Source organism: Streptomyces sp. WMMB303 (genome assembly GCF_029351045.1).
Classification (GTDB): Bacteria; Actinomycetota; Actinomycetes; order Streptomycetales; family Streptomycetaceae; genus Streptomyces.
Map to the genome: position 1 here is coordinate 5,518,700 of NZ_JARKIN010000001.1, position 114,322 is coordinate 5,633,021.

The 114,322-nt window shown below is 71.5% G+C and carries 102 protein-coding genes, 1 tRNA gene and 1 pseudogene (1 of these 104 only partly in view); 36 read left to right on the forward strand and 68 right to left on the reverse strand.

The features are described 5' to 3' along the window. The first annotated feature begins 189 nt into the window (after positions 1-189). Together P2424_RS23905 and P2424_RS23910 are read left to right on the forward strand one after the other, a co-directional pair. Entirely contained in the window at positions 190-1,500 is a 1,311-nt protein-coding gene (locus tag P2424_RS23905; RefSeq protein WP_276477781.1) for an ABC transporter ATP-binding protein, read from the forward strand. Then, entirely contained in the window at positions 1,500-2,432 is a 933-nt protein-coding gene (locus tag P2424_RS23910) for an ABC transporter permease subunit (protein ID WP_276477782.1), read from the forward strand. Before P2424_RS23905 ends, P2424_RS23910 begins: the two co-directional genes overlap by 1 nt. 52 nt (positions 2,433-2,484) lie before the next feature. On the opposite strand, the gene P2424_RS23915 is transcribed toward P2424_RS23910, so the two are convergent. Then, entirely contained in the window at positions 2,485-2,844 is a 360-nt protein-coding gene (locus P2424_RS23915) for an ATP/GTP-binding protein (RefSeq protein WP_276477783.1), read from the reverse strand. Between the two features lie 302 nt (positions 2,845-3,146). Between P2424_RS23915 and P2424_RS23920 the strand changes: the two genes are divergently transcribed. Beyond that, positions 3,147-4,193, forward strand: a complete 1,047-nt coding sequence (locus tag P2424_RS23920; protein ID WP_276477784.1) for an LLM class flavin-dependent oxidoreductase — start codon at positions 3,147-3,149, stop codon at positions 4,191-4,193. Between the two features lie 170 nt (positions 4,194-4,363). Here the strand turns inward: P2424_RS23920 and P2424_RS23925 are convergent, their stop codons facing one another. Continuing rightward, on the reverse strand, positions 4,364-4,756 hold the full coding sequence (locus P2424_RS23925; RefSeq protein ID WP_019354640.1) for an SCO5389 family protein: 393 nt from the start codon (positions 4,754-4,756) through the stop codon (positions 4,364-4,366). Positions 4,757-4,975: 219 nt separating this feature from the next. Here P2424_RS23925 and nucS point away from each other — a divergent pair, with 219 nt between their 5' ends. Continuing rightward, the gene (nucS, locus tag P2424_RS23930; protein ID WP_019354639.1) at positions 4,976-5,638 is read left to right on the forward strand and encodes an endonuclease NucS; all 663 of its coding nucleotides are present in this window, start codon (positions 4,976-4,978) and stop codon (positions 5,636-5,638) included. A gap of 139 nt (positions 5,639-5,777) precedes the next feature. Here the strand turns inward: nucS and P2424_RS23935 are convergent, their stop codons facing one another. The 4 genes from P2424_RS23935 to P2424_RS23950 form a co-directional block, all read right to left on the reverse strand. Further along, positions 5,778-8,144, reverse strand: a complete 2,367-nt coding sequence (locus P2424_RS23935) for an ATP-binding protein (protein ID WP_276477785.1) — start codon at positions 8,142-8,144, stop codon at positions 5,778-5,780. A gap of 109 nt (positions 8,145-8,253) precedes the next feature. After that, a complete protein-coding gene (locus tag P2424_RS23940) occupies positions 8,254-8,613 on the reverse strand; it encodes an STAS domain-containing protein (RefSeq protein WP_276479102.1) in 360 nt (119 codons plus the stop codon). A 280-nt stretch (positions 8,614-8,893) separates the two neighbouring features. Beyond that, on the reverse strand, positions 8,894-9,742 hold the full coding sequence (locus tag P2424_RS23945) for a 3-hydroxyacyl-CoA dehydrogenase family protein (protein ID WP_276479103.1): 849 nt from the start codon (positions 9,740-9,742) through the stop codon (positions 8,894-8,896). A 189-nt stretch (positions 9,743-9,931) separates the two neighbouring features. Beyond that, a complete protein-coding gene (locus tag P2424_RS23950) occupies positions 9,932-10,585 on the reverse strand; it encodes a TetR family transcriptional regulator (protein ID WP_276477786.1) in 654 nt (217 codons plus the stop codon). Between the two features lie 82 nt (positions 10,586-10,667). Here P2424_RS23950 and P2424_RS23955 point away from each other — a divergent pair, with 82 nt between their 5' ends. From P2424_RS23955 to P2424_RS23975, 5 genes are read left to right on the forward strand one after another with little or no spacing between them, the layout of a single operon-like run. Further along, on the forward strand, positions 10,668-11,489 hold the full coding sequence (locus P2424_RS23955) for an ABC transporter ATP-binding protein (protein WP_276477787.1): 822 nt from the start codon (positions 10,668-10,670) through the stop codon (positions 11,487-11,489). A gap of 47 nt (positions 11,490-11,536) precedes the next feature. Then, positions 11,537-12,292 carry an ABC transporter permease gene (locus P2424_RS23960; RefSeq protein ID WP_276477788.1) on the forward strand — a complete coding sequence of 252 codons (756 nt, stop codon included), beginning with the start codon at positions 11,537-11,539 and terminating at the stop codon, positions 12,290-12,292. A gap of 51 nt (positions 12,293-12,343) precedes the next feature. Then, the gene (locus tag P2424_RS23965) at positions 12,344-12,916 is read left to right on the forward strand and encodes a cob(I)yrinic acid a,c-diamide adenosyltransferase (protein ID WP_276477789.1); all 573 of its coding nucleotides are present in this window, start codon (positions 12,344-12,346) and stop codon (positions 12,914-12,916) included. Then, positions 12,913-13,554, forward strand: a complete 642-nt coding sequence (locus tag P2424_RS23970) for an HAD family phosphatase (protein WP_276477790.1) — start codon at positions 12,913-12,915, stop codon at positions 13,552-13,554. The genes P2424_RS23965 and P2424_RS23970 overlap by 4 nt, the downstream gene beginning before the upstream one ends. A 41-nt stretch (positions 13,555-13,595) precedes the next feature. Then, the gene (locus P2424_RS23975; protein WP_276477791.1) at positions 13,596-14,423 is read left to right on the forward strand and encodes a hypothetical protein; all 828 of its coding nucleotides are present in this window, start codon (positions 13,596-13,598) and stop codon (positions 14,421-14,423) included. A gap of 331 nt (positions 14,424-14,754) precedes the next feature. On the opposite strand, the pseudogene P2424_RS23980 reads toward P2424_RS23975, so the two are convergent. Then, positions 14,755-15,285: pseudogene (locus P2424_RS23980) on the reverse strand (hypothetical protein); the annotation flags it as partial. Between the two features lie 428 nt (positions 15,286-15,713). On the opposite strand from P2424_RS23980, the gene P2424_RS23985 reads away from it, so the two are divergent. Beyond that, complete coding sequence (locus P2424_RS23985; RefSeq protein ID WP_276477792.1) at positions 15,714-17,096, forward strand: histidine kinase; 1,383 nt, start codon at positions 15,714-15,716, stop codon at positions 17,094-17,096. Continuing rightward, the gene (locus P2424_RS23990) at positions 17,086-17,772 is read left to right on the forward strand and encodes a response regulator transcription factor (RefSeq protein WP_276477793.1); all 687 of its coding nucleotides are present in this window, start codon (positions 17,086-17,088) and stop codon (positions 17,770-17,772) included. The genes P2424_RS23985 and P2424_RS23990 overlap by 11 nt, the downstream gene beginning before the upstream one ends. Positions 17,773-17,838: 66 nt before the next feature. Here P2424_RS23990 and P2424_RS23995 read toward each other — a convergent pair whose 3' ends face one another. The 24 genes from P2424_RS23995 to P2424_RS24110 all read right to left on the reverse strand — a co-directional run bounded on the left by P2424_RS23995 (position 17,839) and on the right by P2424_RS24110 (position 43,230). After that, entirely contained in the window at positions 17,839-18,297 is a 459-nt protein-coding gene (locus P2424_RS23995) for a DUF2550 domain-containing protein (RefSeq protein WP_276477794.1), read from the reverse strand. 149 nt (positions 18,298-18,446) lie between these two features. Continuing rightward, positions 18,447-18,830, reverse strand: a complete 384-nt coding sequence (locus P2424_RS24000; RefSeq protein ID WP_276477795.1) for a F0F1 ATP synthase subunit epsilon — start codon at positions 18,828-18,830, stop codon at positions 18,447-18,449. A gap of 162 nt (positions 18,831-18,992) precedes the next feature. Then, entirely contained in the window at positions 18,993-20,435 is a 1,443-nt protein-coding gene (gene atpD, locus P2424_RS24005; protein ID WP_069992806.1) for a F0F1 ATP synthase subunit beta, read from the reverse strand. Between the two features lie 2 nt (positions 20,436-20,437). Next, entirely contained in the window at positions 20,438-21,376 is a 939-nt protein-coding gene (locus P2424_RS24010) for a F0F1 ATP synthase subunit gamma (protein ID WP_276477796.1), read from the reverse strand. A 2-nt stretch (positions 21,377-21,378) separates the two neighbouring features. Then, on the reverse strand, positions 21,379-22,950 hold the full coding sequence (atpA, locus tag P2424_RS24015; RefSeq protein WP_276477797.1) for a F0F1 ATP synthase subunit alpha: 1,572 nt from the start codon (positions 22,948-22,950) through the stop codon (positions 21,379-21,381). A gap of 142 nt (positions 22,951-23,092) precedes the next feature. Continuing rightward, positions 23,093-23,908, reverse strand: a complete 816-nt coding sequence (locus tag P2424_RS24020) for a F0F1 ATP synthase subunit delta (RefSeq protein ID WP_276477798.1) — start codon at positions 23,906-23,908, stop codon at positions 23,093-23,095. Next, complete coding sequence (locus tag P2424_RS24025) at positions 23,905-24,462, reverse strand: F0F1 ATP synthase subunit B (protein ID WP_276477799.1); 558 nt, start codon at positions 24,460-24,462, stop codon at positions 23,905-23,907. The genes P2424_RS24020 and P2424_RS24025 overlap by 4 nt, the downstream gene beginning before the upstream one ends. A 37-nt stretch (positions 24,463-24,499) precedes the next feature. Next, on the reverse strand, positions 24,500-24,742 hold the full coding sequence (atpE, locus tag P2424_RS24030) for an ATP synthase F0 subunit C (RefSeq protein WP_276477800.1): 243 nt from the start codon (positions 24,740-24,742) through the stop codon (positions 24,500-24,502). A 78-nt stretch (positions 24,743-24,820) separates the two neighbouring features. Further along, positions 24,821-25,648: a F0F1 ATP synthase subunit A gene (gene atpB / locus P2424_RS24035; protein ID WP_276477801.1), complete on the reverse strand. Its 828-nt coding sequence runs from the start codon at positions 25,646-25,648 to the stop codon at positions 24,821-24,823. Between the two features lie 212 nt (positions 25,649-25,860). After that, complete coding sequence (locus P2424_RS24040) at positions 25,861-26,286, reverse strand: hypothetical protein (protein WP_276477802.1); 426 nt, start codon at positions 26,284-26,286, stop codon at positions 25,861-25,863. Positions 26,287-26,554: 268 nt separating this feature from the next. Beyond that, a complete protein-coding gene (locus tag P2424_RS24045; RefSeq protein WP_276477803.1) occupies positions 26,555-27,895 on the reverse strand; it encodes an MraY family glycosyltransferase in 1,341 nt (446 codons plus the stop codon). A 142-nt stretch (positions 27,896-28,037) separates the two neighbouring features. Next, entirely contained in the window at positions 28,038-28,658 is a 621-nt protein-coding gene (locus P2424_RS24050; RefSeq protein WP_086022626.1) for a protein-tyrosine-phosphatase, read from the reverse strand. A gap of 41 nt (positions 28,659-28,699) precedes the next feature. Next, positions 28,700-29,347 (reverse strand): L-threonylcarbamoyladenylate synthase, encoded by a 648-nt coding sequence (locus tag P2424_RS24055; RefSeq protein WP_019354614.1) that lies wholly within the window; start codon positions 29,345-29,347, stop codon positions 28,700-28,702. After that, positions 29,347-30,192: a peptide chain release factor N(5)-glutamine methyltransferase gene (prmC, locus tag P2424_RS24060; protein WP_075001956.1), complete on the reverse strand. Its 846-nt coding sequence runs from the start codon at positions 30,190-30,192 to the stop codon at positions 29,347-29,349. Before prmC ends, P2424_RS24055 begins: the two co-directional genes overlap by 1 nt. Before the next feature lie 19 nt (positions 30,193-30,211). Further along, complete coding sequence (prfA, locus tag P2424_RS24065; protein WP_276479104.1) at positions 30,212-31,282, reverse strand: peptide chain release factor 1; 1,071 nt, start codon at positions 31,280-31,282, stop codon at positions 30,212-30,214. 139 nt (positions 31,283-31,421) lie between these two features. Beyond that, entirely contained in the window at positions 31,422-31,646 is a 225-nt protein-coding gene (rpmE, locus tag P2424_RS24070; RefSeq protein ID WP_276477804.1) for a 50S ribosomal protein L31, read from the reverse strand. Between the two features lie 246 nt (positions 31,647-31,892). After that, the gene (locus P2424_RS24075) at positions 31,893-33,083 is read right to left on the reverse strand and encodes an LCP family protein (RefSeq protein WP_276477805.1); all 1,191 of its coding nucleotides are present in this window, start codon (positions 33,081-33,083) and stop codon (positions 31,893-31,895) included. A 408-nt stretch (positions 33,084-33,491) separates the two neighbouring features. Further along, positions 33,492-35,531 carry a transcription termination factor Rho gene (gene rho, locus P2424_RS24080; RefSeq protein WP_276477806.1) on the reverse strand — a complete coding sequence of 680 codons (2,040 nt, stop codon included), beginning with the start codon at positions 35,529-35,531 and terminating at the stop codon, positions 33,492-33,494. A 403-nt stretch (positions 35,532-35,934) separates the two neighbouring features. Further along, positions 35,935-36,918 (reverse strand): homoserine kinase, encoded by a 984-nt coding sequence (gene thrB / locus P2424_RS24085; protein ID WP_276477807.1) that lies wholly within the window; start codon positions 36,916-36,918, stop codon positions 35,935-35,937. Positions 36,919-37,330: 412 nt separating this feature from the next. Continuing rightward, positions 37,331-38,446: a threonine synthase gene (gene thrC / locus P2424_RS24090; RefSeq protein ID WP_276479105.1), complete on the reverse strand. Its 1,116-nt coding sequence runs from the start codon at positions 38,444-38,446 to the stop codon at positions 37,331-37,333. 175 nt (positions 38,447-38,621) lie between these two features. Beyond that, positions 38,622-39,920, reverse strand: coding sequence for a homoserine dehydrogenase (locus P2424_RS24095; RefSeq protein WP_276479106.1), 1,299 nt, complete (start codon positions 39,918-39,920; stop codon positions 38,622-38,624). Between the two features lie 148 nt (positions 39,921-40,068). Beyond that, on the reverse strand, positions 40,069-41,484 hold the full coding sequence (lysA, locus tag P2424_RS24100; protein WP_276477808.1) for a diaminopimelate decarboxylase: 1,416 nt from the start codon (positions 41,482-41,484) through the stop codon (positions 40,069-40,071). A 34-nt stretch (positions 41,485-41,518) separates the two neighbouring features. After that, positions 41,519-42,490, reverse strand: a complete 972-nt coding sequence (locus P2424_RS24105) for a DALR anticodon-binding domain-containing protein (protein ID WP_276477809.1) — start codon at positions 42,488-42,490, stop codon at positions 41,519-41,521. 242 nt (positions 42,491-42,732) lie between these two features. Beyond that, positions 42,733-43,230 (reverse strand): response regulator, encoded by a 498-nt coding sequence (locus P2424_RS24110; protein ID WP_276479107.1) that lies wholly within the window; start codon positions 43,228-43,230, stop codon positions 42,733-42,735. A gap of 150 nt (positions 43,231-43,380) precedes the next feature. Between P2424_RS24110 and P2424_RS24115 the strand changes: the two genes are divergently transcribed. After that, positions 43,381-43,452, forward strand: a tRNA-Arg gene (locus P2424_RS24115). 228 nt (positions 43,453-43,680) lie between these two features. Here P2424_RS24115 and P2424_RS24120 read toward each other — a convergent pair. From P2424_RS24120 to P2424_RS24150, 7 genes are all read right to left on the reverse strand, one after another. Continuing rightward, complete coding sequence (locus P2424_RS24120; RefSeq protein WP_276477810.1) at positions 43,681-45,087, reverse strand: tyrosine-type recombinase/integrase; 1,407 nt, start codon at positions 45,085-45,087, stop codon at positions 43,681-43,683. Beyond that, positions 45,084-45,275 (reverse strand): helix-turn-helix domain-containing protein, encoded by a 192-nt coding sequence (locus tag P2424_RS24125; protein WP_276477811.1) that lies wholly within the window; start codon positions 45,273-45,275, stop codon positions 45,084-45,086. The genes P2424_RS24120 and P2424_RS24125 overlap by 4 nt, the downstream gene beginning before the upstream one ends. After that, a complete protein-coding gene (locus P2424_RS24130) occupies positions 45,265-46,623 on the reverse strand; it encodes a replication initiator (RefSeq protein WP_276477812.1) in 1,359 nt (452 codons plus the stop codon). Before P2424_RS24130 ends, P2424_RS24125 begins: the two co-directional genes overlap by 11 nt. Positions 46,624-46,993: 370 nt before the next feature. Then, the gene (locus P2424_RS24135; protein ID WP_276477813.1) at positions 46,994-47,185 is read right to left on the reverse strand and encodes a hypothetical protein; all 192 of its coding nucleotides are present in this window, start codon (positions 47,183-47,185) and stop codon (positions 46,994-46,996) included. 18 nt (positions 47,186-47,203) lie between these two features. Further along, on the reverse strand, positions 47,204-48,199 hold the full coding sequence (locus tag P2424_RS24140) for an FtsK/SpoIIIE domain-containing protein (protein ID WP_276477814.1): 996 nt from the start codon (positions 48,197-48,199) through the stop codon (positions 47,204-47,206). A gap of 33 nt (positions 48,200-48,232) precedes the next feature. Next, the gene (locus P2424_RS24145; RefSeq protein WP_276477815.1) at positions 48,233-48,589 is read right to left on the reverse strand and encodes a hypothetical protein; all 357 of its coding nucleotides are present in this window, start codon (positions 48,587-48,589) and stop codon (positions 48,233-48,235) included. Beyond that, on the reverse strand, positions 48,586-48,963 hold the full coding sequence (locus P2424_RS24150; protein WP_276477816.1) for a hypothetical protein: 378 nt from the start codon (positions 48,961-48,963) through the stop codon (positions 48,586-48,588). Before P2424_RS24150 ends, P2424_RS24145 begins: the two co-directional genes overlap by 4 nt. 171 nt (positions 48,964-49,134) lie before the next feature. On the opposite strand from P2424_RS24150, the gene P2424_RS24155 reads away from it, so the two are divergent. Then, complete coding sequence (locus tag P2424_RS24155; protein WP_276477817.1) at positions 49,135-49,890, forward strand: GntR family transcriptional regulator; 756 nt, start codon at positions 49,135-49,137, stop codon at positions 49,888-49,890. Positions 49,891-50,219: 329 nt separating this feature from the next. Here P2424_RS24155 and P2424_RS24160 read toward each other — a convergent pair whose 3' ends face one another. From P2424_RS24160 to P2424_RS24180, 5 genes are all read right to left on the reverse strand, one after another. Then, positions 50,220-52,013 carry a DUF262 domain-containing protein gene (locus P2424_RS24160; RefSeq protein WP_276477818.1) on the reverse strand — a complete coding sequence of 598 codons (1,794 nt, stop codon included), beginning with the start codon at positions 52,011-52,013 and terminating at the stop codon, positions 50,220-50,222. A 480-nt stretch (positions 52,014-52,493) separates the two neighbouring features. Further along, entirely contained in the window at positions 52,494-53,264 is a 771-nt protein-coding gene (locus P2424_RS24165; protein WP_069990551.1) for an IS5/IS1182 family transposase, read from the reverse strand. A gap of 517 nt (positions 53,265-53,781) precedes the next feature. Then, complete coding sequence (locus P2424_RS24170) at positions 53,782-54,105, reverse strand: hypothetical protein (RefSeq protein ID WP_276477819.1); 324 nt, start codon at positions 54,103-54,105, stop codon at positions 53,782-53,784. A 23-nt stretch (positions 54,106-54,128) separates the two neighbouring features. Next, positions 54,129-54,431 carry a hypothetical protein gene (locus P2424_RS24175; RefSeq protein WP_276477820.1) on the reverse strand — a complete coding sequence of 101 codons (303 nt, stop codon included), beginning with the start codon at positions 54,429-54,431 and terminating at the stop codon, positions 54,129-54,131. Further along, positions 54,421-54,960, reverse strand: a complete 540-nt coding sequence (locus P2424_RS24180; RefSeq protein ID WP_229377217.1) for a bifunctional DNA primase/polymerase — start codon at positions 54,958-54,960, stop codon at positions 54,421-54,423. Before P2424_RS24180 ends, P2424_RS24175 begins: the two co-directional genes overlap by 11 nt. A gap of 397 nt (positions 54,961-55,357) precedes the next feature. On the opposite strand from P2424_RS24180, the gene P2424_RS24185 reads away from it, so the two are divergent. Then, positions 55,358-56,614 carry a hypothetical protein gene (locus P2424_RS24185; protein WP_276477821.1) on the forward strand — a complete coding sequence of 419 codons (1,257 nt, stop codon included), beginning with the start codon at positions 55,358-55,360 and terminating at the stop codon, positions 56,612-56,614. On the opposite strand, the gene P2424_RS24190 is transcribed toward P2424_RS24185, so the two are convergent. The 3 genes from P2424_RS24190 to P2424_RS24200 all read right to left on the reverse strand — a co-directional run bounded on the left by P2424_RS24190 (position 56,615) and on the right by P2424_RS24200 (position 60,345). Next, complete coding sequence (locus tag P2424_RS24190; RefSeq protein WP_276477822.1) at positions 56,615-57,514, reverse strand: aminoglycoside phosphotransferase family protein; 900 nt, start codon at positions 57,512-57,514, stop codon at positions 56,615-56,617. 1,242 nt (positions 57,515-58,756) lie between these two features. Further along, positions 58,757-59,929: a DUF6596 domain-containing protein gene (locus P2424_RS24195; RefSeq protein WP_276477823.1), complete on the reverse strand. Its 1,173-nt coding sequence runs from the start codon at positions 59,927-59,929 to the stop codon at positions 58,757-58,759. 8 nt (positions 59,930-59,937) lie between these two features. Beyond that, entirely contained in the window at positions 59,938-60,345 is a 408-nt protein-coding gene (locus P2424_RS24200; protein ID WP_276477825.1) for a YciI family protein, read from the reverse strand. A 435-nt stretch (positions 60,346-60,780) separates the two neighbouring features. On the opposite strand from P2424_RS24200, the gene P2424_RS24205 reads away from it, so the two are divergent. Next, positions 60,781-61,881, forward strand: a complete 1,101-nt coding sequence (locus tag P2424_RS24205; protein ID WP_276477826.1) for a branched-chain amino acid aminotransferase — start codon at positions 60,781-60,783, stop codon at positions 61,879-61,881. Positions 61,882-62,096: 215 nt separating this feature from the next. On the opposite strand, the gene P2424_RS24210 is transcribed toward P2424_RS24205, so the two are convergent. From P2424_RS24210 to P2424_RS24220, 3 genes are all read right to left on the reverse strand, one after another. Further along, positions 62,097-63,191: a hypothetical protein gene (locus tag P2424_RS24210; protein WP_276477827.1), complete on the reverse strand. Its 1,095-nt coding sequence runs from the start codon at positions 63,189-63,191 to the stop codon at positions 62,097-62,099. 410 nt (positions 63,192-63,601) lie between these two features. After that, on the reverse strand, positions 63,602-64,537 hold the full coding sequence (locus tag P2424_RS24215) for a universal stress protein (protein WP_276477828.1): 936 nt from the start codon (positions 64,535-64,537) through the stop codon (positions 63,602-63,604). Positions 64,538-64,906: 369 nt separating this feature from the next. Beyond that, complete coding sequence (locus tag P2424_RS24220; RefSeq protein WP_276477829.1) at positions 64,907-65,146, reverse strand: chaplin; 240 nt, start codon at positions 65,144-65,146, stop codon at positions 64,907-64,909. A gap of 367 nt (positions 65,147-65,513) precedes the next feature. Here P2424_RS24220 and P2424_RS24225 point away from each other — a divergent pair, with 367 nt between their 5' ends. From P2424_RS24225 to P2424_RS24245, 5 genes are all read left to right on the forward strand, one after another. After that, the gene (locus tag P2424_RS24225) at positions 65,514-65,915 is read left to right on the forward strand and encodes a rodlin (protein WP_019354584.1); all 402 of its coding nucleotides are present in this window, start codon (positions 65,514-65,516) and stop codon (positions 65,913-65,915) included. A gap of 460 nt (positions 65,916-66,375) precedes the next feature. After that, entirely contained in the window at positions 66,376-66,612 is a 237-nt protein-coding gene (locus tag P2424_RS24230; RefSeq protein WP_019354583.1) for a chaplin, read from the forward strand. A 162-nt stretch (positions 66,613-66,774) separates the two neighbouring features. Continuing rightward, positions 66,775-67,365 carry a chaplin gene (locus P2424_RS24235; protein WP_276477830.1) on the forward strand — a complete coding sequence of 197 codons (591 nt, stop codon included), beginning with the start codon at positions 66,775-66,777 and terminating at the stop codon, positions 67,363-67,365. 215 nt (positions 67,366-67,580) lie between these two features. Continuing rightward, positions 67,581-67,859 carry a hypothetical protein gene (locus tag P2424_RS24240; protein WP_276477831.1) on the forward strand — a complete coding sequence of 93 codons (279 nt, stop codon included), beginning with the start codon at positions 67,581-67,583 and terminating at the stop codon, positions 67,857-67,859. Positions 67,860-68,009: 150 nt separating this feature from the next. Continuing rightward, on the forward strand, positions 68,010-68,417 hold the full coding sequence (locus P2424_RS24245; RefSeq protein WP_276479108.1) for a rodlin: 408 nt from the start codon (positions 68,010-68,012) through the stop codon (positions 68,415-68,417). Positions 68,418-68,557: 140 nt separating this feature from the next. Here the strand turns inward: P2424_RS24245 and P2424_RS24250 are convergent, their stop codons facing one another. Next, the gene (locus P2424_RS24250) at positions 68,558-69,043 is read right to left on the reverse strand and encodes a hypothetical protein (protein WP_276477832.1); all 486 of its coding nucleotides are present in this window, start codon (positions 69,041-69,043) and stop codon (positions 68,558-68,560) included. 251 nt (positions 69,044-69,294) lie between these two features. Here P2424_RS24250 and P2424_RS24255 point away from each other — a divergent pair, with 251 nt between their 5' ends. Continuing rightward, on the forward strand, positions 69,295-69,789 hold the full coding sequence (locus P2424_RS24255) for a DUF5949 family protein (protein ID WP_276477833.1): 495 nt from the start codon (positions 69,295-69,297) through the stop codon (positions 69,787-69,789). 76 nt (positions 69,790-69,865) lie between these two features. On the opposite strand, the gene P2424_RS24260 is transcribed toward P2424_RS24255, so the two are convergent. Further along, positions 69,866-70,411, reverse strand: coding sequence for a carboxymuconolactone decarboxylase family protein (locus tag P2424_RS24260; RefSeq protein WP_276477834.1), 546 nt, complete (start codon positions 70,409-70,411; stop codon positions 69,866-69,868). A gap of 86 nt (positions 70,412-70,497) precedes the next feature. Between P2424_RS24260 and P2424_RS24265 the strand changes: the two genes are divergently transcribed. Further along, positions 70,498-70,968, forward strand: coding sequence for a MarR family winged helix-turn-helix transcriptional regulator (locus P2424_RS24265; RefSeq protein ID WP_346660115.1), 471 nt, complete (start codon positions 70,498-70,500; stop codon positions 70,966-70,968). A 134-nt stretch (positions 70,969-71,102) separates the two neighbouring features. On the opposite strand, the gene dnaK is transcribed toward P2424_RS24265, so the two are convergent. Together dnaK and P2424_RS24275 are read right to left on the reverse strand one after the other, a co-directional pair. Then, a complete protein-coding gene (gene dnaK / locus P2424_RS24270; protein WP_276477835.1) occupies positions 71,103-73,064 on the reverse strand; it encodes a molecular chaperone DnaK in 1,962 nt (653 codons plus the stop codon). A gap of 62 nt (positions 73,065-73,126) precedes the next feature. Then, positions 73,127-74,242, reverse strand: coding sequence for a ferritin-like domain-containing protein (locus P2424_RS24275; RefSeq protein ID WP_276477836.1), 1,116 nt, complete (start codon positions 74,240-74,242; stop codon positions 73,127-73,129). 194 nt (positions 74,243-74,436) lie between these two features. Between P2424_RS24275 and P2424_RS24280 the strand changes: the two genes are divergently transcribed. The 6 genes from P2424_RS24280 to P2424_RS24305 all read left to right on the forward strand — a co-directional run bounded on the left by P2424_RS24280 (position 74,437) and on the right by P2424_RS24305 (position 79,813). Next, a complete protein-coding gene (locus P2424_RS24280; RefSeq protein WP_276477837.1) occupies positions 74,437-75,384 on the forward strand; it encodes a diiron oxygenase in 948 nt (315 codons plus the stop codon). A 117-nt stretch (positions 75,385-75,501) separates the two neighbouring features. After that, positions 75,502-76,269, forward strand: a complete 768-nt coding sequence (locus P2424_RS24285) for a TetR/AcrR family transcriptional regulator (RefSeq protein WP_276477838.1) — start codon at positions 75,502-75,504, stop codon at positions 76,267-76,269. Positions 76,270-76,301: 32 nt separating this feature from the next. Further along, the gene (gene soxR / locus P2424_RS24290) at positions 76,302-76,838 is read left to right on the forward strand and encodes a redox-sensitive transcriptional activator SoxR (protein ID WP_276477839.1); all 537 of its coding nucleotides are present in this window, start codon (positions 76,302-76,304) and stop codon (positions 76,836-76,838) included. 4 nt (positions 76,839-76,842) lie between these two features. Next, positions 76,843-77,118, forward strand: a complete 276-nt coding sequence (locus P2424_RS24295; RefSeq protein ID WP_276477840.1) for a hypothetical protein — start codon at positions 76,843-76,845, stop codon at positions 77,116-77,118. 208 nt (positions 77,119-77,326) lie between these two features. Continuing rightward, the gene (locus P2424_RS24300) at positions 77,327-78,190 is read left to right on the forward strand and encodes a hypothetical protein (RefSeq protein WP_276477841.1); all 864 of its coding nucleotides are present in this window, start codon (positions 77,327-77,329) and stop codon (positions 78,188-78,190) included. Between the two features lie 525 nt (positions 78,191-78,715). Beyond that, positions 78,716-79,813 (forward strand): C40 family peptidase, encoded by a 1,098-nt coding sequence (locus P2424_RS24305; protein WP_276477842.1) that lies wholly within the window; start codon positions 78,716-78,718, stop codon positions 79,811-79,813. A gap of 83 nt (positions 79,814-79,896) precedes the next feature. Here the strand turns inward: P2424_RS24305 and P2424_RS24310 are convergent, their stop codons facing one another. Then, entirely contained in the window at positions 79,897-80,718 is an 822-nt protein-coding gene (locus P2424_RS24310) for a protein phosphatase 2C domain-containing protein (RefSeq protein WP_276477843.1), read from the reverse strand. Between the two features lie 531 nt (positions 80,719-81,249). Here P2424_RS24310 and P2424_RS24315 point away from each other — a divergent pair. Both P2424_RS24315 and P2424_RS31045 read left to right on the forward strand, forming a co-directional pair. Next, positions 81,250-84,372, forward strand: coding sequence for a nitrate- and nitrite sensing domain-containing protein (locus P2424_RS24315; protein ID WP_276477844.1), 3,123 nt, complete (start codon positions 81,250-81,252; stop codon positions 84,370-84,372). Between the two features lie 332 nt (positions 84,373-84,704). After that, positions 84,705-85,049, forward strand: a complete 345-nt coding sequence (locus tag P2424_RS31045) for a roadblock/LC7 domain-containing protein (RefSeq protein WP_346660131.1) — start codon at positions 84,705-84,707, stop codon at positions 85,047-85,049. A gap of 28 nt (positions 85,050-85,077) precedes the next feature. Here P2424_RS31045 and P2424_RS24325 read toward each other — a convergent pair whose 3' ends face one another. Beyond that, the gene (locus tag P2424_RS24325) at positions 85,078-85,593 is read right to left on the reverse strand and encodes a MarR family transcriptional regulator (RefSeq protein WP_276477846.1); all 516 of its coding nucleotides are present in this window, start codon (positions 85,591-85,593) and stop codon (positions 85,078-85,080) included. A 237-nt stretch (positions 85,594-85,830) separates the two neighbouring features. Between P2424_RS24325 and P2424_RS24330 the strand changes: the two genes are divergently transcribed. Beyond that, a complete protein-coding gene (locus P2424_RS24330) occupies positions 85,831-86,784 on the forward strand; it encodes a lysozyme (RefSeq protein WP_276477847.1) in 954 nt (317 codons plus the stop codon). Positions 86,785-86,858: 74 nt separating this feature from the next. Here the strand turns inward: P2424_RS24330 and lon are convergent, their stop codons facing one another. After that, positions 86,859-89,315 (reverse strand): endopeptidase La, encoded by a 2,457-nt coding sequence (lon, locus tag P2424_RS24335; protein WP_276477848.1) that lies wholly within the window; start codon positions 89,313-89,315, stop codon positions 86,859-86,861. Positions 89,316-89,582: 267 nt separating this feature from the next. Here lon and P2424_RS24340 point away from each other — a divergent pair, with 267 nt between their 5' ends. From P2424_RS24340 to P2424_RS24355, 4 genes are all read left to right on the forward strand, one after another. Next, positions 89,583-90,359, forward strand: coding sequence for a spermidine synthase (locus P2424_RS24340; RefSeq protein WP_276477849.1), 777 nt, complete (start codon positions 89,583-89,585; stop codon positions 90,357-90,359). Between the two features lie 69 nt (positions 90,360-90,428). Then, positions 90,429-91,220 carry a response regulator transcription factor gene (locus P2424_RS24345; protein ID WP_276477850.1) on the forward strand — a complete coding sequence of 264 codons (792 nt, stop codon included), beginning with the start codon at positions 90,429-90,431 and terminating at the stop codon, positions 91,218-91,220. A gap of 101 nt (positions 91,221-91,321) precedes the next feature. Further along, positions 91,322-92,455 (forward strand): HAMP domain-containing sensor histidine kinase, encoded by a 1,134-nt coding sequence (locus tag P2424_RS24350; protein ID WP_276479109.1) that lies wholly within the window; start codon positions 91,322-91,324, stop codon positions 92,453-92,455. Between the two features lie 224 nt (positions 92,456-92,679). Beyond that, positions 92,680-96,522, forward strand: a complete 3,843-nt coding sequence (locus tag P2424_RS24355) for a multifunctional oxoglutarate decarboxylase/oxoglutarate dehydrogenase thiamine pyrophosphate-binding subunit/dihydrolipoyllysine-residue succinyltransferase subunit (RefSeq protein WP_276477851.1) — start codon at positions 92,680-92,682, stop codon at positions 96,520-96,522. 113 nt (positions 96,523-96,635) lie between these two features. Here the strand turns inward: P2424_RS24355 and fxsT are convergent, their stop codons facing one another. The 8 genes from fxsT to P2424_RS24395 all read right to left on the reverse strand — a co-directional run bounded on the left by fxsT (position 96,636) and on the right by P2424_RS24395 (position 110,652). Beyond that, a complete protein-coding gene (gene fxsT, locus P2424_RS24360) occupies positions 96,636-99,656 on the reverse strand; it encodes an FxSxx-COOH system tetratricopeptide repeat protein (RefSeq protein WP_276477852.1) in 3,021 nt (1,006 codons plus the stop codon). 60 nt (positions 99,657-99,716) lie between these two features. Continuing rightward, positions 99,717-101,066: an HEXXH motif-containing putative peptide modification protein gene (locus P2424_RS24365; protein ID WP_276477853.1), complete on the reverse strand. Its 1,350-nt coding sequence runs from the start codon at positions 101,064-101,066 to the stop codon at positions 99,717-99,719. After that, positions 101,053-101,415 carry a hypothetical protein gene (locus tag P2424_RS24370; RefSeq protein WP_276477854.1) on the reverse strand — a complete coding sequence of 121 codons (363 nt, stop codon included), beginning with the start codon at positions 101,413-101,415 and terminating at the stop codon, positions 101,053-101,055. The genes P2424_RS24365 and P2424_RS24370 overlap by 14 nt, the downstream gene beginning before the upstream one ends. Positions 101,416-101,667: 252 nt before the next feature. Further along, positions 101,668-104,877, reverse strand: a complete 3,210-nt coding sequence (locus tag P2424_RS24375; protein WP_276477855.1) for an SAV_2336 N-terminal domain-related protein — start codon at positions 104,875-104,877, stop codon at positions 101,668-101,670. A gap of 7 nt (positions 104,878-104,884) precedes the next feature. Continuing rightward, positions 104,885-105,940: a MoxR family ATPase gene (locus tag P2424_RS24380; RefSeq protein WP_276477856.1), complete on the reverse strand. Its 1,056-nt coding sequence runs from the start codon at positions 105,938-105,940 to the stop codon at positions 104,885-104,887. Further along, a complete protein-coding gene (locus P2424_RS24385) occupies positions 105,937-108,243 on the reverse strand; it encodes a trypsin-like peptidase domain-containing protein (RefSeq protein ID WP_276477857.1) in 2,307 nt (768 codons plus the stop codon). Before P2424_RS24385 ends, P2424_RS24380 begins: the two co-directional genes overlap by 4 nt. Positions 108,244-108,612: 369 nt before the next feature. Next, a complete protein-coding gene (locus P2424_RS24390) occupies positions 108,613-109,014 on the reverse strand; it encodes a CU044_2847 family protein (RefSeq protein ID WP_276477858.1) in 402 nt (133 codons plus the stop codon). Between the two features lie 195 nt (positions 109,015-109,209). Continuing rightward, positions 109,210-110,652, reverse strand: coding sequence for an amidase (locus P2424_RS24395; RefSeq protein WP_276479110.1), 1,443 nt, complete (start codon positions 110,650-110,652; stop codon positions 109,210-109,212). A gap of 102 nt (positions 110,653-110,754) precedes the next feature. Between P2424_RS24395 and P2424_RS24400 the strand changes: the two genes are divergently transcribed. Continuing rightward, positions 110,755-111,426: a TetR/AcrR family transcriptional regulator gene (locus P2424_RS24400; RefSeq protein WP_276477859.1), complete on the forward strand. Its 672-nt coding sequence runs from the start codon at positions 110,755-110,757 to the stop codon at positions 111,424-111,426. Positions 111,427-111,554: 128 nt separating this feature from the next. Here P2424_RS24400 and P2424_RS24405 read toward each other — a convergent pair whose 3' ends face one another. The 4 genes from P2424_RS24405 to P2424_RS24420 form a co-directional block, all read right to left on the reverse strand. Next, positions 111,555-112,640 (reverse strand): PadR family transcriptional regulator, encoded by a 1,086-nt coding sequence (locus P2424_RS24405; protein ID WP_276477860.1) that lies wholly within the window; start codon positions 112,638-112,640, stop codon positions 111,555-111,557. A 1-nt stretch (position 112,641) separates the two neighbouring features. Further along, positions 112,642-113,661: a DUF4097 family beta strand repeat-containing protein gene (locus P2424_RS24410; RefSeq protein WP_276477861.1), complete on the reverse strand. Its 1,020-nt coding sequence runs from the start codon at positions 113,659-113,661 to the stop codon at positions 112,642-112,644. A gap of 308 nt (positions 113,662-113,969) precedes the next feature. After that, positions 113,970-114,149 (reverse strand): DUF6104 family protein, encoded by a 180-nt coding sequence (locus P2424_RS24415; RefSeq protein WP_276477862.1) that lies wholly within the window; start codon positions 114,147-114,149, stop codon positions 113,970-113,972. A gap of 160 nt (positions 114,150-114,309) precedes the next feature. After that, a protein-coding gene (locus P2424_RS24420) for a hypothetical protein (RefSeq protein WP_276477863.1) crosses the window boundary here: on the reverse strand, positions 114,310-114,322 show its end. It continues 200 nt past the right edge of the window; 13 of the gene's 213 nt are visible here — the last part of the coding sequence; the start codon falls outside the window, past its right edge; its stop codon occupies positions 114,310-114,312.

Genomic DNA, 114,322 nt, shown 5'->3' on the forward strand with positions numbered 1-114,322 from the left:
GCGTGCGCGGCTTCGGCATACGCCGTCCCCCCGCGTGCACTGCCCCTCGGCGCGCGCTGCGGGCTGGGCGTGCGCTGCCCGGGGCGTGCGCATTGCCGGGGGCGCCGTAGGGAACCGATTGCCCGCCCCGTAGCCTCCTAGCCCATGTCCGGGGGCGAACGAGCCCCGAACTGCGTCCAGGGGCAAAGGATGATCGAGGCGTACGGCCTGACGAAGCGCTACGGCGCCAAGACGGCCGTCTACAACCTGTCCTTCCAGGTGCGGCCGGGGGCCGTGACCGGGTTCCTGGGGCCCAACGGCTCCGGGAAATCGACCACGATGCGCATGATCCTGGGGTTGGACACACCGACGTCCGGCCGGGTCACCGTGGGCGGCCACACCTTCCGCGGCCTGCCCAACGCCCCCCGCCAGGTCGGTGCGCTCCTCGACGCGAAGGCGGTGCACGGCGGGCGCAGCGCCCGCAACCATCTGCTCTCCCTCGCCCAGCTCTCCGGCATCCCGGCCCGCCGGGTGGACGAGGTGCTGGGCGTGGTGGGACTGCAGGACGTCGGCCGGAAGCGCTCCAAGGGCTTCTCGCTGGGCATGGGCCAGCGGCTGGGCATCGCCGCCGCGCTGCTCGGCGACCCGCAGGTGCTGCTCTTCGACGAGCCGGTCAACGGCCTGGACCCGGAGGGCATCCTGTGGGTCCGCAACCTGATGCGGCAGCTCGCCGCCGAGGGCCGGACGGTGTTCGTCTCCAGTCATCTGATGAGCGAGATGGCCCAGACCGCCGACCACCTCGTCGTCATCGGCCGCGGCCAGTTGATGGCCGACATGTCGGTGCGGGAGTTCATCGAGCACAACTCCATCGGTTTCGCGCGGGTGCGCACCCCCGACGGTGAGCCGGAAGCGCGGGAGAAGCTGCTGACGGCGCTGCAGGAGGCGGGCGGCCAGGCGCAGCCCGAGGAGGACGGGGCGCTGCGCGTCACCGGACTTCCGCTGCCCCGCATCAGCGATCTGGCGCACGGCGCCGACGTGCGGCTGTGGGAGCTGTCGCCGCACCAGGCGTCGCTGGAAGAGGCGTACATGCGCCTCACGCAGGGCTCGGTGGACTACCGCTCGACGGCCGACATGCGCTCCGGCCTGCAGCAGCCGATGGGCGCGCCGGGAGCGGCCGGCCCCGGCGCGGTGCCGCCGCAAGCGGCCGCGGTACCGGGAATGGCGGCGGCGCCGCAGATGCCGCCGGCGCCGCAGGGTGCCCCGCACCCCGCTCCGTACGGTCCCCCGCAGCAGGGCGCTCCGATGCAACCGGGCGCCCCCGCGCCGCAGGGCCCGCCGCCCGCGGTCCCGCCACAGCCGCGCGCCCCCGAGGGCGGCACGCTCCAGATGCGGGCGCCGCAGGCCCCGGCGGGCGGTCCGGGCACCCCGAATCCGTACGCGACCGACAGCCCCGCGCCCCCGGTCGGTGACCCGCCCGGCACCGCCCCCGGCAGCGCGAAGAACGAAGGCGAGGACGCCTGATGAGCATCCAGCAGCACGACGGCCAGGCGGCTCCGGGCGCGCCGCAGCAGCAGGCGGCGCAGGGGAACTGGCCGAACGGGATCGCCCCCTACAGCTCGCCCATCCCGATGGCGCGCACCCACCTCGGCCACGCGCTGGTCTCGGAGTGGACGAAGATCCGCACCGTCCGCTCCACCGTGTGGACCCTCAGTGTGATGTTCGCACTCGTCGTCGGGATCGGTTTCCTGACGGCGCTGGCGCTGAGCGGTGACGACTACACCGGCCAGCCGCTGCTGGCCGGCGGCCTGTTCGGGCTGATGCTCGGGCAGATCTGCGTCATCACGCTCGGCGTGCTGGTGGTCACCTCGGAGTACGGCACCGGCATGATCCGTACCACCCTCACCGCCTGCCCGCAGCGCGGCAGGGTGCTGCTGGCCAAGGCGGCGGTCTTCTTCGGGCTGGCCTTCGTGACCACGACGCTGGCCTGTGCGCTCACCGCGCTGATCAACTCCGCGCTGCTGGGCGACCAGACCCGTCCCTCGTACGTGAGCGCCGAGGACTTCAGCGGGTCCTTCGAAGGAGGGAAGGTCGTCGCCTCGAGCGGCGAATGGCTGGGCGCCACGGTCGGCGCGGGCCTCTACGTGGCACTGCTGGGTCTGCTGTCGCTGGCGGTGGGCGCACTGCTGCGGCACTCCGCGGGCGCGATCACCACGATGCTGGGCGTGGTGCTGCTGCCGCTGGTGATGGCGCTGTTCATGGTGGGCGAGGCGCTCCAGGACATCCGCAGGATGCTGCTGGAGTACTCGCCCCTCAACGGGCTGGCCTCCCTCTACCGGATCCCGATGAGCGAGGACCAGGACGCGACCGGGTGGCCGCTGCTGGGCGGCTTGGCGGTCGTCACGCTGGTCGTGCTCGCGGCGGCCTACGCGCTGCTCAACAAGCGCGACGTGTAGCAGGCGCGCAGCGGCGCCCCGCGCGGGACCCGCTGCCGTCCGCGTATCCGCGTCAATAGCGCGGCGCGTTGCGGGACCGCTGGAGCCTGGCGCTCCGGCGGTCCCGTGCGTTCCAGCAGGCGCGGTGCCAGTGCCGGCGGTCGGCGACATCACCCTCCACGGGCCAGACGACCACATGCGGGACACCGGGCGGGATCTCCTGGTCGCAGCCGGGGCACCGGTAGTGCTTGACCGCGGCGCCCCCGCTTATCTGCCGGACGGCCCACTCCTCGCCCTGCCAGTCCTCCGTGCGCTGCAGTCCGAACCGCTCCCGCCCCTCGCGCTCCCCGCCGGCGGAAGTCCCGGATCCGGTGCGGGCGGCCTTGGCTGACTTGACGGCGCCGCTGCGGGAGCGGTTACGACGCGGGGACACGGGGGCACCTCGGGGGTCGACGGCGGTGGGCGCGTGCCCGGCCGGTCACGCCACGGTGTGCGATACGCGCGGTTCTGCTGCCGTGTGGCACGGCGGCCGGGTATTTTCCAGCCTACGCAGAGGACCGACGACCGCACTCCCCCGTCCACAGGCGGGAGCGGATCGGCGTTCATCCGATGAACAGCACTCCGGACCGTGCCTTCGGCGCCCCGTCCGCCGTTAGTGCTGGATGGGGTGTCCGGTTCTGCCGAACGCCCGGCCCGGACCGGACCGGCCGCGGGCAGTCATGAGAGCGGTGGGGAATGCAGGTTGGAGCTTTCGTCCTGGGCGCGCAGTTCCCGGGCCAGCAGGAGAGCGAGGCGCTGGACCGGGCCGTGAGCGTCGCGGAGGCCGCCGAGCGGGGCGGTCTGGACCACGTCTGGCTCGCCGAGCACCATTTCGTGTCCTACGGGGTATGCCCCTCGGCGGTGACGCTCGCGGCACTGCTGTTGGGGCGCACCCGGCGGATCGGCGTCGGCACCGCGGTCAGCGTGCTGCCCAACGCGCACCCGGTCGCGCTCGGTGAGCAGACCGCGCTGCTGCATCTGCTCACCGAGGGACGCTTCACGCTCGGAGTCGGGCGCGGTGGGCCGTGGGTGGATCTGGAGGTCTTCGGCGGCGGGACCCGCGCGTTCGAAGAGGGCTTCCCGGAGGCGCTGGACCTGCTGCTGCGCTGGCTGCGCGAGCCGCGGGTGGGCGCGGACGGCGAGCGCTACCGCTTCCGCGAGGTGGCCGTGGTGCCGCGCCCGGATCCGGCCGGGCCCCCCGGTCCCGGTGCGGGTGGCGGGCCCGGCGTGGTCGTCGCCTGCACCTCGCCGGGAACCGTCCGGCTGGCCGCGGAACGGCTGCTGCCGATGCTGCTGGGCATGCACTGCGGGGACGCGGACAAGGCGGACATGACGCGGCTGTGGCGCACTGCGGCGCTGGAGGCCGGCCATCCTCCGGAAGCGGTCGCGGCCACCGCCCGGCAGCATGTGTCGGCCGGGGTCGTGCAGGTGGGCGACTCGCACGAGGAGGCGCGGCAGGCACTGACCAAGGCGATGCCCGGCTGGCTGCAGGAAGGCCTGGGGCAGCACGTGACCGTGGACGGCCGGCCGCGCTCCATGCGGGACCCGCTCGCGTACACGGAACTGCTGTGCGAGCTGCACGCCGTGGGCTCGCCCCGGCTGTGCGCCGACCGCCTGGCGGCGACGGCCGAGCGTACCGGGATCGAACGGTTCGCGCTGCTGGTCGAGGGCACCGGCGAGCGGGACGGCACCCTGCGGAACGTCCAGCGGCTGGCCGAGGAGGTGCGGCCACTGCTCGCGTGAGAGCGAGCGGCGACCCGGCGCCCGATCCGGAGCACCGTATCCCGCAAAGGCCGAAAAACGTTGCAGCCGGACGGTGTTGCCCGGCGGTGCCGGACTGCGGCAGGGCACAGCGGCGTTGCGGCGGTGGGTTCCCACCGCCGCAACGGACGCGGTCCGTACCCGCCCGACGCTCAGCAGTCGCGCAGCTCCGGCGACTGGTTGAGGAGCTGCCCGCGTATGGAGGTGAACCGGGCGAGCCGGTCGTCAGCCGACGTGTCCAGCGGGAAGACCGCCACACGGTGGCAGTTCTGGAAGGCGAGCCGCACCCCGAAGTGCCGTTCCAGGGCACCGCGGATCGCGTCGCTGGCCAGCGCGCGGAGCAACTGGCCACGGTGCTGCTCGTCCGGGGGCGGCGTCTGGTTGTCGGCGAACTCCCCGCCGTCCACCTTCAACTGCGCGACGAGCGAACTGACCATCTCCCACGCGTACGGGAGGGAAGTGCGGACGCAGTCGACGAACGCCGCCTCATCCACCTCGCCACGCTCTGCCTGATCCAAAAGCGCAGGTGGGACGTCGAGCGACATGGGTTTCTCCTCTCGCGACCCGGGCCCTGGGGCCGGGGTCTCTTGGGGGTGAACGGACATCACCGTGTAGTCGCGCAACCTCGCACGGCGACGTCCAGCCTTACCGTACGGCTCCGGACGTGAGAGCAGCACGAGAATGGGAATACTCGCGCCACTGCCGAACACCCCATCAGGGGGCGAATCGCGCGCGGTGGCGGCGGTCGAGTAGCGTGACCGACCATGCGTCTCGTCATCGCCCGCTGCTCGGTCGACTACGCCGGCAGGCTCACCGCGCATCTGCCCGCCGCACCCAGGCTGATCCTGGTCAAGGCGGACGGCTCGGTGTCCGTCCATGCCGACGACCGCGCGTACAAGCCCCTCAACTGGATGTCTCCTCCGTGCACCCTCAAAGAGGGGGACGATCAGCGCTGGACGGTGGAGAACAAGGCGGGCGAGAAACTGATCATCACTATGGAGGAGATACTGCACGACTCCTCCCACGAACTGGGCACCGACCCGGGATTGATCAAGGATGGCGTGGAAGCACACCTCCAGGAACTTCTCGCCGACCGCATGGAGACGCTGGGCGAGGGCTGGTCCCTGATCCGCCGTGAGTTCCCCACCGCCATCGGGCCCGTCGACATCCTGGGCCGCGACAGTGACGGGACCACGGTCGCCGTGGAGATCAAGCGCCGCGGTGAGATCGACGGCGTGGAACAGCTCACCCGCTATCTGGAGCTGCTCAACCGCGACCCCCATCTCGCCCCCGTCAAGGGCGTCTTCGCCGCGCAGGAGATCAAGCCACAGGCCCGGGTGCTCGCCGCCGACCGCGGCATCTCCTGCGTCACCCTCGACTACGACGGTCTGCGCGGCATCGAGGACGACAAACTCCGGCTGTTCTGAGCTCACACCGCAGCGCTCACCGGCCTCGGGCGCTCACCGGCCGCCGAGGCGGCCGGTGAGCCCTGCGACGCGCCCGCAGCCGGTTTCCGGTACCCCGCGCCCGGCACCCGTGCCCGGGGCCGCCCGGCGGTACCGCGCGTCAGGACGCCGAGGGTTCGGGCGCGCTCGCATCCGCACTGCCGCTGGGCGACCGCTCCGGTGCCCCGCCGGTCTGCGTCGTGGTGTTGTCCGCGCCGCCCGAGGGCGTCTTCGGCGGGTCCTCGGAGGTCGGGTCGTCGCTGGGGGTGGGCGAGGGGTCCTCGGAGGTGGGCGGGTCCTCCGGCGAGGAGGACGGGGGCCGGTGCGAGGAGGGCGGATCGTCCGGCGACGACGGCGGCTCGTGCGGGCTGCCGGGGTCGTCGGGAGCTTCGGAGGAGCTCTTCGGGGAACTGGGCTCCTCCCCCGGCTTCCCGGCGTCCCGCGAGGAGGTGGGGCTGCCCGTGCCCGGCGAGGGCCGGCCCGCGACGGGCCGCTGGTCCGGCTGCCCGCTCCGGCCGCCGTCGCCGGGCGGGGCGTCGCCGGGGGCGTTGTCCTCGTCGTCCTGCGAGGTCGCCGAGTCCGGCTGCACGGAGTCCGGGGGGCTCTCGTCGGAGACGGTGCCCAGGGTGACGACGGTGCCGAGCACGGCCGCCAGCAGGGCGCCGGCACCGGCCGCCGCCAGGTTCCGCTTGCTGCTCGTGAAGGCGCGCCAGCCGCGCGCCGCGCCGTGCCGGGCGCTCCCGGAGGCGGTGCGGCCGACCGGCGGCGTCGCCTCCGCCGCGGCGTCCGAGGGGGAGACGAGTGTCGCGCCCGGCTGCTGCTGGGCAGCGGCGGTCGAGAGCACCGGAGTGGTGGTGGCGTCCGCGGCGGCCCGCGGTGTGCCCGGCGTCGGCGTACCGGCCGCGAGGTCGCCGCCCGGCGCCCCGGCGGCCGGGGCCGAGAGCTGGTCGGTGACCAGCGCGAGGGCCCTGCGGCCCGCGACCGTCCCCCGCTGGTCGGCCAGGGTGCCGCGCAGCCCCAGTGCCGTCTCCAGTTCGGAGCGGGCCCGCTCGGGGTTGCCCGCGGCAAGAGCCAGCACGCCCAGCTCGTGGTGGAAATAGGCTTCCTCGGCGACCTCTCCGGAAGCCCGTGCCGCCTCCTGGCCGGCGCGCAGCACCCGCTCCCAGGCGCTCCAGCGCATTCCCGCCGCCAGCACCGGCGCCGCGGTGCGGGCGAGCAGCACGGCGGCGCTGGCGCTGCCCGTGCGCTGCGCGCCGCGCACGGCCGAGAGCAGCGGGTCGGCCTCCAGTGCGACGCGGTCGGCGGTGACGGTGGTCTGCCCGGCCCACCAGCTGTAGTGCTGCGCGGCGGTGAGGACGTAGGGGGTGGCCGTCTCGGCGTGACCGGCCTCGGTCAGCTCGGCGGCGCAGCCCGCGGCGAGCTTGAAGTGGTCGCCCGCCGGGCTGAGCAGTCCGGCGGCCAGCAGTTCGCCCTGGCAGTCCCCGGCCTGTGGGTCGCCGAGGAGCGCCGGCAGGTGCTCGGCGTGCGGCAGCTCACCGCCGAGCGCGAGGGCCAGCCGCAGCGCCTCGCGCCCCGCCTCGGAGAGGGCCGCGGCCAGCAGCGGGGCGAGCGCCACGTCGTCCGGCAGGTCGGCGACGACGCTCTCGCTGCCCTGCAGCCGCAGCAGCGCGCCGGCCTGGACGAAGCGCAGCGGCAGGCCCTCGGAGCCGAACCACAGGTCGGCGGCCCAGTCGGCCTCGCCGTCGGTGACCTGGCGGTGCACGGCCCGCTCGAGCAGCTCCAGGCAGGCCGTGCGGCTGAGTCCGGGCAGGAACACCTCCTCGAGACCGGAGCCGGGAGCGGGTGCGGGTACCTCGGGCGTGGCGGTGAACAGGAAGGCGCACTCGGGGGTGACCCGCAGCAGGTCGTCGAGCGCCGCGCCGCCGAACTCCAGGTCGTCGACGAGCACGACGGCGCCGATCCCGCCCAGCACGCTGTCCAGTTCGGCCTTCCCCGGGCGGTACCGGGGGGCGCTGTGGACCGCGGCGAACAGGTCGTACATCAGGTCGCTGGGGGTGCGGCGGTACCCGTTGAGCCGGACCACTCCGTCGGGCGCCAGGGTGGCCACGTCCTCGGCGACGGCGTCGAGGAGGGCGGTGCGCCCGGATCCGGCGGGCCCGGTGAGCCGGACCGAGCGGCCGCGGGAGAGCAGCCGGGAGAGCCGTTCGCGCTCCTCGTCGCGCTCCAGGAGGCTGCCGGGGGGCAGCGCCGCGGCGGCTGTGGCCTCCTGGACCGGACGGTCCCGGAGGGCGCGCTTGTGCGGGGCGTCGTGCTCGGCGCCCGGCGGGCGGGGTTCCACCTCGCTGCCGTCGACCGGGTTGACCGTCACGAGGTACCGGTCGGCGACGAGCCGGACGGCCCGGACCTGCTCGCCGCCGGTCCCACCGCTGGTGGACGGATACTCGTCGCCGTGTGCGGGACGGTCGCTGCCGTGCCGTTCCATCGTCATGTCTCCCAAGAACAGGTGGCGCGATCGGCCGACCGGGAGGGGCCGGTCCGGCGCACGGCCCCCATTGTCCAGGAAGCGACGGCGCGTGAGGGCGGTACCGGCCCGGCTGTCATGGCTTCGCCAGGATACCGGGCTGCCCGGGGCGGGATCCGGCAGCCGGGGAAGCGCCCGGCGCGGCGGTCTCGATGGCCAGGATGCGGTGCAGCCGGGTGGCCACCAGCAGGCGCCGCATCTGCGGGGGCACCCTGCGCAGGACGAGTCTGCGGCCGCAGCGTCCCGCGCGGCGGTGTGCGCCCATGATGACCCCGAGCCCCGTGGCGTCCCACGAGTCGAGCTCGGCGAGGTCCAGCACGAGGTCACCGTCGCCCGAGTCGACGGCTGCGTGCAGGACCGTACGGGCGTCCGCCGCGCTGCGGACGTCGAGACGACCTCCGACGACCAGCTCGGCGTGGTCGCCCCTGATATGCATATGTGCTCCCGGCGTGGTGTCCGTGGCGTGGTTGCTCATGCTGGTGCAGTCCCACTGCGGATGACTGGTGCCACAGCGGTGGGGTTGCCGTCCGTTTCCGGACCGATACCGAGTTTCACCCCCACGGGTGCCTCGGGCGACGATCCGGCCGCCGTCCGGGCCCGGCCTCCCCGCTCCGGCCGGGCCGCGCGCGCCGCTCCCGGCCGGAACGCGCGCTGCGGAGCGCCGATGAGGCCGAGCGGCGGATCCGCACCGCCCCTCCGCCGCACCGGGTCCGGGGTCAGTGCTGGTAGAAGCCCTGCCCGGCCTTGCGGCCGAGGTCCCCGGCGTCGACCATGCGGCGCATCAGTTCGGGCGGGGCGAACTTGCCGTCCTGGGACTCGGTGTGAATGTTCTCCGTGGCGTGCAGCAGGATGTCCACGCCGGTCAGGTCGGCGGTCGCCAGCGGGCCCATGGCGTGGCCGAAGCCGAGCCGGCAGGCGGTGTCGATGTCCTCGGCCGAGGCGACGCCGGACTCGTAGAGCTTCGCGGCCTCCACCACGAGCGCCGAGATCAGGCGGGTGGTGACGAAGCCGGCGACATCCCGGTTGACCACGACGCAGGTCTTGCCGACCGACTCGGCGAACTCCCGTGCGGTGGCCAGGGTTTCGTCGCTCGTCTTGAGGCCGCGCACCAGCTCGCACAGCGCCATCATGGGTACGGGCGAGAAGAAGTGCGTGCCCACGACCCGCTCCGGCCGGGTGGTGGCCGCCGCGATCTTGGTGATCGGGATGGCGGAGGTGTTGGAGGCGAGGACGGCCTCGTCGCGGGCCAGCTTGTCGACGGCGGCGAAGATCTCCCGCTTGACCTCGATCCGCTCGAAGACGGCCTCGACGACGACATCCGCCTCGGACACCGCCTCCAGGTCCGTGGTGGTGCTGATCCGGCCCAGGGCGGCCTCCGCGTCGGCCGCGTCGAGCTTGCCCTTGGAGACGAACTTGTCGTACGACGCCTTGATCCCGTCCCTGCCGCGGGTGAGCGCCTCGTCCGTCACATCGCGGAGCGTCACGCCCCAGCCCGCCTGGGCGGAGACCTGTGCGATTCCGGAGCCCATGAGTCCGGCTCCGATGACGGCGAGCTTCTTCGCCACGTTCTTCACCCTCACTTCGTCGCACCGGCCCGCACGCCCGCTGCGGCGGCGTGCCCGGCGCATTGTGAATGACCGTTCGTTGGGCGGACATTAGCGTCTCCCGGAGGGGCGTGGGAGGCGAAGAGACACGTATCACGTCTCACATGGCGGACGTCACACCCAACCCGCCGCACCCCGCCGCCGGTCCCATCAGCCGGGCCGCACCGCGTACTTGAGGAAGCGCTCGGAGACGAGCCCCTCGTAGGTGTCGAGCTTCCCGAGCGCGGCGAGCGCCGCCTGTTCGGGTGACATCCCGGCGGCGATCGCCCGGGTCGCACCCCGGAAGAGCTGGTTGGAGATGTGGACGAGTTCACCCGCGACCAACTGCGGCATGGGGTCCTCGGGGTCGTCGCCGGTCTCCTCGGCGAGGGTCTCGGTGAGCCGCTCGGCGGTCCGGTACTGCATCAGCATCATCCGGGCCAGCAGCGAGGGCGCCCCGTGGATGCAGCGCATGAAGGCGTCGTAGCCCTCCATCATCCCGGCGTAGACGCTGCGGTCCTCGATCTCGGCGCGCAGCCTGCCGAGCACCGCGTCCGCCGCCGACTGGCCCGGCAGCCGCTCGCGCACGAACCGGGAGGGGCGGTCGATCACCTCCTCGGCGCGGTCGAAGAAGAGGTCCTCCTTGGTCGGGAAGTAGTTGTAGACCGTGTTCGCCGAGACGTCCGCGGCCTCCGCGATCTCGGCGATGGTCACGGCGTCGAAGCCGCGGTCGAGGAAGAGTCCCGTGGCGATGTCGGAGATCCGCAGCCGGGTCTCGCGCTTCTTGCGTTCCCTGCGGCCCTCCTGGGGTGCGGTGCTGGTCATGGCTCCATCGTAGGCCGGGCGTGGTGCCGGTGAAATTTTGGAGTGGTTGCAAGTTTTAAGTCACTCTGTTTTTCTTGGTGCCATGCCAGCAGCCATCCGGACCTCCGGGCTGACCCGGACGTTCCGCCTCAAGTCCCCTGCATCCCGCACATCCCGCCTGACCCGCACGCCCCGCACCGTCGAAGCCGTCCGCGGCATCGACCTCACCGTCGAGCAGGGCGAGATCCTCGGTTTCCTCGGCCCCAACGGAGCGGGCAAGACCACCACGCTCCGGATGCTCACGACACTGCTGCAGCCCAGCTCGGGCACGGCGACCGTCGCCGGGCACGACCTGCGGGCCGACCCCCGAGAGGTACGGCGGCACATCGGATACGTCGCGCAGTCCGGCGGCACCGACCCCGCCGTGCGCGTCCGCGAGGAACTGGTCACCCAGGCCAGGCTCTACCGGCTGAGCAGCAGCGCAGCCGACCGCCGCACCCGGGAACTGGCGGCGGACCTCGACCTGACCGGCCTGCTCGACCGCCCCTGCGGCGCGCTCTCCGGCGGCCAGCGGCGCCGGCTCGACATCGCCATGGCCCTCACGCACGACCCAGCACTGCTCTTCCTCGACGAACCCACGACCGGACTCGACCCCGGCAGCCGCGCCGAGGTCTGGCGGCTGGTGCGGCGGCTGCGCGACGAACGCGGCGTCACCGTCTTCCTGACCACGCACTACCTGGACGAGGCCGACGCACTCGCCGACCGGCTGGTGATCGTGGCCGACGGGCGGATCGCGGCCCAGGGCAGCTCCGCGGAGCTGCGGCGCACCTACGGCGGCTCGGCCGAGGCCGGGCTGCAGGACGCCTTCCTCGCCGTCACCGGGCGGCCCGTCCCGCGCGAGGAGCAGGCCCCCGTCGCCGTCTGACACTCCCCCGCTCCGAACCGCCCCCGCAGAGAACGGACCACCCCGCTGTGCACCACCTGCTGACCGACACCCGGATCATCGCCGGCCGCTGTATCCGGCAGACGGCCGCATCGAAGCTCGGCCTGCTCTTCGGCCTCCTCCAACCTCTGCTCTTCCTGCTGTTCTTCGGTCCCCTGCTGGAGGACCTGAGCATCGGCGGGGACGGCGACTCCTGGCAGACCCTGGTGCCGGGACTCCTCGTCCAGCTCAGCCTCTTCTCCTCGGCCTTCGCCGGATTCACCCTCCTGATGGAGAAGCACCACGGCGTGGTCGAGCGGATGCGGGTCACCCCGGTGAGCAGACTCGCGCTGCTGCTGGGCCGGCTCGTGCGCGACGTCCTCCAGCTCTCCGTGCAGTCGGCCCTGCTCGTCCTGGTCGGCGTCGCGATGGGACTGCGCGCGCCGCTGACCGGGATCCTGCTCGGCTTCGCCCTGGTCGGCCTGCTCGCCGCGGCCCTCGCCGCGCTGTCCTACGCGCTGGCGATGCGGGTCAGCACTCCCCAGGAGTTCGCACCGGTGATCAACTCCCTGAACATGCCCGCGATGCTGCTCTCCGGCGTCCTGCTGCCGATGACGCTGGCGCCGGGCTGGCTGGACGCGGTCTCGCGCTGCGTACCGTTCCGGTACGTCGTCGAGGCCGTGCGCGACGCCTACACCGGGGACTACACGGACGGCACCCTGGCCCTCGGCACGGCGGTGGCCGCGGCGCTGGCCGCCGGCGCGCTGGCACTCGGCACCCGGGTGTTCCGCAGAGTGGGCGCCTAGGGACTCCCACGGCGCCCTTCCCCGGCGGCGGGTGCGGGCTACGCTCGCTGCATGGTTAACCTCACGCGGATCTACACCCGGACCGGCGACAAGGGCACGACGGCACTCGGCGACATGAGCCGCACCGCCAAGACCGACACCCGTATCGCGGCGTACGCCGACGCCAACGAGGCGAACGCCGCGATCGGCGTCGCGCTGGCCATGGGCGGGCTGGACGAGCCGGTCCGCGCCGTCCTGCTGCGGGTGCAGAACGACCTGTTCGACGTGGGCGCGGACCTGTCCACGCCCGTGGTGGAGAACCCCGAGTTCCCGCCGCTGCGGGTCGAGCAGACCTACATCGACAAGCTGGAGGCCGACTGCGACCGCTTCCTGGAGGATCTGGAGAAACTCCGCTCGTTCATCCTTCCGGGCGGCACCCCGGGCGCGGCGCTGCTGCACCAGGCGTGCACCGTAGTACGGCGGGCGGAGCGCTCCACCTGGGCCGCCATGGAGGAGCACGGCGAGACGATGAACCCGCTGCCGGCGACCTACCTCAACCGGCTCTCCGACCTGCTGTTCATTCTGGCGCGGACGGCCAACAAGCCGGTCGGCGACGTGCTGTGGGTGCCGGGCGGCGAGCGGTGAACGCACCCGGCGCCCGGCCCGCGCCGGGACGGCCCGCGCTGCTGATGGACCTGGGCGGGGTGCTGGTGGCCGACAAGTTGCCGGCCGCCGCCGCCAAGTGGGCGGCGCGGCTGGGCCGCACCGAACGGGACATCGTCACGGCCGTCTACGCGGGCAACGACACCGAGGTGCTGGTGGGGCGGATGAGCGGCACCGCGTGGTGGTCCGTGGTCCGCGAGCGGCTCGGCCTGGACGGGGAAGCCGTGTCCGAACTGCGCCACGACCTGGCCGGCGACCCGGTGTGGGACACGGCGCTGCTGAACGCGGTGGCCGCACTGCGGGGCCGCGCACGTACGGCGTTCGTCAGCAACGCCTGGCCGGACGCCCGGCCGAACCTCGCCCCGCGCCTCTCGGTCGCCGACGCGGTCGTGCTCTCCTGCGAGGTGGGCTTCGCCAAGCCCGATCCCCGCATCTACACCCACACCCTGGAGCTGCTCGGCGCCGCGGCCGAGGACGCACTGTTCGTCGACGACGTCCCGGAGAACGTCGAGGCCGCCCGGGCGCTGGGCATGGCCGGGCATCTGCACACCGGCACCGACGGCAGTCTGGCCGCCCTGGAGACGTTCGCAGCCCGGCTTCCGCAGGTCACAGACCTGTAGCCAGCGGTCTGCCGCCGAGTGGAACCGGGTACTGTGCGTGCATGGCCATACCGGGGGCACAGCCGCAGCAGCCGTTCTCACAGCAGCCCACATCCGTCGGGACACCCGCGTACCAGTTCAACCCGTACGCGCAGCCGTCCACTCCGCCGCCGGGCCCGCCCGGGCAGCCCCCGACAGGGCCGGGACGCGGCGGCGGACCGCGCTGGCTGTGGGCGCTGGGCGGCGTGGTGGTCGCCTCGGTCACCTGGGCGGCGACGCTGATGGCCACGGGTGCGCTGGAGAAGGACACCGCCGACTTCCGCGGCTACCGCTTCCACCACGACATGTGCGAGACCTCGGAACTCGCCTCGTTCAAGGAGGACTACGAGCTCAAGGAGACCTCCTCGGACTACCCCGACGGCTACTCCTCCCGCCAGAACGGGTACGACATCAGCCAGTGCAGCCGCACGATGACCAAGAAGGGCGAGACGTCCAGCACTCCGCCGACCACGTATGTGAGCACGACCGTGGAGTGGCACAAGAAGTCCGACCCCACCGGGGAGTTCGCCTCCCAGCAGCGGGTGTGGGAGGACCAGAAGTCCAGTTCGTACAAGTACGAGGTCTCCTCCGTCGACGGCTTCGGCGACGAGGCGTATCTGATCAAGGAGGAGCGGGGCAGCAGCCTCGGCAGCCTCAAGCTGGCCGTCCGCGCGGGGTGGATGACCTACGAGATGCGGTGGAGCTGGTTCGGTGGCGGCATCGACGAGGACGCCGACCCGCCGTCCGCCGAGACGGTCACCGAGTGGCTGAAGACCGACACCCGCGCCACGCTGAAGGCCCTCGAGAAGGCCGACTCCAAAGAGGTACCGGGCCGCGACCCCGACGCTTGACGCGCCCGGGGCGCCCTGCGCCGCGGCACGGGTGAGCCTGCGAGCGGCGAAGGCCCGCGACTGCCGACTATTCCCGGACCCGCGCGGCCGACGAGTCCGCCCGCTCCACGGGGTGCCGATGGGCGGCCGAGGGCATCGCTTCGGACTCCGGCTCCGTACGTCCGGCACCGGCATCCGGCTGCGCGGGCCGGGGCTCGGCCCAGGATTCCGCGTGCCCTGGCCTGTGCGTCGGCTGGGGCGGCCCGGAGCGCTCGGCCCGCTCCGCGGAGCCGAGCGCCGCGGACAGCCAGGTTCCGCCGGCCCGCTGTTCGCGCCCGCGCTCGTCCGCATGCTTCGGCCGCTTGGGCCAGATCGTGTAGCTGACCGCGATCAGCAGGCTGATGCCGGCCACCACGCCCATCCGGCTCTGCCACTCGCGCAGCGGCGCGGCCTGCGACGCGTCGTCGACGTACCAGATCGCGGCTTGCAGCAGCACGGCGGCGATGGCCGCCGCGCCGATGGCACGCCCGCACATCTTCCACTCGTGCACCGTGTGCGCCATGCCGTAGCGGGGCGGCTTGGCCGGGCGCTGCCCCTTGCCGAGCAGGTGCGCCGCGTGTCCGTCCGCCCACCGGACCATGTAGTGACCGTGCGTGGCGGTGAACCCGATGTACACGGCGGCCAGTCCGTGCTTCCAGTCGGGCTCCGCACCGTTCCGCAGATCGATCGCGGTGACGACCAGCAGTACGACCTCCAGCAGCGGTTCGCACAGCAGCACGGCGGCACCGGCCCGCGGCAGCTTCACCGCATAGCGCAGCGCGAGGCCCACGGCGAGCAGCACCCAGAAGGCGACCTCACAGATGACGATCAGAGTCACGATCACGGCGGAGCCTTTCTCGACACGGCCCTGGGACGAGGGGATGCGACAGCGGCACGAGCCGGCCCCGCCCCCCACAGTCCGCAGCGGGAGACGGTCCGGACGCGCCTCACCACTGTGGCGCCGGGGAACCGTCCGCGGCGTCGTCGCGCACGACGATTCGCGGTACCGGGGACTGCATCTTTCGATGCAGTCCCCGCCCTCCGGTTGCTCGCTCCGGCGGACGACGGCCGCCGCCGCGGCCCCGGATAGGCTGAGCCGGTCGGAGAACGGAGACCGGAGGGCTCCGCACCGGCCGGGTTCCGGAGACGCGAGCCCGCGGCCGGCACCGTCGGCCGGATGGATACCCGGAAGGATGATCTCCCCTTCGCGGGAGGCTTGCTCGCCCTGCGGAGGGAGCGCTTCCTCCCGGGGAGCCGTGACCTGTTGGAGTCGTGATCGCCGCCGCAGCCGTACCCCGGGCCGCTCGTGCCCCGCGTGGCCGCCGCCCGCACCGGGACGACGTGCTGGTCGCGGCCGCAGGCTTGGCCGGTGGTCTGCTGCTGTGGGCGTTCGAGCTGAACAGCAGACCGCTGTGGCAGACCGGACCGCGCTGGCTGGTCCTGCTTCCGCTCGCCACGATGTGCCTGGCCACGCTGGCACGGCGGTTCGGGCAGCCGTACGCGCTGCTGCTGGGCACGGTCGCCGAGGTCGCCGACGTGACTCTGGGCACGCTGCTGGCGACCATGGTGCTGTTCACCGACGTCCTCTACGCCGCGGTGCTCTACGGCTCGGCCCGGTTCTCCCGCACGGTGCTGCGAACCTCGGTCGTGGTCAGCGTGCTGGTCTCGGCAGGACTGCTGCTCGCCTTCCGGGACCCGGAGATGCTGCTGGTCGGAGCGGCCTGCGCCGGGGTGCTCGTGGTGCCCACCACCTCGGGCGAGATGATCCGCAACCACCGCGACAAGGCGGCCGCCGAGCGGGTGCGGGCGGAGCAGACCGCGCTGCTGGCGGAGCTGGACCGCAAGCAGGCGGTCAACGCCGAACGCGCCCGGATGGCCCGTGAGCTGCACGACGTCGTCGCCAACCACCTCTCGGCCATCGCCATCCACTCCACGGCGGCGCTCTCGTTCCCGGAGCCGGGCGCCGGCGGCGGCGCCACCCGGGACGCGCTGGGCGTCATCCGGGAGAACAGCGTGCAGGGCCTGGCCGAGATGCGCCGCCTGATCGGGCTGCTGCGCAACGCGGACGGTGCCGAGGAACCGGCCGCGACGCCCTCGCTGGAGGGGCTGGAGGCGCTGCTGCGCCGGGCCCGGGCGATGGCGGGCGACGGCCGCACCTTCGCCCTGGCCGATCGCCGGCCCTCCGGCGAGCGCCTTCCGGCCCCCGTCGAACTGGCCGCCTACCGCGTCGTCCAGGAGGCCGTCACCAACGCGCTGAAACACGCGGCTCCCGGGACAGTCACCGTGGCGCTGGACCGGGACGCGGCCCGCCCGGACACACTCGGCATCCGTGTCCGCAGTCCGCTCGGCGACGCTCCGGTCGACGACGGCGCCCCGCGCGCGCCCGGCGCCGGCGCGGGCCTGGTCGGGATGCGGGAGCGGGTCGAACTGCTGGAGGGCGAGCTGACCGCGGGGCCCGCTGAGAGCGCGGCCGGGGAGCGGATCTGGCAGGTGCACGCAGTACTGCCCGCCCCGCACGAGGCGGAACCGGTCGCCGGACACTCGGCCGCCGACGGCTCCGGCGCCGCACGTCGGCACGAGAAGCACAGGGCACTCGAGAAGAAGCACGGAACACCCGAGAAGCACGAGAAGAGGGAGCCGGAGCGTGACCGCTGAACGGACCATCCGCGTACTGGTCGCCGAGGACCAGCAGGCCGTACGCGCGGGGCTCGTGCTCATCCTCCGCAACGCCGCCGGAATCGACGTCGTCGGTGAGGCGGGGGACGGCGAGGAGGCTGTCCGGCTGGCCCGGGAGCTGGCCCCGGACGTGGTGCTGATGGACATCCAGATGCCCCGCCTGGACGGGGTGTCGGCCACCGGGCAGATCACCGGCGACCGGCTCGCCGACGTCCTGGTGCTCACCACCTTCGACCTGGACGCCTACGTCTTCGGGGCGCTGCGCGCGGGCGCCGCGGGGTTCCTGCTCAAGGACAGCGAGGCGGCCGAGGTGGTGGCGGCGGTGCGCACGGTCGCACGCGGTGAGGGCATGATCGCGCCCGCTGTGACCCGGCGGCTGATCGCCGAGTTCGCCGGCTCGGCGGCGCCGGGCACCGCCCGCGCCTCCGGTGCCCCGGCCGCACCCCCGTCCGGGCTGGGCGAACTCACCCGCCGGGAGCGCGAGGTGCTCGGCTGTCTGGGCGGGGGCCTGTCCAACGCCGAGATCGCCGACCGCCTCACCATGGCGGAGGGCACGGTCAAGACCCATGTGAGCAGACTGCTCGCCAAGCTGGAGTTGCGCAGCCGCACCCAGGCCGCCGTGCGGGCCCAGGAGTGGGGTATCGGAGCGCCGTAGCCGCAGGAGGCCCGCCGCGCTGCGGCCCCGGGGCCCGGGAGCCCGGCGGGCGCCGGGCGGCAGCTGTCAGGCCACGTTCACCCGCTGGCCTGGCGGGGCGGCCTCCAGCCAGGCGAGGAAGCCGGTGAGCGCGTCCTCGCTCAGCGCGAGTTCGACCCGCACCCGGTCGGGGCCGACGGCGCAGGCCAGCACCACCGCGTCGGAGAGCAGCGCCTGCTCCTCCTCACCCAGCGGGGAGCGCCGCTCCAGAACGTCGATGGCCCCGCGCACCAGATGGCGGCGGGGCCTGGGGGCATAGGAGAAGACTCGGAACCATTCGATCCGGTCTCCGTTGTAGCGGGCGATCCCGTACGCCCAGCCTTTCCCTTTGGGGTCGTCGGCCTCTCCCTCGGAGACCGCCCAGCGCAGGTTGCAGTCGAACGTTCCGCCGGACCGCTGGATGAGCCGTCGGCGTACGCCGAAGGCGAAAAGTCCCATCACCACCAGCAGGACGACCACGCCGCACAGCAGCAGAGCAAGGGCCATCGTCACCGACCTCCTCGCTCTCTTCGGGACCTGCCGCGCGACAAGTCTCTCAAACCCTGCGGTATGGCTTCAGCCGCGGGCGGCCCCGGGAAATTCCGGGACCGCCCGCGGCTGAGGGTCGTCGTGCGCCGGATGTGACGCGACTGACGTCAGCGTGCGGCCGTCACCGACCGCAGCCGGACATCGGCGCGCTTCTCTGCGTCGGCGTCCGCCTGGGACTTCGCGTCCTCCAGCGCACGCTCCGCCCGCTCGACGTCGATCTCGTCGGTCAGCTCCGCGACCTCGGCGAGCAGCGAGAGCTGGTTGTCGGCGAAGGAGATGAACCCGCCGTGCACCGCGGCGACGACGGTGCCGTTGCCGCTCTCGCCCGTCGTACGAATGGTGACCGGGCCGGACTCCAGCACACCGAGCAGCGGCTGGTGGCCGGGCATGACGCCGATATCACCCGAGGAGGTACGCGCGACGACCAGGCTGGCCTCACCGGACCAGACCTTGCGGTCGGCGGCGACCAACTCGACGTGCAGCTCAGCCACTGTGGCTCCTCAGACTGGGATGGGGAAAGGATACGGGGTGCGGCGCGGGGGCGGGTACGTCACCCGCCCCCGCCGCGGAGCACGACCGGCGCACACCCGCACCCGGTCGCTCGCGACCGCGCACGGGGGCACATGGATGCGCCGTGGTGCCGGGGCCAGGCGTCAGGAGACGCCGAGCTCCTTCGCCTTGGCCTTGAGGTCCTCCAGGCCACCGCACATGAAGAACGCCTGCTCGGGGAAGTGGTCGTACTCGCCGTCGGCGATCGCGTTGAAGGCAGCGATCGACTCGTCCAGCGGGACGTCCGATCCGTCGAGACCGGTGAACTGCTTCGCCGCGTGGGTGTTCTGCGACAGGAAGCGCTCGATCCGGCGGGCGCGGGACACCGTGAGCTTGTCCTCCTCGGACAGCTCGTCGATGCCGAGGATGGAGATGATGTCCTGCAGGTCCTTGTACTTCTGCAGGATCCCCTTGACGCGCTCGGCGCAGTCGTAGTGGTCCTGCGAGACGAAGCGCGGGTCCAGGATCCGGGAGGTGGAGTCCAGCGGGTCCACCGCCGGGTAGATGCCCTTCTCCGAGATCGGACGCGAGAGCACCGTGGTGGCGTCCAGGTGCGCGAAGGTCGTCGCCGGAGCCGGGTCGGTGAGGTCGTCCGCGGGCACGTAGATCGCCTGCATCGAGGTGATGGAGTGGCCGCGGGTCGAGGTGATGCGCTCCTGGAGCACACCCATCTCGTCCGCCAGGTTCGGCTGGTAGCCCACCGCGGAGGGCATCCGGCCCAGCAGAGTGGAGACCTCGGAACCGGCCTGGGTGAAGCGGAAGATGTTGTCGATGAAGAACAGCACGTCCTGCTTCTGCACATCGCGGAAGTACTCCGCCATGGTCAGACCGGCCAGCGCGACCCGCAGGCGGGTCCCCGGCGGCTCGTCCATCTGGCCGAAGACCAGCGCGGTCTGCGGGAGAACGCCGGACTCCTTCATCTCCTCGATGAGGTCGTTGCCCTCACGGGTGCGCTCGCCGACGCCGGCGAACACGGAAACACCCTCGTGCAGCTTGGCCACACGCATGATCATTTCCTGGATGAGGACGGTCTTGCCGACGCCCGCACCGCCGAACAGGCCGATCTTGCCGCCCTTGACGTACGGGGTCAGCAGGTCGACGACCTTCAGACCGGTCTCGAACATCTCGGTCTTGGACTCGAGCTGGTCGAAGCTGGGGGCCTGGCGGTGGATCGCCCACCGCTCGGTGACCTCCGACTCGGCCTCCGGCTCGTTCAGGATCTTGCCGAGGGTGTTGAACACCCGGCCCTTGGTGACGTCGCCGACCGGCACGGTCAGGCCGGTGCCGGTGTCTGTCACCGGGGCCTGGCGGACCAGGCCGTCGGTCGGCTCCATGGCGATGGCGCGGACCAGGCCCTCGCCAAGGTGCTGGGCGACCTCGAGGGTCAGCGTCTTGCGCTTGCCCTCCTCGGAGGGGTCGAGGACCTCGACCGTCAGCGCGTTGTAGATGTCCGGCATGGCGTCGACGGGGAACTCCACGTCGACGACCGGGCCGATGACCCGGGCTACGCGGCCCGTCGCAGCGGCCGTCTCAACTGTGGTGGTCATGGTTAGCGGTCACTCCCCGCGTTAGCGTCAGCCAGCGCGCTCGCCCCACCGACGATCTCGCTGATTTCCTGGGTGATGTCGGCCTGGCGGGCCGCGTTGGCAAGCCGCGTCAGCGACTTGATGAGATCTTCGGCATTGTCGGTCGCGGACTTCATCGCCCGGCGCGTGGCGGCGTGCTTGGAGGCAGCCGCCTGCAGCAGGGCGTTGTAGACCCGCGACTCGACGTACCGCGGCAGCAGCGCGTCCAGCACGTCCTCGGCCGACGGCTCGAAGTCGTAGAGCGGCATGATCGCGGTGGCGCCCTTGGCGGTGCCCTCGCCCTCACCGGCGGACTCGACGCCCCCCGCGAAAGAGAGCGGCAGCATCCTGGCGTCCACCGCGGTCTGCGTCATCATCGAGACGAACTCGGTGTAGACGATGTGCAGCTCGTCCACGCCGCCCTCGGCGGTCTCCCGCTGCACTGCCTCGATCAGCGGTGCGGCGACGGCCTTCGCGTCGGCGTAGCTCGGGTTGTCGGTGAAGCCGGTGAACGACTCCTTGACCGCCCGGTCGCGGAAGCTGTAGTAGGCGACGCCCTTGGAGCCGACGATGTAGCTCTCGACCTCCTTGCCCTCGGCGGCCAGCCGGCGATTCAGCTCTTCGGCCGCCTTGATGGCGTTGGAGTTGTAGCCGCCCGCCAGACCGCGGTCGCTCGTGATGAGCAGGACCGCGGCCCGCTTGGGCTGCTCCGCCTCGGTCAGCAGGGGGTGCTTGGTGTCGGAACCCTGGGCGACGGCGGTGACCGCGTGGGTCAGCTCCTTCGCGTACGGCTCCGACGCCGTCACCTTGCGCTGCGCCTTGATGATGCGGGAGGCCGCGATCATCTCCATCGCACGCGTGATCTTCTTGGTCGCAGTGACGGATTTGATCCGCCGCTTGTAGACCCTGAGCTGGGCACCCATGCTCAGCCCTCGCCCAGCAGCTTGCCGTCCGAGGTCTCGAACTGCGTCTTGAACTTGTCGACCGCGTCGCCCAGCATCTGGACGGTGTCGTCCGACATCTTGCCGCCCTCGCGGATGCTGGTCAGCAGCGGCTGCTCCTCGCGGTGCATGTAGTCCAGCAGCTCGCGCTCGAAGCGCCGGATGTCCTCGACCGGCACGTCGTCCATCTTGCCGTTGGTGCCGGACCAGACGGAGACGACCTGGTCCTCGGTGGAGAACGGGGCGTACTGCGACTGCTTGAGCAGCTCGACCATCCGCTTGCCGCGCTCCAGCGCGCCCTTGGAGGCGTCGTCCAGGTCGGAGCCGAAGGCGGCGAACGCCTCCAGCTCGCGGTACTGGGCCAGGTCCACCCGGAGCGAGCCGGTGATCTGCCGGATCGCCCGGTGCTGGGCCTTGCCGCCGACGCGGGAGACGGAGATACCGACGTTCAGCGCCGGGCGCTGGCCCGCGTTGAACAGGTCCGACTCCAGGAAGCACTGGCCGTCGGTGATGGAGATGACGTTGGTCGGGATGAACGCCGAGACGTCGTTCGCCTTGGTCTCGACGATCGGCAGCCCGGTCATCGAGCCCTTGCCCATCTCGTCGGAGAGCTTGGCGCAGCGCTCCAGCAGCCGGGAGTGCAGGTAGAAGACGTCGCCCGGGTAGGCCTCACGGCCCGGCGGACGGCGCAGCAGCAGCGAGACGGCGCGGTAGGCGTCGGCCTGCTTGGACAGGTCGTCGAAGACGACCAGGACGTGCTTGCCCTGGTACATCCAGTGCTGGCCGATGGCCGAGCCGGTGTACGGGGCGATGTACTTGAAGCCGGCCGGGTCGGACGCCGGGGCCGCCACGATGGTGGTGTACTCCAGCGCGCCCGCCTCCTCCAGCGCGCCGCGCACGGACGCGATGGTGGAGCCCTTCTGGCCGACGGCGACGTAGATGCAGCGGACCTGCTTGTCCGGGTCGCCCGAGCGCCAGTTGTCGCGCTGGTTGATGATCGTGTCGACGCAGAGCGCGGTCTTGCCGGTCTGGCGGTCGCCGATGACGAGCTGACGCTGGCCGCGGCCGACCGGCGTCATGGTGTCGACGGCCTTGTAGCCCGTCTCCATCGGCTCGTTGACTTCCTGGCGCTGCATGACCGTGGGGGCCTGGAGCTCCAGGGCGCGGCGGCCCTCGGTCTCGATCTCCCCGAGGCCGTCGACCGGCGCACCCAGCGGGTCGACGACACGGCCGAGGTAGCCGTCGCCGACCGGGACCGACAGGACCTCGCCGGTCCGCTGCACCGACTGGCCCTCTTCGATGCCGCTGAACTCTCCGAGGACGACCGCACCGATCTCGCGCTCCTCGAGGTTGAGGGCGAGGCCGAGGGTGCCGTCCTCGAACTTCAGCAGCTCGTTCGCCATGGCCGAGGGCAGCCCCTCGACCTTCGCGATGCCATCACTGGCAGCGCTGACCGTACCGACCTCTTCGCGCGAGGCCGCGTCCGGCGTGTACGACTGGACAAAATTCTCCAGCGCGTCCCGGATCTCATCCGGCCGGATCGTGAGCTCCGCCATCTGGGTTCCCTGCTCTCCTTGTTGGGCCCGTAAGTTCCTTCGGGCTTCGGGGGGCGCTTTCCCCCGACTCCCTGTGTACGGCCCAACTCGGGCCGCTTTCGTGCTTGTTGAGTTGGTTGGCGCTCGCGCGCCGGGTACTGCTTCAGCCCGCCATCCGCCGCTTGGCCGCTTCCAGCCGGTCGGCGATCGAGCCGTTGATGATCTCGTCGCCCACCCGCACCGTGATCCCGCCGAGGACCTCGGGGTCCACGTCCAGGTTCAGGTGCACCTGACGGCCGTAGAGCGTGGCCAGGGCCGCGCTCAGGCGCCGCTTCTGCTCGTCGCTCAGCGGAACCGCGGAGGTCACGACGGCGACCGAACGGTTGCGCCGCTCGGCAGCCAGCCGGGAGAGGGCTTCCAGCCCACTGTCCAGGCTACGTCCCCGCGGCTGGGTGACCAGTCGGGTCACCAGGCGCTCGGTGGCCGGCCGGACCCGGCCGGCCAGCAGCTCCCGCAGCAGGGCGCCCTTGGCCTCCGCTCCGGCCGTACGGCTGGCGAGCGCCGCACGCAGCTGCGGCGAGGAGGCGGCGGTCCTGCCGAAGCGGAACAGCTCGTCCTCGACGTCGTCCAGCTGTCCGTCCCGCTCGGCCGACACCAGGTCGGCGAGGTCCGCCAGCTCCTCGACGGCGTCGGCCAGGTCGCGCGGCGCGGACCAGCGGGAGCGGACCATGCCGGAGACCAGGTCGGTGGCCGGGCCGCCGACCTGGCCGGCGAGCAGCCGCTGCACCAACGACGCCTTGGCCTCGCCGTCCCGCGCCGGGTCGGTGAGGACCCGGCGCAGCGAGACCTCGCGCTCCAGCAGCGCGGTGACGGCGGCGAGCTCGTCGGCGAGGGCCGCAGCGTCGACCGAGGTGGAGTCGGTCAGCGCGGTCAGGCTCTCGCGCGCGGCGGCAAGCGCCTCACGGCTCGCACCATTCATCGGGCGGCTCCGCTGGCGTCTGCCTCGGCGGCGTCTTCGAGCCCGTCGAGGAAGCGGTCGATCACCCGGCTCTGCCGGGCGTGGTCGTCGAGCGACTCGCCGACGAGCTTGCCGGCCAGGTCGGTGGCGAGCTTGCCCACGTCCTGGCGCAGGGTCTGCGCGGCCTGCTTGCGGTCGGCCTCGACCTGGGCGTGACCGGCGGCGATGATCTCCTCACGCTGCCGCTGGCCCTCCGCGCGCATCTCGGCGATGAGCGTGGCGCCCTGCTCCTGGGCCTCGGACCGCAGCCGGGCAGCCTCGTGGCGGGCCTCGGCGAGCTGGTCCTTGTACTGCTGGAGTACGTCGGCGGCTTCCTGCTGCGCGGCCTCGGCCTTCTCGATGCCGCCCTCGATGGCGTCACGACGCTCTTCCAGCACCTTGTTGATGCTCGGGAGGAGCTTCTTCCACAGGGCGAAGAAGACGATGGCGAAGGCGAGCAGCCCGATGACGAACTCGGGGATCGGCGGGACGAGGGGGTTCTCCTCCTCGGCCGCCATCTGTACGAAGGCGATCACATCAGTGCCTTTCGTCGAAAGGGACGGGGTCGCCGGATCAGCTGGGGTAGGCGTAGCCCATGACCAGACCGATCAGCGCCAGCGCCTCACAGAGGGCGAAGCCGAGGATCTGGTTCTGGCGGATGAGGCCGGCGGCCTCGGGCTGCCGGGCGAGCGCCTGCGTGCCGTTGCCGAAGACGATGCCGACGCCGATGCCGGGGCCGATGGCGGCGAGGCCGTAGCCGATCGCGGCGAGGTTGCCCTGGATTTCGACGGCGGCGAGGCTCTGGAGAGCGGACATGCTCGTTACTTCCTTCTCGTTCACGGACCGGTGGGGGTTGGCCACCGGTGGATGGGAAATCGGGTGAGCGGCGGCCGGTCAGTGGCTCTCGGAGAGAGCACCCTGGATGTAGTTGGTGGCCAGCAGCACGAAGACGTACGCCTGAACCGCCTGGATGAACAGCTCGAAGGCCACCATCAGCACGGTCATGATGAAAGAGACGCCGGAGTAGAGAATGCCGAAGCCGTTCAGCAGGTACCACGTGGCGAGCGTGAACAGCAGCAGCAGGGTGTGCCCGGCGAACATGTTGGCGAAGAGTCGCACAGCGTGCGTGAAAGGACGCACCAGCAGGTTCTGGAAGAGCTCCAGGAACATGATCAGGGGCAGCACCGCGCCGAGCGACTTGTCGTAGCCCGAGAGGTTCTTCCAGCCCCCGACGAATCCGTTGCGCTTGAACGTGAGGCTGATGTACAGCACGTACACGATCAGGGCCAGGGCCGCCGGGTAGGAGATGACCGAGGTCACGGGGAACTGTGCGAGCGGAATGACCGCCCACATGTTCATGATCCAGACGAAGAAGAACAGCGAGACGATCAGCGGAACGTACTTCTCGCCTTCCTTCTTGCCGAGCCCCTCGTACACGACACCGCGGCGGATGAAGTCGTACCCGGCCTCGCCGACCATCTGGAGTTTGCCCGGCACCAGCTTCGGCCTGGCGAAAGCGGCCCAGAAGAACCAGACGATCGCGACCGTGCCCACCAGCGCCAGCAGCATGGTCTTGTCGAACTCGATGCCACCGACGGTGAACAGCGGTTTGAAGATGAACGAATGGACTCCGGGCGCCTCGAAGCCGCAGCCGGAGAAGATGTGGCAATCGGTCTCGAAGGCGAGCATCTGGTCAGCACTCACCGCGAGCTCCTTCTGCATGGCGCATGTATACGGCTACCTCGGTGTGTCGGCGCGGCGTGCGACCGCGGAGCGGCACTGGACTGGTCTTGCGGATTGGGGGGCGGCGGCCGGCCGGAGAGCGAGAGCGCCCGTTCCGTCTCCCGGAACGCGGAACCTCGACCGTCCCCGCCTGCTGCGCCGCAGTTGGTCTCGGACGATAGCAGTTGCTCGAACGAGCACTTATCCCGCCCCTACGTGCCACTGGCCTTCTCGCCGGAGCTGGAGGAGGGCTCGACGTACAGGATCTTCGCCTTCATGTGCGCCCTGGTCTGCGCGGCCACCCACACGATGGTGCTGGCGAGAAGGGCGAGGGCGAAGCTCCTGGTGTCGAAGAGGGTCGTGTCCCGGAACGCGATCAGCACCACGAGCAGCAGCAGGATCTGCGTCGTGTAGAGCAGCAGACCCATCGCCTGAAAGAGGTGCGGGAGGGACTTGGCCGTGCGCTGCAGGGCGTAGAGGCCCATCCCCATGAAGAGGATCGCCACGAGCGCTCCGGCGGCACCGCCGATCGCTCCCTTGCTTCCGGCGAAGACGCCGCTGATCACTGCGGCCACGACAGCGGCCACGGCGGTCGGGACGGCGCAGTGCAGCAGCATGCGTGCGTCGTTCGACTGCATGTGGTGTGCTCCGGGGGAAATCTGGGGGACGTGAATCGTCGAGGAAGAGCGTAGCCCGGCGCGGAGGGCGGACCTCCCACAGAAGAGCCCGCGAGAGTGCGGAACTTCGGCTGGCCACCGGGTTTCGTGAACGGTATCACAAACTATTTGATGAGGTCTTTACCTACTTGGTGTGCCCCCCGTCACACGTAGGTGTGACGGGAAGCATCTCTGGCTGACGCCAGCCACTTTGTCTGGTATCGGAGGCTTCCACTGCTCACGGAGCGGCTCACTCAGGGGTGTTGATCTTCTTCTCCCGGGTGAACTGCCGACGTTCCCCGATAGCCGTCGCCCCGTGCAACCCGGCCATCGCGGGCTCACGATCCGCCTCCCGCGCCGTCGGCCGCTCCCCCGCGGCCGCCGACTCCGGCGCAGCCACCTCGGCTTCCGTCGGCTCCTGGCCGCCCCGCCGGTACCGGGGCGGCAGCATCCGCTGCGCCCAGCCGGGCACCCGCGGCGTGTAGCGCGGCATCAGCAGCACCACCAGACCCACGGCGCTCAGCAGCACGATCGTCAGCACGATGGCGAGGCTGGAGGAGCGCACCGAGAAGGCCACGGCTCCGAAGGCGATCAACGCGGCCCAGAAGTACATGATCAGCACGGCACGGCTGTGCGAGTGCCCGACCTCCAGCAGCCGGTGGTGCAGATGCCCCCGGTCGGCCGCGAACGGCGAGCGGCCGTTCCAGGTACGCCGCACGATCGCCATCACCAGGTCGGCCACCGGGATCGCGATGATGCCGAGGGGCAGCAGCAGCGGCATATAGACCGGCACCATGGAATGGACGGCGTCCCGCACCGAACCGGTGCTCATGGAGAGGCGGTCCGGGTCCACCTGCCCGGTGATGGAAACCGCCCCGCCGGCCAGGACCAGCCCGATCAGCATGGAACCGGAGTCGCCCATGAAGATCCGGGCCGGATGCATGTTGTGCGGCAGGAAGCCCAGGCACATCCCCATCAGCACCGCCGCGAACAACGTCGCCGGCGCCGCCGCCTCGACCCCGTAGCCGTACCAGATCCGATAGGCGTACATGAAGAACGCCGCAGCCGCGATGAGCACCATGCCCGAGGCGAGGCCGTCGAGGCCGTCGACGAAGTTGACCGCGTTGATGGTGATCACGACGACCGTGACCGTGAGGAGCGTGCCCTGCAGCGGCGTGAGTGCGACGTTCCCCACGCCCGGCACCGGCAGCCACAGGATCGTCAGCCCCTGGAGCACCATCACACCGGCGGCGATCATCTGCCCGCCGAGCTTCACCAGCGCGTCGACGCCCCACTTGTCGTCCAGCACGCCGATCAGCCAGATCAGCCCGGCACCCGAGAGCAGTGCCCGGGGTTCGTCGGAGAGCGTGAACAGCTCACCGAGGTTGGTGAGCTGGGAAGCGACCAGGAGACCCGCGCACATCCCGCCGAACATCGCGATACCGCCGAGCCGCGGCGTCGGCTCCCGGTGCACGTCGCGTGCCCGCACAGCCGGCATCGCCCCTGCGGCAATGGCGAACTTCCGCACGGGCCCGGTGAGCAGATATGTGACGGCTGCTACGACACACAGCGTAAGCAGATATTCACGCACCGGAAGGGCTCCCCAGAGATCTCGCAGTTCGGACGCAGGCCCGGTCGGCCGGGCAGTTCAGGCCCACACCATAGGACACGCTCACCGCTGACCGCTGGTTCTGGTGTGGTGGTACGCGGTGGTGCGGCCGGGAAGGCACGGTCTAGGCAGGCGCCGGGACCCCCGTCAGGGCGGTGACCACCGGATCCAGCGCGCCGCTGATCTCCTCGCCGACGCTGCGGAAATACGGGATGGGAGCCCCGTAGGGGTCGTAGATCTCGTCCGCCTCCGGGCTGGGCGCCAGCAGCCAGCCGCGCAGCGCGGCCGCCGCCTGCACCAGCGCACGGGCGCGCTCCACCACGTCCTCGGGGCTGCCCGCGACCGGCAGCGTCGCGGGGTCTATCGCCCGCACCAGCCGGGTGAACTCCTTGAGCGTGAAGGTGCGCAGGCCCGCGGAGTGGCCCATGGAGATCACCTGCGCACGGTGGTCGCGGGTGGCCGTCAGTACCAGGTCGGCCCGGATCACATGCTCGTCCAGCAGCTCGCGCCCGGTGAACCCCTCGGCGTCCGCGCCGTGTTCGAGCAGCACGGCGACCGCGTTCTCCTCCATGGGCGCGCCCTCGTGCCCCCACGTCCCCGCACTCTCGACCACGAGACCGCCGGTACGGCGCTCCCCGAGCCGGTCGGCCAGGGCATGCCGGGTGAGCCGCTCGGTGATCGGCGAGCGGCACACGTTGCCTGTGGAGACGTGGAGGATACGGAACGCGCCGTCGGCGCCGCTTATGCCGCCGGCCGCGGCCGGCCCACGCCCGGGTGGGGCGGTCACTACGGGGCCACCTCCAGGCCCGGTACGACCTTGCGCAGCTCGTCGGCGTCGATGGCGCCCGCACGCAGCAGCACCGGCACCGAGCCGGTGACATCCACGATCGACGAGGGCACGTTGTCCTGGGTGGGGCCGCCGTCCAGATAGACCGCGACGGACTCGCCCAGCATCTCCTGGGCCTCGTCGCAGTCCTTCGGCGCCGGGTGCCCGGACAGGTTGGCCGAGGAGACGGCCATCGGGCCGAACTCGTTCAGCAGCTCGATGGCGACCGGGTGCAGCGGCATCCGCACCGCCACCGTGCCATGGGTCTCCCCCAGGTCCCAGGTCAGCGACGGCTGGTGCCGGGCCACCAGGGTGAGCGCACCGGGCCAGAAGGCGTCGACCAGTTCCCAGGCGGCTTCGGAGAAGTCCGTGACCAGGCCGTGCAGCGTGTTCGGCGAGCCCACCAGGACCGGCGAGGGCATACCGCGGCCGCGCCCCTTGGCCTCCAGCAGATCGCCGACCGCGTCCGCGCTGAACGCGTCCGCACCGACGCCGTAGACGGTGTCGGTCGGCAGCACGACGAGTTCTCCGCGCCTGACGGCCGAGGCGGCCTCGCGGAGGCCGGTCGCCCGGTCGGTCGCGTCGGAGCAGTCGTATCGCCGTGCCATTACGGCACCTCCCTGCGTGCAGTGGCAAAACGGGGCCGGTTGTTGAGGTCGGGGTGGTCCGCGGCGTCAGCCCAGCCGCGGTCCTCGGTGAAGATCCAGGGCACCTGCCCGCCCTGGGTGTCGGCGTGCTCGACGACCACGACGCCGCCGGGGCGCAGCAGCCGGTGGGCGGTGCGCTCCAGGCCGCGGATGACATCCAGGCCGTCCTCGCCGGAGAACAGCGCGACCTGGGGGTCGTGGTCGCGGGCCTCCGGCGCCACATACTCCCACTCGGTGAGCGGAATGTAGGGCGGGTTGGAGATGACCAGGTCGACCTGGCCGTCCAGCTCGCCCAGCGCGGTCCGCGCATCGCCCTGGTGCAGGGTCACCCGCGAGCCCTCGACGTTCTTGCGCGCCCACACCAGCGCCGACTCGTCCAGCTCCACGGCGTGCACCCGGGAGCGGGGCACCTCCTGCGCGAGCGCCAGCGCGATGGCGCCGGAGCCGGTGCACAGGTCCACGATCAGCGGCTCGGCCACGTCCATCGCCCGTACCGCGTCTATCGCCCAGCCGACCACGGACTCGGTCTCGGGCCGGGGCACGAAGACGCCGGCTCCCACATACAGCTCCAGGTAGCGGAAGAAGGCCCGCCCCGTGATGTGCTGGAGCGGTTCGCGGGCCTCGCGGCGGGCGACCGCCTCCCAGTAGCGCGCGTCGAAGTCGGCGTCGGCGACGCGGTGCAGTTCACCCCGCCCCACGCCGTGTACGAAGGCGGCCAGTTCCTCCGCGTCGAAGCGCGGTGAGGGCACACCCGCGTCGGCCAGCCTCTGGGTGGCCTGGGCCACCTCGGCGAGCAGCACGTTCACTCCGTCCCCCTCCCGGGCGTCATTGAGCGGCGGCCAGCTTGGCCGCGGAGTCCGCGTCCACGCACGCCTGGATGACCGGGTCGAGCTCGCCGTCCAGCACCTGGTCCAAGTTGTACGCCTTGAACCCGACGCGGTGGTCGGAGATGCGGTTCTCCGGGAAGTTGTAGGTGCGCACCCGCTCGGACCTGTCGACCGTGCGGACCTGGCTGCGGCGGGCGTCCGAGGCCTCCTTCTCGGCCTCCTCCTGCGCCGCGGCCAGCAGCCGCGCGCGGAGGATGCGCAGGGCCTGCTCCTTGTTCTGGAGCTGGCTCTTCTCGTTCTGGCAGGAGACGACGATGCCGGTCGGCTCGTGGGTGATGCGCACGGCCGAGTCGGTGGTGTTCACCGACTGCCCGCCGGGCCCGGAGGACCGGTAGACGTCGATGCGCAGGTCGTTCGGGTTGATCTCCACGTCCACGTCCTCCGCCTCCGGCAGCACCAGGACGCCGGCCGCCGAGGTGTGGATGCGGCCCTGGGACTCGGTGGCGGGCACCCGCTGCACGCGGTGCACCCCGCCCTCGTACTTCAGCCGCGCCCACACGCCCTGGCCCGGCTCGGCCGAGCCCTTGGTCTTGACCGCGACCTGGACGTCCTTGTAGCCGCCGAGGTCGGACTCGTTGGACTCGATCAGCTCGGTCTTCCAGCCGAGGCGCTCGGCGTAGCGCAGATACATCCGCAGCAGGTCGCCGGCGAAGAGCGCGGACTCGTCGCCGCCCTCGCCCGCCTTGATCTCCAGGATGACGTCCTTGTCGTCGCTGGGGTCGCGCGGGACCAGCAGCAGCCGCAGCCGCTCGGTGAGTTCCTCGCGGCGCCGCTCCAGCTCCTTGACCTCGTCGGCGAAGTCGGGGTCCTCCGTCGCCAGTTCCCGCGCGGTGCCGATGTCGTCCCCGGTCCGCTTCCACTCGCTGTAGGCGGTGACGATGGGGGTGAGTTCGGCGTAGCGCTTGTTGAGCCGGCGGGCACCCGCCTGGTCGGCGTGGATCGCCGGATCGGCGAGTCGCCGCTCCAGGTCGGCGTGCTCGCCGACGAGTTCCTCGACCGCCTCGAACATCGTGGCCATCCCTTGCTGATGAGTGGGGGCGCACCGCCGCGCAGCGGGCGGCGGACGGGCGCCTGGGGCGCTGAGCACCAAAAGAGCGCCGGGCCGCGCTGCCCGGCAGGGGCAGCCGCGGACCGGCGCTGCGGTGTCGCTACTTCTTGGCGCTGCCGGCGCTCTTGCCGAAGCGGGCCTCGAAGCGGGCCACGCGGCCACCGGTGTCGAGGATCTTCTGCTTGCCGGTGTAGAAGGGGTGGCAGGCCGAGCAGATGTCCGCGCGGATCACGCCTTCCGGCATGGTCGTGCGGGTGGTGAACGAGTTGCCGCAGGTGCAGCTCACCTGGGTCTCGCGGTACTCGGGGTGGATGTCGCGCTTCAAGGTCACTCCTAGGTTCGGGAGGGCACCGGGTCGGGAGACGGGTTGTTTCCCGTGAACCGGGGCCGACGGTCCAGTTTGCCACTGGTGACCGCACCCCCCAAAACCGGGGGGACGCGCCCGGTATTCCCGACGCCGCCCCGCTGCCCGGCCCGGAGGCTCCGGCGCGCCCCCGCGGCCCCCGGCGCTTCTCCCGGATGGCCCGCCCGCCCGGCCGTACCGTCCCTCCGGTGGATACCGCGGCGCAGGTCAGCCGTCGGACTGCTGCCCGGTGCCTGCCTGCGGGGGCGCGGAGGTGCCGGCGCGCCCGTCGTCCACCACTCCACCGATGTCGGTCCTGTCGCTCGCCGAACCCTTGGTGGCGGACTTCGGCACCGGCTCGTCGTGCCGGAGCGCCGACCAGACCTTCTCCGTCTTCGAGCGGATCTGCACCACCCGGTTCGGGTCCTCGGGGTCGTAGGCGACCGGCAGCGTGGTCATCCGGATGTCGTCGGACTTGATGCCCTTGAGCGTCTTCGCCATGCCGGTCAGCTTGCCGACCGAGTCCAGCTCCGAGTCGGTGGTGACCGCGGAGGTCGCGGTGTCCGCCAGGTCGTAGAGCTTCTTGGGGCTGCTGAACAGGCCGACGCTGTTGACCTGGTCGATCAGAGCCTTGAGGAACGCCTGCTGGAGCTGGATGCGGCCCAGGTCACTGCCGTCGCCCACCCCGTGCCGGGTACGGACCAGGCCGAGGGACTGCTCGCCGTCCAGGCGGTGGGTGCCCGCCTTGAGCTTCAGGTGGCTGTCCTTGTCGTCGATCGCCTTGTGGGTGGTCATCTCGACGCCACCGAGAGTGTCGATCAGCTTCTGGAAGCCGGCGAAGTCGACCTCGAGATAGTGGTCCATCCGGACGCCGGAGAGGGATTCGACGGTCTTGACGGCGCAGGCGGGGCCGCCGACCTTGTACGCGGAGTTGAACATGGCCCGCTGGGCCGGGACGGTCCTGCCCTTCTCGGACCCGTCGCCCTTGCAACTCGGCCGCTGCACCACGGTGTCCCGGGGTATGGAGACGACGCTGGCTTTGTCGTGCTTCTCGTTGATGTGCAGCACCATCGCCGTGTCCGAGCGGGCGCCGCCCTCGCTCTTGCCGTATTTCGCGTTGGCCCCGGCCCTGCTGTCCGAGCCGAGCACCAGGATGTCCATGGAGCCGTCCGGGGTGTCCTCCGGCCGGTCCGTGCCCAGGGCCGCGTTGATGTCGACGCCGGATATGTTGCCGTCGAGCTTGAAGTAGACGAACCCGAGACTCCCCCCGCCGAGCACGAGCGCGCCCGCCACGGTCCAGGCCGCGACCCGCACGGCACGCCGGCTTCCGCTGAGCGGCCTGCGGCGACGGCCGGTGGCACGTATGCGCCCGGAGCGGCGCGCTGCCGCCGTGTCGCCCTCGTAGCTGTCGCCCGCCATGGTCACTTCCCTCAGTCCTGCCTCGTGGCGCCGTGTGTCCTGTGTGGACGCCGTGCGGTCGTTCCGGTCAAGGCGTCGTCCCCGCAGGGGACGCGCTGTCTCGCCGGAAGGGTTGCACAACGCGTCACCGCGCTCGGCAGGAGCGCGGGTCGGCACTGCGGCGTACGGACCGGGCCGCAACGCGGCACTGCTCCCGTTTTACCTGCGACGACGCGCTCGCGCCTGCCGAGCGGCGGGCGGGCACCGGCGGGAGGCGCTGTGGGGAAGCTCTCAGCGGCCCGGACGCACGGCGAGGGCCGCCCCACCGTGCGTGGTGGGGCGGCCCTCGCGCTCACCCGTCCGGGCGACGGAGCGGCTCGCGGACCGGGGGTCCGGGCCGCTCCGGGCGCCTTCGGCTGCCGGGCGGCGTCAGTCCTGGCCGCCGGGGGTCGGGGTGTTCTTCTGGATCTGGAGCAGGAACTCCGCGTTGGACTTCGTCTGCTTCATCTTGTCCAGCAGCAGCTCGATGGCCTGCTGCTGGTCCAGGGCGTGCAGCACGCGCCGCAGCTTCCAGACGATCTGGAGCTCCTCGTTCGCCATGAGGATCTCCTCCTTGCGGGTGCTGGACGCGTCCACGTCCACCGCGGGGAAGATCCGCTTCTCGGCGAGCTTGCGGTCGAGCTTGAGCTCCATGTTGCCGGTGCCCTTGAACTCCTCGAAGATGACCTCCTCCATCCGGGAGCCGGTCTCCACCAGCGCCGCGGCGAGGATCGTCAGGGAGCCGCCGTCCTCGATGTTCCGCGCCGCGCCGAAGAACTTCTTCGGCGGGTACAGCGCCGTGGAGTCCACACCACCGGAGAGGATGCGGCCCGAGGCGGGCGCGGCGAGGTTGTAGGCGCGGGCGAGCCGGGTGATGTTGTCCAGCAGGATCACCACGTCGTGCCCGAGCTCCACCAGCCGCTTGGCCCGCTCGATGGCGAGCTCGGCGATGGTGGTGTGGTCCTCGGCCGGGCGGTCGAAGGTCGAGGAGATGACCTCGCCCTTGACCGACCGCTGCATGTCGGTGACCTCTTCCGGACGCTCGTCGACCAGGACGACCATCAGGTGGCACTCGGGGTTGTTCCGGGTGATCGAGTTGGCGATCGACTGGAGCACCATCGTCTTGCCCGCCTTGGGCGGGGCCACGATCAGACCGCGCTGGCCCTTGCCGACCGGCGAGACCAGGTCGATGATCCGCGGGGTGAGCTGGTTGGGCTCCGTCTCCAGCCGCAGCCGCTCCTGCGGGTAGAGCGGGGTGAGCTTGTTGAACTCGGAGCGGCCCTTGCCGTCGTCGGGCGTCATGCCGTTGACCGAGTCCAGGCGGACCAGCGCGTTGAACTTCTCGCGCCGCTCGCCCTCCCGCGGCTGGCGCACCGCGCCGGTGACGTGGTCGCCCTTGCGCAGGCCGTTCTTGCGGACCTGGGCCAGCGAGACGTACACGTCGTTCGGCCCCGGCAGATAGCCCGAGGTGCGGACGAACGCGTAGTTGTCGAGGATGTCGAGGATGCCCGCGACGGGGATCAGGACGTCGTCCTCGGCGATCTGCGGCTCGAAGTCCTCGCGGCCGCCGCGGCGGCCCCGCCGGTCGCGGTAGCGGCCGCGCCGGCCGCGGCGGCCACCGCCGTCGTCGTCGAAGCCGTCGTCACGGCGGCCGCCACCGCCGCCGCCCTGGTTCTGCTGGCCGCCACCGCCACCGCCGTCGTTCTTGTTGCGGTTGCGGTCGCGGTCGCGCTGGCGCTCGCGCTTGGAGGGCCGGTCCTGCTGCTGCTTGCCCTCGCCGGAGGAGCCGCCCTTGCCGTCCTTCTCGGAGCGCTCGGGCCGGCCGTCCCGGTTGTCCTTGCCGTCCTGCTTGCTCTCGGCGCCGGACCGGCCGTCCGTACGGCCCTCGGCGCCGTCGGCCTCGCCCTTGCCGCGGCGGCCGCGGCCGCCCTCCTGGGCCGCCTTGGCGTCGCCCTCGGTCTGGCCGGGGATGTCGATCTGGCCCTGCCCGTCCTGCTGTGCGGACTCGGGCTCGCCGGTGCGGGCCCGGGAGGTGGCGCGGCGCTTGGGCTTGGCCTCCTCGGCGCCGTCACCGCCGGACGTGGCGTCCCCGGCGTCGGCGCTCTTGGCCGGCTTGGCCTGCTTGCTCTCGGCGGTCTTGCCGCCCTTGTCCGAGGCCGCGGGCGCGGAGTCCGAACTTCCGCCTGCCTGGCGCTCCTTGATGACCTCGATCAGTTGGCTCTTGCGCATCCGCGCGGTGCCCTTGATACCGAGGCCGGAGGCGACCTGCTGGAGCTCGGCCAGAACCATGCCCTCCAGCCCCGTGCCGGAGCGCCGTCGCCTGGGTGCGGCACCGGAGGCAGGCGTGGCGGATGCGTCCGTGGCGGGCGCCGCGGCACCGTCGGCGGCGGTATCGGCGTTCACGCCCATCAGATCGGTGGTGTCGCTCACGAAGGGTCCTTCCCTGGAGCGGACGTCGGCCAGTCTGGCTCGGCGACCGGTTGTGCTGTCCGGCTGCGGTCCGGTCTGTGCGGACCTGGCCGGGGCGGTGGTCCCGCCTGGATGTACGGCGGGCAGATCAGTACGTGGGTTCGGCGTGAAGCCTCGACATGGATGTCCTTCACGTCGGCTCCGGAGCGTGTTCGCCGCTGCCCGGCAACGGCCCGAGCAGTGTGGGAGGCTCCTGGAAGAAGAGGTGGTCCCTACTGGAGCTACCAGGGGAACACGCAAGCACCGCACTCTTCGGACCATCACACTTACCTGTGCGAAGCCCACGAGACTGCACGTGCAGACTTGAGGTTAACACTACCGGATCCAACAAACATTCCCCCTCTCGAAGATCCGCAACCCGCTGTCACCGGGACCCGCTGTCCGTGCCTCCCGGCGCGTTCCCGGCCTCGTCAGGACCGCTCCGGGCCCCGGCGGAGAGCGGCAGGACGCTTGCGCCGTCCAGGTCGAGAGCCAGCCGGTTCGCCGTCCAGCCCTCACCCGCCAGCCTGGACACCTTGTCGGCCTCGCCCTCGTCCGAGGCCAGCGCCAGGACCGTCGGGCCCGCTCCCGAGATCACGGCGGGGACGCCCTCGCTGCGCAGCCGGCCGACCAGATCCGCGCTCTCCGTCATCGCCGGGGCCCGGTACTCCTGGTGCAGCCGGTCCTCGGTGGCGGCCAGCAGCAGCTCCGGGCGGCGCGTCATGGCTTCCACCAGCAGCGCCGCGCGGCCCGCGTTGAACGCCGCGTCGACATGCGGCACGGTGCGCGGCAGCAGCCCCCGCGCGGTCTGCGTGAGCAGGGGCTGGGCGGGGACGAAGACCACCGGGACGAGGGAGGCGGCGGGCGCCATCCGCAACGCGCGGGCCGCACCGCCGTCCGTCCAGGCCAGGGTGAAGCCGCCGAGCAGGCAGGCGGCGACATTGTCGGGGTGGCCCTCGATCTCGGTGGCGAGCTCCAGCAACGCGGTGTCGTCCAGCCGGGCCTCGCCGCCGGTGGTCACGGCGCGGGCCGCCATCACACCGGCGCAGATGGCGGCGGAGGAGGAGCCCAGGCCACGACCGTGCGGGATGCGGTTGGCGCACACCACCTCCAGGCCGCGCGGCTGTCCGCCCAGCAGGTCGAAGGCGGTGCGCAGGGAGCGGACGAGCAGGTGTTCCTCGTCCCGGGGCAGGGCATCGGCGCCCTCGCCCGCGATGTCGATGTGCAGACCGGAGTCGGCGACGCGGACCACCACGTCGTCATAGATCCCCAGGGCGAGACCGAGTGCGTCGAAGCCGGGGCCGAGGTTGGCGCTGGTGGCGGGGACACGCACTCGGACGGCGGCGGCGCGGAACGCGGGACCGGCCATCTCTCGATGACTCTCCTTGGTTTGGGTGTGCGGAGCATCCCCTCGACCGCGGCTGGGCCGGACCGGTCACGGCTCCGGGCACACCCGTGGCGGGGACGTACGGGAGTCGGGGTGAAACTCAGCCTATCGAAGGTGGGTTCACTGGCGACATAGGGCGCACGGGAGGCGCACGATGCGTGTCGTAAGCCTCTCCGTGCTTCCGCGCGGTACGCGTCCGTACCGCGCGCCGAACCTTCCCGCCCCGGAGGGGGGACCGGCCCGGGTGGACCGGTCGGGGTGGGCGGTTCGGTCGAGACCCGCACCAGGGGTCTGCCCCGGCGACCACCCCGGGGAAACCCGCGGAGCGGATCCGGTCCAGAACTCGGGGGCGGCGCCGGCACGGCGGACCGCACCGGCCGGCGGCACTGCCGCGTCAGACCAGGCCGAGGCGCTCGGCGGCCGCGTCCGCGTCGACGGGTACCACGATCGGCTGCGGCGCACCCGCCACGGCCCAGTCCGGGTCCTTGAGTCCGTTGCCGGTGACGGTGCAGACGATGCGCTGCCCGGGATCGACCCTGCCCTGCTCGGCGGCCTGCAGCAGACCCGCGACCGAGGCGGCCGAGGCGGGCTCCACGAAGACACCCTCCTGCGCGGCCAACAGCCGGTAGGCACGGAGAATCTGACGGTCGGTCACCGCGTCGATGAATCCGCCGGACTCGTCGCGCGCCTGCTCGGCCAGGGTCCAGGACGCCGGGTTGCCGATCCGGATGGCGGTGGCGATGGTGCTCGGCTCCTTGACGGCCTCGCCCCGCACGATCGGCGCCGCGCCCGATGCCTGGTAGCCCCACATCCGCGGGGTGCGGGCGGCCGGACCGTCCTGCCGGTACTCGCGGTAGCCCTTCCAGTAGGCCGTGATGTTACCCGCGTTGCCCACCGGGAGGACATGGATGTCCGGCGCGTCGCCGAGCATGTCCACGATCTCGAACGCCGCGGTCTTCTGCCCCTCGATCCGCACCGGGTTGACGGAATTGACCAGCGCCACCGGATACTTGTCCGAGAGCCCGCGGGCCAGCTCCAGGCAGTCGTCGAAGTTGCCGTCGACCTGGAGGATCTTCGCGCCGTGCACCAGCGCCTGGCCCATCTTGCCCAGCGCGATCTTGCCCTGCGGCACCAGCACGGCGCAGACCATCCCGGCCCGCACGGCGTAGGCCGCCGCCGAAGCCGAGGTGTTCCCGGTGGAGGCGCAGATGACGGCCTGGGCCCCCTCCTCCTTGGCACGGGTGATGGCCATCGTCATCCCGCGGTCCTTGAAGGACCCGGTGGGATTGGCTCCCTCCACCTTGAGGTGCACGTCGCAGCCGGTCAGCTCGGAGAGCTTCTGGGCCGGCACCAGCGGCGTGCCGCCCTCACGGAGGGTGACGGGCGCGGTCCCGGGCGCCACCGGCAGCCGGTCCCGGTACTCCTCGATGATGCCGCGCCACTGCGGGCGCCCCGCACCGGGCCCGACGGCGGGCGCGGCTGAAGCACCGGCGTCGCCGGCCTCCCGCATCTGTGACATCGCAGGCTCCATGACGGTCACTGTTCCTCGGCTCCCTTACTGACCATTGTCCGACGCTGCCCACCCCGCCGGGCTGCTCGCGCCGCGTGCCGCACGCCGCGGCCGCACCCTCGCGCCTTCCCGTGTCCGGCACCCCGCGCGTTCCCGCGGGCGGTGCCCGGCACGCTCACTCCCCCTCGACCCGCATGATGCTGGCCACCCCGCGCACCGTGTCGAGGCCGCGGAGCGCCTCGACCGTCGCGCCGAGCGCCGCGTCCTGAGCACGGTGGGTGACCACGACGAGCCAGGCGCCGTCGTGCGGACCCTCCTTGCCCTTCTGCCGCACGGTGTCGATGGAGACCCCGTGCTCGGCGAAGACCATCGCCACCTGCGCCAGCACACCCGGCTTGTCGGCGACATCCAGGCTGATGTGGTAGCGGGTGACCACCTCGCCCATGGGCGAGACGGGCAGCTGCGCGTAGGCCGACTCGCCGGGACCCCGGCCGCCGCTGAGCTTGTTGCGGCAGGCGGCGACCAGGTCGCCCAGCACGGCGGAGGCGGTGGGCGAGCCTCCCGCACCCGGACCGTAGAACATCAGCTGCCCCGCCGCCTCGGACTCGACGAAGACGGCGTTGTACGCCTCCCGTACCGAGGCCAGCGGGTGGCTGAGCGGCAGCATCGCGGGGTGCACCCGTGCGGTCACCGAGCGGCCGTCCGCGGCCCGCTCGCAGATGGCCAGGAGCTTGACGGTGCAGCCCATCCGTTTCGCGGAGGCGATGTCGGCCGCCGTGACCTCGGCCAGGCCCTCGCGGTGCACATCGTCCAGCCGCACCCGGGTGTGGAAGGCGATACCGGCCAGGATGGCGGCCTTGGCGGCCGCGTCGAAGCCCTCCACGTCAGCAGTGGGGTCGGCCTCCGCGTAGCCGAGCGCGGTGGCCTCGTCCAGCGCCTCGCTGTAGCCGGCGCCGGTGGACTCCATCCGGTCGAGAATGAAGTTGGTGGTGCCGTTGACGATGCCCAGCACGCGGTTGACCTTGTCACCCGCCAGGGACTCGCGCAGCGGGCGCACCAGCGGGATGGCGGCGGCCACGGCCGCCTCGTAGAAGAGATCGACGCCGTACTTGTCGGCGGCCTCGTGCAGAGTGGAGCCGTCCTCGGCCAGCAGTGCCTTGTTCGCGGTCACGACGCTGGCGCCGTGCTCGAAGGCCGAGGTGATCAGGGTCCGGGCGGGCTCCAGGCCGCCGATGACCTCGACCGCCACATCGATGTCCGCGCGCGCGGCGAGCGCCGCCGCGTCGGTGGTCACCAGCGCCGGATCGATGCCCGCGCGGACCCGGTCGGGACGGCGCACGGCGACCCCGGCCAGTTCGACCGGGGCGCCGATACGCTGCGCGAGGTCCTCCGCGTGCGTCGTCATGATGCGTGCCACCTCTGAGCCGACGACCCCACAGCCCAGCAGCGCCACCTTCAGCGGACGCGTACGCATCATCTGACCTCTTCTTCTCGACTCATTCTCGACTTCATCTGGTGCGGGCCGCCTTCCGGCCTGCCGCACCCGGCGTTTCGTCCCGTCAAGTCTCACTTACCGATACGGAGATTCCACGCCTGTTCCAGTATGTGGGACGTATATCTCGCTAACCGACATCGAGCCGCAGGAGATCCTCCTCCGTCTCACGCCGCAGGATCGTCCGCGCCTGCCCGTCCCGCACCGCGACGACCGGCGGCCGCAGCGCGTGGTTGTAGTTGCTCGCCATCGAACGGCAGTACGCGCCGGTCGCGGGCACGGCCAGCAGATCACCCGGCGCCAGATCGGCGGGCAGGAACGCGTCCCGCACGACGATGTCACCGCTCTCGCAGTGCTTGCCGACCACCCGGCTGAGCATCGGCTCCGCCGCCGAAGCCCGCGAGACCAGCGCCACGCTGTACTCCGCGTCGTAGAGCGCCGTGCGGATGTTGTCCGACATCCCGCCGTCCACGCTCACATACGTCCGCAGCCCCTCCAACTCCTTGAGCGTGCCGACCTCGTACAGCGTGAACGCCGTCGGCCCCGCGATGGCACGCCCCGGCTCCACCGAAAGCCGCGGCACCGCCAGCCCCGCCGCCTCGCACTCCCGGGTGACGATGTCCCCCAGCGCCTTGGCGATCTCGTGCGGCTCACGCGGATCGTCCTCCGGCGTGTAGGCGATCCCCAGCCCGCCGCCCAGGTCGATCTCCGGCAGCTCCACCCCGTGCTCGTCCCGGACCCGGGTCAGCAGCCCCACCACGCGGCGGGCCGAGACCTCGAAGCCGGCCATGTCGAAGATCTGCGAGCCGATGTGCGAGTGGATCCCGGTCAGCTCCAGGCTGTCCAGCATCAGAACCCGGCGCACCGCCTCGGCGGCCGGTCCCTCCCCGGCCTCGGACGAGCCGCCACCGGCGAGCGCCAGCCCGAACTTCTGGTCCTCGTGCGCGGTCGCGATGAACTCGTGCGTGTGCGCCTCGACACCGACCGTGACCCGGATCTGCACCGGCTGCCGCCGCCCCAGCCGCGCAGCGGTGTGCGCGACCCGGGCGATCTCCTGGAACGAGTCCAGCACGATCCGCCCCACACCCGCCTCCACGGCCCGGTGGATCTCCGCGTCGGACTTGTTGTTGCCGTGCAGCGCGATGCGCTCGGCGGGCATCCCCGCAGCCAGCGCGGTCGCCAGCTCGCCGCCCGAGCACACGTCGAGGTTCAGCCCCTCCTCGTGCAGCCAGCGCACGACGGCCCTGGAGAGAAACGCCTTCCCCGCGTAGTAGACGTCGGCATCCGGCCCGAAGGCGTCCCGCCAGGCGCGGCAGCGGGCCCGGAAGTCGGTCTCGTCCATCACATACGCCGGGGTGCCGAACTCCTCGGCGAGGCGGCGCACGTCCAGGCCGCCGACCGCGACGGCGCCCTCCGGCGTGCGCTCGACGGTCTGCGCCCACACGCGCGGGTCGAGTGAATTGAGATCCGCCGGAGGCGCCGTGTAGTGGCCCTCGGGAAGAACGTCGGCGTGCCGGGGCCCTGCCGGGTGTGCGGAACGGCTCATGATCGTGTCCCTGTGTCCCTGGATTGCGAAATGTCTACAGATGCGCGGGTGCGCTGACGCCGAGCTGGGACAGGCCGCCTGCCAGCACCGCTCCGGTGGCCTCGGCGAGAGCCAGCCGCCCGCGGTGCGCGGCCCCGGGTTTCTCCTCACCGCGGGGCAACGGCGGACACACGTCGTGGAAAGCGGCGAACGCCTGGGCGACGGCGTCCAGATGCCGCGCCAGCGGCCCGGCCGCCGTGAGCCGCGCCCGGTCCGCGAGCAGCGCCAGCAGCCGGGCACCCGCGGCCCCGAGCGGCACCGCGCTCTCCACCTCCGGACGCAGTCCGAGCCGGCGCCCGTTGCGCAGCAACGAGCAGACCCGGGCGTGCGCGTACTGCACCCGGAAGAGCGAACTCGCACGCTCGGTACGCACCGCGAGCACCGCCGGATCCTCACCGGTGGCCGCGGCCCAGCGCGGAATGTCACGGGCGGGGACGTCGGTCGGTGCGACGGGCGGTGCCACGCTGTCGGCCGGGGCGGTGGGCGGTGTCCCGGCCTCGGTCGGTGTCCGCCGGTCCGCGGACCGGTTCGGCTCCGCGGACGTGGTCGGAGCTGTGGACGTGGTCGGAGCTGTGGGCCCGGTCGGGGCTGCGGCCTCGGTCGGCCCGCTCTCCGTCAGCGCACGGAGCAGCGCGACCCGGGCCTCGTTCGTCAGGGTGACGTTCACGAACCCGCCGCCGACGACCTCGGCCCCGCCGACCGCGCCCACCTCCCCCTCGAGGCGCGCGCACAGCTGCTGCGCGATCTCCCGAGCGGGACGGCCGCACGCTGCCGCGACCTGGAAGGCGACCCCGGTCGCATAATCACCGGCGCCCCGCTTGGGCGGGGACTCCACCACCACACGTACGCCACCGAAGAGAGCAGCATCACCCACAGCCCCCTCCCCCACGAAACGCTCGGCCTCACCATCGGGCAGCGCATGAGGCAGCACGCGCCGGATGGTGCGGGAGAGCTGGGCGGGGGTCACAGAGCAAGCGTATGGGAGGTGGGGTGGGTCCGCGCGAACCGGTTTCGGCAGCTGGGACGTCTCCCCGGACCCCGCCGACCCCGCGCTCACACACTGCGCCGAGCCGACGACACACGGCATCAGGACGAGGAGGAGAGCCGCGGAGTACGGAACACGGGAACGCACGGCCGTCCGCCGGGTCCGTCAAGCACTCTCGCGTCCGCCCCGAACTCCGGCGCCGTGGCGGCACACGCTCAGGGACCTCAGTGCTCGACAGTCTCGGAAACCTCGGAGACTTCGGAGACCCCGTCGGCACCGCCGAAGGCATCGGGAGTCCCACCGGACACTCTCCCCGCGGAACCGCCATCCTCGGCCCCGGCCGCTCCGGGTCTCCCGAACGTCAGCCGGTGCACCATCTGCACCAGATCCGCGGGCTCGAAGGGCTTCCCCAGGAACGCGTCCACGCCTCTCTCACCGCCGACCACACCCCCGCCCTCCAACTCGGTGCACGCGCTCACGAGCGCGAGCGGCAGGTGCCTCGTACGTGGATCGGCCCGCAGCCGCTCCGCAGTACGGACCCCGTCCAGACGCGGCATCACCGCATCGAGCGTCACGACATCAGGCCGCACGCGATGCACCACGTCCAGGCACTCGGCACCGTCGACTGCGGTCACCACCTCGAAGCCCTCGAGCTCGAGGTTGACCCTGATCAACTGCCGGATGACGCTGCTGTCGTCCACAACAAGCACCCGGCCGGACATACCTGGCACACCCAGAAGCGTAGGCGCGCCCCTCCACCCGCGTCCGGGATTTGCCCATTTCCACCCCTGCTCCCACCCACCCGCACAACGCGTTCCGTCCCACCCGCAGTGACCTGGTAGTGTTCTACCTGTCGCCGCCCAGACGGCCACGCCCCCGTAGCTCAGGGGATAGAGCAACGGCCTCCGGAGCCGTGTGCGCAGGTTCGAATCCTGCCGGGGGTACTTTGAACGAAGTGCCGAAACGCCCTGTGACCAGGTTGGATGCTGGTTGCGGGGCGTTTGTCGTTGTGCAGCCGGATGCGACTGCGAGCCGCTGTTTGTCGGTGGTCGCGGCGTATCCGCGGGATGGATTCGGTCCCGTTTCCGCAGGTCAGAGCCGACGCATGAGAAGGCCCCCGGGATGACTCCCAGGGGCCTGACGGTAGCCGTTCAGCTCTCGGTTCTCAGCTCTCAGTCGGTCTCGCTCGCGTCTCCGGTGTCGGAACCGTCGTCCCAGAGGACGTCGATCCGTTGATTGGCTACGTGCTGCCGACCGTCGAGGCACTTCGCGTAGCGGGTCAGCAACACGTCCACGCTGTTGCCCGCACGCTCCGCGACCTCGGCCGGATCGACTCCCGCGTTCAGCCAGGAGGAGAGTGCGGCGTGCCGCAGGTCGTACGGCGTACCGGCGAGCGGTGAAGCGACCTGTTCCGGGGTGAGGGCCAGGGCGCGCGCTTCCTCCCAGGTACGGGAGTACGAGGACGAGCCGATGACGCCGCCCCGCTCGTTGAAGAACAGCCGGCCGTCTTCGGCCGTGCCGAACTCCGCAAGGTGCTTGCGGACGATCCGCACGAGTTGCGGCGGCACCGGCACGGGCCGGACTTCGTCCTCCGAACGGTTCTTGAGCCCACGGTGATCATGGACCTTGCCAGTCCCGGTCCACCGCTTCCCCACTGTGGGACGCGTCTTGTGCAGGATGAACCGCCCCCATCCCTTCTCCGGCAGTTCGCAGTCCTGGAGACGGAGGCCGACCGCTTCAGCCGGCCGCAGCCCGCCGTAGTACATGCAGGCGAAGAGCGCGACCATCCGACGACCCCGCGCCCGCTTGTAGAGGCCCACGTACGACAGCGCGGTCAGCAACTCACGAGCCTGTACGGGATTGATCACGACCCGGCGGTCCACCTCTTTGGCGAGCTTCGGTGGCTTCCACTGCACGGACGCCACGGGATTCTCGTTCAGCTCTCCGACCTCGACCGCGTACCGGAGGACGTTGGACAGGACGGCACGCTTACGCCGTACCGTCTCCGGGGCGGCCGGAGTGCCGTCCAGCTTCAGCGTGAGCGCGTTGAGAACGCTGCGCATCACAGCCGGACTCTTCAGGTCGGCAAGCGGCAGCGATGCTTTCGCCACCCAGGCGAGCGCGTTGCTCACCTTGGCCGGTGGTTCTTCCTTGTCCTCGTTCGACCCGTGCACGAACGCCCAGCCCCGCAGCGCCTTACGCAGCGCCGGATCCGCAGGCCGACCAGGCTTCTTGCTCACGAGGACCGTGCTCACCAGCGTCAGCGTCTCGTTCATGCTGTCGCGCGAGTTGGGCGCTGCGTGCGGCCACTTCATCGCGAGGTACTTCAGTGCGAACTCGTACCAGGTGAGGGAAGGAGCCGCTTCGACCAACGAGTCCGGCAGGCCGGTATCCGTGTCGAATCCTTCCCCTGCCCGAGACGCCTTGACGAGGCCGGCCCGGAAGCTGTCGGCCAGGGCCTTGGTGCGGAACGTCTTCGAGAACGGTTTCCCGGCCACCTTCCACCGCACCTCGTAGGAGGGCCGCTTGCTCGACTTGTTCCGCCGGATCTCCCAGACCCGCACGTCTTGTGACTTCATACGACCTCCTCCTCACGACGCCGGAGCCATGCAGTGAATTCACTGCGCCAGACGCGGATCTCACCGTTCGGCAGCTTGAGCGACGAAGGGCCCTGCCCCACCTCGCACCAGCGGTAGAAGGTGCGCCGGGAAACACCGCCCAGTTCGGCCAGAACTTGCGGAACGGTCATCAGCTCATCAGTGGCCATGTCCGTCACCGCCTTCCCGGACCGAGGCCGCGAGCAGGGCCGCCTCCGGGCTGTAGCCACGCCCCGCGTACCGCCACTGGCCGACGAGGACCGCGTCCCGGTCGTCCAGGCCCAGCGCCGACCGCTGTTCGCGCGCACGGTGCTCCGCGCGGGCCGAGCGCAGGGCGCCGAGGGTGGTGGAGTAGTGGCGGGACTTGGTCGAGAAGTGGCCCCGGTAGCCGAGCATGTGTGCCCAGCGCCGCAGCCTCAGCTCTTCGAAGGAGGGCAACGCGCCGAGCCACCAGCAGGTGCCGATCATGCGGAGCACGTGATCGCGCACGGGCAGCGTGGCCAGGTCCCTGCCGTGCCGGATACGCCCGTCGACGGCCCCGGCCGACTCGGCCCCTTTGGTGGCGTACTTGGCGATGTAGCCCGCGACCGCCGACGAGGACAGGCCGTCCGCCGACTCGGCCGCCGGAACCGCACGGATGTCCAACTGCCGGCCGAACCGCAGGACGCGCGAGCCGACCACGTCGGCCCCGTATGCGACGACCCGCACCCGGCCGACCGCTTCCCGTACGGCGTCCGCCAGGAGACCCGACGTTGCCCAGTGAGGAGGCGTCTCCCCCGACCCCTCGGGGCCGTCGAGACGGACGACGGCATGGAAGTGCACGAGGCCCCGCCGCTGGTACTCCGCCACCTTCGCGTACGAGAGCCGTACCGCGTCCGCCAGCGTCGAACGGGACAGCCCCGCACGCCGAGCCAGCACTCGCCGAAGCTCCAGCGTGAAGCGGTGCCACAGCTCACCGGATTGGGCCTGCCAGAGCACGGCGCCGGCATAGTCGTAGCAGCGCGGACACAGCGGCTCACCGAGTCGCGGATCGTCCGCCGCATGACGGGTATGGCACCCGACCGGAGCGCCATGCGGGCAGCACTCCCCCGCCTTCCGCGGACGGCAGGCCAGCACCCGGCCGCCCCGCTCACACCGCGAGTGGACGGGACCGAAGCTCGGAGCGGTGAGGGTGGCGAACACCCGAGGGTGCCCGCTCACCGATTCCGCGACCGCCTTACCGCCGACCAGCCCGGCCCGGATGAGCTGGTACGTGTCCGCACGATAGAGCTGAGCGCAGGTCGGACAGACCGTCGCCCGGCGGTTGCCGCACGCGACCAGGAGCCGACCGCCGAGCGCTTCCGAGGTGTACGAGTGGAGCGCCGCCCCCGTTGCAGCGTCCACGTACGCGGCGGAGCCGACGAGGTGAACAGGGTTGGTGCAGCCGCCGAGGCGGAGGACGCTCCGCCGCCAGCCGTCGAAGTCCGACCTCCCGGCGCGCTCGACAAGGGCCGCGACTGCCTCACTGGCCTCCGTCATCGGCCACCCCCGAACGCTTGCCGCATCACTGCGGCGATGGCTTCCGGCGGAGTCTTCGCGGAGAAGCGCAGACTCGGGTCCGTCAACCAGAGCGAGGCTGCGTGCGCAGGGCAGACGCGCCGCTCAGCGCCCTCGCGGTCGGCCAGGACCACCTGTTCGGAACCTTGGCACTTCAGGTGAGCGTCGTCCTTCAGGTCGCACCAGGGGCGGCGCGACGGTTTGCGCGATCGATGCGCAGTGGACAAAGTGAGACTGCTCCTTTCACTGCTGACGTAGCGGATGGAGTGGGTTCCTGACGGGGTCGGGTTTGGCGACTTCGCGCCCCGTCGGGAGCCGTTTTTCATGGAGATCATTTGGGCGACTCCTCCCTTCAGCTCAGTTGGCTGAGGAGTCCGCCGAGGCCGTCCAGGACTCCCTGAACGACAGGCCCGGCCCCGGTCTCGGCCAGGAGAAAACCGAAGGTCGAACAGATCAGCACCTCGGCCCACCGGAAGTACCGGATGCGCAGCAGGAACCAGATCAGGAGGCCGAGCAGCACCACGGCGGATACGGAAAAGATCACGGGAATCCACCCCCTCTCTCACTCGTTCTCTTCGCCGTCGAGTCGTTCGAGCCGTGCCCTGGGAACGTCGTCCGCCGAGGTTCCGCCCCCTGCTGTGACCAGCTCCGGCACGTGGGGCGTGAGGTGCGCATACTCGGCGGCAACGCGCTCCGCTTCCGTCTCCGAGACCAGGTGGGACCGGGCACGGTCCCAGCCGTCGGCCGAGGCGAGCACCGCCGTACCGGCCTGTTCGGGTGTGATCGACTGCGCCGCGTGCAATGCATCGGGGTTGAGGTCACCGAGCGCCATTTCCGCCGTACCGGGGTCGGCCACCCGGTGGCAGACACGGCCGGCGAGCTGAGCGCGGAGGGCCGTGACGCCCGGCCCGAGATCCGAGCCGACCCGTTGCCCGGCGACGACGAGGAACACGCCGAGTGCCGCTCCGAGTTGCGCCAGTCGGATGAGAGCCGTACTCGCCGCCTGTGCTTCTTCCTTCTCGTTGCGGCTGGCGACCAGGAACAGCTCCGCCAGCTCGTCCACGATCACGACAATCGGCACGGGCCGTTCGTCCTCCGGCAGCCCCCAGACGTTCCGGACCCGCGCAGCGCGGCAGACCGTCATCCGGTCCAAGGTCAGGTCGACCAACGCGCCGAGGAGCTTGACCGCTTGTGCCCGGTTGGTCGCCAGCGCCGACAGCCGAGGACCGTAGAGCGAGAGTTCCATCCCGCCCTTGCAGTCGATGCCGACCAGCGCGACGGGTTGCCGAGCGAGGCCCGCAACCAGGGCATTGATCAGCGTCGACTTGCCGGACCGTGTGGCGCCCACGATGAGCCAGTGCGGTACTTGCCGCAGGTCGACTACCCACTGAGCACCGGTCTCCAGCGCCCCGACGGCAACGCGCAGCAGTCGCCCCGCACCCCGCTGCTTGGGCATCTGTGGCGCCTTGAGCGGATCACTGGCCGAGGCCACCACCCGAACGAGACCGGGCTTCCACGTCGTCACGCGGACCGCGTGCACTTCCCAGTCGTGCGCCATGGCTGGAGCCGCCTTGACGAAGTCCTCCGGCACCTACCCCGGCAGCAGCCGGACGAGGAACCAGAAGCCGCCACGAGTCGGCCGTATGAGTCCTCGGTGAGGCACCCGAGGTTGTGGCGGAGCGGAACCGTTGCCGACGAGCCCGGAGACGACCATCAGCGCCGCCTTACGGCTCACCGCCAGCCCGCAGCCGGCCATCAACGGCCGCCAGGTCCGCACGACCCGGACGCACGCGACCGGAAACCCGAGGCACACCCACCAGGCCACCGGATAGCGCCGGCGCAGGGCCGGGCCCGCCAGAAGCAGACCCGGCACCAGCACTGCGGCCACCACAAGCACCCAGCTCGACGAGGCGGAGCCCGCAGAATTCGCGGAGGCCAGGGCGATCACTGTCCGGCCCCCTTCCCGGACGCCGTCGCCGCCGAGCCGGACGCGGACGAGGCTGCCGGAGCCGTCAGGGGCTTGATCTCGGTCGCCCGGAACGAGACCCCGTGCCGCCCCTCGTTCTCCCACGGCGTGGCCACCAGGTCCCGGACCTGAACGGGCACCCCGTTCTGAACGCCCGACGGCTCCCCCGGCACGTTCACCGTGACGACGTCGGCCGACCTCCCGGACATGAGGCAGAGGCCCACCTGATAGACGGTCTGGCCGGTGTCCCGGTCCACCCGGACCTGCCCGGTCTCCCGGTTGGCGATGCGCGGCGTAGGGGCTACGGCGCAGATGATCCCCGTGAACTTCGCCGTATCGATCGGTAGAGCTACCACTGTCTGAACTCCTTGTCTGTCGCAGCCGAAGGCCCTTCCTCCAGCTTGCTTGACAACCCGTACTACGGGTTGCGGAGAGTCTAGAGTGGCCACCCGTAGTACGGGTTGTCAACCGTGTTGGGATGAGAGACGCTGTACGCGCTGACGACGAGCCCGAGAACCGGAGACCCGATGCCGAAGCAGAAGCCGCACGAGCAGCAGAAACAGCCCAAGTACCGCCAGATCGCGGACTACTTGCGTGCCGGCATCATGGACGGCACCTACCCCTCGGGCCAGCCGCTGCCGTCGGAGGAGACTCTGGCGAAGCAGTTCAGCGTCACGCGCCCGACCGTGCGCCAGGGCATTGCAGAGCTACGAGCTTCCGGACTTGTCGAAGTCATGGCCGGTCGCGGCGGCTTCGTCCGCTCCCCCCACAGCCGCCCCAGCCTCACCCGCCCACGCGGAGTCCGCCGCGAGCCGGACGGCCGCTACGTCGAGGCCGACGGCATCCGCTGGACCAACGCGGAAGAACCCACAGCCACGCGCACGGACGCCCCGGTCGCACTGGCGGACCTACTCCGCGTGCCTCCGGGCGAGCCGCTGTTCACGTACGACGTGCTCCAGACGGCCGAGGGCAGCCCCCTCCGCCAGCTCCACCGCACCTACGTGCCGTTCTCCGAACTGGTCGGCACCAAGTTCGAGGAGGAGCCCCCGCCTCCCGTGCCCGAGCTGTACGAAGCCCTGTCGGCCCTAGGTCACGAGCTCCACTTCACGGAGCACGTCCGCACCCGCATGCCCCTTCCAGACCAGGCGGAAGCGCTGCGCCTCCCGGATGGCGTCCCGCTCCTCCAACTCCTCCGAGTCACACGGAACGCTGACGGCCGACCGCTCGCCCTAGAAGAGCTGCACCTGCCGGGCAACGACTTGGAGCTGACGTACCCCCTCTGAGCAGATGTGGCTCAGACCTTCTCTACGTCTTCAAGGCCCGCGCACGGCGCGGGCGCGCGCCTCTGCGGCGCGGCCTGCCTCGTGTCTTCGCCCCGGCTGGCCGCGCCCGGCGGCTACGGGCATGAAGCGGGAAGACGCCCTCTGTGGCTGGGGCGGTCGGCTCCACGGCTTTAGGTGCCACTTGGGGGCGAGCCTCTAAGATCTTGGCCCAAACGTCGGCTTTAACGGGCAGGTCTACAGACTGCCCGACTCGCCATCAGCTTACTGGGCCAAAATCGCTCGCCCCAAAGCATCTCCAGCCCAAAGCCACTCCACCGACCTAGTGACGCCTACTGGAACCGATTCACCAAGGTGATGATGGATTGCCCCACCGCCTCAAGCGTCTGCGGACCCACCCTTTGGTAGAAGCGGTTATCGTAGGTTACCGGCTTGCCGATAGCAGCTGGCTCAAGACGCCACAGCAAGTAGCCCTTGTATCGGAAAGGAGCGAGCGTGCGGGCGAGGGCTTCAGCGAAATCAAGGTCGAGTTTAGAGGTCTTGATCCGCTGGGTTAGTTCGCGCCACAACTCATCTACCGTCTTCTTCAGGGCAGACAATTCGTGCTGAGTTCCGGTTACGAAGAATTCTTCGTATGGCAATGGCTTGATCTTCGCGAATTGCTCAACGGCTGAGGCGTCGGCCGCGTCGTCAGCAACGCCGATGAAGATCACGCCTTTGCTGTCATGACCGTAATTCGCCATGGCGCTCGCAGTGCGTAGGATCTTTGCGAAGCTGGCATCGTCAAAGACTGCGCTGTCGTTGATGCGGCAAAAACCCTGTTTGAGCTCGAAGAGAGATTCTTCGGTCAGGGCCATGGAAAGCGCAGCCTCGAAGCGTACTGAGTGATCTTTCAGGTGAGTACTCTTTGCGTCCGTCTTTGGTTTGAAAGCCGGACGAAGAGCGGCTTTGGCCATCTCAAGTAGTTGAACCTTGCGTTCGGAGCCCCAGTCGCCACCTCCTGAAGGAATTTTCAAGTCTCCGTCCCAAAATCCGTTAAGGATGGAGAGTAGATCTTTACTGCTCTTCAGTTCGAGACTCTCGTCGTGCAGTAGCTGGTTGATCGCAACGAAAACCGCCTGGAAGTGCCTCGGGACACCTCTGTAGTTGGCCTGCGTGACGGTGAGGGCCGCGAATGGCTTACTTGACTTGTGGAGCGCATTCTGGATGAGTTCCAGCGTATTTACGAAGCGGTCTTCTAGTTCGCTTTCGCCAAGCGAAAGGATGCGCCGATGAACTACATCGACGCTTGTAACCGCGCGGTCGTTCTCGATGCCGTAGGCGGAGTCGCGATACCTCAGACCTGTAGCTGCTGGCCGCTCAAGCATCAGATCCAAAAGAATATCGAGAATTAGTTCCTCGTCTCTTGACTCTCGAACGGACTCACGAGTCAAGATGCCCTGCTTCACCCAGAAGATGTTTTCGACGAAGATACCGTAGGGTAGATCGTGATTCGTGATGCTGATCTTTGCCATTCCGGAAAGTGGCACGAAATCAGTGAACGAAGCGTCACCACGGACAGTAGCCGCAAGTTCTCGAACCATCGTGGCAATGGTTTGCGTGGCCCCGGCCTGTCGAATCTCGTGTGGGCTAAGGTGTCGTCCACTGGAGTTGATGCGGCGAAACACCTCGTCTACCGACTCGTCACTTGCTGACCGATAAATGGATACAGGGAGCCTGTAGTTGGCGATCTTTCGGCACACTTCGCGATCAAGTACCGGAGTTTTCTGTTTCAGCTTGCCGCCGTCAAGGCGAATTTTCGTATCTGCGAGGGTTGCGAGGTCGAAGTACTCCCCATTCAAGGGAAACTCGTTCTCGATAAACGAAAACACGGAGTTGAGTCGTTGAAGGCCATCGATCACTTCGAGACGCCCAGAGTGCTCTCCCGATGACTCAGCCAAAAGGATCAGTGGGATCGGGAGTTTCTGCGCGACAGAGTCGATTAGGCGCTCCTTTTCCTCCACTCCCCATACGAGCTTCCGCTGGTAGCGCCGATTCACCAGGAACTTCTCGGATGTGTAGTCGTTGTAGAGCTGCTGAATACTCTCGCCCTCAACGGACAACTCAGTGCTGGTCTGTGTCGGCATCCGAGGCTCCCATCCTCTGTGATGGCCGTGAGAATAGCGTGGGCCCGTGCAGGCTGGGTACTGACTGCCCACGGGGAGCTCGGACCGGCGAGCCTGTAACCAAGGTGGTGGAGAGTGAGCCCGACCCTGGGCCATCCGAGGTCAACCAACGCTGACAGGCGGCGCCCATGGGTGACCGCTCCCACCCTGCCCCGGCCTGGGGTACCCGTGTGGACCTGCGACACTGGGAAGGTCATGCCTAAGCCCGGAGAACGGAGCTCCCCGGAGACGCTGACATCAACGAGACGGGACAGCAGCAGACCTGAGCAGCCTACATATCCCCGCGGTGCCTACCAGGCTTAGGGACCAGCGCCACCAGGCCGAACCTCCTAAAGCGGGTATTAGCGCTGCTTCTGGCTTTGCCGTCATGTGACATCTGCACCCCCTAAGCGTTGTCCCGTAAATGATCTTTGACGTGCTGGATGGTCTGCCGTTTCTCCGTCATCCGGCGAGGGTGAGGTTGTGCAGGCGGGCTATGCCGAGCATGGCGTGGTGGACGCCGTCGCCTTTGAGGCGGCAGTCGCGGAGGATCTTCCAGGTCTTCATGCGGGCGAAGGCGTGCTCGACACGGGCTCGGACTCTGCGGTGTGAGGTGTTGTGTTCCTCTTTCCATGCCTCGAGTTCGCTCTGGCCGTGTTCGTGGCGGTGCGGGATGACCAGGCCGGTGCCCCGGTAGCCGCCGTCCGCGATGACCGTGGTCTGGCCGACGGCGGCCTTCGCGCCGGACAGTTCCCACGCCTTGCAGTCGTTGCGGTTGCCGGGCAGAGGGCGGCCGACCGCGACGACCAGTCGGGTGTCCGCGTCGATGATGACCTGGTGGTTGGTGGAGTACCGGTAGTTCTTCGACTGCTCGGCGACGCTGTGGTCGCGGGTGGGGACCAGGGTGCCGTCGACGATCAGCACGGTGTCCTTGCGGAACCGCTTACGCTGCTGGAGTGCGAGCGACGGACCAAGGTGGTCGATGATGCGGTCGGCCGCGGACTTCGACACCCCGAAGAGCGGCGCCAGCTGGCGCAGGGTCAGGTTCGTCCGCCAGTAGGCGGCGACCAGAAGCACGCGGTCCTCCAGCGGCAGACTCCACGGGCGGCCCTTGCGCACCGGATCCGCACCCTCGCGCCGCAGCGCGGTGATCAGCTTGCCGAACTGGCGCGGGCTCAACCCGCTGAACGGGGCTATCCAGGAGGGCTGCGACGCCGTGATCACACCAGACACAGCAAGATCATCTCACCCCTGACCAACAGTTACGGGACAGGTCTTAGACAGCTCAGCTGAGCCCGGTGGCCGCCGCGCGGGGCATACGCGCGCCTGATCGTTCGGCGTTCCCGCCGTCGTCGCGGGCTTTCTCCGTTTGAGGTCAGTGCAAGTGGGCCGTTGCGGTACAGCAGCGGAGTACGGCAGCCCCCGCAACCACAGGCAGCCCGCGCCCGCAGGAGCCCCGCCCCAGGCCCCAGCCGACCACCAACAACCCGGCCCGTAGGTCGGGACGAAGAGGTCGTGCCAGGTCGTACGGGGAATGGCAGGGAGCAGCAGGTCAGGCCGTCAGGTCTCACAAACTGCTTCGCCGCAGCTCAGCACCGCAACCACGCTTGAAAATCAATGCTTCCCAAATTCATCGCTCAGCAGATACGGAGGTGGCTCGTCGTTCGGCTCGGGCTGCGGCGCTGGGGCGCCGGTCCCGGCCGACGACGAGCCACCTGTACTGCCCGGCAGGCTTGTTCGCCGGACAGTGCTATGCCGCAGAACTGCCAGCGGCACCTCCGAGTCCCGGCCGGCCGCCTTCCTGCCATGCTATCTCCGCCGTGAGCCCAGTCGTCAGCAAGTCGGCCAGCAGCCGCGCCGCGTCCGGGCGAACGGCGCCGAGGGTAACGACGCCGTCCCCGAAGACGTTCACGTCTGCCTTGAGCCCCGGCAGGTCCACCTCCAGGCCGACAGCGCGCAGCACCTCCGCGAGGCCGTCCGCAGCGCGCTTGCCTTCCGCCCAGCCACGTACGTAGGCCACACCGGGGGTGAGGCAGTCCGCAGGTCGAGCGCATACGCCCTTGGGGTCCGTCACGTCGTCCACCTCATCCGCTCTGCTCAGTCGTTCCGCTGCTGACGGCCGTTCGTGCCCGTGCCCGGCACGTCGTACGTGCTCCCCAGCGCGCGCCGCAGCAGCTCCGCCAGCCGTTCGGCCGTCTCCGGCGAGATGCGGCCGAGTTCGATCAGCCCGTGCCCGAAGGCGTTCAGGTCGGCACGCAGGTACGGGAAATCGCGTTCCATCCCCGCAGCGATCAGTACGTCCCGGAGCCCGGCGACCGCGTCCCGCGCCGCGTACCACTCCTCGCTGTCGAGTGGGGACCAGCTCGCGCTGTCGCTGCTGTGTTCGTGGTCAGCCGGCATGGGTGGCTTCCCCTTCCGCGGAGGCGGCCGTCTGCTCGCGGCCGTACCGGTCCGCCCGAGCCACGACAGACGACGCGGCGACGAACATCGCGGCCAGCGCAGCAATGCGCGAGGGGGACGCTTCCGGTCGACGCATCGGAGCCCGGAGCCAGATGTAGCGATCCCCTGTCAGCGGCATCGGCCCGGGGACGACCACTACCGAGCCCTCACCCAGATAGCGGTACTCAGGTGCTTCGTCCGTCGACTCCTGCTGGACCATGCGGCGGAACGGCTCGCGCGCCCAGGTGGGGACGAAGAAGCCGACTTGGCCGGAGGCGCGGTCCGCCATCACGGGCCCGAGCGGCATACCGTGGCGCTGGAGTTGGTCGAAGGTCTCCAGCCCGACCCGCTGTCCGACCACGACGACGTCGAAGAAGCGCCCAGCCGGGAACGCGTAGGGGCGTCGAGGGTCAACCAGCCAGGCTTCCCGGCACTCGTCCGGGTCATCGGCTGCGCAGGAGATCCACTGAACTCCCCTTCTTGTCATCATCTGCACGTCGAATCACCTCAGTTGGTCCAGCCCCAGCCGTTTGGCCGCGTTGGAACCACCTTCGGACGCACCGCCCTGAGCTGGGCAGATGACGAGAGGTGACGGGGGATGACGTGCCCTCCAGCCCCGCGTCACCCTGGATCATCTGCCGAGGGAGGCAAGAGGTCCGCATTACGAGCAGACAGCGCGGCATCACATTCCGTAGATTCGGAGAGGCCAGCAGGGCATCGCATCTGGTCGGAAGCGCGGGGAGGCGATCAGAACGGAAGCGAACCGGTCCTTTGGGGAACTCCTCCGCGCGGCTCGCAAAGCCCGCGGCTGGGGCCAGCTCCGGCTCGTCAGCGAGCTGCGACGGTGCGCGAAGCGCCACGGGAAGGCGCTCCCGTCCGACGACAGCGTGAAGCGCCGCATCGCAACCTGGGAGAACGGGCACAGCACGCCCGACGAGTTCTACGGGGCACTCATCTGCGAGGCGCTCGACATCGCTCCGGCCGAGTTGGGGCTGAGTGCCGCCGCCGGCCAGGACTCCCGATTGCTGGAGACGCGGTATCCCCCGACCCCGGAGGAGGCGTTTCAGACCGTCAGCCAGTTGTGGCGCGCTGACTTGCACGGCTACGAGCCGCTGTTGCTCTCCGAGGCGTCACAGCACGCGTGGAGCGAAGCGTCTTTGCGATGGTTGGTCGCGCCCGATCCGTCGTTCCCGTCGACCGTCCGCACGGATGGCGCACGGGTGGGACTGGCCGACGTAGCGATGATCAAGACGACCAGTGACATGTTCGCCGAGATGGACGACCGGTTCGGCGGCGAGCATGCGCGACAGTCCGTCGTCCAGTACCTCAGTCGGGATGTGGCGCCCCTGCTCAGGGGCCAGTACACGGAAGCTGTCGGCCGGGCGCTGTTCTCCACGGTCGCGGAGTCCACTCTGCTGGCCGGTTGGATGTCGTACGACGCGTGTCACCACGGCCTTGCTCAGCGGTACTTCCTCCAGGCGCTTCGTCTCGCCCAGGACGGCGACGACCGCCGGCTGGCGGGGAGCATACTGTCCGCGATGAGCCACCAGGCCACGTTCCTGGGCAACTACACCGAGGCCGCGACGCTCGCCCGCGCCGCACGCATGGGCATCTCTGGCGTGGCGACACCGACCCTGATGGCGCAGTTCCACGCGATGGAGGCCCGTGCCCTTGCCCGTACGGGTGACATCCGCGCGTGCGAACAAGCTCTCAGCGAGGCCACCAAGGCGCTGGAGAGCCGCAACAGCAGCGACGAGCCGGAGTGGATCACCTACTTTGACGAGGCCGAGCTGGCAGCCGAGGCCGCCCACTGCTTCCGCGACGTGAACAGCGCCCGCCGGGCCGTGGCCCACGCTGAGAACGCCATGAGCGGCAGCCACGTACGGAGCGACTTCTTCGCCACCATGGTCCTTGCCGACGCCCACCTACGGGCCGGAGACCCCGAGGAGGCATGCCGCGTAGCCCTTGATGCTCTTGATCTCGGCGAACAGCTCAAGTCAGCGCGCTGTGTCAGCTACCTCAAGGAGTTCCGGGACGGCCTGTCGGCAGTGGGAGAGACAGCCGCTGTCCGTTCCTTCCGCGAGCAGGCGAATGGGCACCGGCTGTGGGCCGCTACGGAGGGGCAGCGCAACGGAAGCCGCTGATCAGTAAGGCTGCCAATCCTTCCGGCTGCCTCCGGTCCGGATGCTGTCGACCCGCCGGGGGAACTCTTCCGCCGCCCTACTGTTCGTCGTCACCTGGTGCCCGAGCCACAGCGTCATCATCAGCTCGCGCACGTCAGCCAGCACCGGGTAGCCCGGCCAGTTCATGAGGTCGAATCCGTAGTGATGCACGAAGGACTCGTACTCGGTCCGCGTGTGCCAGCCGAAGCGCTCGTAGTAGAGGGAGGTGAGGACCAGGTCCCACTCACGAGGAGCCAGCGCGAAGCCGTCGAGGTCGATGAGGACAGCGCGGCCGGTCCGGTCGCGGAGGCAGTTCCCGACGTTGGCGTCTCCGTGGATCATCCCGAAGGGGAGAACGAAGTCCAAGCGGTCATACGCCTTGTTCAGCTCTCCGGTCCGCTCCTCCAGAAACGAGCGATCCGCGTCCGAGACGCCGTCACCGAGACCACGCAGCGAGTCCCACACCTTGCCGAACGGGTCGTAGTGCGGCAGCCCGAGCGACTTCGGCTCTTCCAGCCAGTGCAGCCGCTTCAGGAGGTCGGCCAGCTCGTCCAGGCGGGCGTACTCGACTTCGTCCTGAAGGTTCACCCAGTACGTGACGACGCGGCCACCGATGACGGCCGGCTGTTCCACGTCGCCCAGCACGCGCGTAGCGGGGAAGTCCTCCGTCTCCAGCCAGCGTGCGACCCCTACAGCCCGCTGCATCTCGTCCAGGGCATCGGTGTCCCGCGCGATCCGGACGACCACAGGCGCGGTCGACAGCCGGTACACCGCGTTGGAGCCCAGGCGCAGCAGTTCCGCGCCCGTAGGGTCGAGCCCCGCTGAGCGGCACGCCTCCCCCAGCACCGCGCCCGCCGACTCAGCAGTGAACTCCGCCGTCATGCTCGCGCCTCCCCGCCGCATAGATCATGTCGACGGTATCGCTTCGCAGTCGCCGCTTACAGAGCGCCCACGGCGTATGCGCGGCGTGACGCACCCCCAATCCAAGCCGATCAGCACGCCGACCTGCGCAGACGCGGAGAAGCACGTCGGCCTCCGGAGCCGTGTGCGCAGGTTCGAATCCTGCCGGGGGTACTTTGAACGAAGTGCCGAAACGCCCTGTGACCAGGTTGGACGCTGGTTGCGGGGCGTTTGTCGTATACGCGGTTCGTGACGGCCCGAGCCGGTAGGAGTCCGGTGAGGTGGTCACGCCGCAGCGGCGTCAGGGGCGGGCCGGGGCGTCAGGGACGGGCCAGTGGTGGGTAGACCAGGTCCAATCCGGGTCCTCTCGGGACACAGAACAGTCCCCGGAGTCCTCATCGTTGCCATCAACCTCGGTCGTCGCCGAGGCTCCGGTAACGAGGGGCTTCGGGGGCCTCGCCAGAGCCTGCGGGGATCTCCTGCCGATAGACGTCTCTATCGGCGGTGGGATTCTCCGGTTTTCTGGTCTATTACCCAGTTTCCACGTCACCTGACCCGTGTCAAGCGACCACCGCAATGAGAGGCGTTGAGCCTGGTCAGGCCCCCTCTGCAACCGTCGGCAGGCCGCGCGGGGCTACGGCCCGAGGGGGAGGCGTTCCCCGGCGACGAGGGGACCCGACAACGATGGGGCCCGGCGGCATCGCCAGGCCACCTGGAGACGGGACATCCGGGAAGAGGCGGTCATGACGGCGGAGGCGCGAACGGATTCGCGGGGTCGTCGGGGTCGTGAAGATCGACGCCCTGGCGCTCCAGCTCCTGCATGGCGGAACCGATCTCCCGCAAGCATGGGTCGCACAAGGTCATGCCGTAGTCGAGACCGGTCGCGCCACACTTCTTGCATGTGCCCATCTGCCAACTCCCCACCGGCCCGCAGCCTTTGAGCGCTACTGCGCCACACAGAAGGTGAAAAATACCTCACTGCGCGTATCAGCGACAGGTTGTTTGAAGGTCGGATCCCAGATCTGTGGCGGCAGTCCGTCCGGGCCGGTCACCTGCGGCTCCACGGTGACTCACGTCGCCACTTCACCGTGCGACTCCACGCCGGAGGCGGAGCTCTCACCGAACCGACAGCCCAGCACAGACGTAGGTGGTCCGGCGTCCGGGCCGGGGGGTCACGGCGGCACTGCCGGACCGGACTGTCGGCAGCAGCCGGCGCGGAAGCCGTCACGAAGGCGAGGCGTTGAGGCGGGCGGCCTGGCGGGTCAGGTGGGCACGTTCGGCGAGGTTGGGTGCCTTGCGGGCTGCTTCGGCGTACAGCCGGGCAGCTGTCCTCCGGTCGCCGGCGCGCTCGTGGAGATGGGCGGCGACCGCGGTGTGGCGGGGCAGCGAGGCGTCCAGGGCGGCGAGCGCGGCCAGCCCGGCGCGCGGGCCGTCGGCCTCGCCTACGGCGACGGCGCGGTTGAGCCGGACGATCGGGCTGTCGGTGAGGCGTGTGAGTTCGTCGTACCACTCGAGGATCTGCATCCAGTCGGTCTCCTCGGCGGTGGGTGCGTCGGCGTGGAGCGCCGCGATGGCGGCTTGGGCCTGGTACTCGCCGAGTCGGTCGCGGGCGAGGGCGGCCTGGAGGATCGCGATGCCCTCGGCGATCGCTCCGGTGTCCCACCGTCCGCGATCCTGCTCGGCGAGTGGCACCAGGCTGCCGTCGGGCGCGGTCCTGGCGGGGCGCCGGGCGTGGTGGAGCAACATGAGAGCGAGCAGCCCCGCCACCTCAGGGTGGTCGACGGCGGCCGCGAGCTGCCGGGTGAGCCGGATGGACTCGGCGACGAGGTCGATGTCACCGCTGTAGCCCTCGTTGAAGACCAGATACAGGACGCGCAGCACGGTGGCGAGGTCCCCGGGCTGGTCGAACCGTACTCCGGAGACGGTGCGCTTGGCCCGGCTGATGCGTTGCGCCATGGTCGCTTCGGGCACCAGATACGCCTGGGCGATCTGGCGGGTGGTCAGCCCGCCGACGGCGCGCAGTGTGAGCGCGACCGCGGACGACGGTGTCAGCGACGGGTGCGCGCACAGGAAGTAGAGCTGGAGCGTATCGTCCACGGAGCCGGCGGGTCCGGGGGCCGGTTGCTCCTCGACGAGGTCCTCGCGTCTGCGGCGCGCTGTGTCCGCCCGGGTGGCGTCGAGGAACTTGCGCCAGGCCACGGTGACCAGCCAGCCCTTCGGGTCCCGCACGGGGGGTCCGCCGCCGGGCGAGCCCTGCGAAGAGGTGGCGGCCCAGACGCGGAGGGCCTCGATGAGCGCTTCCTGCACGGCATCCTCGGCCGCCGCGAAGTCGGCTCCGCGGCGGACGAGGATGCTGAGCACGCTCGGCGTGAGGCGCCGGAGCAGGAGTTCGTCCATCTGTCAGGTCACTCCGTGACGGTGGGCGGCTCGGTCAGGAAGGGGCGCAGCTCGAGCCATTCGTGGATCGGCTTCCCGCCCGCGCCCGGGGCGGCCGACAGTTCCCCGGCCAGTTCGACGGCACGCTCGTAGCTGTCGACGTCGATCGCCATCCATCCGGCGATGAGGTCCTTGGTCTCGGCGAACGGGCCGTCGGTGACCGGCGGGCGGCCCTCGCCGTCGTAGCGGACGAATGTTCCCTCGGGAGCGAGTGCCTGGCCGTCGACGAACTCGCCGGTCTCCTGCAACCGCGCCGCGAAGTCCTGCATGTACTTCATGTGCGCCGAGATCTCCTCCGGCGTCCACTGGTCCATGCACACGTCGTTCACTGCGGCCGGGGCGCCGCGGTAGTGCTTGAGCAGCAGGTACTTGGCCATCGTGGTCCTCCTCGATGCGGGCGCGGTCTTTGTCGCCGCGTTCACAGTCTGTCGGGCTTCTGCTGAGTGTTCACAGCTTGTTCCGCATTCACAGTCTGTCCGGTGTTCACAGCCTGTTCCGCGTGTGCAGCTCGTTCCTGGTTGTTTCCGTGTTCATCCCGGGGACGGACCCGGTCCCGGGTTCTCGACATCCCTCGCCGAGATTTTTTCGGCTCTTTCCGGAGGAGCCGGGGCGGGCCGGTCCCGGTCCAGGCCCGAGGGGCCGGCCGGGTGGCCGCGACCGGTGGTGTCCATGGCCGCCGCCCGAACACGTACGAGGGGCGCCGCACACGTACGGGGGCGCCGCGCCGTGCCGTGGGCGAGCCGCGCCCGTGACAGGGCGGGCGACTTACGATGCGCGGTGCCGGTCGTGGCGGGAGGCGGGAGGAGCCGAGGGTGAGTGCGGAGTTCGCAGTGGTGCGCAGTGAGCAGCCCGTGGGTGAGGACGCGCGCGCCGCGATCCTGGCGGCGCCGGGGTTCGGGCGGTACTTCACCGATCACATGGCCTCGGCGACCTGGACCGCGGACGCCGGCTGGACGGGGCACCGGGTGGGGCCGCTGGAGCCGTTCCGGCTGCATCCGAGTGCGGCCGTGCTGCACTACGCGCAGGAGATCTTCGAGGGGCTGAAGGCCTACCGGCACGGCGACGGCAGCGTGTGGCTGTTCCGGCCGGACGCGAACGCGCGGCGGTTCGCACGGTCCGCGCGACGGCTGGCGCTGCCGGTGCTGCCCGAGGAGGACTTCGTCTCCGGTGTCACCGCGCTGGTGCGCGCGGACGAGCCGTGGGTGCCGGCGCCCGCGGGCGAGGAGAGCCTGTATCTGCGGCCGTTCATGTTCGCCTCGGAGGCGTTCTTGGGAGTGCGGCCCGCGGCCCGGGTCGAGTACGCGGTGATCGCGTCGCCCGCGGGGCCGTACTTCGCGTCGGGGGTCACCGGGGTCACCCTGCGGGTGAGCACCACGTACAGCCGGGCGGCGGAGGGCGGTACGGGTGCCGCCAAGTGCGGCGGGAACTACGCCGGGAGCCTGGTGGCGCAGCGGGAGGCCGCGGAGCACGACTGCGACCAGGTGCTGTACCTGGACAGTGCCGGGAAGGGGAACCTGGAGGAGTCGGGCACGATGAACCTCTTCCTGGTCACCTCGGACGGCCGACTTGTCACCCCGGAGCTGGGCACCATCCTGGAAGGCGTCACCCGCGACAGTCTGATGGTGCTGGCGGACCGGCACGGGCTGACTGTGGAGGAGCGTTCCGTCGGGGTCGGCGAACTGCGCGCAGGGATCTCCGACGGCACGTTCGTCGAGGCGTTCGCGGCGGGCACGGCCGCCGTGGTGACTCCGATCACCGGGTTCAAGGGCGAGGACTCGGGGGGCGGCGGCTACGCGCTCACCGTGGGCGAGGGGACACCGGGCAGGAAGACGCTCCAGTTGCGGGAGCATGTGCTGGACATCCAGTACGGCCGCGCAGGTGACGCACACGGTTGGTTGCACCGCGTGTGCTGAGCGGCGTCACCTGATCCGGCTTGCCCCGGCGGATGCGGGGGCGGTCTCGCGTCCTGGGCCGGGGGCACCGGGGCGCTTGCGGGGAGCGGCTGAGTCCGGCGACGTCCCTGCGGCTCGAGAGGCCCGGTCGTGATCGGAACGGTGGTTCGCGGGGAGGCGTCCGACCACTTCGACGCGCGCGTCCAGGTCCACGACGCACTGCGACGGCCGAGGCTTCACCGTGAGTCCACCAGCGCGTACTTCGCCGAGAGCACCGTCGCACGCCCGTGCTGCGGCAGGTGGGCGAGCGCCTGGCCGTGGAAGGTGCTGACCACACAGTCGCGCGGTGTCGCGTCGTAGACGGCTTCCTCGTCGGAGGGGGTGATCTGGTAGCCGGGTTCGGTGACACGCAGCCGCTGTTCGTGTGCCAGGGGCACGACCGCGAGCACTCCCCCTCCGGCGGTACGCAGTGCATAGCTCTCGCTGTGGCTGGGCCGCGACGGCAGGAAGCGTCTTCGGGCACGCTCCGGGCCCAGTTCGTCGTCGCGGTGGCGGTAGGTGCGGCGTGCTTCCTCGGTCACGGCGTTGGACGCGAGTGCCGCCGCCTCGCCGGTACCGCCGGTGCGCCACAGGTCCTCGTACGTCTCGGGGACATCGTGCGGGCGCAGGGGGCCGCTTCTGGTGAGGATCCCGGCCTCCGCCGCGAGGCCGGAGCGGGCCCTGGCGATCCGGGGCAGGGGCCCGTCCTGGAGAGGCAGCGCGGCGTGCAGCCGCCAGGCGGCCACAGCGCTGCCGGAGCTGTCGCCCGCCTCTCCTGCGGTGGCTTCCGGGCGCTCGTCCGTCCCGTTCCTGGCGAAGACCAGCACGGTGTTCTGCGGTTCGGGGGAGGTGCGGGTGGCTGTCACCATGAACCAGCGGCCTCCCGCGGGGATGTGGAACTCGGGCTTGCGGAAGCTGGTCGGGCGGGCGAACGCGGCGCGTTCGGTGCGCGGCAGTGCGTCGTACTGCTCGTATCCGGCCGTCGCACGTTCCAGCACGTTTCCGGCTGCGACGTGGGCCAGCAGGGCGGCGTCCCGCTTCCGGTCGGCGCGGGTCGCGACGCGCTCGTAGTGGTCGAGGATCCGGCGAGCCTGTACGGCGGTCACGGGGGCGCGCGGATTCGATGGTGCGCCGGTTCGGGTGTCACCGCCGCGTACGTCGCGATCGCCGGGCCCGGAACCGTCATCTCCGGTGAGGTGCCCTCCGGTGCAGCCCGCGGTGGGTGCGGCGAGGAGGACCACGGCCAGGACAGTGGCGGCGGTGGTCCGGAGGCGTTGGGACAGCCGCCGCATGGGCGGACGGCAGCAGGCACACATGGCGGAACTCCCGGTGCGGTTCCGAGGGGCGGTCACGGTCCGGGGGGCCGGGAGGAGACGGGTGCCGAGGCCCCGGACCTTCCGGTCCACGTTCCGGCAGGATGCCTCAACGGCCACGTCGGCTCAGCGGATCGGGCGAATTCGACCATGACGGCCGACCTGGCACGGCCCTCGTGGCCGGTATCGTTCGGCGGACTCCGCACTCCAGTGCTCTACTGCCCTTGCGGGGACATGACAGGCGCCCGCGCGATTTCTGCGACCACGGTGTGCATGCGGCTACGGAGTGAGCACGCTGCTCCCGAGGCAGGCATGTCGACCTCGGTGTGTCGGGCGCCGCCTCCGGCGCCACGAAGCCCGCGGCAGTCCGCTGCTCGGCTCCGGACCTTTCAGTGCCCGGTCTGCCCCGCACCCCTGTGGTGACGGTGGCCCGGCCCGTGCCGGTGCTCGCGATCCGCTCTGACGACAGCCACCGGACAGTACGCGTGGTGGAGCACCGCCTGGCTGACCGACCCGAGCAGCAGCCCCGTGAAGCCGCCCCGGCCGCGGGCTCCCACGACCAGCAGTTGCGCCTCCTCGCTGGCTGCGATCAGCGCCTGCCGGGTGTACTCCTGGACGAGCCGCGGTGTCACCCGGACATCTGGGTGCTGCTCGCGCCGGGCGCTGATGGCGGTCGTCAGCACGCGCTCCTCCTCGGCGCGGTAGAGGTCCACGTCGTAGTAGGTGGGCACCTGGATGCTCGGTCCCGCCGCGACGGGTCCGGTCCAGGCGTTCCAGTTGTGCAGTGCGACGAGTTCGGCACCGCGCAGCGAGGCCTCTTCGAAGGCCCAGCCGACGGCCGCGTCGCCCACCTCGGAGCCGTCCACTCCGAGCACTATTGGCCCGGCGGGGTGCTTCCTGCCGCGGGTGACCAGCACAGGGCACTCGGCGTGCGCGGTGAGGTAGACGGCGACGGAGCCCACCAGCAGTCCGGTGAAGCCGCCGAGGCCGCGGTCTCCGACGACGACGAGGTCGGCGTCGCGCGACTCGGTGGCGAGCACGGAGAGCGGCTCCCCCGCGATGACCGCGTGGCTGACCTCGACGGTCGGCTGGGAACTCGTCGCGCGCGCGGCGGCCTCCTCCGCGGTGCGGTGGGCGAGGTTGCGCAGCCCGCCCTCGGGCGGACCCATGGCGGACGGGCCGAGCGGGACCTTCATCGTCGGCCAGACGAACGCGTGCACCACGTGCAGCGAGCCGCCGCGGAGCTTCGCCTCGCGGGCGGCGACGTCGACGGCTTCCAGGCTCGACGGAGAACCGTCGACACCGACCACAACGGTCCCGCTCACGGCGGCGCTCCCTTCCGGGGCTCACCCGCCGCGCTGCGCAGCCATGGTCGGGTGCGTCCCTCCTGCGTCACTCCAGACATACCGCTCGCAGCCCTGGGCAGCAGCGCCAGAGGGCCCGAATGGGGCGGACCGGTCCGGGGAGAGCATGCGCGGCCCCGCACAGGGCCGGGGCCACGAACCAGGAGCCGGAAGAGGTCGGATCAGAGCCGGCCCGAAGGGCGGACGGGAGGCCGGAACGATCGGTTCCCGGCGAGGTCCCCGGCCGGGGTCAGTGGCCCCTTCCGGGCCGGGAAGCGGCCGGCGGTCCCCATCGCGGTACGGCAGGCCGCGAATCGGCGGCAGCCGGCGGTGGGGAGGCGCCGTCGAGGGTCAGCGGCTGACGCCGCGGTTTCCGAAAGCGGGGTTCAGCACGCCGACGACGTCGATGGTGTTGCCCACGACCTGCACCGGGACGGATACGGGCACCTGAATGACGTTGCCCGAGACCACACCGGGCGAACCGGTCGCGGCGCCGGTGGCACCCGCGTCCGCGAAGGCGGAGCCGGAGGCGGCACCCACTGCCATTCCGGCGCAGGTGAGAACCAGGGCGGCCTTCTTCGGGGTCTTCATGTGCGTTCCTCCACAGGGTTGTTCACGGCCCCGACTTGGCGCCGCGGACTGGTGAACGCGGCGGTACCGGCGGGGGCACGGGCGGGAGGCCCCCGTCCACCGATCGGCCGACGACGTGGCCGAGTCGCCCCCCGTGCCGTGCCGGGCGAGCGGGCTGTAGCTGCGAGCCGAGCGGGCACAGCAGGCGAACGGCCGGTCGAACAGATCGGGCGGACAGGCCAGGCGAACAGTCCGGGCCGATGAAACGAGTATCGGATCTGCGCAGGTCAGAGAGTCGTCGTCCGGGTGAACCTGCGCAACCAACCCCGAGCGGCCGAGTTGTCCAGTGCGCTCCGCGTCTGAGCTCCACATCAGGATTGGACTATCAATGATCAAGAACGCGTTGGCCACGGCCGCCGCTGCCACCGCCGTCGTCGGTGTCGCCGCCCCGCAGGCCATGGCCGTCGGCAACGACCACGGCACCACGACCGTGAACGGCAACGGCGCGTCCCAGATGTACGGCAACTCGGCCACCTACGGGAACTGGAGCCCCCAGTTCGCCCTCATCCAGGGCTCGCTGAACAAGCCCTGCATCGGCCTGCCGCTGAAGGGCAACGTCGGCTCCCTCGTGGGCCTGGTGAACGTCGCCGTCCAGGACCTCAACGTCCTGTCGAACCCGCAGAACCAGCAGTGCGTCGAGAACTCCACCCAGGCCAAGGGTGACGAGCCGCTCTCGCACGTCCTGAACGACATCCCCCTCCTCTCCGGAAACGGTGCCGGCAACCGCTGAGGCGGTTCCGACCGCGACCGGAGCGGAACGCGGGCAACAGGCCCGGGGCGCAGTGCGCCCCGGGCTTTGCGCTGTTACCAGGCCCTTTTCAGCCTTTCCTCGAGCATGCGAATCCCTGAGCGGGCCGAAAGCACCGACCTCCCCCGGCGGCACGGAGACGCGCACTGCGGGGCGGCGACCGGGAGGCGTGCCCTCCGGAGACAGGATCCGGGGATCAACAGCCCGGTCTGTGACCGGAATCGGCGCTCACGGCAGCGGGTGGCGTCGGAAACACATGCGCCCAGGCCGGTCGCACAATTAGACCGTCCGGGGGATAAGGGGCGGAATTCTGCATAACTCGTGTCGTACGGAACGCGGCATCGTTACGAATGGCAGCAGCGGAGTTGCGGGCGATGAGCCAGCACTCGTGGACATACGAAATCCGTGGTCCAACGAAACCCGCTTGAGAAAGGACTCCCACGTGAAGTACACGAAGGTCGCGACCGTCGCCGCCGGCACGCTGATGGCCCTTGGCACCGCCGCCGCTCCGGCCCTCGCCGACTCCGGCGCCCAGGGTGGGGCCGCGAACTCGCCCGGCGTCATCTCGGGCAACGTCATCCAGGTTCCGGTCCACGTTCCGGTCCAGGTCTGTGGCAACACCATCGACGTCATCGGGCTGCTCAACCCGGCGTTCGGCAACACCTGCGTCGCCGACTGACACTCCCCGCCCTCGTGAGCGGGAACCAGTTCGGACCGGCTCCGGTGCGTGGGGCGTGAGCCCGCGCGCCGGAGCCGTCCGGTCTCCTGAGACGCGGACGGAGACTGCGGGCCTTCCGCACCGTCCGCGCCTTCCGCACCAGAATGAGAGCAGGAAGAGACCATGCGAAAGGTCTTGAGCAAGAGCCTCCTGACCGCTGCCGCGACGACGGGGGTACTCGCCGGAGCCGCCGGGTACGCACAGGCCGACGCGGGAGCCGGCGGTGGCGCCGCCGACTCCCCCGGGGTGCTGTCCGGGAATGCGGTGCAGGCCCCGGTGCACGTACCGGCCAGCGTCTGCGGCAACACCGTGGATGTCATCGGTGTACTGAACCCCGCGTTCGGCAACAGCTGCGCCAACGGACACCACGAGACGGTGACCCCGCATCACCCGCCGCGGGCCGAGCCTCCGCGGCAGACCGAGGAGGAACCGCCGGAGCGCCCCGAGGGACGCACCCCGGACAAGCCCGCGGAGCCCGAGGAGAAGCCGGCCGAGGAGCCCGTCGAGGAGCGTGCTCCCGAGCAGCCGGAGATGCCCGAGGCCCCCGTCCAGGAAGCCGCCGTCGAGACCCCGGTGACGCCGCAGAGCGACGAGGCGCCCCAGGCGCTGGCGGAGACCGGCTCGGAGAGCGCCTGGACCGTCGGGGCCCTCGGTGCCGCCGCGCTGCTGGGCGGCACGGTGCTCTACCGCCGCTCGACAAGCCGCCGCGCCTGAGCGGACCGTGTCCGCACGCGTTCGCACCTCGGCAACTGCGGGGCGAAGGCGACGCGAAGGAATCGCGGAACAGTCCTCGGGGCTGTTCCGCGATTCTGTCTGCGGCTTTACGCGGGTCGGTGCGCGCCGCTCGCAGACACAGGGTTTCTCCCCGGCGGCCCCGTTCCCGGAGCTCCGCCGGAAAGCCGAAAACCTACCGGGAGAAGAAACACCCCATGAAGTACACCAAGACCGCCACCGCCGTCGTGGGTTCGGTGCTGGCGCTGGGCGCCGCGACGCCCGCTTCCGCCGACGCGCCCCCGGTGGGCCCGAATTTCAGCCTCAACGGCGCTCTCGACAAGGCACTCGCGAGCGGTGAGCTTCTCACCTATCCCCCGATCGGCGTCAAAGGTCCGCAGGTGGATGCCCTCGTGAATACCGTCGAGGAGACGACGAAGAACGGGGAGCTGACCAGCGACCAGAACCTGCTCGGCGGTCTACCGCTACTCGGGTGACCGGTACCGCCTGGCGAACGGATTTCCTCGTCACGAGGGATTCCGGGGATTCACCATTCAGGTGAAAAAGAACAACTCATGAAGCGGAAGACAGTTGAACCCGACGTCCCAGACTTCCGCACTCTTCGAAGAGGAACGGTAATACCCATGATGAAGAAGGCTCTGTCCACCGCTACGGTGGCCGTTTCGCTCGTCGGCGTCTCCGCGCTGGCCGCCCCGCAGGCGCTGGCCGTCGGCAACGACACCGGCACCACCTCGGTGAACGGGAACGGCGCCGACCAGAGCTTCGGCAACGCCGCCACCTACGGCAACGGCAGCCCGCAGTTCCAGGCCGTCCAGGGCACCCTGAACAAGCTCTGCGTCGGCCTGCCGGCGAAGGTCAACGTCGGTTCGCTGGTGGGCCTGATCAACGTGGCCGTCCAGGACATCAACGTCCTGCACAACCCGCAGAACCAGCAGTGCTCGGACAACTCGACCCAGGCCAAGGGCGACGACTCGCTGTCGCACATCCTGGACGACATCCCGGTCCTGTCCGGGAACGGCGAAGGCAACCGCTGACCCACCGGGCCACCGGCCCGACCGCGGTCCGCGTCCGACGGATCCGCACGGAGAAGTTCCGTACATGAAGAAGCCACCGGCATCCAGCCGGTGGCTTCTTCATCTGGGGCCGCCGCTGCGCGGCATTTGCGGCGCCCCGCTCAGCGCGGCAGCGCGTCGATCACGCCGTTGGCGACCGGACCGACGAGCGGGAGTTCACCCAGGGAGGCACCGCGGGCGAGCGGGCCGGTCAGCGCGGCGGTGCTCACCGCGCGGAAGTCGGCGACCTGGGTGCCCACGGCATTGTCCAGGGGGTCCGTACCCGTGTTGGCCAGCGGGTCGAGTTGGAGGCCGGTGACCGTCTCCAGGGTCCTGGCGAGGGCGATTCCGGTGCCGCGCACCGTTTCCCTGGCCGGCGCCGCGAGACCCTCGGCAGCGGATCGGGCCGCCACGGCGCCGCCCCTGCCCGCCGCGTCGAGGTCCTCGGCCACACCGCTCTTCTCGGCCGTGCCGCCGTGTTCCGCCGCCATCGCCGCCTGGCCGCCGGAACCGAGCGCGGCGGCTCCGAGGACCGTCGCGAGAAGTCCGGCCCGCAACAGGACGCGCTGTGAGGGGGCCCTGTGACGGGCAGGTCGGGAGTTCAGCATGTGTCACCACCGAGTACGAGTCGTACGGAAAACGGGACCACAAAGTGTCACCGTGCGGCTCCACACAGTAGTCGACCGTTTCCGCAGGGCTCCACTCCGGCGGAGCCACGGCCGGGGTACCGGCGTCAGCGCGCCGATGACGCACAGGCGAGCGACCCTGCCCCCGGCGGCGTACTCACGGACCGGAGGGTGGTCATTGCGGGTGATTCGGGTTCCGTCCGGCTCCCCCGTCGCCGCTAGGGTGCCGGTCCATGACCTCCCCCCATGCCGCCCCGGGCGGCATCCAGCAGCAGCAGTTCGGCACCCTGACCGTGATCGGCTGGGCGGGCGAGTACGAGGACGGACGGGACATGGCCTTCCTGCTCGCCTACTCGCTCGGCGACGGCACGGACGGCCCGCAGGCGGTTTCCCGTGCGATGCGGCAGCTCGCCCAGGAGGTCGGACTGCCGGTGGGTGAGGTGGTGAACGCCGCCGAGAACCGGAACTTCCCGGTGACCCTGCTCGTCGAGGGCGGGCAGGCCGTACTGCGGATGCCGAAGCTGACGGCGCAATACGTGGCACCGCCCCAGTGGCTCACAGCGGCACAGGAGCGTGGACTCGTCTACTTCATGCTCGCGAGCACTCCCTGGCCACAAGCACGCCCGGGTGTCGAGATCGGCGAGCAGGCCCTGCGGGAGTTCGTCAGCGAGGAGATGATGTCCACCGCCGCCCACTGCATGCTGCCCGTGCGGGGGTTGGCGGGCTGAACCCCGCCGCCCGGTCGCGCTCGCGTGACCGGGCGGCGAGCGAGGGACGAACGGCCGGCGGACGGCGGAGCACCAGTCAGGCGCACGCCTCCAGCTCGGGGTCGACAGGGGCACCTGTGAGCCTGTTGGCCAGGGTGGAGAGGGTGTACGCGCCGATCCCCAGGACGACCTCCAGCGCCTGCTCCGGCGTGTAGCCGTGTGCGGCGAAGGTCTTCAGCGCCTCCTCTCCGACATCCCCCGCCCGGTCCAGCACCCGCAGGGTGAACACCCGCACGGCCTCGAGGCGTTCGTCGGGGAGCGGACGGGCTTCGCGCAAGGCAGCGATCAACGCCTCGTCCGCCTGCAGGGCGCGCAGCTTGCGGGTGTGCATGGCGACGCAGACGTGGCACCTATTGCGGGTAGCGACGGTGAAGACGACGGTCTCGCGCGCCTGCGGGTCCAGGCTGGTGGCTTCGAAGGCGGCACTGATCCGCATGAACGCCTCAAGGGTGTGCGGCGAGGCGGCGAGGCGCGCCACCGCAGCGGGCAGGAATCCGAGGCGCTGCCGGGTGGATTCCATGATGCGGCGTGAACCGTTCGGCGCCGACTGCGGGGTGAGATCCGGGAAGGTCGCTTCGGGCACGGCGGGCCCCTCTCCTAGAATGGTCAACGTGGTTGTCGAAAAAAAGGTAAACCAGGTTGTCGAATCTGTCGAGTGCGGGGCCCGTCATGGCTGACCGGGAACGGTGGGGCTTCGAGCTGCCGCTGCTGCTGTTCGCCGGCTTCCGGTCGCTGATCGACCAGTTGCACGCCGAGCTGGCCGACCACGGACACCCCGAACTGCGCCCCGTGCACGGCTTCGCGATGCAGGCCGTGGGGCGGGACGGGGTGACGGCGAGCGAACTGGGGCGACGGCTCGGCGTCTCCAAGCAGGCAGCGGGCAAGACGGTGGACCGGCTGGCGGTGCTGGGCTACGCGGAACGGGTCTCCGACCCCGCGGACGCACGGCGCAAGCTGGTACGGCTCACGCCGCGCGGCCAGGACGCGCTGGTGCTCTCCGGCGCGGTCTTCGAGGAACTGCGCGGGCAGTGGGCGGACCGGCTGGGGCAGGAGCGCCTGACGGAACTGGAGGACGCGCTCGAGGCAGTGGTGGGGCCCGCCGCGTTCGGTCTGGACGCGGCAGGATGGTTCGGGGACTGACCAGCCGATCCGGCCCCCGCCCGCCCCTCCCGGCGGAAGCTGTACCCCTCCGCGTCCTCGCGGCGAGGCACGGTCAGCACTCCAGCTCTTCCGGCCGGCGCCCGGTGGCAAGCAGCTCCGGCCGGAAGAGCCCGTCAGGCTCCACCGGGGCCGCCCCGGGCCCCACCCCCGCCGCTCCCCGGCCCGGCGGAGCCGCCGGACTCCTCGTCGTCGACGATCTCCGCGTCCACCACGTCCTCGTCCCCAGGCGTGCCTCCCTGAGATGACCCCTCACCGGCCGTCTGCTGCCCCTCCGCGCCACCGGTCGCCCCGCTCTCCCGCGCCTGCGCGTACATCGCCGTGCCGATCTGCTGCGCCGCGGCAGCGGTACGGTCGACGGCCTCGCGCAGCGTCGCGGTGCGCTCGGTGGCGCGGGCCGGATCCTCGGGCGTCTCGGCCAGCCTCGCCCGGAGGTCGGCGAGGGCCGCCTCCGCCTCGGAGCGGGTCTCGCCCGGCACGGTGCCCGGACCGGTGTCGGCGAGCAGCCGTTCGGTCTGATGTACGAGTTGCTCGGCCTGGTTGCGCGTCTCGGCGGCCTCGCGGCGCCGCGCGTCCTCCTCGGCGTACTGCTCCGCCTCGTGCACCATCCGCTCGATGTCGTCACGTGGCAGTGCAGACCCGCCGGTGACCTGCATCTTCTGTTCCTTGCCGGTGCCGGTGTCCCTGGCGGAGACGTGCATGATCCCGTTGGCGTCGATGTCGAAGGTGACCTCGATCTGCGGGACGTTGCGCGGCGCCGGGGGCAGGCCGGTCAGCTCGAACACTCCCAGCTTCTTGTTGTAGGCGGCGATCTCCCGCTCGCCCTGGAAGACCTGGATCTGCACCGACGACTGGTTGTCCTCCGCGGTGGTGAAGGTCTCCGAGCGCTTGGTCGGGATGGTGGTGTTGCGCTCGATCAGCTTGGTCATGATGCCGCCCTTGGTCTCGATACCGAGGGACAGCGGGGTGACGTCCAGCAGCAGGACGTCCTTGACCTCGCCCTTGAGCACACCGGCCTGGAGCCCGGCGCCGATGGCCACCACCTCGTCCGGGTTCACGCCCTTGTGCGGATCCCGGCCCGTGAGGTTCTTGACCAGGTCCGTCACCGCGGGCATCCGGGTGGAGCCGCCGACCAGGATCACGTGGTGGATGTCGGACAGCTCCACTCCGGCGTCGTCCACCGCCTGGTGGAAGGGGGCCCTGCAGCGCTCCAGCAGGTCCTCTGTCAACTGCTGGAAGCGGGTCCGCGTCAACTGCTCCTCCAGGTGCAGCGGCCCCTCGGAGGTCGCGGTGATGTAGGGCAGGCTGATCGTGGTCTCGGTGGCCGAGGAAAGCTCGATCTTCGCCCGCTCCGCGGCCTCACGGAGGCGCTGCACCGCCATCCTGTCCTGGGACAGGTCGACGCCGTGCGCGTTCCTGAAGCGTTCGACCAGGTGGTCGACCACACGCTGGTCCCAGTCGTCACCGCCCAGGAGCGTGTCCCCCGCGGTGGCCTTGACCTCCAGGACCCCCTCGCCGATCTCCAGCAGCGACACGTCGAACGTCCCGCCGCCCAGGTCGAAGACGAGGACCGTCTGCTCCTCCTCCCTGTCGAGACCGTAGGCGAGGGCTGCGGCGGTCGGCTCGTTGACGATGCGCAGCACCTCCAGTCCGGCGATCTCGCCGGCCTCCTTGGTGGCCTGCCGCTGCGCGTCGTTGAAATACGCGGGGACGGTGATGACGGCGTCGGCGACGTCCTGGCCGAGGTAGCTCTCCGCGTCCCGCTTGAGCTTCTGCAGCACCCGGGCGGAGATCTCCTGAGCCGTGAACGACGTCCCGTCGATGCTCCCGGACTCCGGGAAGCGCCAGGCGGCCTCCCCCATATGGCGCTTCACGGAGCGCACCGTGCGGTCGACGTTGGTGACCGCCTGCCGCTTGGCCACCTCGCCGACGAGCACGTCGCCGCCCTTGCCGAACGCGACCACGGACGGCGTCGTCCTGGCGCCCTCGGCATTGGCGACGACCACGGGTTCACCGCCCTCCAGGACGCTGACCACCGAGTTCGTGGTGCCGAGGTCGATTCCGACAGCGCGTGCCATGGCCGTCCTCCTCTGGAGCCTCAGGAGCGCCGGCCTCCGCGAGCCGTGGAGTGCCGGGTGGGCTACACCTGAGTCTTGCCTTCCTCGATGGCTTCGGCCACCTCAGCCGTCCGTTCGGCTTCCTCGGCGGCGAAGCGCTCGGCGTCCAGCTTCTCGGCGATCTCCTCGTCCTGGGCCATCAGCAGGTCGAGGTTCTGGTCACCCATCTCGAAGACGCCCATGTCGACGTAGGCGCGCTGCAGGCGTTCGCCCCACAGGCCGATGTCGCGCACACAGGGCACGATGCGGCTGAAGAGCAGCTTGCGGAAGAGCTGCAGATACTCCGACTGCTCGCTGAAGGTCTCCGCCTCCGCGCGCGGGATACCGAAGTTCTCCAGCACCTCGACGCCCTTGAGCCGGTCACGCATCAGGTAGCAGCCCTCGATGACGAACTCCTCGCGCTCCCGCAGTTCCGCGTCGGAAAGCTGCTTGTAGTAGTCGCGCAGCGCCATCCGTCCGAAGGCGACATGGCGGGCCTCGTCCTGCATGACGTAGGCGAGGATCTGTTTGGGCAGCGGTTTGTCGGTGGTGTCCCGGATCATGCCGAAGGCGGCCAGGGCCAGTCCCTCGATCAGCACCTGCATGCCCAGGTAGGGCATGTCCCAGCGGGAGTCGCGGAGGGTGTCGCCCAGGAGCGACTGGAGGTTGTCGTTGATCGGGTAGAGCATGCCGACCTTCTCGTGGAGAAAGCGGCCGTAGATCTCCGCGTGCCGGGCCTCGTCCATCGTCTGCGTGGCGGAGTAGAACTTCGCGTCCATGTCGGGCACCGACTCCACGATCCGCGCGGCGCACACCATGGCGCCCTGCTCGCCGTGCAGGAACTGGCTGAACTGCCAGGAGGCGTAGTGCCGCCGCAGCTCGCCGCGCTCGGCCTCGTTCATCTTGTCCCAGTAGGCCGTACCGTGCAGCGTCATGGCCTCATCAGGTGTGCCCAGCGGGTCGTAGGGGTCGACCTCCAGGTCCCAGTCGATGCGGCGCTGCCCGTCCCACTGCTTGTCCTTGCCCTTCTGGTACAGCGCGAGCAGGCGGTCGCGACCGTCGTCGTACTCCCAGGAGAAGCGGGCGTTGCCGGAGGCGGGGACCTGCCAGAGAGGGGCGTCGGTTGCGTGCACATAGAGATCGTGTGTGGACACGGACATCTCCTTCAGTCACGGACTGCCCGGTGCGGGTGGATAGTTGGCAGGCTCACACGCGGGTTACTGCCCGGTCAACAAGTTGCGCGCAAGGGATTGACGTCCTTGCTGACGCGCAGTCTCATAAGGGAGGACAGTAGATGTGACCGCCGGTAACGCGCATGGACCACCGGCGCCGCCCGACGAAGAGGTGCCCCAGCATGACCACAGCGCCTGACACCGCAGAGAAGGAACACGAGGTGCTCAAGGACGCCCTCGGCCTGCTCAAGGACCGCGAACAGGTCGCCGAGCGCCTCCTGGAGTCCTCCCGGAAGCACTCCTTCGACCCGGACACCGAACTGGACTGGGATGCCCCCTTCGAGGACGGCAAGTGGTTCTGGCCACCGGAGTTGGTGTCGCTCTACGACACCCCGCTGTGGCGAAGGATGTCCGAAGAGCAGCGGATGGACCTGGCCCGGCACGAGGCGGCGTCACTCGCGTCGCTGGGCATCTGGTTCGAGGTCATCCTGATGCAGCTACTGGTGCGGCACATCTACGACAAGCCGCTGACCAGCAATCACGTCCGCTACGCGCTGACCGAGATCGCGGACGAATGCCGGCACTCGATGATGTTCGCACGCATGATCAAGCGGGGTGGTGCACCCGCGTACCCCGTCTCCAGGCTGCATCACAACATGGCCCGGCTGCTCAAGACGATCTCCACCACACCCGGCTCGTTCACCGCGACGCTGCTGGGCGAGGAGATCCTGGACTGGATGCAGCGGCTGACCTTCCCGGACGAGCGCATCCAGCCGTTGATTCGCGGCGTGACCCGGATCCACGTCATCGAGGAGGCCCGGCACGTGCGCTACGCGCGCGAGGAACTGCGCCGGCAGATGGTCAGCTGCCCCCGCTGGGAGGCGGAACTGACGCGGGTCAGCTCCGGCGAGGCCGCCCGGGTCTTCTCCATCTCCTTCGTCAACCCGCAGGTCTACGAGAACGTCGGCCTGGACAGGAGGGAGGCCGTCGCCCAGGTGAAGGCCAGCGGCCACCGCCGCGAGGTCATGCAGAACGGCGCCAGGCGGCTGACCGACTTCCTGGACGAGATCGGCGTGCTGCGCGGCGTGGGCAGGAAGCTGTGGGTCAGCTCGGGACTGCTGGCCAAGTGAGCGCCCCGGGCGGGCGACGTCGGTGACGGCCACCGGTGAGGGCCGCGTGAAGCCCCGGTGAGGAACTCCGGCGCACGCGGAGGACACCGGTGGCCGTCGGGCGGTTACGCTGCCTGCATGAGCAGTAGCGGCACCGCCCCGGCGTATCGCAGGCTGAGTGTGCAGGAGCGGCGCAGCCAACTGCTCGGACACGCGCTGGGCCTGTTCGCACACCGACCCCCCGAGGACGTGTCACTGGACGATGTCGCAGCCTCTGCCGGGGTGTCGCGGCCCCTTGTCTACCGGTACTTCCCCGGAGGCAAGCAGCAGCTCTACGAAGCGGCCCTGCGCAGCGCCGCCGACCAGCTCGAACAGTGTTTCGCCGAGCCGCCGTCCGGGCCGCTGACCACTCGTCTGTCCCGGGCCCTCGACCGATACCTGGGCTTCGTCGACCAGCATGACGCGGGGTTCATGGCGCTGCTGCAAGGAGGCAGCGTGGTGGAGACCTCCCGGACGGACGCCATGGTCGACGAGGTCCGCAGGGACGCGGCCGACCAGATCCTCGCTCATCTGGCGGCGGACGGGGACGGTGGGGGCCGCGGATCGCCGCGGCTGCGGATGGCGGTGCGCACCTGGATCTCGGCGGTGGAGGCGGCCTCGTTGATCTGGCTCGACGAGGGCAAGCAGCCGCCGCTGCCGGAGCTGCGCGACTGGCTGGTGGACCACTTCGTCGCGGTCCTCACCGCCACGGCGGCCGGAGACGCCCGGACTGCGGCCGCGACCCGTCGGGCTCTGGCCTTGGAGGAGCCCGACGGCGCCGTCGCCGATCTGGTCGGCAGAGTACTGCCGGTGGTCGCGGAGTCCGGGCATCTGCTCCCCGGCTTTGCGGGACCGCCTGAGACTTAAAGATGGCTTGAAGTCTGAGCTAGGCTGCGGTCATGCCGACTCAGCTCTCATGGAAGGCCCCGGAAGCCACCGTCGGAGAACTGGCGGAACGCGCGGGCGTCGCCGCCTCGACGCTGCGCTTCTACGAGCGCGAAGGGCTCATCCACAGCCGTCGCACCTCCGGCAACCAGCGGCGCTACAGCCGCGACACCCTGCGCCGCGTCGCCTTCATCAGGGCCTCGCAGCGCCTCGGCATCCCCCTCTCCGCCATCCGCGGGGCGCTGGCCCTGCTGCCGGAGGGCCGGACGCCGACGCGCGAGGACTGGGCCGTCGTCTCGGAGTGCTGGCGGGAGGACCTCAACCAGCGGATCGCCCTCATGGAGCAGCTCCGCGACCACCTCACCGACTGCATCGGCTGCGGCTGCCTGTCGCTGACCTCGTGTGCGCTGGCCAACCCGCAGGACAGGCTCGGCGAGCAGGGCCCCGGCGCCCGCCGACTCAGCCAGCCGTGCGGCCCCGAGCCCGCGCACGGTGACGCGTCCGGCTGCCGCGGCGGTGCAGTCCCCGGTCGTGCGGCCGAAGGGAACTGAGGCGGTGCGCAGTGAGGAGACCGCTTTTCGCGGCGGGCCGCTCGACGGGCGGACGCTGTCGGTGCCGCTGGGTCCGACCGGCAGACCGCCGCGCAGCTACGAAGTACCGGTACCCGATCCGGAGGGCGGCCCGACGGTCGTCCATGTCTACCGGCTGGAGCCTGCCGCGCTGAACAAGCTGGGGCTGCCACGGGGCTGGGCGTACGTCTACGAACCCGAAGGGCGACCGGCGAGAGGTCCTCTGCAGCGGTTGCCGTGGCGCAGGCGGCGCGAACGCTGAAACCGGTCGATGCGGGTACGCGGACCGGGTGGCACGGGTACTCGCACCGGGTGGCGCGAGGTCGGCATCGGTGGCACGGCGAAGGGCGTCCGGAAGCGGCCCGGCTCGAGGCCCGATGCCCTCCGGAAGGCTTCCGGGATGCGGCGGCTCCGGCCACGGGCGCGCGATCAGCCTGGACAGGGCGGCGGCGAGGGGGTTTTCTGCCGACGTGATCGAAGGCATCGCGCGGCTGCGCGAGACGGACCCCCGGCAGCTCGGTCCCTTCCGGCTCTTCGGGGTCCTCGGGCGCGGCGACGCCGGCAGTGTCCATCTGGGCAAGGGCGTCCCGGGACGAGGCGGGCGCAAGCGGGCGGCGGCGGTCCGCGCCGTGCGGCCCGAACTGCTGCGCGATCGACAGCTGCGGGCGCGGCTGCGCCGGCAGACGGCCCGCATCGCGGAAGCGGTGGACAGTCCCTTCGTGGCCGGCGCCTTCGGCTGCGAACTCGACAGTGAGCGCCCGTGGATCGCCGAGGCGTTCGTGCCGGGCGTGCCGCTGTCGGCGCTGGTCGCCGCCTACGGTCCACTGCCGGAGATGTCGGTCCGCGCGCTGGGCGGCGGCCTCGCCCGGGCCTTGGCCGCGCTGAACGCGGCAGGAACCGCGCACGGTCACCTGCGGGGCTCGGATGTGCTGCTGACAGCCGCCGGGCCGCGCCTCGTGGGCCACGGTCTCGCGCTGGACAGCTCCGGCTCGGGGGCGTCGGCCGGCAGCGCCGAGGACGTCTTCGCGCTGGGTGCCGTGCTGGGACTGGCTGCGAGCGCGCGCCACCCGTTCACGGGAACCCCACTGCCCACGTCCCGCGAGGACCCCGACCTGAGCGGGGTGCCCGACGCGCTGTGCGTGCCGCTGCTGGCGTGTCTGCACAAGACCCCCGAGTCCCGGCCGCACCCGGAGTCCCTGGCCCGCGCCTTGGACCTCTCCGGAAGCGCGACACGTCCGGCGCGGGAGTGGCTTCCGGACCCGTACCTCCATGAGATCGGCCGACTCTCGGAGACGGCACGGGCGCTGATCGGACGTCGGGGCTGGAGCCGCTGACCGGCTGCCCCCGGCCTCCGGCCGACGGCACCGCTGTCCCGGGAAGGCGGCTCCAGCTCGACGGGGGCAAGTGGCGGGGGCGAGGTCGAGATCCCCCCACACGTTCGGGTGATGTGGAGCCGGTCGCCGTCGCTGGACACGGTGTGGGAGTGGGGGTAGGAGCAGGGCGGTTTCGGTACCCCGAGACCACAGCCCTTCCGGCGCACCGTTCCGACCAGCCATGCAGCGCCTCCTCCCGAGGACGACCGGCTCGGGCCCCGCTCCCGACTGACGGGAGGACCGGCCGCGGCCGGGGCGGGGCGCGGGCGTGGCGGCCTCTCGATCGGGTGAGAGCCGTGCGCCCAGCCGCGCAGCTCGCCCTGAGCCGGGGGTCGCGGCCGTGCCACGATCGCGGCAGAGCGGTCGAGGACGGGGAGACGCCGCTCGGGAACGAGGTGCGCGGTGTTGAGGGTGTTGCGGGAGGCCGGGGCGCGACGGACGTGCGGAGAAGGGCCGAGCGCCGGGGCCCGGCCGAGGGTCGGTGCGATGTCGGCGGGGCTCGTACTGGCTGCCGCGGCCGTGCTGGTGCCCGGCGCGGTGGTGGACGCCGGCGCGGTACCGGTGGCGGGGGCGCAAGCGCCCGGTGCTCCGCGGCCGGGCCCGGAGCCGGGACCGCCGAGCGCGCGGCACGGATCCGTCGGGGAACTGCTGGGCGAGCTGAGCGTGCTGTACCAGCGCACGGAGGAGGCTTCGGAGGCGTACAACGGCACAGCGGAGAAGCTCAAGGCACAGCGCGCGACGGCCCGACGGACCCAGGCCGAACTGGGTCGGGCCCGTTCGGTGCTGGCACGGGAGCGGCGACGCGCAGGTGAGCTGGCCCGGCAGCAGTACCGGAGCGGGGGTACGGGAATCCCTCCGGCGGTGCGGATGCTGCTCACGCGGAACCCCCACCGGCTGCTCGATCGAGGGCACCTGCTCCAGCGGGCGGCGGACGACCAGGCCGACACGCTGCGCAGGCTCGCGCAAGGACAGCGCCGGCACACGGCCGCGGTCCGCAAGGCGCGTGCGGCGGTGAGTCGGCAGGAGCGGCTGGCGGAGCGCAAGAAGCACCAGCGCAACGATGTGCGCGAACGGCTGCGGAAGGTCGAGGGGCTGCTCTCGTCGCTGACCGGAGAGCAGCTCGCCCGCCTGAACGCCCTCGAGGGCGAGCGTACGGACGCGGCGCAGCAGAAGTTGGTGGCCGGGGGCGCGCTGAATCCCAGCGGCGCCGGCCGACCCGCTTCCGCGCAGGGACAGAAGGCGCTCGACTGGGCGCTGGAGCAGATCGGCAAACCGTATGTGTGGGGTGCCGAGGGGCCGGGAGCGTTCGACTGCTCGGGGCTCACCCGGCAGGCGTGGCACCATGCGGGCCGGGAGATCCCGCGTACCAGCCAGGGGCAGTGGCGACAGCTGCCGAAAGTGGAGCTGGCCGAACTGCGCCCGGGCGATCTGGTGATCTATTTCGAGCGTGCGACGCATGTGGCCCTGTACGCGGGAGGGGGACGGGTGGTACAGGCCCCACGCCCCGGAAGCGAGGTGAGACTGACCGACCTCGCCGTGGACCCGCCCATCGGCGCGGTACGGCCGGACGGACGGCGCGCATGAGGCGGGCGGCCTTGAGGCGGGCCCGAGCCGCGGAGGGGGTCCCGGCCACGGGCTCGTCCACCGAGCCGGCCACGGCCCCGGCGTCAGTCCAGCTCGGCGAGGAGCACCGTGGCATCGTCGTGCTGTTTGCCGCTCCGGGGTGCCGATTCCGACTCGGCGGTCCGCACGCGCCGGACGAGGGCGCGCGCCCCTTCCTTGCGCACGAGAGCGAGGAGTCCGGCCCAGTCGCCGAGGTGGAAGGTCTCCGTCCAACGCGTTGCGCCGTCGGTGGCGGCGAGCAGGGCGTGGACCTCGCGCCTGGGGTGACTGCCCGTCACCGCGTACGCGGTGACACCCGGATCGGCGGCAGCCGTGTGGAAACCGCTGCCGTCCGGCGCGTTGCGCAGCGCCTCGACAGCGTCCACGTAGGCCCCGCGATCGGATTCCTCGCCGGTCATTCGGGCCCGCTCGCGCAGGGTGCGCACACTGGCGGGCAGTTCGGCCAGGCGCCGGTCGAGAAGCGGCTGCACCGCGCCGTCGGCGGTCTCCAGGAGGAGCGCGGAATCGGAGAGCACCAGGTGCTCGACCCGCTCCTCGTCCCAGCGGGCGGCGACGACGGTTGCCTGAGGGGTGCGGGGGTGAAAAAGATCACATGTGTCGCGATGAGCGTCCCGGGTCCGGACGACGGCGGCACCGAGGCATTCGGCCAGCGGCATGTCCCGGCGTGTCCCCGCCAGTTCGAGCAGCGCGCCCCCGAGCCGTGCCACGAACCACGGCACCCCGTGGCGGCAGCCGTCCTCCGCCGGTGGGGTGACCCCGTCCAGCACCACGAGCGCTCCGCCGCCGACAGCGGGAACGGCGGCCGACACGTAGTCCTCGTTGAGGCGTTGGGGGCTGCCGGGCTCGGTGACCATGTCGATGCGCATGGCCCGCAGTCTGCCCGACAGCGGATCACCGCAGCGCCGAGGACTGCCGGGCAGCTCACCGCCCGTCGGATCCGGCGGGCGGGAGGGGCACCGGGAGCCCTCCGCCCGGCGCCACTCCCGGGTACGCGCGTGGGCCGGAAGGCCGGAAAGCGACCGGTTGCCGAACGGAACCGATTCCTCCGCACAGTGCGGCAGGCATCCTGCCAGGACCGCGCACGGATTTCCAACCAGTGCCCGAGGGACGGACATCGCCCGGCTCGGGCCGAGTTGTTCCGCCGCCGAGGAGTGATGTTCACTCCTTCGGGTGGCCCAGCAGGGGATTCTCACCCGCCTCAGGAGCGCACTGCCAAGGTCGGTCGTCGAGTGTGGGGACACCGCTGCCGAGCGCCGCGCGTCCAGGGGCCCGGAGAGGTAGCTGGGGACGGAAGGACGCGGAGGGTGCCGGCGCGGGGGCGGGGCCACCCTCTCGCCACACACGTTGGACTGTGCCGCCCGGGCTCCGGGAGAGGCGGGACGAGATTGCGAGTGCGGGTGCGGAAGAAGCAACGTCTCAAAGCGGACGTTCCCCAGGCAACGGCGACCGGCACCGGCGCCACCGGGGAAGCGGAAGCCACAAGGAGCGCGGAACCCCCCGCTGCGGCGGACACGGAGGCCCTCACCCCTGCGGGCCGTCGGCGCGGGCGGGCGCGCAACCGGCTGCTGGTGTCCGTCGCGGTGGGAGCCGTGGCGGTGGTGGCGGCCGGCGCACCCACCCTCGTCGCCGGTTCCCGGGACGCCGCCGACGCACAGGATCTCGTCGACCTGGCGCGGCTCGACCAGCAGGCCATCGCCCTGTCCCATTCCCTCGCGGACGAGCGCGACGGAATGGTCGAACGCCACGCCGCGGACGGCGGCGGAGACAAGAGCGGCGCGGGCGTCGGCGAGGCCCAGCAGAACCGGGTGGACCGGCTGGCCCGCGAGCTGCGCACGGCGGCGGAAGCGGCGCCGTCGGGGCCCGCGGGATCGTCCGCCTCCCCGGCCTCCATCGTCCAGGCGCTCGAGAAGCTGCCCGGAGTCCGGCAGCGTGCTCTGGCGGGCAAGGGCGACCCGCTGGACTCCTATGACGCCTACTCCGAAGTCATCCAGACCCTCCGCCGCCTCACCCGCGGTATCGCCGACGGCCTGCCCGCACGGGCGGCCGACCGGACGGCGGCGGCCCTCCCCGACCTGGCCCGCGCCGTCGACCAGGCGTCGGCCACCCGCGGGCTGCTGGAAGCGGCCCTCGCGGGGGAGGGCTCCCAGCGTGCGCTGGTCACTGCTGCCGGGCAGGCCCGGGTCCGGGAACAGGCGGCCCTGGCGGACTTCGAGGAGACGGCCGACACCGAGGCACGCGACCGATACCGCACGACCGTGAACGGTACGGACGTGAACGTCGCCGAGCGCTACCTGAAGTCCGTCACCGCGCAGAACCGGCTCACTCCCGGTACCCGCGCGCTGGACCAGGAGCGGTTCGACAGCTCCGTCTCGGCCCGCCTCGCTCATATGCGCGGGGTGCAGTCGTCGTTCGCTGCGGCGGAGACCGAACGGCTGGAGAAGCTGCGGGACGACGACGTGACAGCACTGCAGCTGCGCGCCGGGCTGGTGGGGGGCTGCCTCCTGCTCGCCGTCGCCGTCAGTGTCGCGGTCGCCCGCTCGCTCACCCGCCCGCTCTCGGTGCTCAAGCGCGGTTCGCAGCGGCTCGGCAAGGACCCCGCGGGCGAGGAGCCGATCACCTTCCGCGGCCGCAATGACGAATTCGCGGACGTGGTGCGGGCGCTCAACACGCTGCGTGCCACCGCGGCCGATCTGCGGCGCCGGTCGGCCTGCGCGGAGCAGGAACAGGACCAGCTGGCGGTCGAGAAGGCACAACTGACCGAGCGCCATCAGTTGCTGGGAGAAGAGTGCGACGCTCTGCGGGAAGAACTCCGGGCGGCGCGCGAGAAGTCGCCCGCCGCGGCCCCGCACCGCGCTGCCACGGCACCGACGGGTGCTCAGGACGCCGTTGCGGCCGGCGTCGGCGAAGGGACCCGCGAGGGCGCCGGTGGCGAGGCGGGGGCGGACCGCAGCGCGTTCGCCGACCTGGGTAGCCGCACCCTCACACTGGTCGAACACCAGCTCGGCATCATCGAGGGTCTGGAGGAGAGGGAGGCGGACCCCGACCGGCTCGACACCCTCTTCAAGCTGGACCACCTGGCCACACGCATGCGGCGGCACAGCGAGAATCTCCTGCTGCTGGCGGGTACGGACCGCACCGAGGGCCACGACTCGTCCGCGACCGTGCCCCCGGCGCCGCTGTTGGACGTGCTGCGCGCGGCTGTCAGCGAGATAGCGCAGTACGAGCGGGTGGAGTTGGGGACACCGGCGCCGGAGGTTCAGGTCACCGGGTCCGCCGCCGATGATCTCAGCCATCTGGTCGCCGAACTCCTGGACAACGCGGCGGGCTTCTCCCCCGACGGATCCGGAGTGCGTCTCGGCGCCCGGCTGCTGGAGGGCGGAGCTGCCCTGATCTCCGTGGAGGACGAGGGCCAGGGGATGCCCGGGCCGCAGCTCGCCGAGCTCAACACCCGATTGGCGGAACCGCGGGCCGAGATCGAGCTCCAGGCGCTGCGGTCGAGCAACGGCTGGGGCCTGGGGATGTACGTGGTCGCCCGGTTGTCGGCCCGGCACGGGATCCGGGTGGGACTGCGCGAGCGGGAGGAGGGCGGCACCGTGGCCGAGGTGACTGTGCCCCGAGTCCTGCTGCCCGGCAGCGGTGACGGGGCGGGGCCGCCGCTTGAAGCGGAGGACCACGCACGGACCGTGGACGAGCGCCCGCAGGCCGGCGCACAGCTGTACGCCAGGCCGGCGGAGCCGGAGCGGGAGGAGGAGCCGGACGCCGCGGTCGGGGGAGCTGCCTGGACGGGGGCCGCCGCACCGGGGGCCGCGCCCCCGGCGGGCACAGCCGCGCCGGGCGCATCCGGGGAGAACGCCGCCGGGCCGGAGGCCCGGCACGCCGAGCCCCGAGGGCCCCTCACCCATCCGGGCCTGCCGCAGCGGGTGCGGAGGGAGACGCCGCGCGAGTCGGCCGTCCCGCATCCGCGCAGCGGGGCCACCGCGGAGGAGTTGCGCCGCAGGCTCGACGGGTTCCAGCAGGGGGCTCGGAAAGGGCTCCGGGACGCGGGAACGCCGGCCGAGCCGACAACCGCCAGGGTCCCCTCTCCGGCCGGTTCGCCCGAGGCCGAACGAATCCGGCACGGCGAACACAGCGAACGCTGCGAGCACGGCGAACACGCCGAACACTGCGAACGCTGCGAACACGCCGAGCAGACCGGCCAGGACACGCCGCACGACGAGCAGAACCAGCCCTCCGCGCTCCGGGAACCGGAGCAACACGCCGCGCACGACGGGCAGGACGCGCGAAGTCGGCACGCCGGGCAGGATGTGCGGGAAGCGCACGAGGGCCACGCCGGGCACGACGGACCGGTGCCGCGCCCCGACGGACCCGGCGGGCACGAGCAGCGGGACACCCCGCGGGGCCGGGAGGGCCGGGGAAGCGAACAGGAAGCACCGGGCGCGCAGCCCGAGGACATCAGCAGTGCGGAAAAGCGAGCGGGGGCGCAGCTTGACGGTGGTACCGCCGAGGAGGCACGTAAGTGAACCCGCTCAACACGGGCACGTCCGGCAGCGCGGAGGCACGTAACCTTCGCCGGCTGCTCGGCAAACTGGTCGAAGAGGTGCCGGGGATCCGGTCCGTGGCGGTCGTCTCGTCCGACGGCCTGCTGCTGCTCGCGTCCGACCCCGCGCTCGGCGTCGAGCACGGGTCCATCGCCTTGGGGACCGGCTTCGGCCGCTCCGTCGTGGGCTCCGAACAGGGGCGGCGCCAGGAGCAGCACACGGGGCTCCTCGAGCAGCAGCCCGCGTACGCGGGACAGGGTGCGGGGGCCCCGACGGCGGCCCGCGAGGCGGGCGCCACACGGGCGGGCATCCCGGTGCGGCGGCGGCGCGGCGGGCGCCCGGCCGCCGGCCCCCGGGGCACCAGCGGGGACCTGGCCGCTCTGGTGTCCGGGGTGGCCTCGCTGACGTTCGCCGCGGCCGAGCTGATGGAGGCCGGCGTGGTGAAGCAGACCATCGTCTCCATGGACGAGGGCGCGCTGCTGGTGATGGCCATCGGCGACGGCTCGCTGCTGGGGGTGCATGCCGCGGCCGACTGCGACATGGCGGCGGTCGGCTACCAGATGGGGCTGTTCGTCGGCCGGGCCGGGCACGTGCTGACACCGGAGCTGCGCAGCGAGCTGCGGGGAGCGGTGGACGCGGGCGCGGGGGCGGGCCGGTAGGGCTGCCGCGGGGCCCCGTCGCCCGCGGCTACTCGTCCTGATCGGCCAGCGAGTTGAGGCGGTGGAGGAGGCGGGCCAGCTCGGCGATCTCCGTGCGGTCCCAGGCGGCGAGCTTGCGGGCGTAGGACAGGCGGCGCGCGTCCCGTACCCGGGTGAACCGCTCCCGGCCCTCGGCGGTGAGGCGGACGAGCGAGGCGCGCCGGTCCGCGGGGTCGGTGCGCCGTTCCACCAGGCCGAGCTGCAGCAGCGCGTGCAGTTGGCGGCTTATCGTCGCCTTGCCGACGCCGAAGTAGGCGGCGAGTTCGGTCGCCCGCTGCTCACCCGCGTCCTCGAGGCGCACCAGCAGTCCGTACGCGGCGGGTTCCAGGTCGGGGTGGACCTGGCGGGCCATCTCGCCCGAGGAGGCGCGGGCGCGGCGCAGGAAGACGGCCAACTCCCGTTCGACGTCGAGGCATTCAGGGCCGAACGGCTCTGCCGGGTCCTCGCGGCCCGCGGGGTCTGTGGACTTCTTGTGCACGTCAGTGGTGCCTCCGGCGTTTTCCATGAAGAAACTTATCTCCAGCGAGCCCGATCGTCGCAGCTCCGCCAGTATTTCGCAGGAGTAGACCAACGGCAGCGGGTGGGGCGTCTTCCGCGTGGCCGGTCTACGCGCGTACCTTCGTCCTGACATGACCACACCAGTGGCGTGTTGTTGCTCCCGCGCGTCGCAGAGCAAAACCCCCCACATCGGTAAATACTACGTACGTACCAGACCCCCACCACCGAGGCTCCGGAGGCAGCGATGCCCAGCTTCAGATCCGGTACGGCCCGTCGCAGACGCGGAACCGCGGCTGTCATCGGGATGTTCGTCTCCCTTCTCGCACTCGTCCTGGCGCTTCCGGGCGCGGCCTCGGCCGCTTCCGGCAACGGGGACAGCGGTACGAAGTCGGCCAAGGCCACGACGTCGGGCAAGGCCACGGAATCGGCCAAGAGCACCGACGGCCTGCGCGGCAATCCCAAGGCGCCCGCCAAGCGCGGCGAAGCCTGGATGGGCGCGGGCGTGCGGATGCACGAGGGCGACTCCACCGACGGTACCCAGCCCGACAAGAACCGCGCCGGCCTGCTCGCGTCGGTCCACGGCGTGGACGTCAGCAGCCACCAGGGGAACGTCGCCTGGTCGACGCTGTGGAACAGCGGGGTCCGCTTCGCCTACGCCAAGGCGACCGAGGGCACCAGCTACAAGAACCCCTACTTCGCCCAGCAGTACAACGGCTCCTACAACGTGGGCATGATCAGGGGCGCGTACCACTTCGCGCTGCCCAACTCCTCCAGCGGCGCCACCCAGGCGAATTACTTCGCCAGCAACGGCGGCGGCTGGAGCAAGGACGGCAAGACCCTGCCGGGCGTGCTCGACATCGAGTACAACCCCTACGGCGCGACCTGCTTCGGTCTGAGCAAGAGCGCGATGGTGAACTGGATCAAGGACTTCACCAGCACCTACAAGGCACGGACCGGGCGCGACGCGGTCATCTACACCACCACGAGCTGGTGGACCCAGTGCACCGGCAACAGCAGCGCCTTCGGGAATTCCAACCCGCTCTGGATCGCCCGCTACGCCTCGTCGCCGGGCACCCTCCCGGCCGGCTGGGGCTTCTACACCTTCTGGCAGTACACCTCCAGCGGCCCGACCGTGGGTGACCACGACTACTTCAACGGGTCGATGACCCGTCTGAAGGTTCTGGCCAACGGAGGCTGAGCAGTTCCGTCACACCGCGCATACGAGTGGCCCCCGTCGTGTCCGAGGGGGCCACTCTGCGCCGGTCGCATCCGTCACGCCGCGATCGGCGCCTCCCTCGCAGGTGCCTGCGCGGGGGTCAGCGCCAGCTCCAGGACCTGGCGGACGTCGGAGACCGGGTGGACGTCGAGGCCCTCCAGCACCTCCGACGGAACATCGTCCAGGTCGGGCTCGTTCCGCTTCGGAATGACCACCGTGGTCACCCCGGCCCGGTGCGCCGCCAGCAGCTTCTGCTTGACGCCGCCGATGGGCAGCACCCGGCCGGTCAGCGACACCTCGCCGGTCATCGCCACCTCGGGCCGCACCTGCCGACCGCTCAGCAGCGACGCCAGGGCCGTCGTCATGGTGACACCGGCGCTGGGTCCGTCCTTGGGCACGGCGCCCGCCGGTACGTGCAGATGGATGCCGCGCTCCTTCAGATCGCCGACCGGCAGCTCCAGTTCCGCGCCGCGGGAGCGCAGGTAGGACAGGGCGATGTGCGCCGACTCCTTCATCACGTCGCCGAGCTGTCCGGTCAGGGTCAGCCCGGAGGCGCCCGTCTCGGGGTCGGCGAGCGACGCCTCGACGAAGAGCACGTCGCCCCCCGTGCCGGTGACGGCCAGTCCGGTCGCCACGCCCGGGACCGCGGTGCGGCGCTCGGCGGGATCCTGCGCGGCCTCGGGGGTGTGCCGGGGACGGCCGATGAGTTCGCGCAGCCCATCCACCCCGACGCTGTAGGGCAGCTCGGCCTCGCCCAGTTGGTGCTTGGCCGCCACCTTGCGGAGCACCCGCTGAACGGCCCGCTCCAGCGAGCGGACGCCTGCCTCCCGGGTGTACTCCCCGGCCAGCTTGCGCAGCGCGGGCTCCTGGATCACGACCTCGCCGCTCTCCAGCCCGGCCCGCTCCAGCTGCCGGGGCAGCAGGTGGTCGCGGGCGATGGTGACCTTCTCGTGCTCGGTGTACCCGTCGAGCTCGACGACCTCCATCCGGTCGAGCAGCGGCTGCGGCACGGCCTCCAGGACGTTGGCGGTGGCCAGGAAGACGACGTCGGACAGGTCGAGCTCGACCTCCAGGTAGTGGTCCCGGAAGGTGTGGTTCTGCGCCGGGTCCAACACCTCCAGCAGCGCCGCCGCCGGGTCGCCCCGGAAGTCGGAGCCGACCTTGTCGACCTCGTCCAGCAGCACGACCGGGTTCATCGATCCGGCCTCCTTGACGGCCCGGACGATCCGGCCCGGCTGGGCACCGACGTAGGTGCGCCGGTGGCCGCGGATCTCGGCCTCGTCCCGGACGCCGCCGAGCGCGACGCGGACGAACTTCCGGCCCATCGCACGGGCGACGCTCTCGCCGAGCGAGGTCTTTCCGACCCCGGGAGGTCCGGTCAGCGCCAGTACCGCTCCGCCGCGGCGTCCGCCGACGACGCCGAGCCCGCGCTCGGCGCGCCGCTTGCGGACGGCGAGGTACTCGGTGATGCGCTCCTTGACGTCCTGCAGACCGGCGTGGTCCGCGTCCAGCACGCTCTGGGCGCTGGTGATGTCGTAGGCGTCCTCGGTGCGCTCGTTCCAGGGCATCTCCAGGACGGTGTCGAGCCAGGTGCGGATCCAGCTGCCCTCGGGCGACTGGTCGCTGGAGCGCTCCAGCTTGTCGACCTCCTTGAGGGCGGCCTTCTCGACCTCCTCGGGCAGTCCGGCGGCCTCGACGCGGGCGCGGTAGTCCTCGCCCTCGTCCTCCGGGTCGCCGTTGAGTTCGCTCAGCTCCTTGCGGACCGCGTCGAGCTGGCGGCGCAGCAGGAACTCGCGCTGCTGCTTGTCCACCCCTTCCTGGACGTCCTTGGCGATGGACTCGGCCACGTCCTGCTCGGCAAGGTGCTCGCGCAGCGCGGCGATGGCGAACCGGAGCCGCTCGACGGGGTCGGTGGTCTCCAGCAGCCGCAGCTTCTGCTCGGTGGACAGGAACGGGGAGTAGCCCGCGTTGTCGGCGAGCTGGCCGGCGTCGTCGATCTGCTGCACCCGGTCCACGACCTGCCAGGCTCCGCGCTTGCGCAGCCAGTCGGTGATGAGCGCCTTGTACTCCTTCATCTGCTCGGCGACCTGGCCGGGCTTGGGGTCTCCCCGGCCGGAGGCCGAAGAAGGTCCGGGCACGGTCTCGGTGACGGGGGTGCCCGCGACCCACAGGGCTGCCCCGGGCCCGGTCGTACCGGTACCGACGCGGATCCGGCGCAGTCCCCGGATCAGCGCCCCCGGGTCGCCGTCCGCGAGCCGGCCGGTCTGCTCCACCCGGCCCTCGACGCCGATCTCCGCGTAGCTGCCCTCGACCCTCGGGACGAGCAGCACTCGCGGCTTCTCACCGTCGGGCGCGTCCGAGGCGGCGGACTTCGCGGCATCGACGGCGGCCCGCACATCGTTGTCCGAGAGTTCCAGCGGCACCACCATTCCCGGCAGCACGACACCGTCCTCGGCGTCGATGGGCAGCACGGGCAGGGTGAGTGGTGTGGACTCCAGGGACTCAGCAGCCATGATCTCTCCCTAGGCAGGCAAGTTGAGTAGTACCCGCTCAATGCTTTTGAGGCTGCCGATGTTCCCCGAGGGGAGGGAGAAGGCGTTCGCCGTGAGCGATCGGACCTCCAGACGCACCCGCGACAGCGCACGGAGACGCGCCCAGCCGGGGCGACGCGCAACGGGGACAGCTTTCGAGGACACCCCGAGGGCGGCAAGCCCCACCCCGGCGAGCGCGATTGACGTGATCATTCCAATTGGATCCTGCGGCCGTCCTACGCTGCTCCCATGTCGAACCCCGCGATCCCCGCGAGCCGCTCAGCCGCCGCGGAGCAGCCCGTCACGATCGAGCGGCGCTCGGGCCCGTACGGCGAAGTCGTCCTGCGGCAGCGCGGCACGCACTTCGAGATCATCGCCAACGGCTGCTTCCTGATGGACACCTCGGACGGCCGCTCGGAGCGGCTTCTGGTGCGTGCGGCCCTGGACGAGCTCTCCCAGGGTGGGAGGGACCGCTCCGGGAGGTCCGGCACCTCCTCGGACTCCGCGGAGCACCCGGGCCGCCCGGCCGGCCCGCGGCTGCTCATCGGCGGCCTCGGAGTCGGGTTCTCGTCGGCGGAAGCGGCGGCCGAGCCGCGCTGGGGCCGGGTGACGGTCGTCGAACGGGAGCCCGCGATCCTCGACTGGCACCGGAGCGGACCGCTCTCCGCCATCTCGGGGCCGGCGCTGGCCGACCCGCGCACCGAACTCGTGGAGGCCGACCTGGTGGCGTACGTCCGTCGGTGCGCCGAGAGCGGGCCGCGCTTCGACGCGCTGTGTCTGGACATCGACAACGGCCCGGAGTGGACGGTGACCGACGACAACTCCACCCTCTACTCCCCCGCCGGGCTGGCCGCCTGCCGCGCGGCTCTGGCACCCGGCGGGGTCCTGGCCGTCTGGTCGGCCCAGCCGTCGCCCGCATTCGAGGGATCTCTGCGCAATGCGGGCTTCTGCCGTGTTCGGACGGATGAGATCCCGGTCGCCCGAGGCGTCCCCGACGTGGTCCACTTCGCGGCCCGACCGGCGTAGCCGAGGTCCGTAGCAGGCCCTTACGCTGCTGTTCCAGGAAAGCCGGAAGAGCCACAGGGGCGGGGTCGCATGGACCAGAAGAACACCACTCAGACACCTGGCGGCGCTGCCGCCGCGACCACCCCGGGCGCGCAGCGCCGCATCCTCGTCGTGGAGGACGACCCCACCATCGTGGACGCCCTTGCGCGGCGGCTGCGCGCCGAGGGCTTCCAGGTGCAGACCGCGGGGGACGGGCCCGCCGCCGTGGACACCGCCGAGGCCTGGCAGCCGGATCTGCTGGTGCTCGACGTGATGCTCCCCGGGTTCGACGGCCTGGAGGTCTGTCGCCGGGTGCAGGCCCAGCGGCCGGTGCCGGTGCTGATGCTGACCGCGCGGGACGACGAGACGGACATGCTGGTCGGTCTCGGCGTGGGCGCTGACGACTACATGACCAAGCCCTTCTCCATGCGCGAGGTCGCGGCCCGCGTGCATGTGCTGCTGCGCAGGGTGGAGCGGGCCACTCTGGCCGCGCACACGCCGCGCAGCGGCATCCTGCGGCTCGGAGAGCTGGAGATCGACCACGCGCAGCGGCGGGTCCGGGTCACCGGCGAGGACGTGCATCTGACACCGACCGAGTTCGACCTGCTGGTGTGCCTGGCCCACTCGCCCCGTGCGGTGCTCTCGCGCGAGCAGCTGCTGGCCGAGGTGTGGGACTGGGCCGACGCCTCCGGTACCCGCACCGTCGACAGCCACATCAAGGCGCTGCGCCGCAAGATCGGCGCGGAGCGGATCCGTACCGTGCACGGGGTCGGCTACGCGCTGGAGACGCCGGGCAACCCGGACGGCGCACCGGTGACGGGCGCCGCCGCGGAGAGCTCCTGACGCCGGAGGGACGGAGCGAGGTGTCCGTTTCCGTGTCCGTTTCCCTCCGGGCGCGCACCCGCTCGTGCGCGCGCCGGGTCGTCCGCTTCCTGGGACGTGCGCTGGTCCGCTGCCGCCGGGCCGCGGCACGGCAGGGCGCCGAGGCCTGGGGCCAGCTGTGGGAGGGCCTGCGGCCGGTCGACCCGTACCGGTCGGTGAAGGCGGCGCTGGGCTGGCTGGTGATCGTCTCCGTGGTGATCACCACACTGCTGGCGCTCTTCGCCGTGCAGTCGGCGACCGAGCTGCGTGTCATCACGATCATCTCCATCGTGGCGTCGCTGCTGATCACCCAGTTCGTGGCGCAGTCGCTGACCGCGCCGCTGGACGAGATGAGCAGCGTGGCCAAGGCGATGGCCGGCGGCGACTACTCCCGACGGGTGCGCGGCGAGCGGCGTGACGAGTTCGGTGAGCTGGCCGCGAACTTCAACCGGATGGCGGCCGACCTCGAGGCCGTCGACCAGCACCGCAAGGAGCTGGTGGCCAATGTCTCGCACGAGCTGCGCACCCCGATCGCGGCGCTGCGCGCCGTGCTGGAGAACGTGGTGGACGGTGTCTCGGAGGCCGACCCGGAGACGATGCGCACCGCTCTGTCGCAGACCGAGCGGCTGGGCCGGCTCGTGGACCACCTGCTGGACCTCTCCCGGCTGGACAACGGGGTGGTACCGCTGGGCTCGCGGCGCTTCGAGGTGTGGCCGTATCTGGCGGGGGTGCTGAAGGAGGCCAACATGAGCAAGGGCTCGGGTCACTCCCGCAAGGACGTCCATCTGCATCTGGACGTCTCCCCGCCCGAGCTGCGGGCTTACGCGGACCCCGAACGGCTGCACCAGGTCGTGGCCAACCTGATCGACAACGCCGTCAAGCACAGCCCGCAGCACGGCCGGGTCACGGTGCGGGCCAGGCCCGGCGCGGCCGCCGAGGGCGACGGGAGCCTGGAGGTGGAGGTGCTGGACGAGGGGCCCGGCATCCCCGAGTCGGAGCGGGACCGGGTCTTCGACCGGTTCAACGGCACGCACAGCACCGAGTCGGCCACCGGGCGCAAGGGGGGCGGGATCAGTCCGGGGGGTGGCACCGGGCTGGGGCTGGCGATAGCCCGGTGGGCGGTGGAGCTGCACGGGGGCCGGATCAGAGTGGCCGAATCGCCCCGCGGTTGCCGGATCCAGCTCACTCTTCCGGGGACGAGCAAGCCGCAGGTTTGACGTAGCCTCGCAGGTGAAACCCCGCAGACGCGAAATAGGGGCTGCCCGGTTCCGGAGCCGAGGCGGAACCGGGAGTGATTCCCGCCAAAATCCGCCCCGAAACCGCCGCCGTGATGTGATGTACGTGACCAAGAGCGGCCCGGACTCCACCAATCGTCCGGAGAGGCGTAGCCTTTATTTCCGCTGTCCACCACCTAAGGAAGCGGAAGAGGGCGGTTGCCGCCGTGTCGTCACAGTCCCCCAACAGCTCATCGAGCACCACCACGGAACGGAAGGACGGACCGGGCAAGGAACCCGGCCCGTCGTTCGGCCCGAACGAGTGGCTCGTCGACGAGATCTACCAGCAGTACCTCCAGGACCCGAACTCGGTAGACCGAGCCTGGTGGGACTTCTTCGCTGACTATCAGCCGGAGTCCTCCGACGGAAGCACGGCGCCGAACAGCGCGGGCACCCCCCGGGACAACGCCCCGGCGCCCGCCAAGGCCGCCCCGGCCCAGCAGCCGGCCGCCTCCGGCCAGGCGGCGGCGCAGCCCGCCGAGGCACCCGCGGCGGCGAAGGCTCCGGCCGCCGCGCAGCCGAAGCAGGCGCAGCCCGCGGCGAAGCAGGCCGCGCCCGCCAAGCCCGCGGCGCAGCAGCCCGCGCAGCCGGCCGGGGCGAAGGCGTCCGAGGCGGAGAGCGCCGAGGGACCGGAGTACGTGGCGCTGCGCGGCCCCTCCGCGGCCGTGGCCAAGAACATGAACGCCTCGCTGGAGCTGCCCACGGCCACCTCCGTGCGCGCGGTCCCGGTGAAGCTGCTGTTCGACAACCGCATCGTCATCAACAACCACCTCAAGCGCGCCCGCGGCGGCAAGGTGTCCTTCACGCACCTGATCGGCTACGCCATGGTCCAGGCGCTGAAGGCGATGCCCTCGATGAACCACGCGTTCACCGAGAAGGACGGCAAGCCCACCCTGGTCAAGCCGGACCACGTGAACCTGGGCCTGGCCATCGACCTGGTGAAGCCGAACGGTGAGCGGCAGCTCGTCGTGGCGGGCATCAAGAAGGCCGAGACGCTGACCTTCTTCGAGTTCTGGCAGGCGTACGAGGACATCGTCCGCCGCGCCCGGAACAACAAGCTGACGATGGAGGACTTCTCCGGCGTCACCTGCTCGCTGACCAACCCCGGCGGCATCGGCACCGTGCACTCCGTGCCCCGCCTGATGCCGGGCCAGGGCCTGATCATGGGCGTCGGCGCGATGGAGTACCCGGCGGAGTTCCAGGGCACCTCGCAGGACACCCTCAACCGGCTCGGCGTCTCCAAGGTGATGACGCTGACCAGCACCTACGATCACCGCGTCATCCAGGGCGCGGCGTCAGGCGAGTTCCTGCGCCAGGTGGCCAACCTGCTGCTGGGCGAGAGCGGCTTCTACGACGAGATCTTCAAGGCGCTGCGCATCCCGTACGAGCCGGTGCGCTGGAACCAGGACATCGACGCCTCGCACGACGACGACGTCACCAAGGCGGCGCGGGTCTTCGACCTCATCCACTCCTACCGGGTGCGCGGCCACATCATGGCCGACACCGACCCGCTGGAGTACAAGCAGCGCAAGCACCCCGACCTGGACATCACCGAGCACGGGCTCACCCTGTGGGACCTGGAGCGGGAGTTCGCGGTCGGCGGTTTCGCCGGCAAGTCCATGATGAAGCTGCGCGACATCCTGGGCGTGCTGCGCGACTCGTACTGCCGCACCACCGGCATCGAGTACATGCACATCCAGGATCCCAAGCAGCGCAAGTGGATCCAGGACCGGGTGGAGCTGCAGCACGTCAAGCCGGAGCGCGAGGAACAGCTGCGCATCCTGCGCCGCCTCAACGCCGCCGAGGCGTTCGAGACGTTCCTGCAGACGAAGTACGTGGGGCAGAAGCGGTTCTCGCTGGAGGGCGGCGAGTCCGTCATCCCGCTGCTGGACGCGGTGATCGACGCGGCCGCCGAGTCGCGGCTGGACGAGGCCGTGATCGGCATGGCGCACCGCGGCCGGCTGAACGTGCTGGCGAACATCGTGGGCAAGCCCTACGCGCAGATCTTCCGGGAGTTCGAGGGCAACCTCGACCCGAAGTCGATGCACGGCTCCGGCGACGTGAAGTACCACCTGGGGGCCGAGGGCGTCTTCACCGGCCTGGACGGCGAGCAGATCAAGGTCTCGCTCACCGCCAACCCGTCCCACCTGGAGGCCGTCGACCCGGTCCTGGAGGGTGTCGCGCGCGCCAAGCAGGACATCATCGGCAAGGGCGGCACGGACTTCACGGTGCTGCCGCTCGCCCTGCACGGTGACGCGGCCTTCGCGGGCCAGGGCGTGGTGGCCGAGACGCTCAACATGTCGCAGCTGCGCGGCTACCGCACCGGCGGCACCATCCACGTGGTCATCAACAACCAGGTCGGTTTCACCGCGGCCCCCGAGTCGGCGCGCTCCTCGATGTACTCGACGGACGTGGCCCGTATGGTCGAGGCGCCGATCTTCCACGTGAACGGCGACGACCCGGAGGCCGTCGTCCGGGTGGCACGGCTGGCGTTCGAGTACCGGCAGGCGTTCAACAAGGACGTGGTCATCGACCTGCTCTGCTACCGGCGCCGCGGTCACAACGAGACCGACAACCCGAAGTTCACCCAGCCGCTGATGTACGACCTGATCGACCGCAAGCGCTCGGTGCGCAAGCTCTACACCGAGTCGCTGATCGGCCGGGGCGACATCACGCTGGAGGAGGCCGAGCAGGCGCTCCAGGACTTCCAGGGCCAGCTGGAGAAGGTCTTCACCGAGGTCCGGGACGCCACCTCGGCGCCGGCACCGGCCGAGGTCCCCGCGCCGCAGGCGGAGTTCCCGGTGCACGTGGAGACGGCCATCAGCCAGGAGGTCGTCAAGCGGATCGCCGAGTCGCAGGTCAACATCCCCGAGCGGGTCTCGGTCCACCCCCGGCTGACGCCGCAGCTGCAGCGGCGCGCGCAGATGGTCGAGGACGACACGATCGACTGGGGCATGGGCGAGACGCTCGCCATCGGCTCGCTGCTGATGGAGGGCACCCCGGTCCGGCTGGCGGGCCAGGACTCGCGCCGCGGCACGTTCGGCCAGCGGCACGCCGTACTGCTGGACCAGAACACCGGTGACGACTACACGCCGCTGCTGTACCTCTCCGACGACCAGGCCCGCTACAACGTCTACGACTCGCTGCTGAGCGAGTACGCGGCGATGGGCTTCGAGTACGGCTACTCGCTGGCCCGCTCGAACGCGCTGGTGATGTGGGAGGCGCAGTTCGGCGACTTCATGAACGGCGCGCAGACGGTCATCGACGAGTTCATCTCCTCGGCCGAGCAGAAGTGGAATCAGACCTCCGGGGTCACCCTGCTGCTGCCGCACGGCTACGAGGGCCAGGGCCCGGACCACTCCTCGGCCCGTATCGAGCGGTTCCTGCAGCTCTGTGCGCAGAACAGCATGACGGTCGCGATGCCGTCGCTGCCCTCCAGCTACTTCCACCTGCTGCGCTGGCAGGTGCACAACCCGCACCACAAGCCGCTGGTCATCTTCACCCCGAAGTCGATGCTGCGGATGAAGGCGGCGGCCTCGAAGACGGAGGAGTTCACCAGCGGCGGGTTCCGCCCGGTCCTCGGCGACACCATGGTCGACAGCGGCAGTATCGATCCGGCCAAGGTCCGCAAGGTGGTCTTCTGCTCCGGCAAGGTCTACTACGACCTGGACGCCGAGCGGGCCAAGCGCGGGCTGACCGACACGGCGATCATCCGGCTGGAGCGGCTCTACCCGCTGCCCGGCAAGGAGATCCAGACCGAGATGGCGCGGTTCGCCAACGCCGAGAAGTACATCTGGGCGCAGGAGGAGCCGGCCAACCAGGGCGCATGGCCGTTCATCGCCCTGAACCTGGTCGACCACCTCGATCTGATCATCGGCTCGGAGCCGGTGCCGAACGCGGACCGGCTGCGCCGCGTCTCCCGGCCGTCCTCGTCCTCGCCCGCCGTGGGCTCGGGCAAGCGGCACGCGGAGGAGCAGGCGCAGCTCATCAAGGAGGTCTTCGAGATCTGAGCGGCCCTGCCGTACGAAGCCGAGGGCCCCGCCGCACACCTGCGGCGGGGCCCTCGGCCGTGCGGGGACGGCACCGCGTGCTGCCCACGGCGGCCCGGCTCCCGGCGGGCGGGTCAGCCCAGGTAGGGCTCGTAGTCCCAGTAGGGGCGGGTGCGCCGGCGGGCGGCGAGCGTGTGGTGGTGCTGGGCGCCGAGCGAGTGGGTGAACCGCTCCAGGGCCGTGCTCTCCAGCGCGCGGGCCTCCTCGCGGCGCCGCAGCGAGCGCAGGTCGCCCGCGTGGGCGACCATGCACGACAGGGTGAGCGGATGGTCCTCGCCCAGCGCCCGCCGGGAACGCTCCAGGGTGTCGCCGCTCAGCTCGTAGGCGTCCTCCAGCGCCTCGCTGAGGTTGCGGCCGCCGCTGGCGTTCAGGGCGCAGCCCAGGGTGGTGGGGTGGTCGGCGCCCAGCAGGGTGGTGAGCCCGACCAGCGCCTGCTCGAACATGTTGAGCGCCCCGTCGCGTTCGCCCTCCGCCTGGAGCACCAGACCCGCGTTGGACTGCATCGCGGTGGGGACCGGGTGCGCCTGGCCGAGCAGCGAGCGGAACCCGTCCTCCGCCTCGATCAGCAGTTCCCGGGCCAGGTCCACGTCCCCCTGCTCACGCAGGAAGTTGCCGTAGTCGGTCAGCAGCGACAGCGTGGAGTAGTGGCTGCGGTTGTGCACCTTCTCGTGCTGCTCCAGCAGGAGCGCCATGGCGGTGGCGATGTCCTGGCCCGGGGCGCCCGCCCTGCGCTGGCACAGCAGCAGATTGTGCCGGGCCATGAGGGTCTGCGGATGCTGGGCGCCGAGCACCTGCAGGTGCAGCCGCATGCCGAGTTCCTGCCGGGCCAGCGCCTCCTGGTAGCGGCCCATCAGCCGCAGGTCGCGGGCGCTGGCGTTGCCGGAGGCGAGGGTGTGCGGGTGGCGGGCGCGCAGTTCCTGCTCGCGTTTGCGGAGGGTGTCCAGGTCCGTTTCGTAGGCGTCCTCATAGCGGCCCAGTAGCCGCAGGCCGACGGCCAGATTGTGCTGCGCGAGCAGGCTCGTCCACTCCAACGGGCCGTAGAGCCTACGGGAGACCTCGACGACCTGCTCCTGCAACTGCAGCGCCTCGTCGTACTGCCCCAGCAGCCGTAGGTCGGAGGCGAGACAGCTGGTGGCGTCCATGACGGCTTCCTCGTGGAGGCCGTCGGCGTGCGGCATTCCGCGCAGCCGCTGCAGCCGGGCGCTGTCGAGCATCTGCGCCTCCCGGAAGCGGCCCCGCTGGCGCAGCAGATTGCCCTGGAGGGTGGCGAGGGCCAGCATCTGGTCCGCCGCGGGGTCCAGGAACGTCTCCCAATCCGCGCGGATATTCTCGGCCAGCTCGGAGCCGACGCTGTACTCGCCGCTGGCGAAGCAGTAGCGCAGGCAGTTGAGCAGCATCTCCTGGACGCGGCGCTCCTTGCTGGCGGGCGCCGCCGAGGCCACCAGATGGGGCAGCATCTCCGCGTACCGGCCCCACTGGCGGCTGTCGTTCGGCGTTCCGGTGTCGGCCTCGACCAGCAGCCGGTGCACGGTGTCGCGGTAGACCTCGTCCTCCCGACCCCGGGTCAGCTCGCCGATGACGCTGTGGACGACCTGGTGCATGTGCACGGAGTCGTTCTGGTCGACGTCGCCCATCGCGGGTGTGCGGGCCTCGCGGGTGAGCACCGAGTAGTTGACGAGGGAGTCCAGGGCGCGGGACCAGCCGGAGCGGTCGTTGCTGAGCCAGCGCAGGCTCTCGGGGAGTTCCCCGGACGGGATGGCCCGGGCGAGGCCCAGCGGGATACGGCCGGGGGCGAAGACCGAGCACAGGGAGAGCAGTTCGACGGCGCGCGGTTCGGACTTGCGCAGTTTGTTGAGCAGCATCGACCAGGAGGTCAGCGACGAGTACGGGTAGTCGTCCGGCATGGTGTTGCTCTCCAGCCGGGTGAGCCCCACGCCGCGCACCATGCGCAGGTACTCGGGTACCTCCATGCCCTCCTCACCCAGCCAGGCGGCGGCCTGGGCGAGCTGCAGCGGCAGGTCCTGGAATTCGCTCGCCACCTGGTCGGCCTGCTCGACGGTGATGTGCGGGGCGCGGCGCATCAGGTAGCCGGTGGACTCGGCCCGGCGGAAGGCGCTGATCTGCTTGATGTCGGTGCCGGCCCGCCAGCTCTTGTTGCGGGAGGTGATCAGGACGTGCCCGCTGCCGCCCTGCGGGAGATAGCCGGCCGCGTCCTCGGGCTCCTCCCAGCCGTCGAAGATCAGCAGCCAGCGGCCGGAGGGCTCGTTCCGGCGCAGCGCGTCGCGTACCGCGCGGACCCGCTCACCGACCTCCCCGGAACTGTCGAGGCCGATCTCGGCGGCGAGTGCGCCGAAGGTGTCGCGTTGGGTGTTGCGCTGGTCGCAGTTGACCCACCAGACCACGTCGTAGTCGGGCGCGAAGCGGTGCGCGTACTCCGCCGCGATCTGCGTCTTGCCGATACCGGCCGTGCCCACCAGGGTGCAGACGGCGGCGCCGTGCTCGGCGTCCATCAGACGCTGCTGGAGGTCGCCGAGGATGACGTCCCGTCCGGTGAACCGGCCGTTGCGGCGCGGCACCTCGCCCCAGACGGCGGGGGGATCGTTGGGGTAGCGGCTGGCGTAGCCGGGCTGTGGCACGGGCACCCTGCGGGGCCGCAGCCCCAGCCGGTTCAGCAGCCGCCGCTCGGCTTCCTCCTCGCCGACGCCCCACAGATTGACCGGCTCCAGTACGGCGGTGGCGGGCAGCAGTTCGCGGTTGGTGAGGTTGACGGCGGCGAACTCCTCGGCGTGCCGGGCCACGTAGCCGCGCAGTACGGCGTTCCAGTCGGCCTCGGTGCGCGGGCCGAGCTGGAGGAACAGGTCGCTGATGACCAGCAGCACCCGCCCGGTGGCGAGCTGGAGGTCGCCGAGGGCTTCCTCCAGCGGTTGCTCCCGGTCCGGGTCCCAGCGCTGGAGCGTGGTGCGGTGCCCGTGGCTCTCCAGCCGGTGCGCGATCCAGTTGCCCCAGCCTCGGTGATAGCCGGGAAAGACCACCACGAAGTGCTCGGGCTCCCCTCCGGGCGGCCTGCCCCGAGCCGTTTCCCGCTGAGCGACCATGCCTGCGTTCTCCCTCGTCCAGCAGCCGTCGCCGCCCTGCGGGCGACATGTACGGCGAGATTACCCAAAGTGACCGTTGGTCAGCCTGTCTGCTGCGTTTTCCGCGTCGCCGGCCGGGCCACCGCGCCGGGCTCGCCCCGCGGCGCGGACGGCCGGCCCGCCCGGGGAGCCGAGCCGCTCGTGCCGGCGGCGCATTCCCTCCACGAACTCTGTGCCCTGTGGCGTGAGTTGACCAGAGCCCATAAGGAGGAAAAGGGCATGGTCGACCTGGGCCCGGTAGTCCGCAGCGCGGCGCCGGGCGGCGGCGCGCTCGGCGGCCGGGGCCGCGGCCCGGTCCGCGAGCCTGCCCCACAGGTCGGCGAGGGCCAGATGTGCGTAGGTGCCCTGCACGACGGCGCCCAGCGGTCTGGGGTCGCTGCGCCAGCCCACCCGGTAGACGCTCCCGGCGGACTCGTGGTCGAGCCGTACGGCTCCGCCCAGTACGGCCAGCTTGCTGTGCTGCACCTCGTGGACGAGCACCTCGGCCATCTCCTGCGGCGACTCCGGAAGGGTCGTCAGCACCGCCCAGGGCGCCGCCAGCCGGGTGGCGCTGGCCCGTCCGTCGGGTTTCCACCGGACGGGGACCACGGTCCGCACGAGGGCCGCCACCTCGGCGGCCCGCTCGGGGTCGGCTTCGCGCAGCAGGGCCAGCGCCCGCGTCCACAGCTCCCGCCACTCGCGGGCCTCGCCGGGTGCCGTCACGGCGGCCGGCAGCAGGCCCGCGAGCCCGGCCCGGCCCTCCTCGCGGGCGAGGTGGGGGTCGCGGTCGTCCAGGACGGCGCAGCCGCCGGGCAACCGGTTCAGCGGGCGCCAGGGACCGGCCGGGGGCACCTCGTGCCGCAGCAGGGCGCCCCGCGCCAGGGAGCTCGGCGCCCCACCCTGCGGGGCGAAGGTGACGGTACCGCCGTGGGCGGCGACCCGTGCCCGGGGGGCCGCGCACAGGTACGCGCCGAGTCCGGGAAGCGTCAGCCGGCCGGCCAGGACCGGGAGGTCGAGCCGGAAGTCGGCCCCGGCCGCGAGGGCGACGGCGGCGGCGAGCGCGCCCAGGTCCGCGACGACCGCCGCGAAGTCCTCCCCGGACGGCGCGGCCAGCGCGTGCGCCAGCCAGTTTCCGGCCGCCGGGGAGCCGAGGGCGCGGCGCGCCGCGGCAGGGTCGAGCTGCTCGGCGTCCTCCAGCAGCGTCCAGTGCGCACGCAGCGCGCGGGCCGCCGGGCCGGGGAGCGGGACACGCTCGGCCCGGGTCAGCAGCGTCTTGAGCAGGACGAGGCGCCTGCTGTGCAGCCAGTCCTCCAGCGCGGCGACCTCTCCCGGCAGCGGTCGGGTCTCCCCCATCCGGCGCAGCCGGGGGCCCGGTATCTCAAGAGGGTTCATGGCGACCCACGCCGTCTCCCGGGCCCGCGGGCGGGTCGGAGACGCCGTGGACCGGACCGGAGGTTGACCGGATCGCGCCCCGTTTCCGACCTGTCCGCGGGGTGTTCACCTGCGGAGTGCCGGAGTGCCGCCGCTCGACCTGGCCGCCCTGGGTGCCGGACGAGCGCCACACCCGCGACAGTTCCTCGGGCGCGTACAGCGTGCTTTCCACCGCGGCGCTGACGGCGGGATCGTCGCAGGTCCGAAGAGCGCGCAGGGTCACACCCGTCAGATCGGGCAGGGGTGGCTGCGGTGCGCCGTCGGGCCCGCGGCCCGGGCTGCGGGACGTGCCCTCGGTCCGCTTCGGCACGCTCTTCTCCTCCCTGGGGCCCCGGTCCGGGGTCGTGATACGGCTGGTGTCTCTTTCCCGAGGCGGATGTCCGGAAACCCGTGCGAGTGGTGCCGCCGCCGCATTCGGCCGGTCCTCGTCCTCCCCCGTGCACCGCATCGGTTCGTCCCCCTTCGGCTCTGGGTCAGTCGGTCCTTCGCCCCTCGGTCCGTCGTCGCCCCTCCGGCCGCCCTCGCCCGCCCCCTCGGCAGCCGGCACCTCGCGGCCCGGCCGTCACCCCGCCAGTTCGGCCATCCGGTCCCGGGTGGCGCGCACCTCGGCCCAGGGGAGGTCCGCGAGGTGACCGGCCAGCAGCTGCCACTCGGCCTCCGCGGCGCGGTAGTCGGCCAGCGCCTCCCCGGTGCGCCCCTGGGCGCGGTGGAACTCGGCCCGCCCGTGCAGGGCCCTGGCCGCGATGAGGGAGCCGCCCGCACGCGTACCGGACAGCTCCGCCAGCGCCCTGCCGAACTCGCCGGCCGCCTGGTGGAGCTCGGGAGCGCCCGCGGGGAAGTACGCGCGCGCCGCGGCCAGCCGCAGCCACGCCTGTGCACGGCTCTCGGCCTCCGGGCCCTGGCGGGCCGCCTGCTCCAGCAGATGACACCCCTCGTACAGGTCGGGCAGGAAGTTCTCGCGTTCGTAGCGGAGCAGCAGGAGGCGGCCCAGCAGCAGCCCGGCCCTGGCCACGGTGGGACTGCCGGACGGGGCACGGGTGAGGGCCTCGCGCAGCGGACCCTCCGCGCGCGCGAGCGCCCCGACCTCGGTGAACAGCATCTCCCCCCACTCCACGAGCAGGTCGCCGCGCTGCGCGCTGTCGCGGTCCGACAACTGCTCGGCCTCCGCGTACGCCTCGGCCGCCGCTTCCAGGTCCCCGGTCTCGCGCAGCACCCGGGCGCGCTCGTGGACACAGCGCAACCGCAGTCCGGGGTGCTCCCCCGCCAGTCGTCCGGCGCGGGTCAGCACCTCGAGGCGCTCCTGCGGCGGTGCGCCGCTCAGCCGCAGGGCGGCCGCCAGGTCCAGGAGGGCACCGCAGTGCTGCGTCCGGTGCTCCTCGGGGTGCTGTCCGGGCACCGCCGCCGGCCGGGGTTCGGAGGTCGTGGGGGCACCGGAGGGCTCGGAGGAACCGGGGGCGCGGTCTGCCAGCATGTCGCTCGCTTCGCGGAGTTCGCCGGCGGCCTCGGCGGCCGCCCGGTGACGGTGTTCGGGCGCGGTCCGGGCCAGTGCGAGCAGCACCCGGCCCAGCCGGAGTTTACGGGTGCGCTCGGCGTCCGCCGGGAGCGACGGGTCCGTCGTGTCCCGGCCGGGCGCCGTGGTGCGGCCCGCCAGTGAGCGCAAGAGCCCCTCGGCGCGCAGCAGGTGCCGGGTGCCCGCCGCGTCGGGCGCCGCCTGTCGGCCGCGCGCCTGCCACAGCGAGTACTCCACACCGGCGCGCTCCAGCAGCGTGCCGGGGTCGTCGCCGGTCAGCAGTTCGGCGGCCTCCCGGAGTAACGGCTCGGGTCCCTGCGGGCTGCGGCGTACGGAGGCCGTGCCGGCGAGGGCGTGCAGCACCCTGCCCAGGGCCAGCCGGGCGCGCGGGCTGTCGTGGTCGGCGGCGCGGGCGGCCTCGCCCACCGAGCGGGCCCGGTGGAGGAGTTGGATGTCGCCCTGGTCGCGCCAGCGGCGCAGCAGCCGTTCGGCCTCGGCCACCTGGTCGACCGCGGTCTGCTCGGGCAGGTAGAAGCGGACCACTTCGGCGGGGATCGTGGCGAACATCTCGTCCCCGTCCTCGGCCTCGTCCGGCTCCGTGACCTCCTCCGCGGGACCTCCGGGTGACCGGACCGGATGCGCCCGGCCGGCGCGGCCGGAGAGCTGGGCGACGGCCACGGCGGCGAAGTTGCGGGTGCCCTTGCCGAAGCGCTGCGCCACGTAGCCGGACAGGTGCTTGAGGATGAGGACGGCGGCGCCCTGGTCGAGCGACTGCAGCAGCAGTTCGCGGACTCCCGGCGCGAACGCGTAGCGCGGCCCGGACGGTTCTCCGCGGTCGTCTGCCGCCTCCTCGCGGCCCTGCGGGCCGTCTTCTTCCGGCAGCCGGGTCAGCAGTCCGGACAGCAGCACTTCGGCCAGTTCCATCGGCCCCGTGTCGGGCAGCATCGCCTCCTGCACCAGGTGGATGACCGGCAGCAGCAGCGGCACCACCGCCAGGTGCACGGCCAGGTCGAGGGCTCCGGGTGAGGCGCTGTTGCGGAACTCGCGCAGCAGAGTGCGGGCCGGAACGGCGCCCGGGGAGGTACGTGGCGCGGGCATCGCCGGATGCCGGGGCAGCACCCAGGCCGCGGCGCCGGCGACCGCCCGCTCGCTGTCGGTGCCCAGCAGCCGCGCCCAGTTGCCCAGCGCCTCGGGCGTGGGGAGCAGCACCGGCACCGGCACGGCGTCGTCCTGCTCGGGCGCGTCGAAGCTGTCCGGTTCGAAGGTGACGCGCCCGCCGGCGCTGCGCTCGCGCAGCAGCAGACCGGGCTCGGCCGGCAGCGCGGTACGCGGCCACAGCCGGGGCGGCAGCGGTTGCACCACGGCCAGCGGGGCGCGCCCGGACCAGTGGTGCAGCAGCCGCTGGGCGCGGCCGTCCTGCCACAGCGCGCCGACGCAGTCGCTGACCACGAGGGTGAGCCGGCGCCCGGTGGTGTCACGGTACTCGTCAGCGGGGCGCAGCCGTGCGGTCCCGGCCGCGGGGCCGGTGCCGATCAGCGGGGCCCCGTCCGGGGCGCGGTGCAGGTAGCGGACCTGGACGTCGCGGAAGGCGCCGAGCTGTTCGAAGGTCTGTCGCAGCCGCTCCAGGGTGGGCTGCCACACCGACGCGGTGGGCGAGGCGTCCATGAGGAGCTGGATCTCGCTGTAGCGGCGTACCTCGGTGCCGAAGACCGGCAGCACGGTGGTGGAGCGGGCGCTCAGGTCGGCGGTGGCCGCCTCGTCCAGCGCGCCGGTGGCCGGGGGCAACGGCGGCCGGTAGCCGTGCAGGGGGCGCAGTGCGTGCTGCAGCTCCAGCAGTCCGGACAGCGCCCCCGCCGCGGGCGCCCGCACCGGGAAGCCCGCGGGCGTGCCCCCGCCGTGCCGGCGCGGTGCGAACAGCGAGACCGGCGCCGTGCGCTCCTGGACCGGGTGGGGGTCGGCGGGTTCGTCGGCGTCGTGGTCCTCGACTGGGGGCATGGGAGGCTCCGGCTGCGGCGTCCGGCTCCCTTGGTAGCGGGGGCCGGTGGAGTCCGCGTCGGGTTCCCGTGCAGCGCCGCCCGCCGCGAAGCGGGCGAGCCACAGCGCCTCGGCGAGCTCTTCGGAACCCGACTCCCGGCCCGCGGCGCGCAGCCGGGCGACCAGTTCCGTGACGTCCTGCCGGTACCGCTGCGCGGGACCCGGTTCCGCGGTGGACTCCCGGCCACTGCCCGGAGGGCGCCGCGGCGGGGTCGACGCCGCACTCATGTCACGGTCACCTCGGGCGGTCGAGCGGCCGCAGCAGCATCTCGGCGAGCCGGTCGCGGGAGACCCGCTCGACGCCCGAGGCGTGCTGGGTGAGGAACAGGGCGTTGAGGAGCTGGTCGGTGGCGATGACCTGGCCCGGCTGACGCCGCAGGAATCGCTGGACCAGTTCGGCGCCGTCCTCCAGCGCCTCCTCTCCCAGATGCGCGAGGACCATCGCGGCGAGCTGCTCGTCGCCGGGCGGTTTGAGGTCGAGCTGGATGCAGCGGCGCAGCAGGGCTGCCGGGAAGTCCCGCTCTCCGTTGGAGGTGAGCACGATGAACGGGAAGGCGGTGCAGCGCACCCGGCCGCCCTCGATCCGGGCCCGGTCGCCGTCCGCTGTCAGCACCTCGGTGACCGGCTCGCGGTCGGCGATGCGTTCCAGTTCGGGAAGGGTGAACTCGCCGTCCTCCAAGACGTTCAGCAGGTCGCTGGGCAGGTCGATGTCGCTCTTGTCCAGCTCGTCGACGAGCAGCACCCTGGGCAGCGGTACCCCGCCCGGCTCGGCGGGGCGTGCGGGCAGCAGCGCGGTACCGAGCGGGCCCAGCCGCAGGTAGGAGCCGATCGGCGGGCGGGCGGACGGGGTGCCGTCTCCGGCCACCGCGCGGTCCAGTTGGACGTCCTGCAGCCGGCCGATGGCGTCGTAGTGGTAGAGCCCGTCCTGCAGGGTGGTGCGGCTGACGATGGGCCAGCGCAGCACTCTGCCCAGGCCCAGCTCGTGCGCGACCGCGTGCGCGAGGGTGGATTTCCCGGTGCCGGGATTGCCGGTGACCAGCAGCGGACGGCGCAGGTACAGGGCCGCGTTGACGGCCTCGACCTCCTCCGGGCGCGGGTGGAGGCTCTCGACCAGGCGGCGCCGGGCGCCCAGTCGCCTGGCGGTGTCGGCGCCCTCCGGGCCGGTCCCGCCGTCCGGGGAGTCCGGTCCGGTGCCGGCGCCGGTGAAGTCGCGCCAGGGCGGCGGGTCGGGCAGCTCGCGCACAGCCTCGTGCGGCACCCCCGCACCGCGGTAGATGCGCCAATCGCTCACGGTGTGCTCCTCAACGCTGTCGGCGGCCTGGGCATGAGCGGTGGTTCGCGCAGCGGTCCGTCCCCCGAGGTCCTGTGGGGCGGATCGTAGAGCAGGACGATATGCCGTGCCCAGGCCGACGAGGGATCAATTGGCATGCTGTTGACGCCTGTTGACTCTTCCGGGTCATCGGCCGGCTCGGCGTTGCGGTTGCGCAGGGTCCTGATGTGCAGCGGGACCTGCCGCGCGGAGTGCGCCTCGGCCAGCAGTTCGGCGGCGCGCCGGTGGAACTCGGCGCAGTCGTCGTGGTCCTGGCCGTCGCCGCAGCCGTGCCGCCACAGTGCCATGGCGTGCCCGGCGCCGAGCGCCGCCGCCATGGCCCGCGCGCCCGGGCCGCTGCCGACCCGTGCGCAGTAGACCGGCACCGCACCGGACGTCGCGGCGCGCAGCCTTCCGTAGGTGGCCTGCCCGCCCTCGGAACCGGGCGTGTCGTGCCCCTGGCCGGGGACTTCCCGGCGCAGCGGCACGGCCTCCAAAGGGCCGGCGAGGACGGCGGCGGCGCGGGTGCGGCACTCGGGGGTGAAGCCCTGGTCCTTGCGCGTCCGGTCGCGCACGACCACGAGTCTGCGCTGCCCCAGCGGCATGGTGTGCGGGTTGAACGGGTCGTCGGGGTCGTAGGGGCGGGCCCGCCAGGCGTCCACCGGTTCGTCGAACAGCGGGCGGGGCAGCATGAACTCCACCGCCGCGAGATGGTCGTCCACATCGCACTGGTCGAGCGCCTGGGACAGCGCGCCGCGCACCGCCTCCTCCAGCCCGGAGCGCGGCGCGTCCTCCCGGCTCTGCTCGACGGTGATCTCCTCGCGCTCGCCGTCCTCTTCCGCGGTCTGGTCCACGTCGGGCAGGCACCCGAAGGCTCCGGCGGCGGCCTCACCGGGGAGTTCGTCCTTGTCGGCCGGGCGCACCAGCGCCACCCGCCAAGCGTGCCGACCGGAGCCGTAGATGTCCGGATCTATCTCCACCAGTACGTCGGCGCGTGGCGCGGAGGCCGCGCGGTGGCCGTCCAGCACGCCGGGGACCTGGGCTCGGATGACGTCGTTGAGCAGGGTCCGGGCCGTGCGCTCCACCCACTCGCGCAGTTCGGCCAGCGCGCGGACCGCGCGCGGCGTACGCCCGGGACCTGATCGGTGGAGCGCGGCCGTCACCTTCGCGGCGTACAGCACCACCGCTTCCAGCGCGAGGTCCGGGGACGGTTCCTCCTCGGCCGTGCTGTGGTCCCGCGGGTCGTAGAGCAGGCCCGCACCCTCCCGCCAGGAGCGCGGATCGTGGTCGCGGAGCGTGTAGGGCCGGCGCAGGACCATGTTCCGCGCCTCGTTGGCCAGTTGCAGCACCTGCCCGGCCCCGGCGGGCGGCTCGATCTCGGCGAACAGCGCGTACAGCTCCGCGCGCCGGTCGACCGTGAATCCGTAGGCGGGCTCGCCGCCGGTGGGGCCCAGCCGGGCGTGCTGCCGGTGCCAGCTGTGGCCGAATCCGGTGTAGCGGCTCAGGTGGTGCCTGTCGTGTGCGGAGAGCACTTCGTGCAGCACCCGGGCGCCGCGCGGTCCCGCGTCGCACAGTTTGCGCAGGGCCGTGACGGGTGTCGCCAGGCCCGTGCCCGGCCGCCGCCCCGCTCCCTTGCTGACACCGAGCACCGTGCCGCGCCGCTGGTCGAGCACGGGCCCGCCGGAGCAGCCCTCGGTCAGCTGGTCGCCGCTGAGCATCAGCGGCCGGCCGACGACCCCGGTGGCCTTCCCGAGCCCGGTGAAGAACATCTGCTCGCCCCGGACCTCGCCCGGCGCCCAGCCGTACAGTCCGATCTCCGCGGGGGTCAGCACGGAACGGTCGCTCAGCCACAGGCAGTCGGCGTCCTCGGCGCCCGGCACCCGCACCAGCGCGAGGTCGGGGAAGGGCCAGGGGGAGGGTGGTGCCTGGGGGTCCTCGGGGCGCGGCAGTCCGAAGGCCAGCTCTCCGAGGAGGACGGTGCCGCCGCCCCCGCCGGTGCCGTCCGTGGCGGGGGCGTCCGCGCTGTCCGCGGCGTCCCCGATCGTGATGCCGATGGCGCGCTCCCCCCTCCAGACGGGCGCGGCCCCCTTGCCGAGGACGTGTGCGCACGTGAGGACCCATCCGGGAGCGACGAAGAAGCCGCTCCCCCAGAACGCTCGCCGGCTCCTGTCGCTGCGGCGGCTGTCGCCGCTTGTCCCGCTGCTTCCGTCGTACCCCTCGGGGGGTGCCCCGATGCGCACGACCGAGGCGCGAACGGAGTCGGCGAGGTTCACGGGGGCGTTCATACGGCACAGGGCGCGCACGGCAGCACGCCGAATCGTGAACCGCCGCGTCGCGCGGCTCGCGCTCCTGTCACAACGCTCCCCCCTCTACGCCGCGTCCCCCTCGACCCACCAGCAGGCTAGTGGCCGCAACTGACAGGCGGGAGTCCCGGGTTCACAGCCCGCCCGCCCCCCCTGTTGCCGGGTGGGACGGTGGTCCGCTCCCCGGCCTGAGGTCCGCCGGGCCGCGGCCCGCGGGTCCGGCGTGTGCCGGTTCGCCGTCCGCCGCTTCGCCGTCGGTCCGCGGCCCGTCGGTCCGCAGTCACCTGTTCACCGCGGCCCGGCCCGGGCGGCGACCGGGGAGTGCGCTGGGCACTGCGGCGCCGGAGCGCGTCAGCCGTCGCGCGCGCCGGTGCTCCCGGCGCCGGAGTCCGGCCCGGGGCCCGCCAGCTCGGGCTTGCGCCAGGTGAGAGTGACGGAGACGGCGCCCTTGGCCTCACCCTCGGCGAGGACCGCGGCCAGGGCCTTGCCGGACTTGACGGCGAGTTCGACGCCGAACGTCGCGCTGACCTCGTCGGGGCGCGCGTGCCGGGCGGCGGCGAGCACCGCGGAGCCCACTCCGCCGATCACCTCGTTGAGCTGCTGGGCCCGTGCGACGAGCATGTCCTGCATGCCGACGTCGTCGTACTGGAACTCCTCGGCCTCCAACGGCACTTCGTCGTCGTCCAGGACGTGCACCCGGGCCAGTACCGTCTCCCCGCCCGGCAATGTGATCTCCCGGATCTCCTGCTCCATGTGCGCCCCCCTCGCCTCCGCCGCCGACGCTCCCGTCGAGGCCCTGCTCGACCTCAACCTGCCCTGTACGGACCACCTTTGAACCCTCCCGGCCCTCCGGTCCCGACCGCACCGGCCGGGACCGGACCGGGAGCCGGCCGGGGACCGGACGGAACGCCGGGCCCCGCACGCCAGTCGCCCTGCGGCGCGGCGCTCCTAGCTCGCGGCCGGCCGCGCGGCGTCCGGGCGGGGGTCGAGGGGGGTGAGCACGCCGAGACGGTCCTCCACCGCCTGAGCGGCGTCCAGGCACAGGTCCTCGCGGAACGCGCGCCCGACGAGCTGCACACCGAGCGGCAGTCCGTCGGCCACTCCGGTGGGCACGGCGACCGCGGGCACGCCCGCGAAGCTGGTCGCCGTGCACAGGCGCATTCCCGAGCCGACCCGCTCCCGTCCGGCCCGGTCGCGTGACTCCAGGCCGGGTTCGACGGGCGGCTCGGTGAACACCGGCCCCAGCAGCAGCGGGTAGGTGTCGAGGAACTCCGCCCACGAGCGGCGGACGTTCAGCCATACCCCCATCAGGTGCATGAACTCCGCGGCGGTCGCGGGCGGGGTCTTCTCCATGTCCATCTCGATGTAGCGGCCCCCACCCTCACCGAGGAGGGTGCGCAGCACCGGCCAGTTGGGGGCGAACTCGGTCAGGACGATCCGCTGGTACGCCTCCAGCGCCTCGTCCAGCCGCGGAACGTCCGCCACCTCCCGCACGTCGTAGCCGGCGTCGCGCAGCGCGTCGGCCGCGGCCGTGACGGCGCCGCTGACCGCGGGGTGGACGCCGTGGCCGCCGGGGTCGGCGACGACCGCGACCCGCACCGGCCCGGGCAGCGGCTCACCGTTGACGGGCACCGGAACGGCCCGCGGGTCCCGCGGATCGGAGCCGGCCAGCGCCTCGTACGCCAGCCGCAGATCGGCGGTCGTGCGCGCCAGGGGCCCGTCGGTGACGAGTATCTGCGAGGCCGGTCCCGGGTCGTCCGAGCCGAAGAGCCGGTGGTCGGCGGGGAACCTGCCGACGGTGGGCTTGAGTCCCGTCACCCCGCAGAACGAGGCCGGGATCCGCACCGACCCGCCGGAGTCGTTGCCGAGGCCGAGCGCGGCCATGCCGGTGGCGACGGCCGCTCCGTCGCCACCGCTGCTGCCGCCCGGAGTCCGGCTCGGATCCCACGGGTTGACGGTGTCGCCGAACAGTTCGCTGCGGGTGTGCATCCCGGCCAGGATCAGGGTGGGGATGTTGCTGTGGCCGATGGGCACGGCCCCGGCGGCGCGCAGCCGGGCCACCGGGGGCGCGTCGGCCTCCGCGACCAGATCGCGGAAGCGGGGGACTCCCATCGTGGTCGGTACGCCCTCGACGCCCGTGGTCTCCTTCACCGTGAAGGGCACTCCGGCGAGCGGCCCCAGTTCCGCGCCGGCGGCCCGGCGCGCGTCCGTGCGCGCCGCGGCTTCCCGCGCGCGCTCGGCCATGAGCTGAGTCACCGCGTTGATCCGCGGGTTCACGTCGGCGATGCGATCCAGATGGCTGCCGACCAATTCGGCGGCCGATACGTCGCCGTTCCGGACCGCCGCCGCCTGGGCCGCGGCCGGCATCCTCCAAAGGGCGTCCCGCACGATTGCTGCCCTCCCGTTCCTGTGTCGAATCCTGAGTCGAAGTGCTGGCCGCAGCACCCTAACCCAGATCCGATACACTCGTATCGAATTAAGGAGGCGCCCCGCATGCCCAAGCAGGTGGACTACGAGGACCGACGCCGGCGGATCGCCGAGGCCGTCTGCGTACTCGCCGACACACACGGCCCCGAGGGGGTGACGATGCGCGACGTGGCCGCCCACGCGGAGGTCTCACTGGGCGCCGTGCAGCGCTGCTTCCGCACCAAGGAGGAGATGCTGGTGTTCGCCGTCGACCACGTCGGCGAGCGCGTCACCGCGCGCATGCGGGCCCGGCTGTCCGACAGCCCGGAGCCCTCGCCCGGCACCGCCCTGGAACACGCGGCCACCGAGATCGCCCTGCTCGACGGCGCGCACCGCGCCGAGGCCCGGGTGTGGCTCGCCTTCGTCGCCCAGGCCGCGGTCAGCGAGCCGCTCGCCGCCAGAATCCGGATCAGCTACGAGGCCCTCCAGGGGCTCCTCGCCCGCCTGATCACCGAGGCCGCCGAGGGCGGCCCCGACAGCCCGGATGGCCCCGGAAGCCCGGAGAGCAGCAGCGCCGCGCCACTCGATCCGCAGCGCGAGGCCCGCGCCCTGCTCGCCCTCGCGGACGGCCTGACCAGTCATGTACTCATCGGGCACCTGACCGCCGAGGAGGCCGAGGACACTCTGCGCGCGCACGTGGTCCGCCTCTGGGAGCGCCCCCGCACCGATCGCCCCGGTCAGGCCGCCCGCACCGGGTGACGGCGGTGGCCCTGAGACGCCGCCCGAGCCGACCGGCGCCCGTCCGTGCACGGTTCACGCCCGCCCGCGGCGCCGGGCAGGCCCCTAGCGGAACGGCGGAGCACACGGCTGCCCGCCGCGGGCGGCGTTCAGTTCCCGCCCGCGGCGCCCTCCGTCGATCCGCCCCCGCCCGAGGTGTCGGCGCCCCCGCCCGAACCGCGCAGCACGACCCCGATGTGGGCCGCCGCGGTGGACAGATGCCGGCGCACCTCCCGCAGCTCTCCCTCACCGACGCCGTGATCGCGCGCCGCGTCCCGCACGTCGTCACGGAAGCGGTCCAGAAGGCGCTCCAGATCGCGCGCCGGGTCACCGGTGGAGTCGGGAAGCGGCACACCGCCCCCGTCCTCGTACTCCGCTCCGGCAGGACCGGTGGGCTCCTCCGCGGGGCGGGGCGGCGACTGACCGGCGAACCGCCCCAGATCGCCCATCTCACGGGCGAGTTCGGACATGCCGTCGCGGACGGCGCCCGACCAGTCGCCGCCCCGCATCCGCGTCTGCACCTGCTCCTGCACCTGGTGGGCGATACGCCGCACCTCGGCGAGCGCCGCGCTGTGCGCCTCGCGCTCCTTGCGGGCCTGGTGCTTGGCCTGCTGGGCCTCCTCCTTGGCCCGGCGGGCCTGCTCCTTCCACTCGTCCTTGGCGCGGCGCATATCCTCCTTGGCCTGCCGCCACCCCTCCTTGTCGGTGCGCACGCCCTCCCGGGCGCCGCCCCAGGCGCTCTCCGCGCCGGGAGCCGCCCCGGTCCCGGAGGCGGCTGCGGAGCGGCCGCCTCCGCCCTTGGCCCGGCCTCTGGCGTCCCGCGCCTGCTGCCGCATCTCGCGCCGCAGGTCGCCGGCGGTGCCACTGACGTCCTCGCGGATGTCGGCGGCGAGCGCGGCCACGGAGTCGCGGATCTCCACCTCCAGCTCGGCGAGTTCGGCCTGCCGGTCGGCCAGCTCGGCCCGGCCGGCCTCCGTGATCGAGTAGACCTTCCGGCCGCCCTCGGTGGTGTGGCTGACCAGCCCCTCGGCCTCCAGCTTGGCCAGCCGGGGGTAGACGGTCCCGGCGGAGGGCGCGTACAACCCTTCGAACCGCTCCTCCAGGAGACGGATGACCTCGTAGCCGTGCCGGGGTGCCTCGTCGAGCAGCATCAGCAGATACAGGCGCAGGCGGCCGTGAGCGAAGACGGGAGGCATGTCACAGGTCCTTCGCCGGAGAGGGGGTGCCCGGCTGCCCGGACGGGTGCGGGTCGCGGGCCGGCCCCGCCTCCCGGGTGGGCGCGTCGCGGCCGGAGCCGGGCCCCGGTGCGGGCCGCGGAACCTCGGCCCGGGACCCGGCGTCGGAATCGGGGTCGAGATCGGCCGGGCCGGCGCCGTCCTCGGAGAGGTCAGCGCCGGACGGCCGGCGGAGGAGGGCGAGGCCGCCGGAGACGTTCACGGCGTGCAGGGCTCCGCGGCCGCTCCCCAGGGTGCCGGTGATGCGGTGGTCGCCCCAGCCGCCGGTGCGCAGGTGGTCGAAGGCGCTGGAGACCGCGCCGCCCGTGGTGTGCGCGTCCACCGTGAGGTCCGCGTCGTCGGGGAGCCGGAGCGCGAGCTCACCCGAGACGCTGGAGAGCCGGATGTCGGCGGGCCGGTCCCCGCGGGGCGAGGCAAGGTCGAGGATCATCGCGCCGCTGACCGAGTCCGCCCTGATCTGATCGGCCGAGGCGTCGATGCACGTCAGATCCCCGGAAACGGTGGAGAAGCGCAGCGAGCCGGAGAGGCGCTGGGTCTCCACGCTGCCGGAGACGGTGTCGGCCGCCACGGGACCGGACAGCCCGACCAGGGTCGTGTCGCCCGAGACCCCGGCCACCCGGGTGCGGCCGTGCACCCCGGAGACGACGGCCACGGCCGTGACGACGCCGACCGACAGTTCGACGTGCGCCGGCACCTGGACGGAGACCTCGGCCTCGCGTCGCCAGCCCTTCCGGTCCAGCCACTTGAGGAAGCCCCGCCAGGGCAGATCGTCGTAGGCGAGGACGAGTCTGCCGCCCTCCCGCCGGACCCGCAGCGGCGGCCCCTTGATCTTGTCGATCTCGACGCGGGTGGTCGGCTCCTGGGTACCGACGACATTGACGGTCCCGCCCACCAGGCGGACTTGGAGTTCCGTCACCGGATCGTCGAACTCGAACCGCTGCGGCGTCGTGATCTCCCACGAGCGCTCGTCGGGTGCGGTCACTGCGCGGCCTCCCAGGCTCGGGCACTGCGGGCGCAACGGAAAGCCGTACGGACCGGCCGTACGGCACCGCAGCGCGACGACATATCGCGTATTGCTGTAGACACGATATGTCGCGTATCGCGAGCCGTGCAAGGCCTCCCGGGCCGAACGGCCCTCACGCACGCCCGGACCCGGCCCGTTCCGGCCCTTCCTCCCCTTCCACCTCTCCCGACGGCGACGGCCTGCCCGGTCCGGGCCGGTCGACTCGTCGTCCGGCCGGAAGGGCCTGGTCAGCCTCTGTCGGCTCGCTCGGCCCTCGTCGCTCGTCGTCAGTCCTCGTCCTCGTCGTCCAGTCGCGCCAGCCAGGTCGCGAGCCGCTCCACCGGCACCTCGAAGTCGGGGTTCAGATCGACGAAGGTGCGCAACTGCTCGGCCAGCCACCCGAAGCTGACCTCCTCCTCGCCGCGCCGCTGCGCCAGCTCTTCGATGCCACGGTCGGTGAAGTACACGGTTCTGCTCCTGGTCGGTCCGTACGGGGAGTGGCAGTGCGGCCTGCCGCCGCCTCAGAATATGCCGCGGCCTCGCCCCTCCCGCCCCGCCGGGTGGGAGCACCGCCGACGCGGCCGCCCGCGCCACCCCCGTCGACCACGTCGACCACGTCGACCACGCTCAATCGCGCGGC

Excerpts from the sequence above, each read along its gene's own strand:
- P2424_RS23905 (WP_276477781.1), top strand. The coding sequence starts at position 190 with ATGATCGAGGCGTACGGCCTGACGAAGCGCTACGGCGCCAAGACGGCC.
- P2424_RS23910 (WP_276477782.1), top strand. The coding sequence starts at position 1,500 with ATGAGCATCCAGCAGCACGACGGCCAGGCGGCTCCGGGCGCGCCGCAG.
- P2424_RS23920 (WP_276477784.1), top strand. The coding sequence starts at position 3,147 with ATGCAGGTTGGAGCTTTCGTCCTGGGCGCGCAGTTCCCGGGCCAGCAG.
- P2424_RS23925 (WP_019354640.1), bottom strand. The coding sequence starts at position 4,756 with ATGTCGCTCGACGTCCCACCTGCGCTTTTGGATCAGGCAGAGCGTGGC.
- nucS (WP_019354639.1), top strand. The coding sequence starts at position 4,976 with ATGCGTCTCGTCATCGCCCGCTGCTCGGTCGACTACGCCGGCAGGCTC.
- P2424_RS23935 (WP_276477785.1), bottom strand. The coding sequence starts at position 8,144 with ATGACGATGGAACGGCACGGCAGCGACCGTCCCGCACACGGCGACGAG.
- P2424_RS23940 (WP_276479102.1), bottom strand. The coding sequence starts at position 8,613 with ATGCATATCAGGGGCGACCACGCCGAGCTGGTCGTCGGAGGTCGTCTC.
- P2424_RS23950 (WP_276477786.1), bottom strand. The coding sequence starts at position 10,585 with ATGACCAGCACCGCACCCCAGGAGGGCCGCAGGGAACGCAAGAAGCGC.
- P2424_RS23955 (WP_276477787.1), top strand. The coding sequence starts at position 10,668 with ATGCCAGCAGCCATCCGGACCTCCGGGCTGACCCGGACGTTCCGCCTC.
- P2424_RS23965 (WP_276477789.1), top strand. The coding sequence starts at position 12,344 with ATGGTTAACCTCACGCGGATCTACACCCGGACCGGCGACAAGGGCACG.
- P2424_RS23975 (WP_276477791.1), top strand. The coding sequence starts at position 13,596 with ATGGCCATACCGGGGGCACAGCCGCAGCAGCCGTTCTCACAGCAGCCC.
- P2424_RS23995 (WP_276477794.1), bottom strand. The coding sequence starts at position 18,297 with ATGGCCCTTGCTCTGCTGCTGTGCGGCGTGGTCGTCCTGCTGGTGGTG.
- atpD (WP_069992806.1), bottom strand. The coding sequence starts at position 20,435 with ATGACCACCACAGTTGAGACGGCCGCTGCGACGGGCCGCGTAGCCCGG.
- P2424_RS24010 (WP_276477796.1), bottom strand. The coding sequence starts at position 21,376 with ATGGGTGCCCAGCTCAGGGTCTACAAGCGGCGGATCAAATCCGTCACT.
- atpA (WP_276477797.1), bottom strand. The coding sequence starts at position 22,950 with ATGGCGGAGCTCACGATCCGGCCGGATGAGATCCGGGACGCGCTGGAG.
- P2424_RS24020 (WP_276477798.1), bottom strand. The coding sequence starts at position 23,908 with ATGAATGGTGCGAGCCGTGAGGCGCTTGCCGCCGCGCGCGAGAGCCTG.
- atpE (WP_276477800.1), bottom strand. The coding sequence starts at position 24,742 with ATGTCCGCTCTCCAGAGCCTCGCCGCCGTCGAAATCCAGGGCAACCTC.
- atpB (WP_276477801.1), bottom strand. The coding sequence starts at position 25,648 with ATGCAGAAGGAGCTCGCGGTGAGTGCTGACCAGATGCTCGCCTTCGAG.
- P2424_RS24040 (WP_276477802.1), bottom strand. The coding sequence starts at position 26,286 with ATGCAGTCGAACGACGCACGCATGCTGCTGCACTGCGCCGTCCCGACC.
- P2424_RS24055 (WP_019354614.1), bottom strand. The coding sequence starts at position 29,347 with ATGGCACGGCGATACGACTGCTCCGACGCGACCGACCGGGCGACCGGC.
- prfA (WP_276479104.1), bottom strand. The coding sequence starts at position 31,282 with ATGTTCGAGGCGGTCGAGGAACTCGTCGGCGAGCACGCCGACCTGGAG.
- P2424_RS24075 (WP_276477805.1), bottom strand. The coding sequence starts at position 33,083 with ATGGCGGGCGACAGCTACGAGGGCGACACGGCGGCAGCGCGCCGCTCC.
- thrB (WP_276477807.1), bottom strand. The coding sequence starts at position 36,918 with ATGGCCGGTCCCGCGTTCCGCGCCGCCGCCGTCCGAGTGCGTGTCCCC.
- thrC (WP_276479105.1), bottom strand. The coding sequence starts at position 38,446 with ATGCGGGAGGCCGGCGACGCCGGTGCTTCAGCCGCGCCCGCCGTCGGG.
- P2424_RS24095 (WP_276479106.1), bottom strand. The coding sequence starts at position 39,920 with ATGCGTACGCGTCCGCTGAAGGTGGCGCTGCTGGGCTGTGGGGTCGTC.
- lysA (WP_276477808.1), bottom strand. The coding sequence starts at position 41,484 with ATGAGCCGTTCCGCACACCCGGCAGGGCCCCGGCACGCCGACGTTCTT.
- P2424_RS24110 (WP_276479107.1), bottom strand. The coding sequence starts at position 43,230 with ATGTCCGGCCGGGTGCTTGTTGTGGACGACAGCAGCGTCATCCGGCAG.
- P2424_RS24120 (WP_276477810.1), bottom strand. The coding sequence starts at position 45,087 with ATGAAGTCACAAGACGTGCGGGTCTGGGAGATCCGGCGGAACAAGTCG.
- P2424_RS24125 (WP_276477811.1), bottom strand. The coding sequence starts at position 45,275 with ATGGCCACTGATGAGCTGATGACCGTTCCGCAAGTTCTGGCCGAACTG.
- P2424_RS24130 (WP_276477812.1), bottom strand. The coding sequence starts at position 46,623 with ATGACGGAGGCCAGTGAGGCAGTCGCGGCCCTTGTCGAGCGCGCCGGG.
- P2424_RS24140 (WP_276477814.1), bottom strand. The coding sequence starts at position 48,199 with ATGGCGCACGACTGGGAAGTGCACGCGGTCCGCGTGACGACGTGGAAG.
- P2424_RS24155 (WP_276477817.1), top strand. The coding sequence starts at position 49,135 with ATGCCGAAGCAGAAGCCGCACGAGCAGCAGAAACAGCCCAAGTACCGC.
- P2424_RS24160 (WP_276477818.1), bottom strand. The coding sequence starts at position 52,013 with ATGCCGACACAGACCAGCACTGAGTTGTCCGTTGAGGGCGAGAGTATT.
- P2424_RS24175 (WP_276477820.1), bottom strand. The coding sequence starts at position 54,431 with ATGCCGGCTGACCACGAACACAGCAGCGACAGCGCGAGCTGGTCCCCA.
- P2424_RS24180 (WP_229377217.1), bottom strand. The coding sequence starts at position 54,960 with ATGATGACAAGAAGGGGAGTTCAGTGGATCTCCTGCGCAGCCGATGAC.
- P2424_RS24190 (WP_276477822.1), bottom strand. The coding sequence starts at position 57,514 with ATGACGGCGGAGTTCACTGCTGAGTCGGCGGGCGCGGTGCTGGGGGAG.
- P2424_RS24195 (WP_276477823.1), bottom strand. The coding sequence starts at position 59,929 with ATGGACGAACTCCTGCTCCGGCGCCTCACGCCGAGCGTGCTCAGCATC.
- P2424_RS24200 (WP_276477825.1), bottom strand. The coding sequence starts at position 60,345 with ATGGCCAAGTACCTGCTGCTCAAGCACTACCGCGGCGCCCCGGCCGCA.
- P2424_RS24210 (WP_276477827.1), bottom strand. The coding sequence starts at position 63,191 with ATGCGGCGGCTGTCCCAACGCCTCCGGACCACCGCCGCCACTGTCCTG.
- P2424_RS24220 (WP_276477829.1), bottom strand. The coding sequence starts at position 65,146 with ATGAAGACCCCGAAGAAGGCCGCCCTGGTTCTCACCTGCGCCGGAATG.
- P2424_RS24225 (WP_019354584.1), top strand. The coding sequence starts at position 65,514 with ATGATCAAGAACGCGTTGGCCACGGCCGCCGCTGCCACCGCCGTCGTC.
- P2424_RS24235 (WP_276477830.1), top strand. The coding sequence starts at position 66,775 with ATGCGAAAGGTCTTGAGCAAGAGCCTCCTGACCGCTGCCGCGACGACG.
- P2424_RS24240 (WP_276477831.1), top strand. The coding sequence starts at position 67,581 with ATGAAGTACACCAAGACCGCCACCGCCGTCGTGGGTTCGGTGCTGGCG.
- P2424_RS24245 (WP_276479108.1), top strand. The coding sequence starts at position 68,010 with ATGAAGAAGGCTCTGTCCACCGCTACGGTGGCCGTTTCGCTCGTCGGC.
- P2424_RS24250 (WP_276477832.1), bottom strand. The coding sequence starts at position 69,043 with ATGCTGAACTCCCGACCTGCCCGTCACAGGGCCCCCTCACAGCGCGTC.
- P2424_RS24255 (WP_276477833.1), top strand. The coding sequence starts at position 69,295 with ATGACCTCCCCCCATGCCGCCCCGGGCGGCATCCAGCAGCAGCAGTTC.
- P2424_RS24265 (WP_346660115.1), top strand. The coding sequence starts at position 70,498 with ATGGCTGACCGGGAACGGTGGGGCTTCGAGCTGCCGCTGCTGCTGTTC.
- dnaK (WP_276477835.1), bottom strand. The coding sequence starts at position 73,064 with ATGGCACGCGCTGTCGGAATCGACCTCGGCACCACGAACTCGGTGGTC.
- P2424_RS24275 (WP_276477836.1), bottom strand. The coding sequence starts at position 74,242 with ATGTCCGTGTCCACACACGATCTCTATGTGCACGCAACCGACGCCCCT.
- P2424_RS24280 (WP_276477837.1), top strand. The coding sequence starts at position 74,437 with ATGACCACAGCGCCTGACACCGCAGAGAAGGAACACGAGGTGCTCAAG.
- P2424_RS24285 (WP_276477838.1), top strand. The coding sequence starts at position 75,502 with ATGAGCAGTAGCGGCACCGCCCCGGCGTATCGCAGGCTGAGTGTGCAG.
- soxR (WP_276477839.1), top strand. The coding sequence starts at position 76,302 with ATGCCGACTCAGCTCTCATGGAAGGCCCCGGAAGCCACCGTCGGAGAA.
- P2424_RS24305 (WP_276477842.1), top strand. The coding sequence starts at position 78,716 with ATGTCGGCGGGGCTCGTACTGGCTGCCGCGGCCGTGCTGGTGCCCGGC.
- P2424_RS24310 (WP_276477843.1), bottom strand. The coding sequence starts at position 80,718 with ATGCGCATCGACATGGTCACCGAGCCCGGCAGCCCCCAACGCCTCAAC.
- P2424_RS24325 (WP_276477846.1), bottom strand. The coding sequence starts at position 85,593 with ATGGAAAACGCCGGAGGCACCACTGACGTGCACAAGAAGTCCACAGAC.
- P2424_RS24330 (WP_276477847.1), top strand. The coding sequence starts at position 85,831 with ATGCCCAGCTTCAGATCCGGTACGGCCCGTCGCAGACGCGGAACCGCG.
- lon (WP_276477848.1), bottom strand. The coding sequence starts at position 89,315 with ATGGCTGCTGAGTCCCTGGAGTCCACACCACTCACCCTGCCCGTGCTG.
- P2424_RS24340 (WP_276477849.1), top strand. The coding sequence starts at position 89,583 with ATGTCGAACCCCGCGATCCCCGCGAGCCGCTCAGCCGCCGCGGAGCAG.
- P2424_RS24345 (WP_276477850.1), top strand. The coding sequence starts at position 90,429 with ATGGACCAGAAGAACACCACTCAGACACCTGGCGGCGCTGCCGCCGCG.
- fxsT (WP_276477852.1), bottom strand. The coding sequence starts at position 99,656 with ATGGTCGCTCAGCGGGAAACGGCTCGGGGCAGGCCGCCCGGAGGGGAG.
- P2424_RS24365 (WP_276477853.1), bottom strand. The coding sequence starts at position 101,066 with ATGAACCCTCTTGAGATACCGGGCCCCCGGCTGCGCCGGATGGGGGAG.
- P2424_RS24375 (WP_276477855.1), bottom strand. The coding sequence starts at position 104,877 with ATGAGTGCGGCGTCGACCCCGCCGCGGCGCCCTCCGGGCAGTGGCCGG.
- P2424_RS24385 (WP_276477857.1), bottom strand. The coding sequence starts at position 108,243 with ATGAACGCCCCCGTGAACCTCGCCGACTCCGTTCGCGCCTCGGTCGTG.
- P2424_RS24390 (WP_276477858.1), bottom strand. The coding sequence starts at position 109,014 with ATGGAGCAGGAGATCCGGGAGATCACATTGCCGGGCGGGGAGACGGTA.
- P2424_RS24400 (WP_276477859.1), top strand. The coding sequence starts at position 110,755 with ATGCCCAAGCAGGTGGACTACGAGGACCGACGCCGGCGGATCGCCGAG.
- P2424_RS24405 (WP_276477860.1), bottom strand. The coding sequence starts at position 112,640 with ATGCCTCCCGTCTTCGCTCACGGCCGCCTGCGCCTGTATCTGCTGATG.